The sequence below is a fragment of the Segatella oris genome (genome assembly GCF_900637655.1).
Lineage (GTDB): Bacteria > Bacteroidota > Bacteroidia > Bacteroidales > Bacteroidaceae > Prevotella > Prevotella oris.
The window spans coordinates 1384117-1499459 of sequence record NZ_LR134384.1; the positions used below are offsets into that span (position 1 = coordinate 1384117).

Sequence of the window (115343 nt, forward strand, 5' to 3'; positions counted from 1 at the left end):
TTGGCTTTATGAACAGCATCCTGACCTATTTAAAAAAGCAATGGAATACGAAAAAGATGGTTACACCTGGAATCAAGGTGAGAGTTTGGAAGACTTAATTAAGCCTGAACGTATACGTCAAATTAAGTTAGATGCTATTAAACGACAAGAACAAAGAGCAAAGATGAACAGCAATTCTTTGTTGGTAGATATATTCACGGACGATGATAATGACGTTTTATGTGCAAATTGTTTTATATAGAAAGTATGGATGCGCAGAAAGAAATAAAGAAAGTCGGTTTTACTGTAGATGCTGGACTTATTCAAAGATTGGGATATGAATTGGTCGGTCGTGCAGAAACAGCTGTATCGGAATTGATTAAAAATTCCTATGATGCTGATGCAACGGTAGTTGATGTAGATTTTATTGATTCAAATGAAATTGGCGGAAAACTATTCATCTCAGATAATGGTGCCGGTATGTCAGAGAGTCAGTTGATTAATGGATTTATGAGAATTTCATCGACTGATAAAGTGCATAATCCTACTTCTGCAAGATTGCATAGGACAAAAGCTGGTAAAAAAGGTATTGGTCGATTCGCGGCTCAACGATTGGGAGAAAAATTGGTTATTGTTACACAAACTAAAGAATCTAAAAGTGCTATCCGGATTGAAATTGATTGGAATGAGTATTCGATAGACAGAGATTTAACATCTATCACTTTCCCTATTGAAACTGTTCAAAAAGAAAAATCTGAAGGTACAGTTATTGAGATCCACAGTCTTAGAGAGAGATGGACCGAAGCTGCTATTAAACGCATTTATAGATATGTCTTAGATTTATTTCAACCGGATTATTTGTCTGAACGAAGTAAAATCGACAGTATTGCAGTTCAAAACGAAGAGTCGTTCAAAGTGAATTTCAACTTAGTTTTCAATGATAAAAAGTATCCATTTCTAAACGACCAAATTTCTGTGTTCGATAAATCCTTAGCTGTTTTTGAAGGCTATATTAATAAGGAACATTGTGGGCTGGTAAACGTAAAAAGTGATAGTTTACACATCAATGATATTCTTGAAATTGAACACAAAGAAGATGATAACAAGTTTTCTGCTCTTTCAGATGTTTATTTTAAAATTCATTACTTCATTTACGATAGACCTCAATATTATGGAGATAAGCTTTCTGGTCTTGAATTAAAAAAAATACAAGAATTATCAAAAACAATTGGTGGTGTTAGGTTATATAGAAATGGATTCAGAGTATTACCATACGGAGAACCAAAGGATGATTGGACAAACATTGACAAACGTTGGAGCACGGAGTCTGGAAAAACAAATATCCCTCTAAACAATCAGAATTTGTTTGGCTTTGTGGAAATAATTGACCCAACAGGTGATATATTTGAAGAAACAGCTAGTCGAGAAGGGCTAATAGAAAATGAAGCATTCCACCAGTTGTCTGATTTTATTAACAAATCTCTTATTGCCGTTAGAGGTCGGATTGCAGAGAAAATAAAATGCTTCAAAGGCAGCCAAAACAATGATGATTTTACTCAAAATTCAGAGAAAAAAGAGCAAACAACTCTGGAAATGTTCGAAAAATTAAAGAAGATCCTTGACTATAAATCTGATCAAAATACAGAAAAACAGAATAGCGAACAATTCTCAGAAAATGACAGAGAAGAAGGGTTGGAAATTATAAAAAAACTGGAAAATCTAATTGAAGAAGCAGGAATGCTTCGAGTATTAGCCGGTTTAGGTCTTACGATTGGAGAATTTACACATGAGATGAAGCAATTCCATTCATCTGTTTATGGATATATCAGCAAATTAAATCAGATGCAACTTGCGGTTGAGGTACAGAGCCAATTAGATGGAATAAAAACAGATTTCGATAACCTATTTAGTTATACTGAGTATTTTGGAACAACGATATCTCAAAATATAAATAGAAAGAAATCACCAATAGATTTGTTGGCAACTTTGGATAGATTTTGCAACATAATAAAAAATGACTTGGAAAAAAATCAAATTGAGCTCCAAATTACTGCATTTGACTTTGATGCTATCACAATACCTATGCACAGTTCTGAATGGAATTCAATTTTGTATAATTTATACACAAATTCAAGAAAAGCCATAAAGAGGGCAAAAGTGGCAGGTAAAATTTTGGTCGAAGTTGGCGTTGAAAATGAAGATACGTTTATCAACTTTCACGATAATGGAGACGGTATCCCAAAGGAAAATGAACATAGGATTTTTAATGCATTCTTTTCAACTTCTACACCTGCAAGTTTTGACGCTCCTAACGAAGAACAGTTGATTGGGACAGGTCTTGGACTAAAAATAGTAAAAGACATTGTGGTTTCATACAAAGGGAATGTCTGTGTTGTATCCCCCAATCAAGGATATTCTACGTGCTTAAAAATTACGATTAGTAAAAACAAATAAACATTTTCTATGACAACAAAATTCTATTATATTGACGACGATCCTAATTCTCAAAATAAAGTACAAGGTTTTGAGAATGAAGATTTAGACATTGTTGCAATGCAACATAAAGACTCTTGGGAAGAAGAATTTTCGTTCTTGAACGATGAGAAAGACCAATTTGATGGGATAATTCTTGATTTGAAACTTGATGATTTACCAAATAGTAATGGTAAAAGAGCCGATTTTCGAGGAACTTCTCTTGCACAAGAAATTAGGACGAGACAAAAAGAGGGAAGCATGAATAGTTTCCCGATTATCCTGTTTTCTGCGAATGATAAAACCCAACAAGCATTGGAAAATTCGGGAAAAGATTTGTTTGATATTCTTATCAATAAATCAATGTTGGATGACATTGCATTTTCTCGTTTTACTCCTCAATTAATTGATTTATCTGATGGCTACAAGCGTTTGACGGATTCTTCATTAGCAATAATAAACGAGGTCTTGCAAATTGATGAAATGATTCTTGACAGTAGATTTGTTGGCGAGTATAATAAAAACAAGGAGTGTCCAGTACATATTCAATCAAGATTCTTAATTACAGAATTTTTGACAAAACAGGGATTAGTAATTGATGAAGATGTACTTGCAGCAAGACTTGGTATTGATAAGTCTAATTCTGATGATTGGCCTAATTTGTTGAAAAGATTATCGGAAGCCAAGTATCAAGGTGTGTTTTGCAATGGGTGGCCTCGTTGGTGGATGCAATTGGTGGAACAATGGTGGACTGAAACTATCAAAGCTGAAACTTTTTTGCGTTCGACACCTGCAGCCGAAAGAGTTGAAAAGATAAAAGAAGTTACTGAACTACCAGGATTAGTTGCCGCAAAAAAAATAGACAAGTCAGAAAGTGACGAATTCTGGACTGTTTGCAAAGGTTTTGGTCAGCCATTAGATCCAATAGATGGAATGTTAATCCAAGGCCAAGATAATTTGTATTCTTGGCAAGAACCTGAATATGTTTCAATTGAAGCTGCACTATGGAGAAAAAACATTGATAACTGGGTAAGCGTTGCAGATATTGAAAAAGAAAAATATGAAAATTTGAAAGTATTGTATTCACGCAAAAAGCAATAAGATATGGGAAACTATGCAACGGAAATACAAAATATTGCAACCATTCTCAAGAAGAATAGACTATGTTCTGACACTTCCCCATTAACTAATGGTTACAATAATGGAAAATGCAATGTCGCAAAGCTGAAATTCAATATAAGTAATGTTCCACGGAATACGAAACCCGCAGTAGATTTCTTGGCTGTTATTTTAGATGTTGCTTTCGATGAAAAAACGGGTACAGACATTCCCGTTACTAATTATTTTTTTAAGGTAACAGTTGAAGGACTAGATGGTAGTAATAATGTAAAATCGTCTTGGCATTTGGATTATGATAGCAATAATGGGCAAGATTATGTTCATCCTTATTTCCATTTAACTTGGGGTGGTGATACAATAAAAAAAATGAATTTAGGGAATGTATTGCTTTTGCCAACTCCTCGAATTTCATACCCGCCTATGGATATTATATTGGGGATAGATTTTGTACTTTCTAATTTTGTAAAAGCAGAAATTTACAAGAAAATTCAGAGTGATTCACAATATAAAGCTGCAGTGAAAAAGGCACAAGAAAAACTATGGAAACCTTATATGTTGTCATTAGCTCATCATTGGTGTAAAAATATATGTTCTAATGTTCATTTGAATACTATTACTGCTACGAATTTCCATCCAACATTGATATAGGTTAATTGCAATGCTAAAAGAAGTGATATTTCCAGCACACCGCCATTTTAAATCGCGGACAGAGTGGGAACCTATAGGCTTCTTCTCTGATTGTTTGTGTAATGCCACTAGATTTGATTTAATGTTAGGGTTCTTTTCCTCTTCTGCAATTAATATCTTAGCTGATGGTTTCGCATCGTTTCTATATAATGGTGGACGTATGAATCTAATTGTAAACGACATTCTGACTGAGCAAGATAAAAATGCCATTGCCAGTGGTGAACTTGATTTGTACATACCATTTTTCGATATAACTGACATCGAAAAACTAAAAAATATATTGTCAGAACGAGATACTCATTTCTTCGAATGCCTTGCCTGGCTTATCCGCAACAATCGGCTTGACATTAGAATTATTGCCCCAAAAGATGGCATTGGTATTTCGCACACCAAAACAGGTATTTTTAGTGATGGAGTGAATAAAGTCTGTTTCGATGGCTCTTGCAACTTTTCACGGTCGGCATTGATTGACAATATCGAAAGCCTTACGGCTTTCTGCGATTGGGACGGCAATCCAGCATCCGCTACCATAAATAAAATCAACGGAGAGTTTGAACTTGTGTTTACAGGCAAAGATGAGAATGTTGTTTTTGTTCCAACCGACAGAGTGAAAACCCATATTGCAGAATCGTTCAAAAATAAGGAACTGAAGGATTTACTGGAAGATGAATACAAGTTTATTCAGCAGGATATTGCTGATAAGTTATTGCCAAAATCTGTGACTAAGGCGTTGGAAAAAGCCAAAAACAAAGTTGAGTTCGAGATAGAGAGAATCAAGAAGCAAGGCGAAACTATTGAGTCAATTGATTTTGGTAAGCCTAGTTTCCCATACGAATCTGGTCCACGTGAATATCAGAAACAAGCATTTGAGAATTGGAAGCATAATAAGCAGAAAGGCTTGTTTGTAATGGCGACAGGTACGGGCAAAACTATTACCTCTCTGAATTGTCTTCTTGAGATCTACAACAAGTTAGGCTACTACAAAGCCATTATCCTTGTTCCGACCATTACACTTGTCGAACAATGGGAATCTGAATGTAAAAAGTTCAATTTTAGAACAATCATAAAAGTTTGCTCAAAGTATAACAATTGGAAATCGGCGGTGGCTAATCTTCGCTTGCTCGAAATGACGAACGCCAGCAATGATTTGTCATACATTATCATATCAACTTACGCATCGTTTGTCCGTTCCAATGTTTTTATGGAATTGAACCAATTCCCCAAAAATAAACTTTTATTTATCGCTGACGAGGCTCACAATATGGGTGGCGGATTGATGGCTCAGCGCCTTTCTGATATAAAATATTTGCGTCGCATAGGACTTTCTGCTACACCCGAAAGGCAGTTTGATGATACGAGTAACCGAAAACTGATGGATTTCTTTGGCTGTGCCAACAATTACACCTTTGAATATTCAATGGCTGAAGCCATTCAAAAAGGTGCTTTGTGCCGTTATTATTACTATCCACACATTGTTCGACTGACCGAAAACGAAATGGCTGATTATGTTGAACTTTCAAAAAAGATAGTCAAAATAATGGGCTTTCACGATGAGGAAAGTTTGAAACGATTGAAAATGCTTTTACTAAAACGCAAACGTATCATTCACAAAGCAGCCAACAAGTTGTCCGCTTTCCAACAGATTGTTCAACAGCGTATGGAAGAAAAGAACAGTCTGAAATACACGTTGGTCTATGTTCCAGAAGGCAACAAGCCCGACAATTTCGAGGCAGATATTTTCGATCAATCCGACACCATCGATTCCGACCCTGAAACAGAACATCTGATTGACGTTTTCACTCGCATTGTCCGTGATATGAATTCTCATATCATTGTCCGTCAGTTTACTTCTGAATCAACCGACCGCGATGCCATGCTCAAAGGCTTTACCGATGGCAACATTGATGTGCTTACCTCGATGAAGTGTTTGGATGAAGGTGTTGATGTGCCGCGAAGCGAATTGGCTATATTCTGTGCAAGCACAGGGAACCCACGCCAATTCATTCAACGCCGTGGTCGTGTCCTACGTACACACAAAGACAAACGCTTCGCCATCATTCACGACCTCATCGTAATACCTGACAATGTGTTTGATGAAGAATGCTACGCTTTGGAGAAAAGCCTTGTGCAAAGCGAGTTGAGACGTGTCCGTGATTTTGCATTATTGTCAGAGAATCTGAATGATACCGACAACGAACTGCAAGAAGTATTAAATCATTATAATTTATCCATATTTAATTAGTGAAATATGAGTACATATAAAACAAACGGTGATAAGATTTTACAGGCTGTAATTGCTGATGAACAGCTTCTCAATTTCTATGGCTACAATCCCGATAATTTCAGGTCAATTTCAGAAGCCTTGGATTCTGAAATAGCAGTAATCCAAGCCATAGCACAAATTATCAACCGAAATGAGCAAAAAGCTACCGAAAGGGAAATCTACAATGAAGTCAGTAACTTTTTAAAAGCAAACATATGATTATCAAAGATATAAAAATAAATAACTTCCGTAGTTACTACGGAAGCAATAACCTTTCGTTATCAAAAGGTCTAACTTTGGTTATCGGAGATAATGGTGATGGTAAAACGACCTTATTTGAAGCGTTGGAATGGCTGTTCGACACGACGGGCGAGAACAGAAAAGATTCACACATTTCCGAAAAGCGTAAATCAGAATTAGAAATTGGTGAAAGTGATGAGGTCTCGGTAAGCATAACCTTTGAACATGATGGTGAGAAAGAGATAGAAAAGAGTTTCACTTTTGAGAGAATATCCGGAGACAACATTCGTACAAAGGATTACAAGTTTGTCGGATATTCCATTGTTGGTGCGGAACGTCATTCCATAGCCGGCGACAAGCTGTTGAATGGGTGTTTTGAGCCTGTCTTACGCAAATATTGTTTGTTCAAAGGGGAAAACGAACTCAATGTTTTCGACAATGACACTGCGTTGAAAACGTTGGTTGATACGTTTTCGGGAATCAGGGATTTTGACAAATTGGTTGATTTGACATCAAATTTTGAGCAAAGCTCTGCAAGAGCGGCAAACCGTGAATTGCAAAACGATAAGAAAGTATCGAAGCAAGCGAAAGAATTGAATACACAACTGAATGATGTTACAAACGACATTCAAAGCATCAAGACAGAACTCAATCAAAAGAAAATCTCAATCAATGAATTTTCGTCGAAGTTGGAATTGCTAGAAAAGAACCAAGAAACATCGGAACGCTACCAAGCCATAAAAGAACGTATCAAAGGGTTGAAAGACAAGCAGGCGAAGTTGGTGGCGTGGTCATCGTGCGAGTACAGCACTAACTTGTTGGATGAATATTGGATTTTACGTTCCTTCCCTGCAATCATAAAAGAGTTTTCCGCAAAAGTTTCTGCTTTGAGCAAAGAGAAACGAAGACTTGACAAACAGGAAACAGAACGTCGTGCGAAAGAGGCTGGAGAACGTGAGGCTATTTCAAAAATTCAAAAACTTGCCAATGATGCCGTTCCTTTGCCATGGAATTTGCCCGATGAGGCGACAATGAAAGAAATGATTGATGATGAAATCTGTAAAGTCTGCGGTCGCCCTGCCCCCAAAGATTCGGAGGCTTACGAATTTATGTGTAATAAACTGAATGAATATCTTGCCCATATAGCAGCGGAGGCCAATAAAAATTCAAGTTTAAAAGAGGATGATGATAAGCCGCTGTTTCCAAATTCTTTTATCAATGAATTACATTCTCGCCAAATCAAATTAAGTGGCGACACAGAGCAGGAGATTGCAAAGATTGCAACAACAATTTCAGATCGTTTGGAATTTGTTGCGAAAAGAAAGGCGGAATTGGCAGAGGTAGATAAACAGCTGCAAGAGTTGGAAATAGAACAAAATGATTTGCTGATGCAATCAGGTTTAAGCACAGATTTGCTAGATAAGACTATATCTGATTTAAGAGGTTTCTTTGATGCTAAAAGTCGTGCTGAAAGCCGTGTTTCAGAATTGGAAACCACTCTAAAATACAAGGAGAGTGCAAGAGACGAAATACAAGAAAAACTGTCGCAACTTGAACCGACAAGTTCTATGACACAGGTATATCAGCGTGTGCATATTGCATTTGAGAAGATAACCAAAACATTCGCTAACGCAAGAGAGCAGAATGTTAATAATTTTCTTCAAATTCTTGAGAATGAATCAAATAAATATTTACAGAAGTTGAATAAAAACGACTTCTATGGAATAATTCGCATCAGAAAAACCCTCAACAGTTCTGCACGTATTGAACTCTATAGTGATAACGGAACTCGAATCGAAAATCCAAACGGTGCACTGAAGACAACTATGTATATGTCGGTCCTGTTTGCCATTTCTCAAATCACAACATTGAAACGCGAACAAGACTATCCATTGATCTTTGATGCCCCAACATCCTCATTCGGCGGTTTCAAGGAAGATACTTTCTACAATGTAATAGATACCATTGATAAGCAATGTGTTATCGTTACGAAAGACTTGCTCAATATCGACAAAGTAACAGGAAAAAAGGTGTTGGATTTCGACACAATCAATATACTTTCTTGTTCTGTCTTCCGGATTGAGAAAGTAGAACCATTCAATGACAAGGATTTGTCAACCATTCAAACAATTGTTAAACAGGTAAAATAACAAATTATGGCGACAGAAAAAATATATGATTTGTGGGCAAACCGAAATCCACAATGGGAAAAAAGATACGAAGACAGCATCATCAAAAACTTTTGTGACTATGGCCGTGGTGCAACTTCTTTACGTGAAGACAGAGGAAAAGTCTTTGGTGGTGGTTATGAAATATTCATTGTCGCATTTTTTATGGGACTTTATTTCAACCAAAAGCGACCACTCATAGAGGACACACAAAAACGCAAGACTTTCGGACAGCCCATTCAATATTGGGGCAATTTAGACTCTGTCAAAGGACGAAAAGCCTATCCGAAACTCCGGGAGTATATTTTCACCGCTCTTGTTTCCCGTACCGACATTGATTTCATTGCTTTGGAAAAAGGCGAAATGACATCACGAAAAGCGGTTGACATGCTTATGCAGACAATGGAGGAGTACGCCAATTGGGGGTTTCATTTTATGGAGGATAAACTGACCGATGCCCCTAATTATTTCTTTCGTGAAACTGCATTTTTAGAAGTATTTTTAGCTTTTGATGCCGCAGCTTCTGAAAATATAAATGAAGATGAACCAGAATCATTAGATTAAGCATATTCATATTGATCAAACACAGTAGAAGAGAATGTCTTATTTATTTTATATCTAATTGAATTTATTGTATATCAGATTCTATTACCAATACGGGATTCTGAACTTAGGCTTCACTAATCTCCATTCTTTATTAGATGACATAAACTTGGAGTGGTCTTAATTATTCTAATCTCATTATCAACAAGTGTTAGTATCTCTTTTTTTACACGCTTATAGTTGGCTTCGATGGTCTCGTTGAGAGCGTCGGAGCCATTTTCGTTTGTAAAGTCTGCTATCACAGGTATGGGTTGGTAGGCTTTCATCTCGGCAGATACCTTGACACTGTCCACCACAATCTCTGCATGAAAAATCTTCTGGTTGATGCGTTCATCAAAGTTGTCTGATACTGCCCCCACAAACATTCCTTGCGTAAGGTTACTGATTTTGGATGCAGGGATAAGGCTATCCATCTGAGTGGAAATAGATGTGGATTTGTCATTGCGGTTGATGGTCATAGACTGCCGTTGCTGGAGCACATTACTTGTCAAAGATGAACTTAATGCCTTTTCGCTCGGCATTAACCTGCAACGTGGCATTGAAAGTTTTTCCACTCTTGGCGGTCATGCCCTCCACCTTCACAGCCTTACCTTCCACAAGGTCTTTATACTGTGCATCGGAAAGGGTAATACCCTTGATTTCCTTGGGGATATTCACATGGTCAGCACGCAGGGCTATAATTTCGTTGGTCTGCGGATCGATAGAGACGTAAGCAGAAAAAGGCTCAGCGTTCTTGAGTGTTACTTCGATAGTTTTACCGAGATTGCCCGTAGTGAGAAGTGCCTCCTTTTCTTCGGGAGAGAACTTGTAGCCCATATAGGAAAAGTCAAGCTGTGGTTCTTTTCTCAAAGGATGAATTGCCAAACCGATATTGCCGCTATCGTCTGTGCAGAAAGCAAGGCGAGCTTCGGTGTAGATAGTCGTGTCGCCAATAGGTACGGCAATCGTCAAGAGATTGCTCTTCTGCCAATTGAGCATCTTTTCTAATTCTCCACTCTGCTCCAATCTCTCACGGGAAAGACCGAGATCGTCGAGTTGCTTCCAATCAACCTTCGACTCATCGATGGCAGTAGCATTCTTCTTGGTCTTTGATTTTTTCGTCCATATTACAATGTTTTTAATGACATTAACAGCGGTGCACGGACAAAGGAAAATCAAAGAAATAGTATGTGTTAGCAATTGTAGATAACTGCGTACTTGTAGCGTTGATATGGATGGAAATGGTAAAAAAGAGGTATGGTTCAAATACCATATCTCCATATTTTTCATTGATTAGGTTATTGCATAGACAGCAATTTGCAGTACATTCCGTTTTTTGCTGCAAGTTCTGCATGCGTCCCGTTCTCTACAAGGTGTCCCTTGTCCATCACAATAATTTGATTAGCATTACGGATGGTTTGCAAATGATGGGCAATGACCAAGACTGTGCGATTTCGGATAAGGGCAGACATTGCCTGTTGTATCTTATATTCATTGACAGGGTCAACATTGCTTGTTATCTCGTCCAAAAGAATGATGGGAGCATCTTTGAGGAACGCACGGGCGATTGAAAGCCTTTGTTTCTGACCTCCGGATAATCCCAAACCGTTTTCTCCGATTTTTGTTTCATAACCTTCCGGCAGATTGATGATAAAGTCGTGTATCATCGCCCTACGTGCTGCGTCTTCGATTTCTTCCTGCGTAGCATGTTGATTGCCTACTTTGATATTATTGGCAATGGTATCTGAAAAGAGAATAACATTCTGCATCACCACACTGATTTTACCGAGTAAATAATCATAGTCCATTTCTCGAATGTCTATACCACCGATACGGATACTGCCGATCTGCGGTTCCCAGAAACGGAGTAACAGGTTGGTAATGGTTGTTTTACCTGAACCTGACGAGCCAACAAGTGCCGTTACCGTTCCTTCGGGAACATGGAACGTGAGATTTTTCATCTCAAAACCTTCCTTTTCATAATGGAAATCCACTTTGTCAAAGGAAAGATTGAAATGGGTTGCTGTTTTCGGCTGTTCAGGATTGGTGATAACAGGAGCATTCAATAAATGGGAAATGCGTCCGTAACTATCTTTTACCTTGATATAATTCAACCAATGATTCTCCATATTGACAAAAGGTTTGTAGAATTCTTTTGAGACGATGATAAACATTAAATAAGCGAAAATAGAAAGTTCCCCCTGCTGTGTCCACCAAAGACCGATTGTAGCCATCAGAGCGAAAGCCAATTCTATCAGGAAAGTGTATCTGCCCACACTCACAGCTGCCAAACGAGAAGTATTCTTACTGCTTTCTCCAAATTCACTGACAGAGTGGTAAAGTCTGTCACGGAACATTCCTTTTCCTCCAAACACTTTCAAAACCGGAATGCCCTTGACGTATTCTACAAAGAGGCTGACCATATCAGCCAGATTGTCCTGAGACTCTTCCTGTGCTTTCATTCCCGAGCGAATGCCCCGATACAGAGAAAACAGGGCAATAGGAAGAATGGCTACCATTGTCAATCCCATGCGCCAGTCCACACAGAACAGTCCGATGCCAAGTATCAGAGCTACAATGAAATCAGCAGACATCCGTGTCCATAGATGTCCTACTACCATTTCCATGTTATCCACGTCTTTGTGAATGACTGTACTTATCTCTCCCAGACGCTCATTGGTATAGAAACCGAGTGAGAACATTTTCAGTTTCAATATGATTTTCTCGCGGATACGTTCCACAAGATCAAATCCGGCAAAATGCTTGCTCATATCGGCAATGGCATTGGATAGGGTTTTCAATACCAGCAGACCGCCAAGTAACCATGCTGCCGAAATGAAAGAGATGCTTTCTCCTTGTATATGACGGTCGATAAGGAACAAGACGGTTAGCATGATTGCCGTGCCACAAAGAGCATAAACCACGAAAAACAGTGCAGAGATAATCAGATGCCGCACTCCGCGAGCGGTCAATTCATTCAATATATTGCGTACCATTGTTTATACCTCCTCTTCTTTCAGTTGCCATTTACTTACTTGTTCTTGCGTCTCCGTCATATTGCGGTACAGAGAACAGTCTTTCATCAGTTCTTGGTGTGTTCCTTTTGAGACAACCTGCCCTTTGTCCATCACAACAATACGCTCCATATCCTGAATCGTATTGAGACGGTGAGCAATGGTAATGACGGTCTTGTTGCGCTGCAATTCGTCAAGAGCTTCTTGGATTAGTTTCTCATTCTCTCCGTCCAAAGCAGCGGTGGCTTCATCGAGAATAACTATTGGAGAGTCTTTGAGCAACATTCGAGCAATGGAAATACGCTGTTTTTCTCCGCCAGAGAATTTTATGCCGGCTTCGCCTGCCAGCGTATCATAACCATTCGGCAAGCCCATGATAAAATCATGAATACGAGCACGCTCTGCTGCCGTTTCCACTTCCTTTTGTGTGGCGGTAGGTCTTCCAATACGGATATTATCCCGAATGGTTGTGTTAAAGAGAAAAACCTCCTGCTGTACCATCGAAAAATAATCAGCGATATTACGTTCGGAGAGTTCCGTAATATTCTCTCCTCCCAATCGGATAGTACCTGTTTGGGGGTGCCAGAACCCCATCATCAGACTTGCCAACGTGGTTTTTCCCGACCCTGACTCGCCGACGATAGCAGTATGGCTTCCTCTCGGAAATTGAAGACATACATCTTTCAACGCATTGTCTTTCTTGTTTGGATAGGAGAATGTAACATGCTCGAAACAAACATCCGTCTGTGTCGTATCTGTTTTCTTGTCCGCAGTTTCCTTTGTCTGTACCTCTGTAATGGACTGTACTTTTGCCAACGACTGACCATAGATGATTCGGAAATGTTGGAATGTAGCCAACTTAGCAAAGGAGGACGAGAACAATCCGCCCAATATCAAGGCAAGGATAAAACGAGCTACAGTTAATTCGCCCGAACTCATCATCCATAGTCCAATAAGAGTCATTACCACGATACCACCTTCTAAGAACATCGTTATCAATGTCATGGGAACGGTAACGCTAAACATGCTCCGCTTTACCCAACGGATGTAGTTGCGCATACCACCAAGTACCTGTTCCGTTCTGTTTTCCTCGTTACTGAAGGCTTTGATTACCGATATGGTAGCCACATATTCTAAAAGGTCTTCCGATATTTTTTGCGTACTTTCCATAAAGTGTTGAAAGCTCTTTCCCCAAAGTGTTTTGACAGCCATTTGCAGAAGAAATGCCACAGGCAAAAGAGAAATGAGCGACAGCCCCAAACGCCAATCTAACACCATAATGATTACCCAGAGTAAGGCTGGAAAAAGCGTAGCCGAAAGGATTTCGGGTAATCCATGTGCTAAATAAATTTCAATTTGTTCCACATCGTGGTTAATAATATTAACCAAGTCGCCAACTTTCCGTTCTTGAAAGAAACCGAGCGGCAAGCGTTGCAGATGACTTATGATACGCAACCTCAATCGTGTAAGGGCATTGTAAGCCGACCGGTGTGCGCGCCAAATCGAGGTTCCATAGAATACGCCTCTAAGCATTGCCAACAGTATCATTATTCCTCCAATACCCCAAACTATTATGGGAGAGAGTGTACTATTCATCAACTTGTCAACCGTCCACACTACAAGCAGTATAGGGAGTGTGCCTAAAATAAGGTGCAATATAACCACAGCATTGGAGAGCAGGCTACGACTCTCCCGTTCCTCATCAAGAGGTCTGACTTTTTGTTTATCCATATATGTGTCGTTTTGATTTTTTTCTGCTGCAAAAGTACGGCAACAAACAGGGATAAAATAACCCCGATAAGCATTACACTGCCCCAAAACAACAATTTGCTCGCATATAAACACAACAGGGGTATAAGCGTGTATAATAGGGTTATTTGTTTGCTCGGAAGGTAAGTACCTTTGCACAGAATCTCACAAACAAATATGATATGTCAATCAGCTCAATAGTCCATTTATACAAAAGAATGCTTATTGTCGACTTTCTTTCGTTGTGGTCTTTTCCTATGTTTGCACAACTGCAACCAACAGAAGTAAAAGTTATTGATTCAGAAAATGGGAACAGTATAGAATTTGCCGCCGTACAATGGAAAGCTTTGAATGCTCCAACGTACACGAATGGTACGACTACAAACAGGAAAGGTATTGCAAAACTAAGTGCATCAAGTAATCAAATACTTATGCTTATGGTAAGTTATGTCGGTTATCAGACCATTACCGATACGATTACTGCAAATGGGAAGCGTTATACCATAAGACTACTCCCGGAATCAACAGAGCTAGCAGATGTAGTCGTAGTAGGAAAAACAAGAGCACAAATACTCAGAGAGTCGCCTGAAGCAGTTTCTGTAATAAATGCAAAAGAACTTCAAGGCAGATCTATTTCGTTAGAAACCGTTTTGAATAAAACCATAGGTTTGAAAGTTGGGCAGACTGGCGGTTTGGGAAGCAGTTCGAGAATTATTGTTCATGGATTGGAAGGAAACCGCATTCAAATCTTATGGGACGGAATACCAATGAGTACTTCTGACGGGGCTTTTTCTCTTGATGAAATTCCGATAGACATTATAGAAAGAATAGAAGTCTATAAGAGTATCATACCCGCCCGTTTCGGATGTGATGGATTGGGAGGAGCCGTCAATATCGTTACTAAAGAGTTTAGTACGGATTATTTAGATGCCTCGTATGAATTCGGATCTTACCAAACACACAAAGGAAGTGTCTTCTCTCGCAAGAATTTTCCAAAGAGTGGCATTCTACTCGGTGCGGGAGGTTATTATACATCTGCAAAGAATGACTACTCTTTCAGAGTTCCCGAGAGAGAAAATTTGTTGGTAAGACGTGACCACGACCATTTTCGTTCGTATATGTTGAAGGGAAAAATTGCTTTCACGAAACTTTGGTTCGATGAGATTAGTACCGAGGTCGGGTATTACAATCGTTTCAATGAAATCCAAGGTATCTTAAAAAACATACAACATGCCGAAAACCAATCAGGAATGTTTATGTTGGAAAACAAATTGATAAAAAGCGGAATGCTGAACGACCGCCTTAATTTTGAGTCCCATTTCTCCCTTTCACATACAACAAACAATTTTGTGGATACGGCACGAGTTAATCACGATTTCGAAGGAAACATATATCCGAGTCCGAATGGACAGGGAGAAACAGGGGATGTTCCTCACAACTCGAATGACAAAGGATTGGAAATCAATGAACGTATCAATTTTGATTACAAGTTGTCCGCCAATCACAGTTTGAATCTGAACACACTTATTAACTACGCCAGAAGACAACCGAGCGACAACATTGCAAGTCAGCATGCAGGTTTTGTTATCGGAGGATTTCCCAGTAAAAAGACCAGTTTCATTTCGGGGTTGACTTGGGAGTCAAAACTCTTTGATAAGAAACTGACGAATATGCTCTCCGCAAAGTATTTCCACCTCCATTCCGAGATAGAAGATTTGACTTCATACGAGATGATTGAGGCTCCGAAAAAAAAGAACAATACGACCTCACAAATAGGCTGGATAGAGGCTATAAAATACGAGCCCTTCAGAGGTTTTCACTTGAAAGCATCTTACCAGCGGGCAATACGCCTTCCCAATTCACAAGAACTATTCGGTGATGGTATCATCACCTTTCCTGCAGCCAGATTGAGACCAGAGAAAAGCCACAACTTCAATCTGGGGTTCTTAATAGACAAAAATGATGTCCTCGGATTATCGCGATTGCAGTTTGAAGTGAACAGCTTTTATATGCAGGTAAGCGATATGATAAAACTGATGAAACAACACATGGCAGCCGGATATGTAAACGCAGAAAAGGTACATATTAAAGGTATAGAAACCGAAATAAAATTAGACATATCGCCAACGGTCTATGCTTACGGAAATCTAACATATCAGGATGTGCGTGATGTCTTGAACTATTTACCCGGTACCCAAGCCCCCAATCCGACAAAAGGATTGCGACTACCGAACATTCCCTATTTGTTCGCCAACTTCGGGGCGGAGTATCACAGCAACCGATTATTCAAGAATTGGTATGTCAAGGCTTTCTGGGACGGCAAATTTACTGAGGAGTTCTTCTACTTCTGGGAACTTACCGAATTACAGAAACGACGTATTCCCCGCAGTTTCGTCAATGACATGGGGCTATTGTTGACCTACAAAAGCAAATATTCCGTAGCCTTGGAATGCCATAATATAATGAACAAAGAAGTTTGGGACCAATTCCGCCAACCATTGGCAGGACGGACACTTCACCTCAAATTCAGATATGTCTTCTCAAAAGGAATTTTCTAATTTAACAAATATAAAAAGATGAGTACAACAATTTTCAATCGTATAGCTTTTTCTGCTATGCTGGTCGGCTTCATAGGGCTGACATCTTGTAACAAAAATGATGAACCTACGCCTACTCCTCAAGAGGTTCAGCAACATTTCACCTTTGTGCATTATGTGGACAAAAGTGCTTATGTAGGGACATTCAGTGATTTGACTCCTCAAGCAACCGACAATAAGAAAGCATTTGAATTCGGGTTCGGTTGCTATCTCTTTGCTAAGGGTAATACAGTGCTTGTACCCGAAGGGAAATTCGGGGATAAGATACATAAGTTTACAAGAGGTGCCCATGGAGAACTGATAAAAGCAGGTACTATGACATTTGAACAGATGGCTCAACCCGGAGAAATTAACTTCGTTGATGAACAGCGGGCATACGTTGCTTTGCACGGACGTGGAAAAATTGCGTTAATCAATACTTCAACATTGCAAAAGGAAGATGAAATTGACCTCTCGTCTTATGCGGTTCAAGACAACAATCCTGATCCCGGCTGTAATGTCATCCGTGATGGAAAGATGTATGTTGCCCTCAATCAGCTCAATTCGCCTCATACCTCCGTACCGGGTACTGGAGCAGAGGTTGCTATCATTGACCTCAAGACGAAAAAGACTGAAGTTATCAAAGATAACCGCACAAGTGTTGTAGGATTGTTCCGCCATTCTGACGCATTCATAGACGAGCGGGGTGACATCTACTTTTACAGTGCGGGTAACAACTTCAATGTTGCCAATAAGGAAGGTTTCCTGCGTATCCGCAAAGGAAGCGACAAATGGGATAGCGATTATCTGTTCAACCTATCGAAGACAACCATAAAAGGAATAGGCAAAACAGGGCAGTATATGATTAAGTCTTTCTATGCAGGTAATGGTATTGTGTATAGTTGCGTGAAAGTAACGGATACAGAATTTGGAATACTCAAGAAAGACTTCCAACCTGTGAAAATCGACATTTGGAACAAAACCATCGAAAAACTTGATTTGCCAATGACCGACAGCAATGGCTCTTTTGCTATAACTCGCTACAAGGACTTCATCGTCTTTGGAATGATATGTAACAATGGTACGGGGTATTACACATACAATACCAAGACAGGCGAATGCTCGCAAAAGCCAATTGTTACTGCCATAGGAGTTCCTTCAAGTTTAGTCGCATTTGAGTAAACTCTCATTAAAAACATTTCTCATGGAGCTATTGGTTCTTTTTTGAGAGTAATACGGATAAAAACTTGCAATAATTCAAGTTTTTATCCGTGTTTGTTTGTAACTTTGCAAAAAGACATGATAAAATGACCATAGAATTTTGTGCAATTAATAAGCCTGAAGATTGGATGGAGATGGTTGCCGAACAATTTGGCACATCAGTAATAAACGATGGATTTACCATTCCTTCTTCTATTGGTAGTGGATTCTTCAAACAATATTATCCTCTGCCATGGCTAACATTGACTTATATCAGTTTCGTAGCATACGAGCCGATAACTATGATACGTCGCTCGGTAGAAAACTCGAAATGGATTCCTGTCATGTTCTATATCAATGAGCATAAACACGAGCAGATAATTGGAACAAGTACAAAAACGGTCGGAGTGGACACACTCGATGGCATTTTCATGCCTTCAAGTAGCATCCCGACTGAGTGGAGTTTTCCTCCAAAGAAACGATACGAAAATATTACACTGACTTTCAATAAGGATTGGATTGAAAAGATTGATGCAGCACATGAAACCTATATCGGTCGGCTTCTCCAATCGGACAAGGCTTTTTATTTGTTTGAGACCATTACACCTGCAATGCAACAGGTCTTGGATAACATTAAGTCTATAACTGAAATCGACAATCCTTTTTCAACGCTTCATTTGCATGGAAAAACTATGGAATTACTGACAATGTTCCTTGAAAAGCTCGAAAAACGTTCGGAAGTAAAATCTCTTGCCAACCTAAACTTGAATGATGTTGAATCAATATTCCGTGTTCGTCGCCAGATTCTTCAAAGTCTTAGTAATGTACCGAGTATTCCCAAATTGGCGCATGAAGCCAATATGAGCAGTTCCAAATTACAAAAGTGCTTCAAGCAGGTTATTGGAAAAGCCATCGCAGAATATGCCCTATCCGAAAAGATGGAATGGGCAAAACGACTGCTTTCCACTCGCCTCTACTCGGTGTCAGAAGTAGGCTATAAAGTTGGATATACTAACCTCAGTCATTTCACAGAGGCTTTCTGCAAATATCACAGGATGAAACCTAAGCAATATCTTGATTCATTATAAGTTTTACACAAATATTACTTGCATTTTGAGGGTTATTTTGCCCTAAACAATCTTTCGAACTTAGCCTGCAAAAACATCAGGCAATGAAAATAACGACATTTAAGTTTCATTTTTTTGCCGGAGTAACAATTTTATCATTGTCTTCTGGTATTTCTGTTTATTATTTAGTCGAACTCTTGTATGCTCTCGATACCTGCAATTGTATCAGCAATGGAGAAATTGGTATGGAGGAATTGGCACACACTCTCTGAAATCTTCGGAGTGGAGATAAAGAACTGCTACAACGTATATATGAATATAAAGCATCGCAAAGATGACAGTCGCACTTATTTTTTTGACGAACTCCGTGAAAAAATCAATAAGCGGATGGTGGGGAGCGACCTGAAAGGCGGCAAGTTCAAGAAGTAGTAAATCAAAAGGGAGATATTCCGACTCTGGAATATCTCCCTTCATTCATTCTTTGATAAGCACTTCCAACTTTTTGGCTATATCCTCTGGGGTTGGAAGCACTTGTTTCCGTATTTAATGCATTATGAGAAAATAGGCTATAATATTAATATACTCAATTTTGAACGAAATCGTTGTGAGATTTACAGAGATCATACCTTTGATTCTTATTGGGAATAATCAAATCCATAATTAATGATGTATAGATGAAAGGATTACATTTTGATTAAATGAGCAAGTTTCGGATCATTCTTAATACGCATAATCTCTAAATCAACTAACGAGAGAATTTCTTCCTTGACTTTGCGATAGTTAGCTTCGATGGTCTCTTTGAGATTATCGGAGCCATCTTTATTTGTAAAGTCTACTATCACAGGTATGGGCTGATAGGCTTTCATCTCCGCAGAAACCTTTGCACTATCAACTACTATCTCTGCATGGAAAATCTTTTGGTCGATGCGTTCATCGAAGTTATCGGACACAGCCCCTACAAACATTCCTTGCGTAAGGTTGCTGATTTTCGATGCAGGGATAAGACTGTCCATCTGTGTGGAGATAGACGTAGACTTGTCGTTGCGGTTGATGGTCATAGATTGGCGTTGTTGAAGCACCTTACCAAATCGCTCGGAAAGTGTTTTAGCTGTTTCCCCAACTACCTGCCCGGAAAAGACATTGCCCACAGTGTTCTGTATCACCTTACTCTCTTTGTCGCCATAATCACGGGTAAGTTGTGAGAAGTCCTGAAAGCCCAAACATACGGCCACCTTGTTGCTTCGTGCAGTAGCTATGAGGTTGTCAAGCCCACGAAAGTAGATAGTCGGCAACTCATCGATAATCACTGAGGATTTGAGTTGCTTCTTCTTGTTGATGAGCTTCACGATACGACTGTTATACAGACCAAGTGCTGCAGAATAGATATTCTGACGGTCGGGGTTGTTACCCACAACAAGGACTTTCGGCTCATTGGGATTGTTGATATCGAGTGAGAAATCATCACCCGTCATCACCCAATAAAGGGCAGGGCTTATCATACGGGATAGCGGTATTTTGGCACTGGCTATCTGTCCTTGTAGCTGATCCTGTGCTCCACCTTCCCAAGCATCCATAAAGGGGGAAAGGTAGTTGGCAAGCTCATCGTAGGAAGTGAGTATCGGGAAAATCTGTGCATAGGGACGGTTCAAAAACTCGATGGCGTGAGGGAATGTGCAGTACTTACCATCCTCATAGATTTTCAAAAACCAAATGATGGCCGCAAGCAAGATAATCGGTGACTCCACGAAGAAATCTCCCTGCTTTTGTATCCACGAGCGGTTCAGATTGAGCATGATGGTGTAGGCACTCTCATAGGCGTCCGATATATCCGTCATAAAGACAGGATTGATAGGGTTGCAGCGATGGCTCTTGCGTGGGTCGTCGAAGTTGATTACAAAGAACTGCGGTTTTACCTTATAGGCGTCCAAATGCTGGAGCAGGTGATTATAGGCTATCTCGGAAAGGTCGGGAAACTTGTAGTCATAGATATACATCGCAAAGCCTTTCTCTATCTGCTGCTTGATGTAATTGTTTACGATGGCGTAGGACTTTCCCGACCCCGGTGTTCCAAGTATCATCGAAGCACGGAAGGGGTTGACTACGTTTATCCAGCCATTATTCCACTTCTTCTTATAGTAAAAACGTGTAGGGAGATTGACAGAGTATTCATTCTCCATCAACCTTGTTTCTTGCATAAAACTTTCATTTTCTGTATTGAACACATCGTCCATCAGGTTGTTTTTGAGTAGTCGGCTCATCCATACACCACCCATCAGCAGGCAGATATAGCCAACAGAAAGCGTAAAGATATAGAGTGAAGCTGCACTCACCTTTCCGATAGGCAATGCCAACAGCCACCAGTTGAGAAAGAAAAAGACAAAGCCTGAAAAAAGCACTGTCCAAATCTTTGGCCACGTGATTTTCTCTTCCTTTACTCCCTTTGTGCCAAGACAGGACAGTGCAAGGAATACCACACAAAAGAGTTTCGTCCAAAGTATGGACGAAAATAAGCCCGCCGTGCGTTGGAAATTCATCAAAATCTTGTCCACTACAGCTATTGTAAAGTGCCATGTATGGAAAGCTTCATAGCAGAACCAATAACAGTTAATCAAGAGGAATATCACCGATATGCCCCGCATAAAGTCCATAACTTTTCCCAATGCCCTTAAATCATCTTCTTGTGCCATTACAGTTTTATTTAGAATATCGTTTGAATACTATTTGAAAAGTTTTTGAATATTATTTGAACAGTGTACTTAGCGCTTCCTGCGTTTAAGATTTACCTTATTTTGTCTGCGGAGCTTACGCTGCCACGCCGCCTCCTTCCAATCATCGTTGCCCGTAGATAGGAATGAGCCATCTGCCATACTTTCGATAAGTTCATCGACAAGGTTGTCGCTTTCCTCCGTATTTGGCTGCGAGGGTTGAACGGTTGCCGATTGTTCCAAACGGACAGACGGACTGCCATACAAGGTTTCGTCCAAGAATGGGTTATGGGCAGGATTGGAGAAATAACCATTGAATATATTAGCGGCATATCCCTTGCCCAATCGTGAGCCATTAAGAGCAATGCCCTCCTTGTCGTCAATGAACGTGATGCCATATATTCGCCCGCTTTCGTTCTTTCGGATAAACACACACAAGCCTTGTTCCTCCAGTCTTTGCTGAAGTTCTTCCTCTGTCTTTGGAGAGGTACGCATTGTTTGTAACACCCTGTACCTTATGATTGATATCAATGGCTTGATAGCTTGTTTGGACTTCTGCATCCTGTTCTGCACGGCTGTATAGCCCACACCACGTCCAATGTCCGAGGCGTGGATAGGGCTGCTTACCTTGTCTCCCTTATCATCTGTTGGGACATAGACAAGTCCATCGTATTTCTTTCCCCGAAACTCCGTCTTCACTTCTTCTACAGCAAGGTTATATTTGTTCAGAATGGCATTCAGTTCGCCCAATGAACAGAACTTATAATGCTTAAGCACCATGCGGATAACGCTTGCCACCTGCTCCTTGATGTTTCCTCTATCAATATCCACCTTGGGCGTTTCTGTTTCCACCTTACCGCTAACCTTTGAACTTGGAATGAGATTGTACTTCCTCTCCAAGGTATCAGTAATCTGCTTGCTCCTTCGCTTTTCAAATTTATCGTTGATTTTCTTTCCTTCACTATCCACCCGAAGCGATACGATGTGTATATGCTCACGGGCGATGTCGTTGTGCTTGAACACGATATAAGGCTGTTTGCCATAACCAAGTGCTTCCATATACTCCTTGGTAATCTGCATAAGCGTTTCATCGGATAGTTTTTCGTCCGGGTGCGGATTGAGCGAACAATGGAACACCGTCTTCTTCGTTCGGCATTTTTTAGGTATCAAAGCCTGCATATCGGCCAGTACATCCTCCATCGTGTAATTACCATCGTTGCTTTGATACAGTTCAGCGGCAAGAAGGATGCTCGCTTCTCCTTTCTCCACTTTCTTGAAGTTGTAGTCGAGTGCCCCTCCAAGGTTCTCAGTACTTGAAATCTTCGCTATCATTTCTTACGGTAATCTATGGTAAGACTGTTAGCCTGTTCCTGCAAGACAATGATTTGAGCAGACAATTTCTCCAACTTTTCAAGCAGTATCTGTGCAGTTTTTACGCTGTGATAGCTGTTGATGGCACGCACGGTTTGGTTATATAGTACACCAATCTTATGAATTTGTGCCGTCAGTTCCGAGAGTTTTCGATAATATTCCACGGCAGATTTATCCACCGTAATCACTTTGAAACTCTCTCCAAGAATACGACCACGCACAAAATCCGACTTGGTCTGCGCACCCGAACGCTGAAACAAATCAATTGCCCTTTGCTGGTCTTTCGGGTTGGGAAGACGAGTGTCCCATCTGTCCCATCGTTCAATCCTGTCATTCATTGTCTTTCCTTATTATAAGTACGACTTTGGAGTAATTCATCTCCCCTTTGGGGCAAGGGTCTTTGTCGGCAAAAACGCAGTTTGTCGGACAAAGACACACCTTGCCAATATCAAGAGTTGATACGATTGAAGTATCCACCCTTTTGGGGTGTCTGCTTCGGGATATTACCTCCATGTGTTATTCTCGCCTGCAAAGTTACGGCGAGTTTTCAAATATCTCATTATCAGTGATGTTCACTCTTTTTCCTTGCATTTCCTTGTACTTCTATCGCATAGAAATATCTATCGAAAAAGCTTTTATTTTGCAGATAAAACGAACGTGATATCGTTCGATAGAACTATTTAAATAACGATATGACGAACTCTATTTCAATCGTTCAATATATCGTCAGATAGAACTATCGAGATGTCGATAAATCGACAAATAAAACGATAGAGACTTCGGTATTTCGACAGATAAAAGAATTAATAATTCGCTGTGACGATTATTCTAACGAACTACCATTCAAATTATAGTTTAAACGATTAAAATATCTATAGTATGGAACAGATACAAACATCGCCCATATTCCTGGGCTTTTCCTCTCAAAAGGGAGGTGTTGGCAAAAGCACTTTGGCTGAGATTGTCAGCAGCATTCTTTACTACGAAAGAAATATCCATCTTTTTGTAGTAGACTGTGACTTGTCTCAGGACTCATTCTATAAACTCCGTGAAAGGGAAAAGGCTTGCATTGAAAGTGATCCACAGCTTTCTAAGCAGATGAAGCAACATTTCTACTCTTTGAAGCGTACAGCCTATCGCATCCTCAAGGCAGACCCTAAGGAGGCAATAGAAAAAGCTAACGAGTATATCCGTAAACATCCGTCTGAGCGGTTTGATTTGGTTATCTTCGACTTTCCTGGTCATGCTGGCACAAGTGACCTTTTGCAGCTATCACTGGAGATGGACTATATTCTTTCACCTTTAGAGCCTGACGTTCAGTCAATGGTTGCCTGTCTTACCTATATCAAGGCAGTAAATGACTTGGGTGTATCCATGTCAAGTGTCCGTATCAAGGAGGTCATTCTCCTATGGAACAAGGTTGACCGAAGAGTTAAGAACACGCTCATAGAACACTATAGTAGGTATATCAAGAACGAAGATTACACGCTACTTAATCAGCATGTCTATGCTGCTCACCGCTTCAGCCATGAACTGGAGCAATACGGATTCCGTGGAGTATTCCGTTCCACTTACCTACCTCCCAATAAGGCTTTACGAATTGGGACCGGCATTGAAGAGCTGACAGAGGAATTACTTACCCATATTCAAATTAAATAAGACAGCACTATGGCAAGGATACAGGAACAACGGCAGAGATTGGAAGCCAAGCTTAAAGAAATGGCAGAAGACGGGGTGATGAAGACACCACCCAAGGAAACAGTGGCTTTTGACCCTCCTGATGAGGAAGAGGATATGAAAACCGAGGTCAGTACCAACCAAAAGGAAAACCAACATCTGGTAAAGGAGCTTATGTCTACCTCGGACGATAAGCAGGACAAGACCTTGTGTAAAAGCCACGAGAGAGGAAATGAGAGAAGTGCGGAAACACCTCGGATTTCTTTAGAGGACTACCGGACACGCTATTTATACTCAATCCGCCTTCGGGAGCGAACCAATTTTACTATGAGTGCTGATACACTCCAAGTGCTGAGAAACATTTTACAGGACTTGGGAGAGCGGGTATCGATGGCTTGTTATATTGACAATATTCTCCGTGAACACCTTAAAGAACATAAGGAACTACTCAATAATGCTACAGCAAAGCATCGCCGCAAGGTGGCAATAGACTTTTGAACATAGAATAAATGACAAACAAACATCACCATTATGCAAACAATACTATTCAACATTCTCCTGATTTTGATAATAGTATGGGTGTTCATTGGAATACTCTTCCTTTGGCAGCAGTCCCGTATAGCGTGCCGCAGATTGGAGAAAGCGTGCGAGAATAAAAATGAGCAGAAACAAAAGCAGAATGTTTCTTCTGTTACGCAAGACCAGCTTGAACAGGCACGTCAAGTGCTTGTCGGTAAGAGTAAGTCATATAGGGAAGGCTATGACGAAATCTCAAAAGACATTACGACAAATTCTCAAAAAATCCCTGATGTTCCCGATACTTCATCAAAAGAAAAACCAGCTGATAATCCTAATACCTTTGTAGAGAAAAACTCATCTGTATCCGAAGAAATAAAAGAAGCGGAAGGTACAGAAGAGGACAATGAAATGCAGGTTGACTACACAATGGACGAATCTGACGAAGACACTATTATCCGTGAGGAACTGCAGATTGCAGACAATTCCTTACCTGAAGTTTCACCATCGGCTATTCTTACAAGAGACTTGTCCCGTGTAAACGGCTGGCACAGCAATGACGATGTACTCAATGAGGAAAACGAAACTGACGTTCACGAAACACTGCAAGCAATACGAGGCACACAGCTCATGGACTACATTAAGGAGGCAACGCTTAAGCAGGAGAAAGACCATCAAAAGCTACTTGCTGCCATTCGCAAGGCGGAAGAAGCGGAATTAGAGGAAAGTAATATAAGCTCTTCTCCTGATTCTGAAACAGACTCAAACATAGAGAGCTGCAACAACGATGTTACGGAAGATGACGAACGTCCACTTTCATACTATCTGTAAAACTATTGTTTTTGTTCATATTGTACAGTGTTCGAGGGGTGGCTCAAAAGTAAAACAATCAACCAATATCAGTCATACAATAAAACCGAGTCACCCCTTACCACCTCTATCTAAAAGAAAATAATTCATTTAACAACATAAAATAAAAAGAACAATGAACAACAAAAAGAAAATCACAATGCTGTTCCTGCTGACGGCTACTGCCATAGGAGCATACGCACAAGGCAACGGCATGGCGGGTATCAATGAAGCCACAAAGATGGTAACAAGCTATTTTGATCCCGGAACGAAGCTTATCTATGCCATTGGTGCTGTGGTAGGTCTGATTGGAGGTATTAAAGTCTATAACAAGTTCTCAAGTGGTGACCCCGATACGAGCAAGACCGCAGCCTCTTGGTTCGGTGCGTGTATCTTCCTCATTGTGGCTGCCACTATCCTGAGAAGCTTCTTCCTGTAAGGCGATGGCAGCATTTGAAATCAATAAGGGTGTAGGCCGGACGGTAGAGTTCAAGGGCTTGAAGGCACAGTACCTCTTCCTCTTTACAGGAGGGCTGCTGGCTGTCTTTATTCTTGTAGTCATTCTCTATCTCTGCGGCATCAGTCAGATAGCCTGTCTTGTCATAGGTGTAGTGGGTGCCAGCCTTGTGGTATGGCAAACGTTCACCATGAATAGAAAGTACGGGCAATACGGGCTGATGAAAAAGGGAGCAGTGCGTATGCACCCACGCTACCTTGTGAACCGCCGTACGGTCTGCCACCTTATCCGTAACCTTCAACCAAAGAAAGCAAAGAAATGAGAAACAAAAGCAAGATAACGACCCTTGAATCAAAGTTCCCGCTGCTCTCCATAGAGCAGGGCTGTATGGTGAGCAAGGATGCCGACATTACGGTGGCTTTCCGTGTGGAATTGCCCGAACTCTTTACCGTTACCTCTACAGAATACGAAGCAATGCACTCTGCTTGGCATAAGGCAATCAAGGTGCTACCCAATTACAGCATCGTACACAAGCAGGACTGGTTCATTAAGGAGGACTATCAAGGAAATCTCTCCGATGACGGACTGAGCTTCCTTGCCCGTTCCTCTGAACGGCACTTCAATGAGCGTCCGTATCTCCACCACTCAGTCTATCTCTTCCTTACCAAGACGAACAAGCAGCGTATGGCACAACAGAGCAATTTCTCTTCGCTCTGCCGTGGACACCTGCTGCCCAAGGAAATCACCAACAAAGATGAGGTGATGAAGTTCATGGAAGCCGTCGATCAGTTCGAGCGCATCATCAACGACACCGAGCAGCTAAGGATTGTCCGCATGACAGAGGAAGAGTTGGTTGGCACAAATGAAAAGGGTGGACTCTTGGACCGTTATTTCTCCCTCTCGGAAGAAGGACACGCGTCTTTGGAGGACATCCGTCTGGGCGCAGACCTTGTGCGTGTGGGCGACAATATGCTTTGTCTACACACACTCTCCGACACGGATGACCTGCCGACAACGGTCAGCACGGACAGCCGATATGAACGACTGTCCACCGACAGAAGTGACTGCCGTCTTTCCTTTGCCTCTCCCGTAGGGTTGATGCTACCCTGCAACCATATCTATAACCAGTATCTCTTTATCGAGGACAGCGACGCCAACTTGGAACGCTTCGAGAAGCAGGCAAGGAATATGCACTCGCTGGCACGCTACAGCCGTAGCAACCAAATCAACGAGGAGTGGATACAGGAGTATCTCAATATTGCCCACTCGCAGGGATTGACCTCTATCCGTGCTCATTTCAATGTACTGGCATGGAGCAGCGATAAGGAAGAACTTCGCCAGATTAAGAATGACGTGGGCTCTGCACTTGCTCTTATGGAATGCCATCCTCGCCACAACACCATTGATGCGGCAACGCTCTACTGGGCAGCCATTCCCGGCAATGCGGCAGACTTTCCAGCAGAAGAGTCATTTTATACTTTCATCGAGCCTGCCCTCTGCTTCTTTACGGCAGAGACGAACTATAAGGACTCGCTCTCTCCCTTCGGTATCAAGATGGCAGACCGCCTTTCAGGAAAGCCCGTCCACTTGGATATATCGGATTTGCCGATGAAAAAGGGAGTCATCACCAACCGTAACAAGTTCATCTTGGGACCTTCGGGTAGTGGCAAGTCTTTCTTCACCAACCACATGGTACGCCAGTATTACGAGCAGGGGGCGCACGTCCTCTTGGTTGATACAGGTAACTCATATCAAGGCTTGTGTGAACTTATCCACCGCAAGACCAAGGGTGAGGACGGTGTGTATTTCACCTATACCAATGAAAATCCGATATCCTTCAACCCTTTCTATACGGATGATTATTTCTTCGATGTAGAGAAAAGGGAGAGTATCTGTACGCTACTGCTTACACTTTGGAAGAGTGCAGATGAGCATATCACTAAGACCGAGGCTGGCGAACTTGGTTCTGCTGTAAACTCCTATATTGAGCTGATATGTGCTGACCACAGCGTTACACCCTGTTTTAATACCTTCTATGAGTATCTGCGGGACGTGTACCGAAAGGATATGGAAAAGCGTGACATTAAGGTAACGCTCTCAGACTTCAATATCAATAATCTCCTTACGACACTCAAGCAATACTACAAAGGCGGTCGTTACGACTTCCTTTTGAACTCGGACAAAAACATCGACTTGCTCAGTAAACGCTTTATCGTCTTTGAAATCGACCAAGTGAAGGATAACAAGGACCTCTTTCCTGTGGTAACGATTATCATCATGGAAGCCTTCATCAACAAGATGCGAAGACTCAAAGGTATCAGGAAAATGATACTCATTGAAGAAGCGTGGAAAGCCATTGCTTCGGCTAGCATAGCAGACTATATAAAATATTTGTACAAAACGGTGAGAAAGTATTTCGGGGAAGCCATTGTCGTGACGCAGGAGGTGGACGACATCATCCAATCACCCATTGTCAAGGAGAGCATCATCAACAACTCCGACTGCAAGATACTGCTTGATCAGCGCAAGTACATGACCAAGTTCGACGGCATACAGGCTATGCTCGGCTTGTCCGAAAAGGAAAAGAGCCAGATTCTCTCCATCAACCAGAACAATGACCCGAACCGACTCTACAAGGAAGTGTGGATAGGGCTGGGCGGTATGCAGAGTGCCGTCTATGCCACGGAAGTGAGCATGGAGGAGTACCTCACCTACACCACGGAGGAAACCGAGAAGGTGGAGGTGATGAACAGGGCGGCACAGCTCGGTGGTGATATCGAAACGGCTATTCGTCAGCTTGCACAAGAGAAACAGGCTGCGCGAAACCGTTGACCGGACAAAATTTATAAAGGATGTACTAATTTAACCAAACGTGTCCAAACAATTGGATTAGTTTGTCCAACGAATTGGACAGGCGTGTCCAAAGACTTGGACTAACTTGTCCAACTTATCTATATAACAGCAAGCTGAATAGACATCCCTTAGTGGACATTCAGACAAACATAGTATTCACATCATAAACAAAAAGAACAATGAGAACAAGAATTTTAATGCTGCTGATGGGCACCGTCCTTTTATTCAGCGGAAAGGCCCACGCACAGTGGGTGGTGACTGATCCCGGTAACTTCGCCGGCAACATCGTCAATTCGGTCAAGGAGATAGCCACCGCCTCCAAGACGGTGAAGAACACCTTGGACGGATTCAAGGAGGTGGAAAAACTCTACAACGACACCAAGAAGTATTACGATGCGCTTAAGAAGGTGAACAATCTCATCGGAGATGCCTACAAGGTCAAGGAGTGCATCCTGATGGTGGGCAACATCTCGGAGATTTACGTCACCTCGTATAAGAAAATGCTCTCGGACAAGAACTTCCGCCCTTCAGAACTTGCTGCAATGGCTTCGGGCTATGCCAAGCTTCTGGAGCAGAGCGGTGAGAGTCTCAAGGAACTCAAGTCCATCGTCAAGTCGGGTGTTCTCTCGATGAACGACCACGAGCGTATGCAGGCCATCGACCGTATTTATACCACGCTTAGGGAAAACCGTTCGCTCGTGTCGTATTACACAAGGAAGAACATCTCCGTAAGTTACGTCCGTGCCCGTGAGAAGAACAACCTTGCCTCTGTCAAGGCGCTCTACGGCAATACGGCAAGCAGGTATTGGTAATTAAGTTATTGGTAATTGGTCATTCATACATCTAAACACACTTGCTTATGGATTTTGCCAGTTTACATGAGCTGCTACGCTCAACCTATGACGAGATGATGCCACTCTGTGCCCAGATGACGGGTATTGCCAAAGGCATTGCAGGCTTGGGTGCACTCTTTTATATTGCCCTTCGGGTATGGGCTTCCATTGCCCGTGCCGAGGCGATAGATGTTTTCCCACTTCTCCGACCTTTTGTCTTAGGCTTTTGTATAATGTTCTTTCCGACAGTCGTACTGGGTACGATGAATGCCGTTCTCTCGCCCGTAGTGCAGGGAACGGAGATGATGGTACACCAGCAGGAGGGGAACCTTGCCGAGCTTACTGCCAAGCGTGACAAGTTGCAAGAGGAAGCCTACCTTAGAAATCCTGAGACAGCCTACCTTGTCTCCAACGAGAAATTCGATGAGAAGATAGAGGAGATGGGTATCATTGGGCCTGAAGATGCCGTGACGATAGCGGGTATGTATGCCGAGCGTGCTGCCTATCAGACCAAGCAGTGGATCATGAAGATGGTACACGACCTTTTAGAACTTCTGTTCCATGCTGCAGGGCTTATCATCGACACGCTACGCACCTTCATACTCATCGTCCTTGCCATTCTCGGTCCGATAGTCTTCGGCATTGCCGTATGGGATGGTCTTGCTGGCTCACTTACGGCATGGTTCTCACGCTATATCTCTGTCTACCTGTGGCTGCCTGTCAGTTCTATTCTTACGGCACTGCTTACGAAAATACAGGTGCTGATGATAGAGAAGGATATCGAAGCACTCAGTGACCCTAACTACCTGCCTGATTCGGGAACGTGGTACTACATCGTCTTCTTCCTTATCGGTATTGTAGGCTACTTCTGTGTACCTACTGTGGCAGGCTGGATTATCGAAGCTGGAGGTGGTATCGGCTCATACGGTCGTAATGTCAACCAGACAGCACAGCATGGTGCGCAAGGCGCATATACTGGTGGCAAGGCTGCTATGGCTGGCGCAGGTGCTGCTGTGGGAAATGTCGGTGGACGTATCAAGGGTGCACTGCTCAAAGGAAAATAGAAATGGAGCAACTATACTTAATAAATCAACAGATATAAAAGAAAAAAGAAATGGAATTCAAATCACTTGGTAATATCGAGACTTCATTCAGGCAGATAAGACTCTATGCCTTTGTCTTTGCCATCGTCTGCGTGGCAGTAAGCGGTTATGCCGTCTATGCCTCGTACAGCTTCGCAAAGGAGCAGCGGGAGAAAATCTATGTGCTTGACCAGGGAAAGTCGCTCATGCTGGCTCTCAGTCAGGATGCAAGCCGAAATCGTCCCGTAGAGGCAAGGGAACACGTGCGTCGTTTCCATGAGCTGTTCTTCACCATCGCACCCGACAAGGATGCCATTGAGAAGAACATGGAGCGTGCCTTCGTGCTGTGTGACAAGTCGGCTTTCAACTATTACAAGGACTTGGCAGAGAAGGGCTATTATAACCGCGCCATATCGGGTAATGTCAATCAGCGCATAGAGGTGGACTCTATCCACTGTAACTTTAATACTTACCCTTATGCCGTAACGACCTATGCAAGGGAGTTTATCGTCCGTCAGAGTAACGTTACAGAGCGTAGTCTTGTTACGACCTGCACGTTGCAGAACTCTGTCCGTTCGGACAACAACCCACAAGGCTTCCTGATGGAGAACTTCCTCGTCAAGGAGAACAGGGATATACAGACTTATAAACGATAAGGCTATGGCAAGGAAAAGAAACTTCTTACTCTCACGTCAATATCTGCGCTTTCACCTATGGCTTCGACATCGGTGTGAACGGCTCACGATAAGGCAGAGAAAGGAAATCGTCTATGGGCTGAGTTTCATCTATCTGCTCTGCTCACTCTGGATGATAGCGCAGTTCTTCCTTCCTCCAAAGAAGGAGAAACTACCCATCCCCACGGGAAAGCTGACGGACAGTCCGATACGGACGGACAGCATTTTACAAGAGTTACACGGCAATTTTTACCTACAACATCATCAAACAATCAAAGAAAATGGATAATAAACAGAAAGAACAAATGAAAAAAGGCTTGGTCTTCGGAGGACTGGGACTGCTGTTTGCCCTCTCGATGTGGTTTATCTTCGCCCCTTCGGGCAAGGATAAGACTGCAGCGGAGCAGGGACTCAATGACAGCATCCCGCAGGCAACGACAGAAAAGCTCACCGAAAACAAGCTCAAAGCCTATGAATTAGGCGACAAGGCACACGAGGAGGAACAGACTCGCGAGGAGATGGGCAGACTATCGGACTATTTTGCACAGAACACAGCTCCATCAGAGGAGCAGCGTGCAGAAACAGCTGCTTCTACGGCAAAGATAGAAAACTCCATGCATCGCTATGAGGAGAACAATCGCCTCTTGAACTCCTTTTACGCTCCCGATCCACACGAGCAGGAGCGTGAAGCCTTGCGCTCGGAGATAGATAATCTAAAGAAAGAACTATCTCAAAAGGATACTAAGGAGGACAATGAAGAGAAACGACAGCTTGCACTGATGGAAAAGAGCTATCAGATGGCAGCGAAGTATCTTCCCAAAGCATCAACTCCACCTACCTTCAATAATGGTCTGGCGGCAGGAAATGAAAAAACGGAAGGAGCAGCAGGTGGCTCTGACGCCGCTAAGGGCAAGACCATGCAGAATGAAAAGCCTGCAATGGAAGTTCTGCCGGAGCGTAGACAGATAGTATCTTCACTTAATCAGCCTATGAGCGATGTGTACTTTATGGAGGAATACGGCAAGAAGGCTCGTAATATGGGCTTTCATTCGATTACCAATAGTTCTCCATCTTTGATGCGCAATACACTGAAAGTTGTAGTGGACAGGACTACTATTCTTAAGGAGGGTGACAATGTCGTACTCCGTCTGCTTGAAAGTGCCAAGGTACAGGGCTTGCGCATTCCACGACAGAGCCGACTCATAGCTGTCGCCAAGATTGAGGGTAACCGTATGCACCTGCTTGTCAAAAGCATTGAGGTGGACGGACATATCATAGCCGTCAAGCTCTCGGCATACGACACAGACGGACAGGAGGGTGTGTATATCCCCGGTTCGGAAGATGTAAATGCGCTTAAAGAAGTCGGGGCGAACATTGGCGGTTCAATGGGAACATCTTTTACCTTTGCTTCCTCTGCCAAGGACCAGATTATCTCCGAGGCTGCCCGTGGGGTGATGCAGGGTGCAAGTCAGCTGCTTCAGAAGAAACTGCGCACTATCAAGGTAACGCTTAAGGGTGGCTACCGCCTTTTCTTGGTTCAGTCCAAATAAAACAATCGAAAATGATAAGTAAAAAATAACATCAAATCAAAAGGAACAATGAAGAAAATTATTTTATCAATGGCTATGCTTACCTTGGTGGGAGCAACAGCCACAGCACAGGAAAACAATGATGGTCTGACACCAAGCCGTCCGCTTACTTCGGGTGAGCTTTTTCAAGGTATGAGCCGTTCCATTCCTAACGGGCGTGTCGTCCTGCCGTATGGTCTGGACGTTACCTTTGACAAGACCGTGCATCTTATCTTCCCTTCTACTATCCGCTATGTAGACTTAGGTTCACAGAACATCATCGCAGGGAAAGCGGAGGATGCTGAGAACGTACTGCGTGTAAAGGCTTCGGTGAAGGACTTTGAGACGGAAACCAATATGAGTGTCATCTGTGAGGACGGCTCTTTCTATGCTTTCAACGTAAAATATGCCGATGAGCCAGAGAAGTTAAGCATTGAGATGAAAGACTTCTTGTCACCAACGGACGGACGCCTGCCAAGCAATCGCTCTGACATTTACTTCAAGGAACTCGGCAACGAGTCGCCCGTATTAGTAAAACTGATGATGCAGACTATCTATCAGAATGACAGACGCTGCATTAAGCACATCGGTGCACAGCAGTTCGGTATGAAGTTTCTACTTCGTGGTTTGTATGCCCATAACGGCTTGCTGTATTTCCACATTCGTATGGAAAACGGCACGAATATGCCATACTCGGTGGACTTCATCACGTTCAAGGTGGTGGATAAGAAGATGGCAAAGCGCACGGCCATACAAGAGCAGGTGTTACAGCCACTTCGCGCCTATAACCAGGTGATGCAGGTGCGTGGCATGGGTAGTGAACGCGCTGTGTTTGCGCTCGAGCAGTTTTCTCTTGCAGAAGACAAGCAGCTTGAAGTGACGCTCTATGAGAGAAATGGCGGTCGTACGCTGACCTTCTATGTAACGGCAGAAGACCTGCAGCTGGCAAAGAAGATTGATAACCTCAAACTGAAATGGTAGACATTATGAAGAAGAAAATCATTTTATCGGTTTGTGCAGCGGTAGCAATGGCTTTTAGCTTGCCATCGCAGGCACAGCGGCTTATCCCCAAACAGCGTGGGATTGAAGTCTTAGGGAGTGTTCCGCTTATCAAGGGTGAAAAGTTCCTTGCAGCTGGCAATTTCGGCATGGGAGCATCACTCACCCGATATCTGGGGCGTGAGAACTATACCTTTGTTATGGCAGAGTATGAACAGCAGAATATGCCGTACAGAAGTTATAACGTAAAACTCAAGGATGCACTCTTGCAGGTGGGCTATATGTACCCTGTTCTTTCCGATAGAGGTAAGAATGTGTTTCTCTATGGTGGCATATCCGCCTTGGGTGGTTATGAACAGCTGAACGAGGACAAAAAGCTGCTGCCCGATGGGGCGACGCTGCTCGACCGCTCCCGCTTTGTCTATGGCGGTGCCGTGCATGGTTCGGTGGAAGTGTTCCTAACAGACAGGGTTCTCTTTCTTGTAAAGGCGCAGGGCCATTTCCTCTTTGGCTCGGACGTGCATCGTTTCCGTCCGGCTGTTTCAGCAGGACTAAGGTTTAACTTTTAAGTAGAAGAAAAGATGAAGAAGATATTGAATACGATTTGGGTAATGGGTGTGCTGACCCTTGCCGTGTTTTGCCTATCTGCTTGTGATAGGGATTTGGATGTTCAGCAGTCTTATCCGTTTACGGTGGAAACAATGCCAGTTCAGAAGGACATTATAAGGGGGCAGACGGCTGAGATACGCTGCACGCTGAAGCGAGGCGGTGAGTTTGCCGACACTCGCTATACGATACGTTATTTCCAGTCTGATGGCAAAGGTTTGCTAAGAAATGATAACGGTATGGTGTTCAAGCCTAACGACCGCTATCCGCTGACGAAGGATGTGTTCCGCTTGTACTACACTTCGTTGTCATCTGACCGTCAGACGATTGATGTATATGTGGAGGATAATTTCGGCAGGGTTCAGCAGCTGACCTTTAGTTTTAACAACGAGCGGGAAGAGGGCAAGGATAAGCCTGCATCTTCTCGCCACTAAGACCATAATTGATGCGAACGATAAATGCTTTCATTTTACTTTGTGTATTCTGCCTGTTCTGTCAGCCGACCCTTGCTCAGCGCAGGGTGCGGCTGGCAGACTTGCCACCTTTTGAGCGTGCAGTTGTCGTAGTGAAATACTTTGAGGGTATGCACGGCTGGAAGAATTATCCGTATGTTGGATATGGGCATCAGCTGCAACCAGGAGAGCGTTTCACAGCGGATATGACGGAACGGCAGGCAGACTCCCTGCTCCGTGCCGACCTTTGGAAATGCTTTGAACACTTCAAAGGGTATGGTAAGGATGCCCTGCTGCTGACCTTGCTTGCCTACAATGTGGGTGTAGGGCGATTGCTTGGATATGGTAAGCACCCAAAGAGTAAGCTACTGCGAAAGATAGAGGCTGGAGATAGAAACTTCTATTGGGAGTATGTTTCGTTTTGCCGATATAAGGGTAAAGTTTTGAATGGGTTAGTCAAACGCCGAAAGGTTGAGTTTGCGTTGTTCTTTATCATCTGACTATATTAAACCAAGAATTATTCCTATGATGTTGTTTCTATTTTGCTGAAAAATTGTAACTTTGTATTACGATTAAATAGGATAAGCAATGAATAAAGAAACAAAAAAGGTACTTTTCGTCTTATTGAATGAGTACACAGATTGGGAAGGTGCTTTTCTCTCTACAGCCCTTCATGTTGGCGTAATACCAGGTAGTGAAATCAAGTACAGAGTGCATACAGTTGCTCCGACATTAGATGCAGTCTGTTCCATTGGTGGATTCAAAACGTTACCTGATTATTCTTTTGAGAATATGCCCAAAGACTATGCAGCCTTAGTCCTTATCGGTGGCAATCGATGGGATTCACCTGAAGCAGAACTTGTTGCGCCATTGGTACAAGAAGCATTGGATAAGGGTAAAATAGTAGGAGCGATATGCAACGGAGCATCGTTTCTGTGTGCTCATGGCTTCTTGAACAACGTAAAACATACGGGTAATGGTCTCGACCAACTTAAACAATGGGGTGGTGAAAGATACACGAACGAAACAGGATATGTGAACGCACAGGCTGTAAGTGATAAAAACATCGTTACAGCAAATATTACTGGTCACTTGGAGTTCACTCGTGAAATGCTCTTACTTCTGAAAGCCAATACCTCGGAAAAGATTGCAGCTTGGTATGACTTTTATAAGAATGGATTTGTAAAATAGTAGTCATACTACTAAATAAAATTGATGCGTGGAGTACATCGTCTCCACGCATCAATTTTATAGTTAGCAATCACACATACATCTTATTTTATGGATGCGGTTCTGGCTGAGGTCCTGGATTGGGATGTTCCTCACCAGACTTCTTGTCAGGTGCTGAAACACGTTCGTAGCTCACGCCAGTAAGTGTAAAATACTTCTTTGAAGGGGTGAGATGTACCACAGGTTTCGTAATATGAACCTTTGGGTTGAACTCCGTTTTTCCCTTCTCAACCAATTTACTCTGGAAAGAAGGTGTAAGTGTCCCGATGTCTCCGAAGTCTACAATGTCTCCGTTCTCAACGTGCTTCTTTGCTATCTCAGCTGCAAGTCTGAGAACAGCCTCGACTTCTGCACCTGTGAACGTTGTAGCGTGTGCCACTTCATCACAGAAACTACGATGATCAACTCTCTTTCGTCCTGTAGGATGAGCCTGCACAACGATTTTCCCTTTCAAATTTCCAACTGTTCCTTTACGCTCCTTTAGCGTATAAGCAATGGGTCTGTTCGCCATAGTCATTAGTGTTGCCCCCGATTGTTAAGCCTTTGGAGGCTGGGGCTTTATCCTCCTCAACTTGTTAATAGATTTATATCAAAAAGGTAAGAAATTTCTTGATTATCTCCAAGAAAAGCACATATTTCTTTTGACACTTATCAACCCTTTTTCGCAAAGGGGTTCACCTAAATGAGTAAAACTATCTACCTATTATCAGAAAAGGGTCTACCTTTTTCGTCAAAAGGGTCTACCTTTTCAATTAAAAAGGTCTACCTTTTTTGCCGAAAAGGTAGACCCTTTTTGAAGAAACTGACAAACCTCTTCTGTAGATTTGGATATGGTTAATTAATAACCCTAATGAGAATATGCAGTATTTGGCTTTCACCTTGTCCGCCAATTTTCAATTCATCCGCATAGTTGTAGATGATGTCCTCAATCTCTGTCTTCATATCTCTGATAATTTAATGGTTCATACTTTATGCTGTTGCTTTCATTCTTCGGCTTATAAGACCTCGATTGGCATTGACAAGGTTTACAATTTGCTCGTGATATTCCGTATTCTTGTTGCATACCCCACGACTTTGCACCACTTCCAAAGTTCGTAATGATACTTCAATGGTTTCTATTCGCTTGCCTTCAATGGTAGCCGAAAGGATAAGGGAGTCTTCCTTAAGGTAGTATGCATTAGAAAATACGCAATGGTGCATTGATACACCTTCTTCCAAATGTTCCTGCACGCTCTCCAACACGTGGACTTGGATTATGCCGTCCGTAAAACAGATACCGAAAAACTTGGATTTGAGTTCCTTGAAGCGTTTCTCATCTTCGATTGCCTTCTGCTGCTTCTGTTCTATCTCCTCCCTTTCACGCAGTTTGAGAAGTTCCTCGTGCCTGCGGTCGTGTTCGCCTTTAAGGTCTGTGGGGCATAAATACTTTGGATTATGAATATCCTTTCCTAATCTTCTAAGTGTATCTACATAATCACTCCAAAGAGAAATGTCTGCTATCTCATAGCCGTTACGAACTGCAATTTTGTAGGACTGCCATAGTTCCTCAAAAGTCCTCCTGTTGCCAAGAAAGTAACGTAAATGGTCTGTGCTACCTGCCTTTAGTAATGTTTCCACACGGCTGTCTGTAAGCAATGCAGGAATAAGTTGGGTAGGCACGATACCATAGAAATTATCCTTAAAACCATTTCTACGAAGTATGTCTGTAACCTTGAACTTCGGATATATCGGTGAGTAGGCAATATGCTGATAGGCTTCATTATCGTTACGGATTGCCATAGGACTATAATAGGAAAAGGTATCAACATAGTGTCCCAATACCCTCTGTATGGCAACCACGGCTTTTCGTCCCTGCATATTCCACCAACATTGCCCAATCTCAATTATAGAAGTCTGTGCTTTGTAACCTTTCTCCATACCCACAATAAGTAGGAACATACGCAATACTTGAAACTCTCCACAAGTGGTAAGTATGGTGAAATATTGCTTCTGCTGCAACTTGCGCTCATAGGTTTCTTTGACCTGCAACTTTGCCCTACAATGAGGGCAAGTGCAAGTTTCTCTATGTTTGTTCATTACCCAACTATGCCCACAATCCATACAAGTGGTACGATCTTTTGGCAAGCGGTAGGAGAAGTGGTCTATGCACTCACGGAATGCCCACTTGCTTTGTTGCTTGGTTATCGGGCGAAGATGCTTGCTTTGTTCCAAAACCGCCTTTTCAAATTTGTTTCTTGGTTTCATAGGCTTAAAAATCAAATAAGGATGGTTGTACTTGGGTTACTACACTCTCAGTCTTCTTCACTCGTGCGTTACGGCTCTGTATCTTTGCAAGTTCCTCACGCTGATATTGCTTAATGGCTTCCTGCCTTGCTTCGGCTTTTTCTTCCTCTGTGAGTTCCACAATGTGATTGACGGTAACTTGGCAAGAAACAGCCTTACCCACCTCTATATCGTCCTCATCGTAGTAGTGAACAGCCATAGAGAAGATTTCATCATCATCAAAGCCGTTACAACCGCTTTTCTGCACTTCATTAAGAATGTAGGTGATGCACTCCTCGATATTCTTGTTCGGCTTCATCAAGTTAGGGGCAAACAAGGGGTCTGCCATAGCACGCTGATTGAGATACTCGGCTATTGTCCGTGTGAAATGTTCTGTTCCTTTCATTGTCGTATATGTTTTGATGTTGTTAATACTTGGGAATTTCTACTATTTGATTGATGCGCCCATATAGGTAGGCTCTTAGGCTTGTTCTGTCGGGTGCGTAATACTCTGTCCATTGTCCGTACTGATTGACAAGGTATTTCTTCAGTACATCAAAGAAGTCAAAGCGATAGCCTTGCAGGGGAACGGCTGTACGGAAATAGGTGTTTGAGTTCACAGCTTCACAAAGCCAATTCTTTTCTTCACGGCTCATACGCTCGCCACGATTGAGTTTCACACGCAGGAGATATACTTTGCTGTTACAAAGGCTCTCCAAAGGGGGAACGTCCCATTGTACAAACTTAATTGCCAACACTTGCTCACTCTTTTCAGCCGTAGGGTTAATGCGGTAATGAGAGGAGGAGCTATATCCTTTTCTGTTCATCGAAGATGTTGTATTTACTTTTTGCTTATCCATAGCGACATTTTTTTTATGCGTCCAAAGATCGGAGTATGCTGATTCCTTTTTGTAGCAAAATAGAGGTAGCGGGGCAGGCTTACACAAGGTTTTGGCGGAAAATACAACCCGTAGGTGTGGAGATTTTCCAGACAAACCAGGCGGCGCAGACCTTTTGAAAGCCACAAGCCCCGTACTACCTTTGCGGATAAAAAGGGAACAGCATCCGTCTCCTTGACTTCGCATCATGTGGAGCATTGGAAAAGAAGCAAAAGTGCAACGCTCGTAGTGGAAAATAGAAAAGGTGGCTATCTCAATATGCGAGATAACCACCTGATGAAATAACATGAAAGGTTTTACAGAACTATGCTTCTCAAAGCACGCATAGCAGGATGGCACAGAGAATTGCCAACCAGAAGAGAATGCTCAGCAGCGTAATTGTCACTTTTAGAATTACCCTGACTATAAAGCGCAGTATCAGAAAACCTGCAATGACAGAGACGGCAGTTACGACTTGCGGCGTTACAATCTTCGAGATAAGCCAAATGACACCGATAACGACGGAAAGCAGGATAGTGAGTTCGATGAAGCGTGTCCAACCGAAGCGGCGGACTTGCTTGGGAGAAGTCGGTTGCTGCTTGATATTATCGGTTTTGTTCGATGCGTCTGCCTTGATGAAGGCAGGTGTGTGAACGTCTTGATTCATGATGATTGTATTCATATCGGAGCTTTTAATAGTTCAAGAGCAATAACAAGATATTCTGCCTCACACGAGTTGTTGAGAGCTATGCTCGAAAAAAGCCAAGTGTTTGCCCAAACTCTTGGTGTGTGGGGAAGAATAGTTATCTTGGCTCTTGACACTACAAAAGCTCCGTGTGGTGTTGCATCAAGTCATGTTCTCACCGCCTATCGTTGGCAGACCATTGACCTCAATGATCAGAACGATTGTCCCTGTCAGTTCAGTGTAGAGTTTCTCATACTCTGGAGTTGCGCCAAAGTCGTCTGTCAGTTCGTACTTATTGAAAACGCTTTGCACAGCCTTATTCTTCAGAAGCATTGGTGTTAATCTTTCTGGAAGAGGAGAAGGGAGTTCTTTCTCGAACTCATTCTCTAAGACAGACACAAGCGTGTCATACTTGGAAAAATGCAAATTTTGGTATAATACTTCGCTTGCCATTGTTTCTGCCTCTGGGTGAGAAAAACCTTGTGCTATAGCATCGCAGTAAGTTGTCAATGCTTCGTCTGCGCGAGCAGTTATAAACGTATTTTCATTCACTCTCTCTGGAAAATGCTCTCCGAGATACGCTTCCAACTTCAAACGGAAGTAAGAAAGCTCTTTCTTTGTTGTTGTCATAATCTTCTTAGTTTAGGGTTGTACATTATTTTGAGTTGATGCCCATAGCAACATTGAACTTGTCTAACTTGCCAGCCAACTGTTCCATATCGTGTTCTATCTTCTTATTGGTTATACGGGCATAAATTTGTGTCGTTTTAATGTTGGTGTGTCCCAGCATCTTCGACACACTTTCCATAGGAACGCCCTTGCTGAGCGACATGGTCGCAAATGTATGCCGGGCAAGATGGAAGGTCAGATTCTTCTTGACACCGCAAAGGTCGGCAATTTCTTTTAAATATGCGTTGGTTTTCTGATTCGTTAGGATGGGAAATAGTTTGCCGTCCCGATAGGTCTTATGACTGTACTTGGCAATGATACTCTTGGGAATGTCAAGCAATAAAACATTTGTCTCCACATTTGTTTTCTGCCTCTTGGTCATAATCCACTGCTTATCAGCAAGTGTTACGATATTGTCTGGTGTGAGATTGGAAACATCAATATATGCCAGACCTGTGAAACATGAAAAGATGAAAACGTCCCTTACTAGTTCTAAGCGGTGGATATACAGTTCTTTGTTGGCAATCTTCATGATTTCCTCGTCCGTAAGGAAGCCACGGTTTACCGGCTCCAAGTGGAAACGATGATTGAGGAATGGGTCGTGAAGAAGATAGCCACGCTTTTGCGCATAGATGGTCACGGTTTTCAGTGCCTTCAATTTCTTGACTGATGTGTTATAGGCACACCCAGCCGCCGTACTCAGATATAACTCAAAATCCTGTACTACGGATGGCGTGAACTCTGCCAGTCCAATATCTTTCTTCCCATACTTATAGATAAGGAATTCTGCGAAATGCCTTCTTAAAACGCTGTATTTCTGCAGGCTGTCCTTGCTGATGGTATGTCCGACACGCTGTCTTACATCTTCGTTGAACTTGTCGAATATAGGGAGAAAGGTCGTGTACTCCCTGTCTTTCCCGACAAAGAATGAGCGGATTTTATCCAATGACAAGGATTCATCATCCTCGAATTTGTGGTAAATGTTATTCAGCATTGTGGAAATGGAGTCCAATGCGGCATTAGCGGATAAGGCTTCTGCCGTCCGACCTTTGAGCCTGCTGGTAGTGTTATTCCACAGCGACTTGTCCACGAATATTTTCGTAGATCCGAAATTAGCCATCTCTCCGTTAAGGAATACACGGAGCATTACAGGCGACTTTCCTTCTTTGTTCTCATAGTTTGAACGTAGGTAGAAGGACACCTTGAAATTTGTTCTCATAATGCATCATTCTTTTGTGTAGCACTCGGCTGCAAAGTTAATACTTAATACATTGAAAAAGAAAGAGTTGATGCCGTCAATATGGTATTCAAAATCCCGTCACTGCTACATTTTTTGCTACTGCAATTTTTGTGTAGCAGTAAGTGTAGCAGAAATTGACCGAAAGATGACTGTCAAAATATAGGGTTATGCCGTCAGGCAATGGAGGTATATACAAAGAAAAATCGTTGTAAAACCTTGATTTTACAACGATTAGCTAATTTTGAAGGCTAAATTGACAACCCTTGTGAAGTCCTTTTGAAGCCTATTAGCGGAGAGAGAGGGATTCGAACCCCCGGTGCCTCTCAGCACGACGGTTTTCAAGACCGTTGTAATCGACCACTCTACCATCTCTCCAATGGTTAGTAACCAAATGCTTTGTTAAAAGAGCAGTGCAAAGGTAGGAACTATTTTTGAAATAACCAAATGTTTTGCAAACTTTTTTGCAGTTTCAATAGTTTCTTTCGGCAGACAGATGGTGTTATATTTTATGTCATCATTTATGAATGTTGCTGTGACATATTTATAATCTGTCTAATTCCTCAATGTTTTTCTCCACCTTATTGAACTTCTGTTTACCAAAGCTATAGCTGAAGCGCAGGATGACTTTACGGCTTTCTCCATATCCCCACGACGAGAGGTTCAGGGCATCTTTTACTCCATAACTATCCCAACGTTCTGTATGTAAAATGTCGGTCATCAGTAATGAAAGTCGAATGCGATTCTCAAGCCAACTCTTATTGAAGCCCAAATCAATGCTTCCTGTAGGTTTGCTAATCTCATAACTTCCTCCTTGGCGTTTTGAGTAATATCGTCCGGAGAGTTCAAAGTTTATGCCCCAAGGCAGAAGAATGTTATTGCTTGCCGAGAGGGAACAGGATGGACGCTTGTATTCTTGTTTGTATCTTTCGTAATCCAACTTATTCACAAAGTAGTAAAGTCCTACGTTTGTACTGAAATCCCACCATGAAGTAAGGCGTTTAGAGAAAATCGCTTCCAATCCAACTTGCTGTTGTGTTCCGATGTTTTTCGTTGTCATTATCGTCTTGTTGTTCTCAAAAACATCTGTGAGGGAAGTGAAATAGTCATCAAGTTTGTTGTAATATAAGTTCAAAGACAAACTCTTCCGTGTATAGTTCAATGTTATTTTATTGCTAATCTGAGGTTTAAGGAAGGGATTTCCTTTCCAATAGGAGAGTTCATCAAGCAGATATTCAAAGGGATTAAGATCTTCATATCGCGGTTTATCTTGCCGTCTGCTGTATAACAGGGCCAATTTATTCTTCTCATTGAACGTATATGATACAGACATATTGGGGAATAAACGCAATTTTTTCCTATTGTTTTCTTCTGTTTTGTGATTGGTATAAGCGTTTAACTTGTTGTGGGTGTACATATATTCCATACGTAGGCCTGCACTTAACTCCAATTTATTCCAAGTGTGCGTATATTGTGTGTAGCCTTCAATATTATGTTCATTGTAATCAAATTTGTTTGAGCGTTGCAGGTCAATAGTCCCATTTCTCTTGAAGAGGAAGGTGTTGTTGCTTTTAATAAGCGAAGTCTTGATACCTGCAAGCCACTCGTTCTGCGCATTAGGATTATACTTATAGTCTGCTAACAAGGCATAAATGTCAATGTCTTTATCGGGCTGGGAATAAAACAAATCAGAACGAACAAGCTTGTTTGTCGGTGAAAAATAATCATTAGGTTGCTCGCATCGGGCTTTACCATCAAAGTGGGTCCAGTCTGCCGAGAGCGACAGCTGCTGTTTTTCGGAGGGTTGGTACAGGTAGTTCATGCTGTTACTGTATCGAACTGTTTTCTGCTTCAGGTAATTGTTGCGTGCTTTCAAAATGCCATCTAATGTGGAAGTCCCTTTATACACTCTTGTCGTTGTCTCTGTCAAGCCAGGCCCAACAAGCAAGTTCACCGTGCTGTTCAAGAACAATTTGCTCTTCTGATTGGGCTGCCAGGAAAAGTCAATGCCTGCCGAATGCGTGTTTCGTTTATCTGTATCTATGGTTTCAGATAAACTTTTATCTCCGTTCTGAATTTTCTCATAGCCATAATCCATGGCATGATGTCCTATACTGTGGTTGTAATTCAATCCCAATTGCCATTTATTCGTGTTATAGGATAATGCGATGTCAGAGTTCTGTCTCACGTTTTCCCAATAGGCAACACTGTGTGAAGTGGTCAGAAAAAAGCCTGATTTCTCCGTGGTTTTCAAGATGATATTGATAATTCCTCCGGCTCCGTCGGCCCCAAAACTCGCATTAGGATTGGGCGAAGTTTCTATCTTGGAGATTTTCGATGAAGGCAGAGAGCGCAGATAAGCCGACAGCTCTTCACCTTGCAACATCAGTTTCTTTCCATTGACATATAAGGCAGTTCCTCCGAGTGATGCCAAGGAAATGTCGCCTTTGCTGTTTACAGAAATACCGGGAGAATGCTTCAAAACATCCAGTGCGTCTCCGATGTCCGTAAGATAAGATTGCGCCACGTTAATCTGTATTTTCCCGTTAGACGAACTTGTCATCGGCCGAGATTTCCGCGCTGTTATGACTACGTTTTTCAATACGATTTCATCCGGTTCTAATTGCATGTCGGGTATTTTCGTGTCTTCACGGATTGTGATTTCCCTTTTAATCTCTCTGTAGCCCAACATTCTTACGCATAAAATGAATTTTCCTTTCCGCAATGGGAACGAGAACATTCCGTTGCCGTCGGTGAGTGTTGTCTCTGCAAGAATGCTGTCAGGTTGGGTAAACAGCATGACGATTGCAGCATCGGCACCCTGGTGGTGCTCGTCTAAAACTCTTCCATTTACAGTGTTTTGTGCACTTACAGACAGCGCATAGCCCATCATAATGCAAGACAGGATAATTTTTCTGAGCCAGATTTTCATATAAGTCGGTTTCTGATAATACTATATTTAAGGTGTCGTTTGATGATATAGACTTATTTCTTAAAGAGAAAGCCTTGTGTCCTCTTGAAAGAAATAAACTTCTGTTTTCCGCAACAAAGATACGTCTTAAAATATGAAAAGCCAAGGGAAAAGGTTGTCATTTCGTATAATTTCATGTTAAAAGATAATAAATCATTCTTCTCTGTGCTGTCTTTTATGGCTTTACTGCATGTTAAGCATATTATGGAAAAATTCAAAAGATTTCATGGCTTGAATGATGTTTGGAGTCAGGGGGTAGGAGAGGGCTTTGTAATTTGCGTCACTTTATGCTGCGAAATGACTTGAGTTGCCTTGTGATTAGCGTCACTTTATGGTGTGAAATGACTTGAGTTGCAATGTGATTTGCGTCACTTTGCACGGTGAAATGATGCATGTCAGAATGCAATATATCATAGGTTGATTTGCCTTTTATGTTAATGTCTGCAGGTTATATATCCTTGGGAAGAATGAAAGAAAGCTATATGCTTGTCCGGTAAACAGTTGTTTGGGTGGCAGAATGACAAGAACGGAGTGGGAGAGTCGTGGAAGTGTGCCAGCCTGTCAGTTGGCATGGAGTTTGCATAAAAGGGTGTTGGAAAATTAAAATATCAGATAATATGCAAAAAGGAAACATCGGGGTTACAACAGAGAACATCTTCCCTGTCATCAAAAAGTTTCTCTATTCAGACCATGAAATCTTCTTGCGCGAGATGGTCAGTAATGCCGTTGACGCCACTCAGAAGCTGAAAACGCTGGCCGAGAAAGGCGATTTCAAAGGCGAATTGGGTGAGCTGAAGGTCAGCATCAAGCTTGATGAGGCTGCCAAGACCATTACAATCAGCGATAATGGTATCGGTATGACCGAAGAAGAGATTGATAAATATATCAATCAGATTGCTTTTTCGGGCGTCAGTGACTTCTTAGATAAATATAAAGATAATGCAAATGCCATTATCGGTCACTTCGGATTGGGTTTCTATTCAAGTTTCATGGTGAGCGATCGTGTCGACATTATCACGCGTTCTTATAAGGAAGGAAGCAAGGCCGTGAAGTGGACTTGTGACGGAACTCCTGCTTTCGAAATCAGCGAGGCAGAGAAAGAAGGGCGCGGAAGTGACGTGGTTCTCCACATCAGTGATGACTGCAAGGAATTCCTCAATAAGCAGAAGATTGAAGAGTTGCTTAATAAATACTGCAAGTTTATGGTCGTTCCAGTCATCTTCGGCAAGAAACAGGAGTGGAAAGACGGCAAGATGGTTGATACCGATAAAGACAATGTCATCAATCATATCGAGCCATTGTGGACCAAGGCTCCGTCAACACTGAAGGACGAAGATTATAAGAAGTTCTATCAAGAGCTTTATCCCATGCAGGATGAACCGCTCTTCTGGATACATCTGAATGTGGACTATCCGTTCAATCTCACGGGTGTTCTCTATTTCCCACGCATCAAGAACAACATTGATTTGCAGCGCAACAAGATACAGCTCTATTGCAATCAGGTCTTCGTTACCGACCAGGTAGAAGGCATCGTGCCCGAATTCCTGACGCTGCTGCATGGTGTCATCGACTCTCCTGATATTCCTTTGAACGTGAGCCGCAGCTATTTGCAGAGCGATGCCAACGTGAAGAAGATTTCCACTTACATCACGAAGAAGGTGGCAGACCGCCTGCAAAGCATCTTCAAAGAAGACCGCAAGGCATACGAGGAGAAATGGGACAACTTGAAACTCTTCATCAACTATGGTATGCTTTCGCATGAAGACTTCTACAACCGGGCAAAGGATTTTGCCTTGTTCAAGGATGTTGACGGGAAGTATTTCACCTTTGAGGAGTATAAAACGCTTATCCAAGGCGAACAGACCGATAAGGACGGCATGTTGGTTTACCTTTATGCCAACAATGTGGAAGAACAGTACACCTACATTGAAGCTGCAAAGAACAAGGGCTACAATGTGCTGTTGCTCGACGGAGACTTGGATACGCCAATTGTAAGCATGCTCGAACAGAAGTTTGAGAAGTCGCGTTTCACCCGCGTTGACGCTGATATTGTGGATCGACTCATCGTGAAAGATGATCAGAAGAAGAGTGAACTTGCGGCTGAAGACACTGAAAACTTGAGTCAGGTGTTCCGTTCACAGATGCCGAAACTTGATAAAGCAGAGTTCAATGTGGAGGTTCAGGCATTGGGTGAGAACGGTCAACCCGTGGTTATCACACAGAATGAATACATGCGTCGTATGAAGCAAATGAGTCAGTTCCAGCCTGGAATGAGCTTCTATCAGCAAATGCCCGACAGCTATACGCTCGTGCTCAACAGTGATCATGCACTTGTGAAACAGGTGCTTGCCGACTGTAACAGCAACACCGCAGAAGCCTTGAAGCCTATCTTGAGCGAACTGAAAGGACAGCAGGCACGCCTTGATGCACTGCATCAGAGCCAGGATAAGAAGAAACCTGAAGAGCTGACACAGGAGGAGAAAGACGATTTGCAGAACACTGAAAAGGCTGTCAATGAGCAGAAGAACAAAAAGACTGAAGTGCTTGACAACTATGCCAAAGGCAACAATGTCATTCATCAGCTCATCGACCTTGCCCTTCTTCAGAACGGCATGCTAAAGGGAAAAGCGCTCGATGAGTTCTTAAAGCGCTCGGTAGAGATGATAAAATAAGTTGTAAGATTAGACCTACGGACTCTTTGTCCCATGGAAATGAATAAGTGAAAAGCCTGTTGGGTTTCTCTTTAATGGAGGAAGTGCAGCAGGCTTTTGTTGTGCGCAATTCTTTTCATCTGTTGTTTGCATATTTCAAAGAAAACGCTTAATATTGCAGATGAAATCCGATAAAGGAAGACAGAAACGGTTAAAGTAATGTGATGAAAAAGAGATTATGCTGCTTATGTTCCATGTTGATAGGTGTTGCTATAGCCTGTCATGCCCAACGGACAGAAACATCACGACAGACCATAAAGGGAGATTTTGACAACGACAGACGTGGAGACAGGCTCTCTATGGTCTGTAAAACACACTATGAAAAAGGTGAGGAAGACTCGGAAACATGGTATTTCTCGAGAATAACTGTCGATGGCAAGATTGTTCTTGGAAACGAAAGAACATTGCATTTTACGGACACTGAACCTTTAGATGCCGTTATGGGTGGAACATTGAACTATTTTTCTCCTCGTTCAGGAGTTTTACTCAGAGTCTTGCGTGTGTCACGTGGCAGTACGGTTGTCTTAACCTACGACTATTATCTCTATGATGTAGCGCTGCAAGATTGGTATAGATATAAAACGGCAACGTATGACCAAGCTACTTGGAAAGAAGTTTCTGTGGGTTTTGAATATTATGATAAAGCCCGGAAACCATTGGTAGGAACGGAGCTACAGTCACTTCCCGTATCTCATAAAGACCCGATGTTGCCTAAAAATCCATTGAAATATCTTATTCGAGAGACAGAAAAGAAGCATTATCCAAAATCTTATTATGATTTCGTTTCGTGTATTGAAGTTCTTAATCATATAGATAAGAGGCGGTATCGGAAGGAAATAAAGAACTTCGCGAAACGTCTGAAGTCACATGATGCAAGATGGGGTAATTATATCGTTTCCACTTATTTAAAATAGATGTAGCTGGATTTCAGCGTGTTGGAGATTTGCTCCTGTGTCATCCTTAAACTTATTGTAGCGGAAATAATGCTTAATAAAAGTTAACTAAAGAAATAATTACAGCTTGCTTTTCGGCTTTTCCAATAAAAAGCATTACCTTTGCAAACGCAATTAAGGAAATGGCTTCGTAGCTCAACTGAATAGAGCATCTGACTACGGATCAGAAGGTTCCGGGTTTGAATCCCAGCGAAGTCACTTTTTATTGCAAGCCTTTATGGATGGCTTCGTAGCTCAACTGAATAGAGCATCTGACTACGGATCAGAAGGTTCCGGGTTTGAATCCCAGCGAAGTCACAGCAAAAGAGAAGTTCATTTTGTAACTTCTCTTTTTTGTTTTTTATGCTTCTCGTCTATCTGTTTGCTATGTTTTGTGAATGAGATGATAACAAATCATCCTCCTATTTGTATGAATGATGAGGTGAGAATTTACGACAAACATTTCAAACTTTTGAAGGTTTTTGGGATGCAAGATGACATGAACAACGTGCTCGCTATCACTTGTGACCATCAAGGGCAAGTGTGGTTGACCACCTGTGATGCACTTTTCAATGTACGAGTAGACAGAAATAGAAACAAGGACTATCGCTTTCATTTTCGAAAATTCATTGATGCTGACGGCTTAGCGCATATCACCTTTTGTAAAAAAGCCATTTACTGTACGGATAAAGGGGATATTCTTGCAGGCGGATGTGGAAAATATCTTCGTCTGACTCCTGCTGCTTTGGAAGATAGGATGACGAGCCGGAAGTTGTATTTCACCGAATTGCGAGTGAATGGTAAGACGGTTCCTTTCGATGGGTATAGGCTAACGACATTGAACTTTGAGCATAATGATGATATAGAATTGTTTGTTTCCACTTTAGATTATGTTCATGCCGCTCCACTTAAGTTTGCATATAAGCTTGAAGATAAATGGATTACGGGCAACGACAATGGCATAAACTTAGGACAATTGCCCTTTGGTCATTATACCTTGCAAGTGAAGGTGCTTGACGGAAACGAAGACATCGTGACCACTTTGCAGCTTGATGTCAAATCTCCTCTTTGGCTATCGTGGTGGGCAATCTGTTTATATGTTTTCCTTTGTGGCCTTGTGGGGTGGTTGATGTCGAAGCTTTTTATGTCCTATCAAAAACAACTTGCAAAGCCTTCTGTACCGGATACTTCTGCTGTTACTACCCGTTTGATGCCGGATGAAATGCCACTACTGCCTGAAGACGACAATCGTTTGATAGCCCAGGCTACAGAGACTGTCGAGGCACATTTGGCTGATGCAGAGTTCAGTGTGGAGCGTTTCAGTGAGGAGATGAACCTCAGTCGTAGTGCACTTTATAAGAAACTCATGAATGAAACGGGGCAGTCTCCGCTTGAATTCATGCGAGCCATTCGATTGCGGCATGGACTTCAGTTGCTCCGCCAAGGGAATATGTCGGTCGCAGAGATTGCCTATAAGACGGGATTATCGCCAAAGCAGTTTTTGAAATTCTTCAAAGAGCAATATGGTTGCTTGCCATCGCAGTATAAAAAGAATCGTACTTAGGCGTATGTTTGCGTGTCTTTTTCTATCAGGTGCTGTCGTGTTGCAATATGTTTGGTTGTTGGTAGAGAAATGACTGATAATGAGTTGATTATGCAAAAGGAAAGTCTTGGTTTCTCATCTCATTTCACATGGTAAAGTAAAGTGACGCATTTCATCTCGTGAAGTGCGTCATTTTATCTTGTGAAGTGCGTCATTTTATCGCCTCATTTGACTTGTTTCATCGCGTGATTACATTCATTTCACAAACCGATGAGTGGGGAATGAGGTCATCAGATAATGCAAAACATACTGAAAAATAACGTATTTTCTTTGTTATTCTCACTTTTTAGACTATATTTGCATCTGTAAAATTGCAGAATTAGAGATTAAAGAAAAGAATGAAGAATGTAAAAAGTTTGATGCTGATATTGGCCACTTCGTTGCTGATAGCAGCATGCGGAACGACACAGACTGTGCCTGTGACAGGTCGCAAGCATTCGCTGTTGGTCAGTGATGCACAGGTGTTGAGCCTCAGTAAGGAAGAATATAGCAAATATATGAAAAGTGCAAAGCTGTCTGCAAACGCTGCTAACACTGCCATGGTACAGCGGGTGGGCAGGCGTTTGGCTTCTGCTGTTGAGGCATATCTGCGTAATAACGGTGCTGCAGATGAGATTAAGAATTTCTCTTGGGAGTTCAATCTTGTTGCTGACAAGAATGTCAATGCCTTCTGTATGCCGGGAGGAAAGATTGTTGTCTATGAGGGCTTGTTGCCTGTGACACAGGATGAAGCTTCTTTGGCAATAGTCCTTGGGCACGAGATTGCACATGCTGTTGCCAAGCATAGTGCTGAACAGATGTCGAAGAAAATACGCCAGAGCTATGGCACTCAGATAGGAAGTCAGATCCTTGGAGCTATTGCAGGTCAGTCGGTTGGTGATTTGGCAGGTGCTGTTGCACAGCAAGGTTTCAGCTTTGCCAACCTCCGTTACAGTCGTGACAATGAGACAGAAGCCGACCATATCGGTCTGATTTTCGCTGCTATGGCTGGTTATAATCCGCAGGTGGCAGTGCCTTTCTGGAAGCGAATGGCAGCTTTGAGTGGAAATAGTAATCAGAGTGACATGTTCAGTGATCACCCCAGTGATGCCAAACGCATTGCAGCTATCCAGCAGTGGATGCCTACAGCCATGAAATATTACGAGGCTTCGGGCTATGCTTCAAAGTCTGTACCGTCCGTAAAGCTTAATCCAGCAAAGAAGAAAGCTTCTCATCGAAGACGATAAAAGCAGTGTTTGCCGTCCTTACCCACTTCAGAAGAAAGGGGTAGGGGCGTAGCCTGTTCCTGATAGGAACGGCTTTTTTGACAGAAGATATTATTTTGTTTCATCTTTAAATGATCATGACCATGATAGATTACATTGTAGGAAACTTATGGATAATGTGGGCAGTCATCATGTTGGGTTGCCTTATTCTCGAACTGAGTTCGGGCGATTTCTTTATCACCTGCCTTGCTATCGGTGCCTTGGTAGCTACAGGTGCCTCATTCGTTTTTCCTTTCTGGGCACAGATATTGATATGGGCAGTCTGCTCGATACTGAGTATTTGGCTCATTCGTCCTAAGCTGCTCCGTCGCTTGCATGCTGCCGGTGAAGAGCGTCTCAGTAATGCTGATGCCTTGATAGGACGTATTGGGATCGTGATCGAACCTATTCTTGCTGACGGAAGTGGTTATGTGAAAGTGGATGGCGATGAGTGGAAGGCAGTCAGCAATGTTCCTGAAACAATAGAAAAAGGTAGTAAGGTGGAAATCATTGCCCGGGATTCAATCATTGTAACAGTAAAGTTGATATAATGAATAACTGATAACATAAATAAATTAGCGTATGGGAATCTATTATGCAGTGGCGGCCTTCGTTGTTCTGGCCATCATTTTCATTAAGATGACTGTGGTGATTATTCCACAGAGTGAAACGAGAATTGTAGAACGTTTGGGTAAGTATTATGCGACACTCAAGCCGGGTATCAATCTGATTATTCCTTTTGTAGACCGTACAAAGACGATAGTTGCGATGCATAACGGTCGCTATGTCTACACCAATACGATTGATCTGCGTGAGCAAGTGTATGATTTTGCACGCCAGAATGTAATCACAAAAGATAACATTCAGATGCAGATTAATGCTTTACTCTATTTCCAAATCGTTGATCCGTTTAAGGCTGTCTATGAGATTAATAATCTGCCGAATGCCATAGAGAAGCTGACACAGACCACTTTACGTAATATCATCGGTGAAATGGAACTTGATCAAACCCTCACCAGCCGCGACATCATTAATACAAAGTTACGCGGTGTGCTTGATGATGCCACCAACAAGTGGGGAATTAAGGTCAACCGTGTGGAGCTTCAGGATATCACACCTCCTCAAAGTGTGCTTCAAGCCATGGAGAAACAGATGCAGGCAGAGCGTAACAAGCGTGCAACAATCTTGACAAGTGAGGGAGAAAAGCAGGCACAAATTCTACAGAGTGAGGGTGACAAGGCTGCCATTATCAATAAAGCTGAGGCTGCCAAGCAACAGGCTATCCTCAATGCAGAGGGTGAGGCGACTGCACGCATACGCAAAGCAGAAGCCGAGGCAATCGCTATAGGCAAGATTACTGAAGCCGTTGGCAAGAGTACGAACCCTGCCAACTATCTTCTTGCACAGAAATATATTCAGATGATGCAGGAATTGGCACATGGAGACAAGAACAAGACCGTGTTCCTGCCTTACGAAGCTACCAATATGTTGGGAAGCATTGGTGGTATCAAGGAACTTTTCAAGGCTGAATAAAAAAAATAACACAGCATTTGTTTTATGGTCTCATAATATTTTCATACTTTTGTGATAAAATGTCAGGCGTATGAATATTGCAATCGTTTGTGGGGCACGTCCTAATTTTATAAAGGTGGCTCCGATTATCCGAACCATTAGAAACAATAAGAGTTATAGTGCTGTAAACTATCAGCTTATCTATACCGGAACCGCGGACGACCCTTCACTTGAGGCTTCACTCTTCACTGATCTTGAGATTGGTCGTCCCGATGTGTTCTTGGATGTTGACTGTGAGAACCTCAACGAACTTACCGGTCAGGTGATGTCAAAGTTCGAACAATATCTGCAACAGCATCCGACTGATGTCGTCATCGTTGTTGACGACCTTGCAAGTACAATGGCAACGGCTATCGTTACCAAGAAACAGGGCATCAAATTAGCACATATTGCAGCTGGAACACGCAGCTTTGATATCAATATGCCGAAAGAAATCAATCGTCTTGTCATTGATGGTTTGAGCGATGTTCTCTTCACGGCAGGTATCAGTAACAACAACATTGCCAACAAAGAGGGTGCAGAGTTGAGTAAGGTCTACATGGTTGGCAACATTCTTATTGATAATCTTCGCTATAATCACGGTCGCTTGAAGCGTCCTGCCGTACTTGATAAACTTAGACTTGAGGAAGGCAAGTATATTGTATTCACGCTCAACCGTAAAGCCCTTATTGACAACAAAGCACATCTTGCCCAGCTCGTCAAGGCTGTTATCAGTGGCATGAACGATGCAACACTGCCTATTATTGCTCCTCTTCGTGGTTGTGCAGCTGGTGTTGTCAAGGAAATCTTGGTTGAGACCAGTTACCCTTCTGCTATCACGTTGATAGAGCCCCAAAGCTATCTTGACTTTGAATATATTACGGCTCATGCCTGTGGTATCATCACTGATAGCGGTAATGTGGCCGAAGAAGCAACATTTAATCAAATCCCTTGCATTACACTCAATAGCTATACGGAGCATATCGAAACCGTGAAAGTGGGTACGAATGTCCTTGTTGGTGAGGATCCAAAACTTCTTTCAGCTTCGGTTTCCAATATGATTTCGGGGCAGTGGAAAGCATCTGGTATTCCCGAACGTTGGGATGGACGGAGTGCTGAACGTATTTTGCAGATACTCTGTTAGTTACTTCGTTTAACGGATACATGTTTATTAGAGTTGTTAAGTATAAACTTGTGTCCGTCAACAATGTTAAATAATGTATTAATCCTTGCTTTTCTTTTTTCCTTTCTCTATTTTTGTAGCGAAAGGAAAGGATTTCCATTAATTCCAGAATATATTGAATTAGATGACATTGAAGTATTAAAGTAAGAAGCAAAACATCTCTATTTAGCGTAATAATTAATTTTCGCATTAACAAGCTTCAATTTAGATTCGATAGGTTATAGTTGTAAAGGAGATTTATTCAGGAGATGTTTTATCAGAAGCCGTCGGGCTTCAAATCCCATAGGCGCTGTGTGCTTAGGTAGCATGCAGCGTTTGATACGTTTGGGCTTTCAGCTATTTTTCCCTATAGTATATGGGATAATTGAAGGCATTGAATATGAATTCAGGTTGCTATATCTGTTATCTCATGGGCGAATGATTTGTTTTTTCAGGAAATTCAACCTGTTGTTTCTTTATTATTACTATTTTTTTTATCTTTGCAATGTATCTGCTGATTTAATGCTTTCGTTAGATCAAATGTGTGGTGCCAAGCTTGCTTGCCCATTTCCATAGTGTGGAAACGCTCTTTTGGAAAGCAGAAAAAGAACTTTGATAGTTTTAATTAATAATCATATGAAACGAAAAATGATAATCCTGTTGGCTGCATTATGTTTTGCATTAACAGGAAATGCGCAGAAAAAGACCATTGAACACAACTTCTATCTGGGAGTTGGAGTTGCGAATATGATGGAGGGTGGCGTCTATTATGCTTCGTGTGTGGGCTATGGACTGAACTGCTATCTGTCACCCCATTGGTCAGTCATGCCTGGTGTAGGCTATCGTGGCCGATTTGGGAATCCATTTGAAAGTGCTATGATAGGTAAAGAATACTATGATTGCTCTTTCTTAGATGTGCCCGTTTTGGTGCAGTATCATCAGCATGCATCTGAAGAAAACGGGTGGGTTGCAGAACTCGGTCCGGTATTTTCAATCCTTACATCGAATGATTATCATTATGTTGATGCCGACCCTACTGACGAATTAAATGGAAAGAAAGTGTACCGAAACTTTGATTTCGGCATCCAGCCCGGCATTTATTATCAAGTGGGAAAGCATTGGCGCTTTGGTGTTTAAGCCCATGTAGGTTTTCTAAATATAGTGAAGAAGTATCCGAATATGAGCGAAACCCTGTATACACATGATGTTATGGCCACCGTAAACTTCCACCTCTGATGAAATTGGAAAAGTGAAAGGCTGAAAATTGTAGAAGTACAGATGAAGAACAAGCAGGTGAAAGGGTAGGCAAGTTGCTTTTTTACCTGTTTGTTTTTAATCTTTTCTTTTTTACATTTTCACCTTTTTAGCTTATCAATACTCCCTTGTTCCCCATTTTTCGGCTATTTCTTTCATGATAGCAGGCTTGCATATTCCATAGAAATTATGGGCACGTGCAGTTTCATAAATGTTTTTGCAGTCTTTCATCAGCACGGCTGTCCATGCAGTTTGGTCCCATGTAGCATCAGGATCATCAGGCATCATATATTCTTCAAACCTTTTGCGCATCTTGTATTCTGAACTGGCAAAATAGCAGAATATGTGCGCTTTCTGCTCAATATTGAAATGATTGACATTCATGTTGTTCTCATCTTGCAGTAATTGCGAGACATAAAGTGCAAAATGCTGGTCATAATAATCATGGTCATTGCCAGTTGTATTCCTTTCAATGGTTTCGATTAAAGGCGTGTTCACGATGAGTTTATCATTTCCCGATTTCGTGAATATGTTCTGGAAAAAGGTTGTTGGTGACTCTTCATTGCTGGTGAAAGTCCATTGATTGAGTAGCTGGTTGCCATAATATTTGTAGGTGTAGAATAGTTCGTGTAGAATATCTTCACCCCCATATATATCGCCAATACCACCATAGCCTTCTTCAAATTCCTTATTGGTTGTCATGGTTTTCAGTATCTTGAAAGCAGTCGCATCATCATAAATCACAAAATTGTTGAGGGCCATAATCTGCTTGAAAAAACACGAACTCAGCACAATTTTGTCGCCTTGAATTGATATCAAATCATTGAGTAGCCAATTGAATGTTACGATTCCTTTCTCACACAATGCATAATATGTGCTGGCAAAGTCGTAGCTTCCATCACTCGATAGTGACTGATAAGGCTTGGCATTATTCGTATCTATCTGTTTACCGAAGACTGCTTTTATCCGCTTTTGGAATAAGTCAGCTGACGGCTTTTTATATCCATGTGTCTGCAGATAGTATTCCACAAAGGGGAGAGTCAGCATAAAATCTTCCTTTGTTGGCTCATATCTGGGTTGGGATTGGTCATCACGGAAGTCACCACCACACCATGCCAACTCCTGCAATTTCAGGTGTTTTTTCAAGTTGTTCCAGTCAATGCCCATTGCTTTCAGCTGTTCTTTTGTGAGAATGCTGTCATATTTTGTAGGAAATGTCGTTGGTTGTTGGCTTGCTGTTACGGCCTTTTCTTTGGTTTTTGTGCTGCACTGGATAGGCATGACGGCCACTGCAAACAGCAATATTAAGGGCAGTGTTTTTTTCATATTGTTCTTTTATTGCGCTCAGTAGAATTTTCTTTATTTTGTTGATACACTCTGTTTATGCTATTGTTGTCGTAGCAAGCACTGCTGAGTAGCGGATTGTTGCTGACCAACGAGAGTGTTCAACCTTCGCAAAGGTATATTATTCTGCATTAATTTCCAAATTTTTGAAGCGCAGTTTTGTTGAGTTTATTCTTGTTTTAGGGTTAAGCAGAAACAATCAAAAGCCCTGATGAGCGTCCATTAGAATGCTTGCTAAATCCACTGTCGCTTCCATTTTGCTCCTTTTGCGCTTGTCTTTTGGCCCATTCGATGCTGTAAAGTTTGTTCTGATAGGCCATGAATTGGGCACGCGTTTTGCTCCCAGGGCGCATCAGATTGGCTAAATAGTCCTTGGCATCAGCATTGTCTTTGATTCGTTTGGCATGCGATTGGCAGTAGAGTTGAAACCAGAAAAGCAGATTACGGCGCACAACAAAGTTTGTTCGCACGGCAAGATTAGCGATGCGTTCGAGGCTTGTCATGTAGTCGTTGTCTTGATAAAGCTGGCTTAACAGGTTGCGTGTCACGCCCATTTCTACTCTTGAGAATTGGGTTTCTGATGCATGTTCGGGCTGATGTTGCATTTCTGTTTGCTGTCTCTCCCATTGTTTTGTGACACAAGATGTAGCTGCATGTATAGCTGTTATATTTTCATTTCTCCTCAAAATCCTCCCGTCGGCGTCGAACTCCCCTCCTTGGGAGGGGTTGGGGGAGGTTCCCCTTGGTTTAATGGAGGCTCCCTTTCTCTTTTTCTCTTTCGTCGTTATTTGTTCTTGTTCTAGTTCTTTGTTCTTAGAAAAGCTAACTTCTTGATTATCAAGAGGTTCATTTGTTAATTTATCTAAACTTCTGTTTGACTTTTCATTATTTGCAGAATAATTGCCGAAAAACTACTGCAAATATGGACTGAAAAGTATTTTATTGTTGCTGTTGATTTGGAACAGCGAAGGAAAGTCATTGATGATTTGCAGAATAGTCTTTTGACTCTTATGGCAGGCATGGGCAATTTCAGATATAACATAGAGTGGGGCGCGGCAGTCGGTGCGACGCTCTATGAGGTATTTCATCATGAATACAGCAATTCCCCAGCCTGCAATGCCATATTTTTCTCTCAGCATAGTCATGTCATAGGAGTTGAGAAACGAGATTTCAAAACGCATATGAAGTGTAGATTTGTTCATGGCACGGTGGTTACGGGCTGCCATGTTGCCCCTTTGCATATGATTATTTTCCATGAAATAGATTATTGTTTGTTATCCTTTTGCAAAGATACAAAATTACGACCCCCATTTGCAAATTTTTAAAGGAAAAAATAATAAAAAAATGAAGTGGAGGTCCTGAATTTCTAATCTCAGGCATGTTGTCGTGTAATCTGTGTTGAATTGCATTGCAATCTACGTTAAAACATGGTGTAATCTGTATCAAAATACGATATGAAATGAGCTGTAGCAAAGGTATGGAGATGCAGTTCTGATATCAGGGGCTATTAAATATATGTAATATAGAGAAAGGAATGCAGTTCTTTCATTCCTTTATTTTTTCTGAAAAAAATCTATCATTTAGGTCTAAGTAATTGGCTATCAACAGCCTTGTGAGTTATGAAATGCAGTAGGTAATGATTTAGCGACCTATCTTCTACAATGATATACAACGCTTTGCATAACTCGGATAACCTATTGCAAAGGTAATACTATCTACGGAGAAAGATGAAACTTTCTCCGTTTTTCTTTTCTAATAGTTGTCTGTTCAGACAATAGTTTTCATTCTTTTCGTCTTATTCCTCACGATTATGGCAGCCTTTCTTGTGAAGGCTGCCTTTCATTTTTTCGCTCTGTCCTCTCAGGTGTTCCACTCCACATTCTACTCCATGTATTCGCATCGGGATCGGTTGTTCGTTGTCAGCGGCAAAGGTAGTTCCGGGCTTCCACGGACAAAAAAGGTCGGGGCGGCAAGCCGTTTAGACGACAATCTCCACACTTCCATTTCATTGCAGGTAGTATTCTCGCCGTAAAACCTTGTTCGTCCTAAGCCCTACCTTTTTACGCCCCTGAAACGAAAACGACTGACCCGACGGAAAGACGCATAAAAAAAATGTCGGAAACGAGAGGACAGAGAAAAAGAAAAACGGAAACTCAACTCCCTCACCTCAAGAATCCGCATAAAATCAAAAAATCAGACAAGATGAAACTGAGATACAAAATATCAATTTGGGTGGCACTTGCACTCGCAGGCTCTCTCCTTTGGGGCGGAAGCGTCTGGCTTTGGCTGGTAGGGATATGTGCAGGGAAATTCCTCATTCGGCTACTCCTTACCATCACTTTGGCAATCGCAGTGTACATCTTGGCTTATGCCCTCATCATTGGGGCAATACTTTGGTTACTCATTTCTTAAACAGACAGATATATGAAAAGAAGAAGCAAGACAATCGCACAACAATGCAGATACTACGAAGTGGACAACATCTTCGAGTATATGGTATCGGTTTACCTCAACGGAAACATATCCGCCTTTGGGGAACTATACAAGGAACTCAATCGGAAAGACAGAAAGGAGTTTATCACCTATCTCTTTTCAGAGGTTGCCCCTACCCATATCCAAGAAATCATTTTAGCAACAATCTAAATATAGGAACAATGGAAGCATTCAGATTTTACCAAGACAGAAAGGTTACTTGTTGGGAACGCACCCGATTTGAAGTAACAGGCGAGAATTACGAGGAAGCCGTTGCCCTTGTCAAGTCGTGGCAAGGTGAGGACGTACTCTGTTTTGAGGACAACGAGAAAGTCATCATTACGGACGGAGAAACATTATATGACACCTCCGAAAGCCTATCCGTAGAGGAAAACGGAGGAAAACCAACTATCGAGGTCTTTGCGGACAATGGAGAAGACATCATCAATAATGCAACCCGATAACACCAAATGAATATGAGAACAGAAACAAGAACATACGAGGTATATAACCTTCACGAACTGACAAGAGAGGCACAAGCAAAGGCACACAGCCATTGGGCAGAACATTTCAACTATGGTTGGGACGAAGAAAACCGAAAGACATTGCAAGCCTTTGAACAGATATTCAATATCAAGGTGGACAGATGGTCATACGATGATTATTCCTATTGGTATCGTTTCACTTCTCCTTACAGTGAGGAAGAAGATAATTTGAAAGGGGTTAGACTTCTGAAATACCTTGTCAATAACTATTGGAACGACTTGTATATACCCAAAACCATTTGGGGACACAATTACAAGACAAAGCGCAAGAGCCGTGTATTCGTCACCAATGATTGTGTTTTGACGGGCTATTATATGGACTATGAGATATTACAGCCTATATACGACTTTCTGAAAGCCCCCGACAACACCACCCTTTACGAACTTATGAACAAGTGCTTAAACGGCTTTTTCAAGGCTTGCAGGGACGATATGAAATACCAACTCAGTGAGGAAGCCTTTGCCGAGAGTTGCGAAGCCAACAACTACGAATTCCTATCCAACGGAACATTATTCAACTGATTAAAATATCAAAGACAATGAAAGGTACAGAACATTTCAAGGACGTTATCCAAAACTATTTGGAAACGAGAGCATCATACGATGAACTCTTTGCGGAGAGTTTCCACAAAGAGAACAAGAGCATAGACGAGTGTATTACCTACATCTTGACGGAAGTCCAAAGAATGGGGTGTGCAGGTCTGTCCGATGAGGAGGTATATTCCCTTGCCGTGCATTATTACGACGAGGATAACATCGAGGTGGGCAAGTACATCAACTGCCAAGTCGTGGTAAACCATACTATCGAACTCACGGAGGAGGAAAAAGCGGAAGCAAGAAAAAAGGCTATCGAGCGATACCAAGCAGAAGAATACCGCAAACTTACCACCAAGAAACCCAAAGTGGAGAAGCAGGTGGAACAGCAGATAGCACAACCCTCACTATTCGAGTTTTAACCCTCTAAACAACAAAAGAAAATGGAAGCAACGGATTTGAACGAAGCACGCATCTATGTAGGCACTTATGCCAAGTACAACAACGGCTCATTGCAGGGCGAATGGGTGGAACTTTCGGACTTCTACGACTTGGACGGCTTTATGAAGCGTTGTGCCGAGATACACGAGGACGAGGAAGAACCCGAATATATGTTCCAAGCGTGGGAAGAAATCCCCGATAGTCTGATAGACGAGAGCCATTTGGAGGAAACCTTCTTTGAACTTCGGGACGAATTGGACAGACTGAACGACAAGGAGAAAGAAGCCTTTTGGATATGGGCAGATGGCAACAACATCCAACTCACCCAAGACGCATACAGCCTTGTAAAATCTTTCCAATCCGACTACATAGGAAATTATGCAAGCAAGGAAGATTTTGCGGAGGAACTTGCGAAAATGGAGAATGAATTATCCGATTTTGCACTGAATTACTTCGACTTCTCCAAATATGCCGATGACCTTTTTTGTACGGACTTTTGGTATAAGGATGGCTATGTATTTCGGAACAACTAATTGAGGAGGACAGATTATGAAACCGAGAAACAAGTTTGAAAAGGCAGTACTTGCCGAGAGCAAACACCTTCGCCCGATAACCAAGACGCAGAGCAAATGGGCATTCCGTGCGTGCATAGACCATTTCGCCTACCGACTGCCCAAAGGTCGCACAACGTGTATGGATTGTGGACATAGTTGGACAATGGTAAAATCAATGGACACTTGCACCTGCCCCCATTGTAAGGCAAGGTTGCAGGTCAAGGAAACCTTTGAACGCAAGATAAGACAGAGGCAATACTTTACGATACTTACCACTTGTGGAGAGTACCAAGTATTAAGAATGTTTCTTCTTTCTGTGGAAATGGAGAAAGGTTGCAAGGCATCATCATACACTATTGAAATCGGTCAGTATTGGTGGAACGCACAAGGACGAAAGAAGATTGTTGCCGTTCAGAGAGTATTGGGCAGATACATTGATACCTTTTCCTATTGCTCGCCTATGGCAGTGAGAAACGACAACGAAGCCTACCGCCATATATCGTACTCTCCGATATATCCTAAGTTCAAGGCTACGGAAGCACTCCGCAGGAATGGATTTAAGAATGATTTTCACGACATCGCACCAACTGTTCTCATTCCAGCCCTATTGTCCGACAGCCGTGCGGAAACATTGATTAAAGCAGGCAAAACCGAACACCTGAAATACTTTCTTGACAATTCGAGGGCATTTGACGCTTGTTGGCAATCCTATAAAGTCGCCACTCGCAACGGCTATGACATAGAGGACATTTCGATATGGTGCGACTATGTGGATATGCTCCGCAGATTGGGCAAGGACATACACAACCCAAAGTATGTTTGCCCCACCGACCTGCATAGGGAACACGACCTAAGACAACACGAACTCCGCAGACAAAGGGAAAAAGAAGAGAAGGCGAAGAAACGCAAAAAGGCAATGGAGGACGAGAGACGTTTCCACGAACTCAAATCCAAGTTCTTCGGTATCTCATTCACGGACGGCACAATCCAAGTCCACGTCTTGGAGAGCGTGCGGGAACATTTGGAAGAGGGTGTGGCAATGCATCATTGCGTATTCGACAATGCCTACTATCTCAAAGAGAACTCACTTATCCTTTCGGCTACCATTGAGGGCAAACGGATAGAAACGATTGAGGTCAATCTGGACACGCTCAAAGTGGTGCAAAGTCGTGGCGTATGCAATCAAAACACAGAATACCACGACCAAATCGTGAGCCTTGTCAATGCCAATCGCAAATTGATAAGGCAGAGAATGAAAGCGACAGCATAAGAAACAACTACCAAAACATCACAGAATATGAAAGCAGAAATAGAAAGCATCGTATGCAACTGGGCGGACGAGATACCCCATATCCTTATAAGGATAATCAATGCCATTACCCTATCCACCAACGAGAAGGAATTGAGGGCAGCCGTCAATCGGATAGCCGAAGAAACGGAACTTGACAAGTTCTTTGCATACGGCTATGGCGCACACCATTTTTGGCTTACCCACCGCAGGTTATTCAATGGAGAGCCAAAGGAACACAGATTATTAAAGGTTGAATTTTGAGAATATGAAGAAGAAAGTTTACAGAGTACGGACGCAGTACATTTTCAAGGGAGTTTTTGAGGTAGTTGCCGAGAGCAGAGAAGAAGCACGACAAAAGGTCATTCAGGATTGCGGAATGGTGATGGGTGGAAACATTCACAGCACCCTGCCCGATGAGGAAATCAATTGGGCTTTCTCCACGCACCCCGAAGTAAGGACGGGACGGATAACCATTCAAGAAAAACAGACAGAGTAAAGCGGTCGGCAAATCTGCCGACCGCTACTTTCTTTCGTGAGCTTCGAGCGGACAAAGAAAGTAGCAAAGAAACCCGAAGAAAAGTACCTCGTTACTTTTGACAGTGAGTTGAGACGGCTCAAAAGTAACAAAAAGCCATTAGCCCAAAAATCTTTTATAGCGATTATATAAATCTATTTATCACTGCTCTATCTTCTTCTGGGACATTATTTATAGAGGGTTTGAAGGTAATCTGCGTTTCATCTATGTCCTCAATATGTTCACCTAAGACTTCAATATCCTCATAACTCATTCCATAACGTAACATCCAAATATATCGTTCATTATCTGTTCCATATTTAATATACTTTGCTAATTTAAGAGCTCTTTCATCGCGATTTGATAAATAATATTTTTTCAGGGCTGCATAATATATATCACTCAGTTTAAACCCAATCAATTTATCCAAATAATCATATGTATCATAGACGATAGTATCGTAATCAACATCTCGTGCAAGAGTATTTGGTTTAAACAAAGAATAACGTTTGAGCATTTTATTAGGAATATCGTTGTAAGAAACAAAATAACTAGCGAAGATATTATTTGTATTCTTTCCTTGTCGCTCTCTTAGTTCTCTCTCTTGTGTTTTGCTTGCATAAGAATACCTATACCAGCAGATATTCTTAAATGTTTTCCCATAAACACGCCATAACATTATTTTGATAGCTGTCGATAATACATCCCTCTCTGCATCTACCAAACTTCTGCCAAGATACATTTCATACAATGTTATGAAATATCCATACAAATCAAGTTTGCATTTCAAATCATTGCTGATTTCATTTATATTAATAAGAGTATCATCAGGAAACACGAAATCTAAGAGCTTCTTTACTACATCATGCACTTCATTACTTTCCAATTTCTGTAGTTCACTATTTGTTAGGTTATAGTCGTCAGAAAATGTGCCGTTTAATATGGCATCCTTAAAAGTATTATAATCATCATCGTGTATGGTTTCTGTTTCGAGTGCAGAGACATCATCAAGGGTTTCATTCTGAAGCATTATACTTCTAAATTTTGACATCTTATTAGATGAATTGATAATAACATACCCGAAATCAAAATCCAAATCTGTTGTAGAACGACCTGCTCTTCCTATAAGATTCTTAACCGACAATGGCTTACTTCCTTCAAGTCTATCCAAAAACACAATATCAAAAGGCATATTGATGCCTTGTTCCAATGTTGATGTAGCAAAGCACAAACGGCAAAAACCAGACTTTGTGAATTTCTCTATTATAATTCTTGTTTGTAAAGGAAGAGAACCATGGTGAATAACAATACCTCTTCTTAGCAAAGATAACATTTGCGAAAAATAATTTTTATTAGCAATAGTATCTCCTCCAGTATATCTTTTCAGATTATCAAGGTAAATATCAACATCTTCTGTATTCAAATCTGCGCAAAGATTAATGTATTTCTCAAACTTATTGAGAAATGATTTGTTGAGAATGGAAGATTTTGACACATAAAACAAAATGGATTTACCATTACGGATGGCTGCCTCTATAGGATCATCTTCACATAAAACTTTTGTTTTTCCCATTAAATCTTTTTCCACTCCGAAATGATAGAATCTCTCCTCATCCATACACATGAATAGCTGTCCAACATTTTTCTGTTCATACCGAAATGCTTTAGATGTTTCTTCATCAAAATGATTTTTCTTTATCTGGGAGTCTGGATTCGCTACAAATGGATGGGCAAAAACAAATTTTGCCTCTGGAAAAGATTTTTGGCATCGTCTTACTATACTATCAAAATACAATCCTCGCTTACTTTCCTCATCACTTAATTGTGCCTCATCAAATAAGAAAAGTTCTACATTAAAGTCTTCGTATTTGAATAGTTCTCGGCACCTTTCTGGAGTTACAATAAAGATACTGCGATTTGCTTTTCTTGTATTTATCTTATCAATGAATGTAAGGATATTTACACTCTTGTCAGTAATAGATCTGTTAAGTTTAATATAAAACTCATTTATCAACGCCCTCGACGGAACAATAATCACAACATCGTGTTGAGATTCTTTTATTAGATTAAAAAAAACATACGATTTACCAGTACTTGTTGGCGCAGAGAAACTAAAACACTTATTATTCGATATATTATGTACTATATTTGCTTGAACAGGTGTGTACAAATGGGCAAATTCTTCCCAGATACAATCACGGTATAAAGAAAAGACCTTGGATTTAAGAGTATTAGATTCTACCCCTTTGTAGAAAGCTCCTATATAGTTGAGTATTGATTTCTTGTATTTCTCAAAAACGTCTTTCTGGTAAAGGGATAGATATGAAAGGATCTCCATATCAGATATATTTGTTGGTCCGTTAGTATATATCCGATTTAGTACGAACGAGACTATCTCTTCAATGTTCTCTCCGTTTTTTATTTTATATATTAAGTTTTCCATATCATTCTATTGACAAATATCTACAGCGACTAAAATGAGTTCTTTATGAGAGGAAAGATTTTGGTAATTATTGTTGTTTTTGATATTACCGATAAGTCTTTCTGTAGGAGTACTCTTACTTGAAAATGCAGCAATAAATCCTTTGTTTCCATTACATACTTCATCACATGAAGTTTTTGGACATAGGTTTTGTATATCGAGTAAATCTGCGACATCTCTTTGCTCTGTGTGAAATCTATATATTTGCTCCAACGCTCTGCCATAAGCATTCTGCTTTGCAACATACTTAGCTTCTCCGAATAAAATTATATCAGACTTATTCATTGAATAGAAATCAAAACCGGGATTCCCTGATTTTTGCTCCTTAATAAGCTCTCCTAAGGGAATGTCTAAGTAATCTAATTGCTCTACTATTGTGCTTCGAGCAATTTCAGAAATGACATATTCTGCAGAATCTGATGTTAGGGAATCATCTCCTTCATGAATAATATTAGACGAAATATAATCTATTGTGCTTTGGAATCGGACAGAAAACGTTTGCTTCAAAAAACTGTTGTCAAATTTCATAATCCAACTATTATTTGACAATGATTCAAAAACTGACCTCAATGTCAGTTTTATATTCGTTGGTTGTATTCTAAAGAATCTGATATGAGGTTCAACTTCAAGAGACTCTATGATTTCATAACCGCGTTCAACTTCATCCATTTTACAAATTATTTTTCGCAAAGGTACTCATTCATAACGAGAAAGGCGAAGGAAATGGTAGGGAAACGCCCCTTGCGGAGCATAAAAAATGTCGCAAGAGGCGTTTTTGATAATTAGGGTACATAAAACAGGGTAAATTCCACCTTTCGCCGTTTGATAAGACCTCTGAGGACTTTACCCTTGTATCGGCAGAACGAGACATATTCACGGTAAATATCCCTATCTCCCAACTCCAATTTTCGGACAAGGATACTCTTCGGTCGCTTGCCATTTCCCAAGAGGCGATACTCGCCTACATTGTAGGATAGAACGGTGAGCAGGAGCGCATCTTTACCAAACCTTTGGAACGAAGCAAAACGCTTCATCAGGTCTGCTCGAAGCAGGGAATCCGCCTGCCGTTCCGTCATCGCCGCCGTGAACCGCTCTCCGGGCAGAAGCCGATGTCCGTAACCCACATAAGGATAGTCCTTCCAAGTATGTAAGCCCTCGAAGTGCTTAATGCAGACCACGGCACGCTCGAAAGGGGGTAAAGAGAGAAGTGTATTCCTTCCGTCTTGAGCAGAAAGCTGCAAGCAGGACAAGCAAACAAGGCAAAACAATAAGGAGAGAAGTTTACTTCCTATCCTCATCCTTCTTCTCCTTTTCCTCATCCTTCTGACTGTTGAACTCAAACGAGAGTTTCACAGTCTGTCCGAAATTATCCTCCACATACACGTCTATTGTCTGCTGGTCGGTGGAAGCGGAGGTGTAGTATAACCTGAACTCTTCCTTGTTGAGCGGATAGCGGTCATTGGGCTTGAAGACCGTACCGTTATCCATCTTCAATCTCCCCCTGCCATCGGGTTGGAAATAACGGATGGTGTAGCGTGCCTCTTCAAACCGTCCCTGCCGTTTGAGCGTGCAGCGTATCTCTGCCGTCTGCCCTTTTGTGATGTGCTTCTGCACCGGCATCGTCTCTACCGTGAACGGGTATGCCTGCTGAATATCCAACTCGTGATCACAAGCAGATAGACAAAACACGGCAATGGAGAGTACCCCCATTACCCAAATCGTATTCAATATATTCTTCTTCATTGTTCGTTACATTTTAATATTATACACTCACACCTGCCTTTGAGACAGCAGATAGTCATTCAAATCCTTATGGTCTGCATACAGCGAGGAACGGTCAATGACTTTCTCCCCGAAGCGGGCGTGCAATCTCTGAAAAGTCCTTCGTCCTGCATCGTCATTGTCGAGGAAGCATTCTATCCTTTCATATCCCTGCAAGGCTTTCACCGCTTTCTCCACATTGGATACGGAATTAAGCACAAGCCAATCCGAATCGATGATACCTAACTGCATAGCGGAGAGATAATCCATAAAACCTTCAAAGACGGAACATACGTCCGAGCTGTTACACTTTAAGGAAATGTCCTTTGGCGGTATGCTGCCCTTGAAAAAGCGGTTGCGCAATTCCAATCCTCCGGCATCGTTGCGAAAGCCGATGGCATAGTACCGTTTGCCATGCACCCGGTATCGAACCTCCTCGCAGTTTGGGATGGCAACGTGGGCATTGATGCCTCTTTCTTTCAAGTAGCCCAGCAGTCTGGCATCTTGCAACGGGCGTACCCATATATCCTCGAAGATGGGTTCTTTCTCTTCATTCCTTTGTGGACGTTCTATTATGGAAAGCGGACACGTTCCGCTCTTTGCGATGAATGCCGCCCGCAGGAGAAAATCCTCGCTTCCGATGAACGCTCCTGCCAAGTCGAAGATGTCGCCACCTTTGCCCGTCCCGAAATCGAACCAAACATTCTTGGCGATATCAACCTTGAAAGAGGGTGTCCGCTCCGTGCGGTACGGAGCGGAATACCACAAGGCATTTCCTTTCTGTTTAGTCGGATGAATCCCCATTGCGCTGAGGAAGTCCGCAATGGGAATCTCTCTCATCTGTCGTGCATCCATCAGTCCAGCATGATTTTCATTCCGACACCGTACTGGGCATGGAAACGCTCCGTAGAGCCTCCCCACAGGCAACGTTCCCTGCCATAGAGCAGCAGTACAAGGTGGTCACTCAGATAGGTCTCCGCCTGTAGGGTGATTGCCCCACCGTAGATAAAACCGTCTTTATTGCGTAGTGTCGAGCCGTCAAAGAGCCGTTTCTCTCCGCCATTGACCGTCTCATAGCCCGCCAAGGCGGAAATACCTGCTGACAGGAAAAAGGTCTTGCTTCCGTCCGAAAGCACCCCAAAGAAGAAACCTCCCTCGCCCGTGAACTGCTCCACAGGTATACGCCTTTCTCGATAGGGGTGGTATCTTCGGAGATACTCCGCCCCAAGCACCCATTGATGCCCGCCTTTGGTGTAGGTGGCAAGCGAAGCCCCGAACGTATAGCCCGTCTCATTCTTGGAAGAGGAAGAATAACAACCATCCGCCATGCCTGCGGTCAGGCGTATACCTTCCATCTTGGGCAGACAACGCTGGGCGTGCGCCTGCCCTGCAAAGAGGGCAAGTGACACGATAAACAGAAAAAATGCGAGTTTTCTCATATCACTTCACTTTGAGTTCATTGATTTCCCTCGCACGCACAAGGTCTTCGTTCTCCACGACAAAGGATTGGTGTCTTCCGCCGTTCTTCTCGTGCATCTCCACAATGAGCTGCTTGTCATCGGGGATGGTGAACTTTTGCAGGGTGAATACCGTGCGTTCGCTCTTCTGCCCCGCCACGCAGGTGATGTAGTTGTAGGCACGCAGCGGAAGCAGCACCTGCTCCTGCATGGCAGTCTGCTTGGCGACCTTCTTGTCCACGATTTTGAACGTGATGAAGTCGATGTCGAACGGCACGTTGGACTTGTTGCGCAGTTCCGTATGGAAGTACAGCAGTCCGTTGTGCGAATACAACCCTTTGAGCAGGTACTGAATACCGAAGGACTTGCTGCCGATGTGCTTCACCGCCCGCCTGTCCTCCTTGTGAATGGATTTCATGATGAGCCTTACCAGCATCGGGCTTTCGCTTCCGAGTTCCTTGAGATAGACCTCCATGGCGTTGTTCGGACGGTTTACGCTCTCCCCATCGTGGATGAAGTCTGCCATTTCCACATTGAGTAACAGCGGCTCGTTGGCATACTTGACATTAAAGGTGTAAAATGCCCCGTCTTCGGTGATGACGCTCATGTTCGTCTCTTCGTGGAAGTCCTTGACCGTCGCCTTCACACGGATGACGTTTTCCGCCCCGTCCGCCTTCCCCGCAATGAGGTTGGGCGAACCCAGATCCACATAGCGCACGGCAGAGGGGAAGATGATGTGCACCGTCTTATCGTAGGTAATTTCCAAACCGTGGGGTGGTATCATCCGCTCAAAGCCAATTTTGCGGGTCAGCCCCTCATAGAGGTCTCCCGTTGAGGTTGTTTCCTGTGCGTTCGCACAGACTGCGCCCAGCATCAGGGCGATGGCTAAAACTGTTCTTTTCATTTTTACTTTGGATTAAAGTGGTGAATAATAACTGTGAATTACTTGTTGTCCGATTGGTAGAGCAATACCTTGTAACCAGCCTTCAGATGCACCTTGACGGTACGCATTTTCTTAGAGAAATACTGCGAGGTGCCTTGTATCAGTCCCTTCCCCAAATCAGCGGCAAGCTGTGCGCCCGCATCAGTGGAGAAGTTCATACTGCTGCCTGCGGAAGTACCCATTCCTGCGACAATCTCCTTCGCGGCACTGCGCTCCATCGAGCCGGGGATGAATATCCCAGCTTGTCCGTCCGTATCGTACACCGCCAACTCCACGGGGATGATGTTCCCGTGATATTCCAGCGAAGAGATGAGTACGTTCAGGCGTTCACCCTGTATCTTCGCCACGCCGGCCACCGAGGTGTTCCGAGGGATTTCCCTACCGGATACCAGCATCGGCTCCAAGAGACGGAAACGTACCGTTTGCCCGTCCGTAACCGTCTGCCGGGTATGCACACAGGCGGAGATGGTATTCTTCTCCGTCAGCGGGGCTGTTCCGATGGCGGTATGGAATATGTAGTTCCTCTCCTTGACATATTCGGAGCGGAAAGTCGAGTCGCTCATCGGCTGTGCCAGAGCCGACACCACTTGTTCGCTCACGGGGGAAACGGGAAAGGCTACCGCCTTCCCGTTTCGGGTAGTTACGACCGCTTTCCCTTCGGAAGCCGTCTCCCCGTCCGATGCCAATGCCATATTGGAAGAGGACTGTCCACCGCCCGACGGCATATATTTTGCCGCCAACTGATAGGACTTTTCAAGTAGTGCCATCTGGTCGTTCACGGTTATGGCGGGCGACTGCTGTTCGCTGCTCATACGGTTTTCCAACTCTGCCAATCGGGCACGCAGTTCTTCCTTTTCAGGGTCTTCCCTCGGTGCTTCATAGAAACTGCCGAGCGTGCGGTTGATGTCTTGGTAGGCTGATGCAGAGGCGTGAAAGCCGTCTTGCGGAGCAGCAGTGCGAGAGCCAAAGCCGTTATCTCTTTCCGACAAATCCGTCTTTAATGCCAACTCTTCGGAACTCTGCTCCGGTTGTCCTCCTGTCATCTCCCCGAACATGGAACTCAGACTCTGCATCGCGCGGCTGCGCTCCTGCTCTTTCTCCTCCATCATCTCTTTCTCGTAGGCTTTCTTCTTATCACCGATCAGTTCGGCTGCTGTCGGGTCGGGTACTTCCGTGTTGAATCCCTTCGCCTGTTTCTCCTCTTCTTTCTCCGATGGAGCGAAGATGAGCCACATAGAGCCTGCAAAAAGCAGGAACATCAGGGGATAGATGACAAACTTCTTTCGCCTTTGTCTCTCTTCCTCCGTCAGCTCAGGCGAGGTGCTCGTATCGGAGGCTGTCTTTCTTTTGAATGGGAACATAATCGTAATACTTTAATAGGTTGATACTGTCTTTGGGATAGAGCCGCCTTACGTCAGGAGCTTCTATATGCTCGATTTCTGGTAACGCTTCCTCCTCGGAGTCTCCGTCGGAGAAGAGGCGGAACAAACCGCTGAAGAAAACATAATTGGCAAGGAAAGCGAAGAAAAGAAGCATCGTCAGGACGACATACAGCCTCAGATGAGCGGGGATGCGTCCGCACAGGCGGCGGAGTCTTGCCTCCGCTCCCTCCTGCATCATTCGGAACAGACTTTTCTTTTTCATCGCTTACGGGTACTGATGTCCTTGTTCTCCACAATCTCGAATCCTTCGATATTGAAGCCATTCGGATTGTCATCGCTGCGGCTCGTATTGAGCAGGCGGCATACGGTCACGAGACTGCGCTCGGTCACGTTGGTCGCACGGATAATCATCTGCCGGGCATACGTCCGTACCGCATAGGGATAGCTGTCGAAGTCACAGAGAACGCTGTCCACCTGCACGACCTGATTGATATTTCCTGCCACGATACGGTTGTAGTATCCTTTCTCGGAGAAATCCCGATAGTAATTGTAGGCACTCTTGTCCGCCAAGAGCAGCGCACGGGAGATATTCCCCTCGATGGCACTCTTATCGGGCGAAAGAGTGAAAAACAACTCGTGGAAGCGGCGCACGTGCTCCTTGGCTTCTGCGGGTCTGTTCTGCGACAGATCCTGCGACAAGGCGAGCATCAGCGACTTACCGCCATCCAACACATAGATTTTCTGCCGTTGGGCTTCGGCAAAGGAGTAGGCACTCCATACCGAATAGCCCGCAAGGGCAGCACACAGGCAGATGACGACCAAGGTAAAGAGGCGTATCTGCCTGAAACTCGTTTCGATATTCTTTAATGACTTAAATTCCATAGCTTTTTAATTTTGTTCCGATGGTTCGGATGATTGGTTTCCTCCCCGATGAAATAATTTCCCGGCTATCTCTCTTCCCTTGCTCCCTGCATAGTTCATCGCATTTCGTGCGTGTCCTCCGGCAAATCCACCCACGGCTCCACCCACGGCACCTGCGATACCGGCTCCCTTTCCTGCTGCGTAGTTCACGTTCTTGCCGAAGTTACCTGCTCCACCTGCCTGTATCACCCAACCCGCAACGGTCGGAATGGTGAAGTAGCCGATGATGCCGATCATCATGAAGACAAGGTACACGCCGTTCGAGGCGTCTATCGTGTAGGTAGGGTCGTTCTGCAACTGCGTGATGTCGTGCTTGAGCATCAGTTCCTGAATCTTTGCCAGCATTGAACTGAACAAGTCCGCCACGGGCAGCCACAGATAGATGGAGATATACCTCGTGAACCATTGCGTGAGGGTACTTTGGAAACCGTCCCACACGGAGATGGCAAAGGCTATCGGTCCCAAGATGGAAAGGACAATCAGGAAGAATGTCCGAAGCGTGTCGATGAGCAGGGCGGCTGCGGCGAAAAGCAGTTCCAAGAGCTCCCGCACCATATTGCGGAACCATTTCTTGAGGTTGTACATACTGCGTTCCACGTACATTCCCGCCATTGTCGCCATATCCGAGGGAGAGATACCGAGTTCATCCAGTTTCTTGTCGAACTCCTCGTTACTCACCAGATAGGCTGTTTCGGGATTCTTCACCATCGCCTCGTACTCCAGCTTGTCCCGCAACTTGCGGTATTCGTCCATGCTGAAAGTCTGCTTTTCGAGCATCTTGTGTGTCCCCTGCACGACGGGACTGAGCACCCCGTTGATAGTCTCCAAGACCATCGGAAAGAAGAGGATACAGAGACCGAGCGCAAAGGGACGGAGCAACGGATAGACGTCGATGGGTTCGGCACGGGCAAGCGTCTGCCACACCCGAAGTGCCACATAGAAGAGCGCGCCCAAGCCCGCAATGCCTTTGGCGACACCTATCATGTCACCACACATAGGCATCATCTCCGTGTAAAGCGAACGGAGGACTTGGTGCAGGTTGTCAAATTCCGCTCCCATGATTACCAATACCTTTCGTTGTCCGTTCCATAGAGCGAGAGCACCCGGTCGGTGTCCTGCTGCTTCTTGGCTCTGAGATAGCTCACGGAGATGTTCTTGTTCGTGTAGTAACGCACAAGGTTGCGGTAATCCCTGATTTCCTTGTAGCAGCGATCCACCACGTCCATACGCTCCTTATCGGTCATCTTCAGCGTGGTGATGTTCACTACCTGCTTGAGTTCCTTGAGCAGGTTGTTGCTCTCCCCGAGCAGTTTGGTATAGCCGTTGGCAATGGCGACCAGCTCTTCCGGACGGAAGTTCGGGTCAGAGAGCATCTTCTTGTAGTTCTTCACATAGATATCGGAGATTTCTCCGACCATCAAAATCGTCTCCTTTACCCGTTGGGCGTCCCGCACGAGGTTGTTCACCTTTTTCAGGGCATCGTAGTATTTCTTGCTCTCATTGTAGAGCTTCTCGACCTCCTTGAAGTTGTCGAGCGTGTTCTTGACCGTCTTGGAGGTCTGCACGATTTCCTTGGTCGTGTTGATGATACTCTGTGCAAGATTGGTGGGGTCTGTGACCACCCACTGGGCGTGTGCGCTGCCTGCCAAGAGGCAACCGCACGCCATAAGCATTAAAATTTTCTTTCTCATTTTTCAAATTGATTTTAGCGTAGATACAATGTCGTTCGAGCCACTCGGAAAAATCAGTCGAGTAAATCTGAAAATCAGTCGACTGTTTTCTTGAAATATGACGTCATATTTTTCGAACTTGTTGTATTACGCGGTTAAACTTTCATTGATTACTCTTCTTCGGCGAGCTGCCTGACGGCAAGCTCCATATTCCCGCCGAGTTGCTCGGCACGGGCAAGTACGCGCATCTTCTCGGTCTCCTCCGTCGTGTAGGTGAGGTATTCGGCTTTCGACACTTCGGTGGCATAGACAGCAGACTGCACACCTCCCAGTCCGATCCACACCTCCTTGTACGACCGTGTGGCATCGTTGCTCTGGTTGATGGAGAGTATCTGCCCCCGCTCCTTGTCCGTCAGTCCCAAGAGTGCCTGAATCTGGTCGAACTTGTTCATGTACTTGCGCTGGTCAAGCAGTATCTTGCAGTCGGAGTTGTTGATGATGGACTCCTTGACAATGTCTGAGGAGATGATGTCATCCACTTCCTGCGTCACCACGACCGCCTCTCCGAAGAATTTTCGTACCGTCTTGTAGAGGTATTTTATATATCCCGCCATGTTTGCGGACGCAATCGCCTTCCAAGCCTCCTCGATAAGGATGATCTTCCGTATTCCTTTCAACCGTCGCATCTTATTAATGAAGAGTTCCATAATGATGATGGTGGTAATGGGGAAAAGGATGGGATGATCCTTTATCGCATCGATTTCGAAGACGATGAAGCGTGCGTTCAGCAGGTCGATCTGCTTGTCCGAGTTCAGCAGGTAGTCGTATTCCCCTCCCTTGTAGTACGGCTCCAGCACGTTGAGAAAATTGGCCAAGTCAAAATCCTTTTCCCTGACCTTTTTCTCACGGAGCAATGCCGAGTAGTCGGTGGTGAGATACTCGTAAAAGCTGTTGAACGAGGGAACGATAGCGTCGTCCGCCTTGATGCGCTCGATAAAGAGCGACACGGCATTGGAGAGGGCAACCTCTTCTGAGCGTGTGGCAGGCTCGTTGTCCTTCTTCCATAGTGTCAGCAGCAGGGTCTTGATGCTCTCCCGCTTCTCCACATCGAACACCTTGTCCGTCGTGTAGAAGGGATTGAAGCTGATGGGACTCTCGTCCGAGTAGGTGAAATAGACCCCGTCCTCGCCCTGCGTCTTGTGGCGTATCATCTCGCACAAGCCCTGATAGCTGTTTCCCGTGTCCACCAATACGATATGGGTGTTCTGTTCCCAGTACTGCCTCAAGAGGTGGTTGGTGAAGAATGACTTGCCCGAACCCGAAGGTCCCAAGATGAACTTGTTGCGGTTCGTGGTGATGCCTTGCTTCATCGGCAGGTCGGAGATATCGAGATGAATCGGCTTGCCGCTGCGGTCAGCCATCTTGATGCCGAATGGAGACAACGAATCACGGTAGTTGGTTTCCTCATTGAAGAAGCAGACCGCCTGCTCGATGAAGGTGTAAAAACTCTCTTCTGCGGGAAAGTCGGCTTCATTGCCGGGAATGCCCGCCCAGAACAGCGTCGGCACATCCACCGTGTTGTGCCTTGGCTTGCACTCCATCAGTGCGAGCTGGCTACCCACGTCGTTACGGATACGGCGGAGTTCCTCCTCATCCTCGCTCCACGCCAAGACGTTGCAATGACAGCGGACTGAGGTAAGCCCGAAACTATGCGCCTCGTTCAGGTACTCGTCAATCCATTGCTTGTTGATTTGGTTGCTCCGGCTGTAACGGGAGAGCGAGTGCATGTTCCTTGCATTCTTCTCAAAGCGTTGCAGGTTCTCGGCACTGTCATCAATCAGCACATACTGGTTGTAGATATGGCTGCACGAGAGCAACAGCCCCACGGGAGCGGCAAACGAGAGGCGACAGTCGCTGCGGTCGGTGGACAGGCGTTCATAACGCATATCCGTGCCAACCAGTCCGGGCAGGTCTTCCGTATCGGAGAGCGTATGCAGGCAGAGCCGCTTGTTGCCGATACGCATACGGTCGGCTCTCAGGTCGATGTCCTCCAATACCGTCGTGTCGGAAAGGGAGAGTGAGAAATACTTCTCTATCAGTCCCGGTTTTTCCTCCGTGCCGACAATCTCTTCGTCGTTCAGTCGGGTAAGACGAACAAAACCGCACTCGTTCATAATCCGCTCAAACTGCTCGGTGGCTTCGAGGAACTTGCGGGCGGTATCCTTGTCCCGTACCTCCTTGGGGATGATATGCCCACGGCAGAGGGTAGAGAAGTTGCTCTGTTGCCGGCTGCGGTTCTTGGTTGTCTTGGTCAGGAACAGGTAGCAGGCGTGATTCAAGAACGGTCGCTCGTTGAAGTGTCGCTCGAAACTGCGGGAGAGGAAACTCATATCCTCCTTTTGCAAGTCCGGATGGTAACCCTCCTTGACAAACCAGTCCTGCTTGTGCACGACACTGTAGGTCGGCAATACCTTGATCGCCTTTACCCAAGCCGAATGGATGGCAGCATACTCCGCACTTGTCACCGTATAGAGTTCGGGCAAGTCCACCCGAAAGGCGACCGTGATGTCGGCGTCCTTCGAGAGGATGCACCCCTCTTCGACGGCAAGCAACGGGAAGCGGTTTTCCAGCGTGGTGGCTTTCAGTACGTTTCTCATTGTCTTTCCTCCTTTCCTTTGTTCGTTCTTTTATTCTCTCTTCTCTTTCGTTTTGGCAGCTCCTTGTGCCGCAACAGACGGGGAATGCGTCGTCGGTTGATGAGGTATCGAGGGTGGCTGTGCAAAGCGGAACGCTTCATCAGCCCGTGTTCCCCATACTTCTTGTTCAGGGAGAAAGTCTGCCACACCAGAATGGATGCGGAAGTCCCTCCGAAGCCGATACAGATCCATTGATTGACACCCGCCATATAGAGGATGACAAACAGCACGAAAAGGGCAAGTAACCCTCCGGCGAAAATGAACAGATACTGGCTTTTGAGTCCCTGAAACTCCACCGAGCGACCGATCCCCTTGTTGATGGGATAGGTCTCCATAGGCTTAGAGGAAGAAACTTCTTAAAATGGTGGCTGCCACGATAAGGAAAATACAGGCTCCGAACCAGCTCGCGGCGGTCTTCGAGGTGTCCGGATCTCCGGACGAGAACTTTGAATAGACCTTTACCCCTCCGATAAGTCCCACGACCGCACCGATGGCGTAGATGAGTTTCGTGGCAGGGTCGAAATAACTCGTCACCATGCTCGTGGCTTGGTTGATACCCGACAAACCGTTGCCTTGGGCAAAGGCAGAGGAAATGGAAAGCAGCAGAATGGCTGCGATAAGAAAATGTCTTTTGGTCATAAATCTTTGTTTTGTGCCGAGAGGATTGGATAGACTTCTCCCGACGGGTGAATACTGTTGTTACTTTCGGATTTTAGTGGTGGCTCTCTTGGGATCAGCCGTACTCTTTTTCTTTCATTGCTTGTTGCATTAAAGGGTTCATACTATTGGGACAAAACCATTCGGAAGGGGCGTTACGCCTTTTCGCCGCTGTAAAGCTCCTCGAAACGGGCACGGACGATTTCATCGATCGTGGCTGAGCGTTTCGCATCGCTTCGGAGCGTTTCCATCAGGCGGGTTCCTTCCAACGCTCTCAGCGTATCGCCGGTACTCTGTCGCTCTGCTTCGGTGTGGGCGTGGCGGTGAATGACCGACAAGGCTTCCAGCACCCGTTCAAAATCAATTCCCGTGGCATATTCGCTTTCTCCCGAAACGGGAAGTTCTTCATCTTCCTCTTCTTCAAAGGATGGAGCATCTGAGAACTCATACGTTAAAGGAATCTCATCTATGTCGGGTAGATCATCCGGCTCTTCCGATGGCTCTTGTCCGTTTTCGACAGCAAATGTAGAAGCCTTTTTTGCTTCCGCCTCGCCTTTTGGATAACTGCGTACTTGTGGCACCGAGTGGCTGAGCTTGAAGCGACTTTTACCGATGATTTCCACTTCACTGACCGTTTGACAAGGCTTTTTCTCAATTGCCCTGTTCTTCCTTTTTCTTCGTTCATACAAGAAAAAAAGAAGCAGCCACAAAAGGTAGAGCAAGAGAAGGACAAGGACTATTCGGTACATAGGCGTTGCAGGATTTCGTGAAGCTCATCGCCTAATTCGATACAGAGCCTGCTCAACTTCCCTCCGTGGGGTGGGAAGAGGGTGGATACCCCTCTTCTGCGTTCGGAAAGCAGCGGACGATACAAACGGGAATGGCTCAATGAGGTCTGCATCAAGAGGACTCCCGTTTCATCGGAAAGGGTGCGACAGCGTTCGTCGGCATCCTCACATTCCCAAGCCTCTATCATATTGCGAAGCAGGTAAACCTCCCTGATATTGCCCTTACCCATCGTAAGTATCTGCTCTCCCAAGATGTCTATGAAATGGCGGACGGCTTCCATATCCATCGGACTGCCCGTAACGGGAAAGACGGCGGCATCCATTGCTGAAAGCAACTCCACCGTCCCTTCGGTACGCATCAATGGGGGAAGGTCGAAAAGAATGCATCGAGGATGGCTGTCCACACAGTGTTGCTCCACTCGCCTCAGGGCTTCCCGCACCGGAGTGCAGATAATCGGATAAGGGGCATAGGCTGTCCGATGTTTCAGGCGCATCAGCCTTTGATGATTCAGGTCTTCCGACTCTTGCTGTCGCAGACGAGCGATGGTATAGACGGGATGGTTGCAATCCACGACAGCGACATTGCATCCTCTGTGGTAATGCAGAATGCTTGCGGAAAGTACCGTAAGCGAGGTTTTGCCGACACCTCCCTTGGGGGAAGCGATGGCAAGATAAATGGGTTTACTCATATTTTCTCTTTTCTTTGAGTGGGTGAATACTATGTCTTGATAAATCGTTTGTAATCGAAGTTGCCTGAGTGAACCTCTTTCGGAGCTTCTTCGGCAACGCGCTCCAGCAGCTCGCGGACACGTTCCCCGGCTGCTTTCTTAATCGCTTGGAACATCGGGGAGTCGTGTATCTTATAGATGGTTTCGGCAGCTTTTGCAGCTTCCTCTATCGGGGCATTCTTGCAGGAGAGGACATTGCCCATTTGTTGTAGTTCTTCCACGGTGATACTTTCCGAAAGGGAGTGGCTTTCACCTTGGACTTCCACCAATACATAATCCTCTTCTTCGGGGATGAAAGGAGAGGTTTCTTCCGACATTCCCGTTTCAGGCGTCTGTTCCTGTTGCTCTTCTTCGATGGGCAACTCGGCTAAAAGGATATTCTCCTCTTGGGAGGATCCCTTTTTGGGGATGCGGATGGTAACGACGAATTTCCCCTTGCCCCGTTCCCGGAAAAAGAGCCGCAAGTCACGATAGAGTCTCACGGCACTCCGATAGCGTCCGTACAGGAAGCGGGTGACCTGCACGCTGCCGAGATAGGCTAAGCCGACCGACAGCAGAATGACAATCACCTGCTTCATCGCTCGAAACGTTTACGGAACTGTTGCTCAAACAAGGCGTCTATCTCATCACGGTGACTCTCTAAGTGATGCCGGAGAATATGTTCTACGAATGCCCCAATCGTCAGTTTGCCTGCGGCTGCCACATAGACGATTTCGGAAATCTCTTCCTGTGTCTTTTTGGAAATGAACACGCCCTTTCGGTCTCCGATGTTCAGGGGTTGCAGAAAGGTGGTTTCGTAATCGCTTCTCTCTTCCTGAAGGAGACCTGTAGGGTGTCCCTCGGAATGCTCGATGAGCGTGGTGGAGTTACGGATGGTTACTTTTGAAGAGACGCTTTTTCGTTCTCTGCAGGACTTATGACCTGCCATTTGTTGATCTTTTTTCTGTTTCATATCACAATAATTTCTTGAAGTTCTTTTCACTTAATCGGTTGATTTCTTCCTTGTAGTCCTCTAAATGTTTAAGAAGGATGTTTTCCACGTACATACCCAATGTCATCTCTCTCTTTCGGATGAAGAGGACGATTTCCGACAGTTTGTCCTGCAACTCTCTGGAGATGTAGATTGCCTTGCGGTCATACAGATCATTGCGGTGCATGAAGAGTGAGATGTAATCTCCTTTGGCGGTATGCTTGCGACGTGTTCGGATGGGTAGTTGCGATTCTTCCGAAACCTCTTTCCGTGTTTCCGATACAGACACATCCACCTCTTCGACGGAGGCAGGCGGTATCATCTCGCTCTCTTTCTTTTTCATCGGGATACCCTGTGAAATCAGTTCCCGGATAGCGACGGGATCTATCGCCCCTTTATTCTTCTCTGCCATATGCTTCAGGTTTTACGATGGACAAGATTTCCTCCACAAGCTCTTTCAGACGACTGCCTCTAAGCAGCGTGCGAGAGGCGGGAAAGATAGTCGAACGGAAGAGGGTCGTACCCTCATCCATCACTTCCTTTTTGTAGCGGGTCGTATTGGGGACTGCCGTCTTCAAGACCGGAAGTCCCAACTCGGCAATGACCTTTTCATACATCGCATAGAGGGGTGTCTTCTCTCTGCCGTCCACCATGTTCCAAAAGAGGTAGATCCCTTTGTTGGCAGTGTCTGTATTGTCGGTTATCGCCTCCTTGATGATGGCTGAAAAGCTCAGCGTGCTTTCCAAGGATATACGGTCGGCGGAGATGGGTGTGAAAATGTAATCCATACCGGAGAGAGTGGTCAGCACACCGTCATTGTTGATGGTTCCGGGCAGGTCAAAAAAGACGAAATCCGTATCCGATTCGTGCGTTTCCAGATATTCCCTGACCGTATCCACGGCTGCCTCTGCCGTGGCACAAAGGATGGCGTACGTGGGCTTTTGCAACTCGGAGAATTGGGTGGCTGCCAATTCTTGCAGCGCGAGGTTGCGATCCACGCCCTGTGCGTCACGCTGACGCATGGCATTGATACTGAATTGCGGATAGTCGCAATCCACCACAATAAGGTTATACCCGCAGGCATAGTGCAGGTAACTTGCCGTCAAGACCGTAAAGGTCGTTTTGCCGACACCGCCCTTCTGGGTGGAGAAGGCAATGAAAACAGGTTTCTTTTTCATTTCATTTTCTGTTTAATGGTTCTACATATATGTGTGGAAAGGCGCATGCACGCCTTGGCTTGTTTCCTTGAAAAGGCAGATATGGAAATGAGTCCGTGAGGGAATAAATCCCCGGACAGGCATACGGCGAGGTATTCCGATAAGGGAACATAGACCTGCCTTTTGGGATATGTCCCTCCTTGCATAGGAGTGGAGCTATATGACGGGAGTCATACCTGCACACGTCCACCCATCCATACGTCCGCACTTGTACCCTTGTGCAAGGGTGTAAGGGGCGACGGGTGCAATAACTTGTACATATTCTCATTTCTATTTCCATTTCCGTAATTGTCTGTTCAAATGGCTGCGGACAGGTTTTCAGACTTGGGCAGGCAGGTATGTCCACCGACCTGCAAACACCTGTTCGACGGGGCAAATATAGAAGCCTTTACCCCCTTGTTTCTGCCCTTTTTGCTAACTGCGTACTTGTGGCTTCGATTTGCGTATTTGTGGCTTCGTGAGAGGTAAGTGCTTTAGGCACAACGCTTAGTAACTTTGCACCCAAGCGGTAAGCCGAAGCCTTCGAGGCATAAAGCGTTCTTTTTTGAGGGACTCGACTTCCGTCCTTCGCGGACGGATTTATTTGCGCCGGAGCAAATAGCAAGATATGTCCTGCGTTACTCGAAATAAATTCGGTAACTCAGAACTCTTGCTCTTGCAGAGGGCTGGAAAAACTCCGAAGTCGTTTTTTCTTGGAAGAGAGAATGCCTTGTCTTGAATGCCGGTGATGCCGTGAAACACTAAAATCCAAAGTAAAATGACAAAGAGACATGTGGGGAGACCCCTGAAAAAAGAGAAAGCCAGCCATTGTTGCATGGTTCGGTTTACGGACACGGAGTTTGCGCGTTTCCTGACGCTTTATGAACAGTCAGGTGTCCCGAACAGGGCTGTTTTCATCAAGGCAAGGGTCTTTGATGAGACTTTCCGAGTGATAAAAGTAGATCGTTCATTGCTTGATTACTATCAAAAACTGACGACTTTGTACGGACAATTTCGCAGTGTCGGGGTGAATTATAACCAAGCTGTGGTCGCCTTAAAGAGCAATTTCACCGAGAAAAAAGCCTTTGCGATGCTTGCCCAACTGGAGAAACTGACACTAGAATTGGCGGCTGTCGGAGGCGAAATCGTACATCTAACCCGTGAATTTCAAGAGAAATGGTCGCAAAGATAAACTATGGCAGTTCCCTTTACGGCGCGTTGGCGTACAATGGAGAGAAGGTAAATGAGGGCGTTGCCAAGATTCTGGAGACCAACAAAGTGTTCTCTCCGGCTGATGGGACACACGATATATCCGCCTGTATGCAGGACTTTATGGCATATATGCCGAGTCATGTCCTCACTAAGAAACCGGTTATACATATCTCCTTGAATCCGCATCCCGATGACAGACTTACCGATGAGCAGTTCTCAGCCATCGCACGGGAGTATATCGAAAAGATGGGCTACGCTAATCAACCCTTTATCGTTTATAAGCATGAAGACATAGACAGGCATCACCTGCATATTGTCACCTTAGCCGTCGATGAGCGGGGAAAGAAGATTAACGATGGCAATAATTTCTATACCAGCACCCGTATTCTCAAAGAACTGGAACAGAAGTACGGTTTGATCCCTGCGCAAATGCGGAAGGAAAAAGAAGTGTTTCGCCTGCAAAAAGTCTGCTACGGCGACGGAGAGAATCTTAAAAAGCAACTGGTTTCGGTCATCAGACCGGCAGCGAAATTCTACCATTGTCCGAGTTTTAAGGAATACCGTGCTTTGCTCTCCACCTACAATATATGTGTGGAGGAGGTTAAGGGAGAGATACGCGGAAAAACCTATATGGGACTTCTCTACTTTGCCACGGATGACAAGGGGAATAAAGTCGGAAAAGTATTTAAATCCTCTCTCTTTGGGAAGTCTGTCGGATATGAAGCTCTGCAAAATAGATTCAAGGCGTCAAAGGAGAAACTGAAGGAAAAGCATCTTGCTCCTAAGACCAAAGCAATCGTAGCCGGAGCATTGAGGCGTTCTGCCACAAGAGAGGATTTCAGGGGGAACCTGCATCACAGGGGTATTGATGTCCTCTTTCGTGAGAACGACGAAGGGCGGCTCTATGGCATCACCTTCATAGACCACAATAACGGCTGTGTAGCCAATGGCTCGCGATTGGGAAAGGAACTTTCGGCAAATGCCATTGCCGAATGGTTCGACCGCCCGCATCCCGAACTGTCTGCTCCTATACAGCAGAGTGAGAAAGGCAGTATTCCCCAAATTCTGACTTCGGACGAAGATTCCGTCTTGGGCGGTCTCCTCGATTTGCCTTTGGAAGCCCACGGAATGGATTGGGAGGAAGAGCAGTTTCGCAGACGAATGCAGCGCAAGAAAAGAAAACAACGTAAACTCTAAAAACAGAAAGATTATGTCACAACAAGAAGACGATTTGAGAGCACTGGCGAAAATCATGGATTTTCTGCGTGCCGTAAGTATCATACTGGTGGTTGTCCATCTCTATTGGTATTGCTATGAAGCGATACGGCTATGGGGCGTGAATATCGGAGTGGTAGATAGGATACTGATGAATTTCCATCGCACGGCGGGACTATTTGGAAATATGCTTTACACCAAGCTCTTTGCGCTGGTACTGATGGGGCTTTCCTGTTTGGGTACAAAGGGCGTGAAAGAGGAGCATATCACTTGGTCGAAGATAGGGGCATTCATGGGTGCCGGCTTTGTCTTTTTCTTCCTCAATTGGTGGATACTTGCCTTGCCACTGCCCATAGAGGCGAATACGGCTCTCTATACTTTTACGATAACCGTAGGCTATGTTTGTCTGCTGATGGCGGGACTCTATATGAGCCGACTCTTGAAGAACAACCTGATGGAGGATGTCTTCAATCAGGAGAATGAATCCTTTATGCAGGAGACAAGACTTTTGGAAAACGAGTACTCGGTCAATCTGCCGACCCGATTCTATTACCACAAGAAATGGAACAGGGGCTGGATAAACGTGGTGAATCCTTTTCGTGCGGTCTCCGTCTTGGGAACGCCGGGCAGCGGTAAGTCCTATGCTATCATCAACAATTTCATCAAGCAGCAAGTCGAGAAAGGTTTTGCCATCTACTGCTACGACTTCAAGTATCCCGACCTCTCCACGATTGTTTACAACCATCTGCTGCATCACTCGGAGGGTTATAAGGTCAAACCGAAGTTTTACGTGATCAACTTCGACGACCCTCGTCGGTCGCACCGCTGCAATCCGATACACCCCGATTTCATGAGCGACATTTCGGATGCTTACGAATCGGCTTATACGATTATGCTCAACCTCAATAAGACGTGGGTGCAGAAGCAAGGGGATTTCTTCGTGGAGTCGCCCATCGTACTCTTCGCCGCCATCATTTGGTATCTCCGTATTTTCGAGGGAGGGAAATACTGCACCTTTCCGCATGCCATAGAGTTTCTCTGCCGCAAGTACGAGGATATTTTTCCGATACTCACCTCATATCCCGAATTGGAGAATTACCTTTCTCCTTTTATGGACGCTTGGCTCGGAGGGGCGGCTGACCAGTTGCAAGGGCAGATAGCCTCCGCCAAGATACCCTTGTCAAGGATGATAAGTCCGCAGCTCTATTGGATTATGACAGGAGATGATTTCACACTCGACATCAATAATCCCAAGGAGCCTAAAATCCTATGCGTAGGAAACAATCCTGACAGACAGAATATCTACGGAGCGGCATTGGGATTGTATAATTCGCGTATCGTCAAGCTCATCAATAAGAAAGGGATGCTGAAAAGTTCCGTGCTCATCGACGAGCTACCCACCATCTATTTCAAGGGGTTGGACAACTTGATTGCCACCGCACGAAGCAACAAGGTGGCGGTATGCTTGGGCTTTCAGGACTTTTCGCAACTGAAGCGCGATTATGGAGACAAGGAAGCTGCTGTAGTGATGAATACTGTCGGAAACATTTTCTCCGGACAGGTGGTCGGCGAAACGGCAAAGACTTTATCGGAAAGGTTTGGCAAGGTGCTTCAAAAACGGCAGAGCATGAGCATCACCCGTAGCGACAAGACCACCTCCATATCCACGCAGATGGACAGCCTTATTCCGCAGAGCAAGATTTCCACGCTCACGCAGGGTATGTTCGTGGGAGCAGTCGCCGACAACTTCTCCGAACGTATCGAGCAGAAGATATTCCACTGTGAGATTGTGGTGGACAATGTAAAGGTGGCAAAGGAAACAGCCGCTTACCGACCGATACCCATTCTGACGGACTTCACGGATGAAAACGGAGAGGATATGATGGAACAGGAAATCAAGGCGAATTATGAACGAGTAAAGACGGAGGTGCGGGAAATCGTGGAACGGGAGTTGCAGCGAATCTCCGACGATCCGGAACTCTCCAAACTACTCAATACCAAGAAATAACGGTTGTTTTTCTTGGCTCTAAGGCAGAATTTTTGTATTTTTGAAAACGCTAAATGATTACACTATGAACTGTTTTAATCATACCCAAGAACCGGCGGTAGCCCAATGTTCCGATTGTGGAAAAGGGCTGTGTCCCGAATGTGCGGAAAGGTATCAGCCGATACTCTGTACACCTTGTTTTCAGAAGAGAAAACGTAGTGAGATTTGGCGTAGCATCTTCAGCCTGTTGTTTCTCATCGCCTTGTTTGTCATGGGGTTCAGGTGGAACTTTTTGGCAACCAAAGGTTTTGAAGATATGAGAGGTATGTCCGGATATGTGCTGATGGCGATATGGTCAGGCTATCTCTTCGCTGAGAAGTTCATTCCCTATAAAATGATTGCAGGAACAAACTGGCAGTGGGTATTTTACTATATCTTCAAACTCCTCCTCTTTGTCATCATAGGAGTCTTCACCGCTCCTTTCACCTGCCTGTGGGCTGTCTATAGAGTTATCAGGGCTTTTCGATAGAACTTGTGGAAACCTTATAAGAAAAGAATATGAGTATGCATAATATATCGCTCACTTCGACAGAATACCAAAGTTTCAGAGACGAGATAACCAAGCGCATTCGCTCCGCACAATACGAGGCGTTGAAAGCCGTCAATAAGGAGATGATAGCCCTTTACTGGGAAATTGGCATGCGTATTACAGTACAGCAGACAGCACTCGGCTGGGGAAAATCTGTTGTGGAAAACCTTTCCCAAGATATTCAAAAGGAGTTTCCGGGCATACAAGGATTCAGTGCGAGAAATATGTGGGATATGGCACGATTCTACTCTGAATATCAATCAAATGAAATTCTGCAACCATTGGTCGCAGAAATCAGTTGGACAAAACATATCGTCATTCTGACCAAGTGTAAGGAGACACAACAGAGACAGTTCTACATCTTGGCAACCAAGAAATACGGATGGACGAAAGACGTGCTGATACACAAAATAGAATTGAAGACGTATGAGAACTTCCTGCTCGGACAAAGCAATTTTGATACCACGCTACCCGAAAACATTCGTAATCAAGCCGCCCTTGCCGTAAAAGACGAGTACACTTTGGATTTTATCGGATTGGGCGAGGGGCATTCTGAATATGAGCTGGAACAGGCTATCATCAAGAATATCCGCTCTTTTCTGATGGAGTTCGGAACGGACTTTTCGTTCATGGGAAATCAGTACCGACTGGAAGTGGATGGCAGGGAGTATTTTATTGACCTGTTGCTATATAACCGTCGCTTGCAGGCAATGATAGCCGTGGAGCTGAAAATCGGTGAGTTTAAGCCTGAGTACAAAGGGAAGATGGAGTTTTATCTCAATGTCCTGAATGAGACGGTTAAGTTGCCGCATGAAAACCCTGCCATCGGCATCATCATTTGCAAATCCAAAAGCAGGACGATTGTGGAATATGCCCTCAAGACTTCGGCAATGCCCATCGGTGTGGCGACATACAGCCTTTCACCCGAACTGCCCGAAGCCTATAAGGAACTGCTTCCGGCATCCGAGGATATAGCCAAGAAATTGGAACTGCTTATCAAAGAATAAGACAGAAGGAGATACTCCGAATCAGAGTATCTCCCTTTTGATTTACCGCTTCTTGAACTTTCCGCCTTTCAGGTCGCTCTCCACCATACGCTTGTTCAGCTCCTCTCGGAGTTCATCAAGAAAATAGGTGCGGCTGTCATCCTTGCGGCGTTTCATGTTCATATAGACGTTGTAGCAGTTCTTGATTTCTATACCAAAGATTTCGGAAAAGGCATCTGCCAATTCTTCTATACCGATTTCACCATCGTTGATACAGGCACAGGTATCGAGTGCGTAGAGTAGTTCCACCAAGTCGGTTGCTTTACCTGTCCAACGGAATTTCTTAGCAGATTTGATAGGCAAAGAAGGAAGAAGCCCCTGCATCCTCATCTTCAGCAATTCCAGCTCCGTATCAATAACAAAGAGCAACTCTGCCACATTTTTCCCCCAGATTGTCTTGATATGGGGATTTCATCTGTATTTGGTTTAACTGAAACCTTGTATATTGTAACGTCCTAAACAAATCCATCGAATCTGTTGCTGTCTTACAAAGTCTTACAATATCTTCGATACAATTATCAAGAATATTCCTAAGACTCGCATTTATAATATCTCTTGAAAAGAGAGCTTTGAAAGAACGTAATTTTATAAGTCTTTGCATATTAAATAAGTTACTTTGTAGATGTAATACATCAGGCATACACTCTTTCCATTTGTATATGCCTAATATTTCTGATAAAATCAATCAAGACTAATGATCTTATATGGTCCAGCAGGAGTTTCTATTGATGGCACTTCATGTCCTCTTCCTGTCATTGTATCATACTTATAAAATCCAATTCCATTCTTTGTATGCTCTCCAAAATAGATGTTTTTCCCTACTTTGATGATTGCATTAGCAGCCCAACTCGAAGATGCTGGCATAGGCAAAATTTTTCCTGTTTTATTCTTTATGTCAATCTCGTAAGGAACAAAACATTTATTTTCAACACTTGCCGGATTTTGAGGGTCAGAAACTAGACTTGGTTTATGAAGGAAAAGGTATATCTTATCATTGCCACCGTAAATCATATACATACCATAGGAACCGACTTCAGCCCCATCGGTTTTTTGAAGGCTCATATAAAAATCTTTATCAAAGTCAGTTTCTCCTTTCTTTATGCGTAATAAGCCATCATTATATCCCATATTGGGCATCATAAGACACATTATTGCAGCAGCAGGACCGGTATAAAAATATAGATTACCATTGTTGTCTAAAATAGGACAAGTATGTCCAATCATACCTAAACCAGTTGCTCTTTTATCTTTTATCACTTTCTCGACTTTGTCAGAAGCAATATCTATAACAGCTATCTGTGCCGATGTTCGTACCAACTCTTTCATTGCCTTAGTCTGATTTAGAGGCAAGAATAATTTTCCATCTCGCACAATTCCGTTTCCTGCATCAGGATCGTTATCCTCCTCAGCATACGGCGAAAGATCTATTTCTCTTATTATTTTCATTGTTGATGGATTTATAACGATAAGTTGCCCTCGGCTCGCACAAGTAACGGCATATGCTTTCGTCTCACTTGCAAAAATAAGCTCTACTACGTTAGGTGATCCTGGGAAAGAGAGACTAGCCACAGGGACAGAAGAGATTCTTCCTTTGTCATCTATGGAATACTTGTACAAGGTTTGTTCTCCTCCTTGTCCGAAAAGAGAACCAGATTGAATGTACACATGTTTTCCATACTTCTCCATAAAAAGATGACCAGATGGTACAGTAATAGATTCACTGAATGAAGTCTTTGTTCCTTTTTCAAATCCTTCAAACGTAGTGATAAAGAATCCATTATCTACATGAGAGGCATAAGCAAAATGATGAATATTCTCCTTGCCTTTAGGAATATCATCCTCCTTATTGCAGGATATTACAGACAATGTCAACGCTAATGCGGGCAAAACCCATAGAAATTTTTTAATCATATTGTTATAATTTTAATTGGTGAATAATATTTCTTAGATTGTATATCTCAATTTTAGATGGAACGTTCTTCCTGGTAGTGGATAACGAAATTCTGCCCAAGCACGCTTGTTAAATAAATTATGTATCTCAAAGTTCATATGAAACCTGTTATAAAAAGAGCATTTTGTTCCAATATAGAATATCCATTTGCGAGGAACTATCATCGTGTTTTGAACGCTTGCCTCCCAATTATAGCTGAACCTTTCTGTAAATTCGAAGCCCGTAAATAATGAAAGATGGGAATTTTTCAGTATCACATTATGTTTATGGATATTGAATTCACTGTTAGCATAAAAATATGGTAGATTTGGAATCCGATAATTATAATGGAAGTTCTTTCCTCCCCCGATAGCAGTTCTCTCTATGTCTCTAGCATCCAAATAGGTAACATTTCCTTTAAAGGATAGCCAAGAAGTAAGTTCTGATGTAAGTTCTCCTTCAACTCCGATATTTCGTATCTTCCCGATATTCGCATGAACCATATTCATGTTACTATACATCAACTTTATCATATCTCTGACATTCATATAGAAAGCATTCAAATCAACACGAAAAGTAGGATAACTTGTCCCCAATAGACAACTAACTCCTATATTTACATTTAGACTTTTTTCTGATTTGAGCTTGGAAGAAGGATATATCAACATCCCATCTCCAAATAACTCCTTTACAGTTGGCATCCGGAAATTAGAGGCAATAGATGCTTTCAATGTAAAAAAAGGATTGAGATGCCAAGCTAAGGCTTCGTTCCAACCTATTGAATGGGCACTGGTCCTAACAATTTCAGGTTTCTTTTGGACGGAATTTATTTCATTAGATGGCATAACTTCTGATACATAATAGAAAAATTTTCCACCAAGTTCATTCGTCATTTTATTGTCAAATAAACTTGATTCATAGCTAATTCCAGAAGTGATAGAATACACCTTATTGGGATAACCACTTGTTGGATAATGAGCATATTTATCAGCTAATTTATCTTCGGGTATTTTATTGTTATATTTATACGTAGTATTCCAATTTATCGAATGATAATTATTTATTCTATAGTTTATATTCAGCATTTCTTGTAGTGAAAAAAGTTTATCGTGTGAATCGTTAGGTAAAGCTCCTATTTCCCCCTGCACAGATCCACTTTTGAATTTATTTCCAATAAAATCGTAACAGTAGTGAGACGTATCCACTTGATTTACGAGCGAGAAGTGGACATTTGAGCTTAAACTGACAGAAAGGTGATTTTCAAGAAGAGATTTTGACAAATACTGCCTGATCTGAATTGTTTTGCTTTTAATATGGGCATGTTGAATGTTGTTTTGTACATTCATCAATCCGCCTTGTATTTCATCATAAACATTATCTACACCTATATCCACCAAAGAATTATTAAACCAAGATTTGAGAAAAGAGATACTTCCATGTAGTTGCCAATATCTATATCTATCATGATCCCGATGAATTGTTCTTCCTTGTTCAAAAGGAGACACGAAGTCATAATTATTCAAAGAAGAATTAAATGTCCCTCCTATCTCAAAATGAAACCTGTTGTTACTTAAGTTTTTATGAAGAATAAAGTTTGCAAGATGGGTATTATATGAAGAGATTTCATACATAGCTTCAAAATAGTCTCTCAGAGAAGATTTAAGTATGATATTTATAGCACCACCCAGCCCTTCTCCTCCTAATTTTGCAGGAACATTTCCTTTGTAAATCTCTACAAACTGAATGGCGTCAATAGGAATGGAAGCAAAGGAAAATTCTTCTGAACTGCCCATTGATATACCATTGATAAAAACACCAATGCGTTTACCATCAAGACCTTGAATAATAATTCGAGATATACTTCCAAGACCTCCTTGTTGTGCAACTTTTACTCCAGACGCTCTATTCAGGATTTCATTGAGTGTTGCAACTTGCCCTTGTAACATTTTAGAATCCAGTATTGTAACAGAAGATGGGACTTCTCTCATTTTTTGAGTTTTGCTTTTTGCTATCACCCTTACTTCTGATAGTTCTTTATTCACTGGAAACAAGGACACGTTGATTTCAGTAGAAGTCTTTTGAGGTACTTCCACGTTGCGTTTTTCTGTTTGATATCCGATGCAAGAAAAAATAATAACATATTCCCCTTTGGGTAGTTGTAATTGGTATTTTCCTTGATTATCCGTAACGCATCCTAAAGTATTTGATACATAGACAGAAACCTCTGATAATCCTTGCCCTGTTTCTGCATCCTTAACAACTCCATAATATGTCGTAATATGCGAACTTTCTTGTGCAAAAATAGAGCAAGGTTGTATGAGAGGTAAAGTAACAATGCCAATGCTCCATCTTATTATGTTATTGTAAGGAATCAGAAACAGAACGTTCAATCTGACATTTCGTTTCATTAAGAGAAATACCTCTACAATAACTTTGTAGAATAGATATATAGACATGGCCATTTTTTAATTACTTAAAAGCTATACTTCATCTTCATCCATATTTCGGAGTTCTTTTTATACATATCAAACATTCCTCCATCCGCATGGAAATAATCGAATCCTCCTGTTATGCTTATTTGATCATTAATCGAGTATTGAGCAGCAAATCTATTGAATATCCCCCCGTGAGTAACATTTATATAGGCAAAAGAAGATAGAGAGAGAGTATTGCGGAATAATTCCTTGGAAATCCGAGCTGTTGCCAAACCTGTATTTTTTAGAACAGCGAGTCCTGATAGATTCCCGGATATGTATTTATGTGCATATTGGATGCTTAAATTCCAATCATTTCCTAGGAACCAATCTACCCCTACAAGTCCATTAAGACTATTGCGTTCCTTTACTTTTTGTCCGAATTGGGCATTTTGTGCCTCATTCAAGAATGTTGCAGCTTCACCTCTTAAAACAAAATTCCCTACTGGTATAGAAAGATCGCCTCCAAGCATTGTCATTCTTCGATAATTTCCAACAACAGAAAGTGTGTATTTTTCAGAGAGCGAATAACTTAATGCTGGTGTTTTATTCCAAGTGTGCAACGCACAAAAGGCAAAATCCACCCCTGATAAATTAAAAGATACACGTCCTCCAAATTCCATATTCCCTATTCTCTTACTCGGTTTCTGACTTTCAAGGTCTATAGAGTAAGGTGATTTCGATGAAAGTTGTATTGCCCAAGGGTTATGTTTATCTGTAGAAAGCAGGAAAAATTCGGAAACAGGAACACAAATAGCTTCTATGCTAAAAATAGAATGTATATACTTCACTCGGAAAGCATTTACAGGAGTACGAATGTCATCATAATCTTGTGCCAAAAACTCAGTATAGTCCATAGGCGAAATCTGGTCTGTAACACGTAAAGCATCTGCATTTCCCCAAATAATGATTTGCCTACCTGCTCGTAAATTAAAATCGCCAGCGTTATAAGTCAAATATGCTTCTCTTAGATTAAGACCTGTACGGTCTTTTAAGATTCCATTATAGATAGCATTCATGGATAAAAATAACCCTACATTTTCTTTTTCAAGGGAAACTTCTCCACGCAATCTCGTTCTAGAAGACATCCAATCACCTTTTCCACTCGCACGAACAGCATGATAGGTGTCAAGAAAGCCTTTTACCTGAATATTAAGATTGTTTTCTGACATATCAGAGAAATCTGTGTAAAGGCTATCGTTTTTCGTTATTTCTTCTTGAGATAATGCTCGGATCGGAAATACCGAAGTGAGCATTATTAGCAGCAATATATTTCGACACATAGTTATATCCCCTTTTCTAGTTTTGATACTGTGAATAAGTTGGGTTCAATTTTTACATTAAAACGAGGATCGCTTATGGATAAAAGCGTTCGATGCCCTGTTTGGATATTCTTCATCTCCATATGCAAGACACACCAAAATCCTTGTATTTCCGATATTTGAGACGCATAGAAACTACGATGCAGTTTATTTAATTTATCGTAATAATCGACTTTAACGGCAATACAGCAGTCCTGTCGAATCCATGATATTTTTTTTGAGTATATCTCTTGCTTTCCTACAGGAATAGATTCTACTACCCAACATTTATGACCTTCAAAAGTTTCCTCTCTGAGAAAAGTATGCTTATCCTCATCTACATTACGTGAGCCCATATCATCATAGGTAAAATCACTTCCCATGAAATAGTCCGTTTTAGAAGATTTTCCACTAATCCTTCTCGTTTTTTTCATTGCAGGTAGATAAAGCCATTTGTCATCTTCTTTATTTGGATTATCATAATCCCATGTAAGAAAGCCAGTCCCTTTTACATCGCCAGGATAAGTAAAAAACATGATTTTTTTCGTGTCTTTACCGACATCCATAGCCCATGAAGAGAGTTTACGTTCTCGCTTACTGCCATTTTTCTGAACAAGAGTCATACTCAACGTGGCATAACGAGTATCACCATCGGGACGATTTTTTACTTTAAGCATAATTTCTCTTCCGGAAGGGGTACTTGCATTTGCAACACAAAAGCACATCACAGAGAGTGCTATGATTATTAAACTTTTCGTTCTCATTGTTTATTGATTTTTAATGTTGTATTGAGTGGGTCTTTTTTTTCTACGCCGAAAAGATGTAGATATTTGAATAACACAGGTGTCAGGAATAAATCTGCGAGAAGAGCTGACACCATACCGAGGATTGCCAATAATCCCCAATTTTTCATTTGAATTGCATCAGAGGAAATAAATCCTGCAAATGTTGCAGATATGACTACTGTGGACATTACTATTGCAATACCCTCGATTCTGAAAGTCTTATTTATGGATACATCGTAATTTCCAGTTAGACTATATTCAAGATGCCCATGATTGATAAAATGGATAGTATCATCAACGGCTATACCTAAAATCATCGGAATGATGGAAGCTGTCATCATATCAAGAGGATAGTCTAGCCACCCCATGATTCCCCCGACAATAATAGCAGGTGCTAAGTTCGGAATCATTCCAACAAGCCCTACTTTCCAACTCTTGAAGACAATCAGTAAGATAATGCCAATGATTAAGATGGATAAAAGCATAGACCACATTTGGCCTCTTTCCACATATTGTTGCATTACGGTGAATTGCGGAAGGTTGCCAACGGTAGACACATGGGCGTTTGGATACATTTTTTTTGCCTCAATCTGAATATTTTTCATTTCTTTTTCAGCCTCATTGGAATTATATGATTTTATTTCTATTTGAAGTCTTAGTCTTCTATAAGCATAATCCATCCAATATTCAGATTCTGTTCCACCCGCATTTTCATATAGCAGCAACAATTGAGCTATCATATCTGGGTTATCAGGGATTTTATAGAAATCAGTATTGTTCCCATTCAATGTATAATTCATATCCTTTATGATGTCCAAGATAGAATTATGGCGTTTTGTCAAAGTATAGCTATTTGCAATTTGACTCAATCGTTCCAACTTTTCTAAATTTTCGGGCTTTTTAGCATCTCCTTCATTGGGGAGTACAATCATCAAATCGTAAGAATACATGCTGCCAAGTTCCGTATTACACAATTCCAAAAATCTATTCGCATAAGGAACTTTTTTCCCGACAGTTTTTTCCAAGTCAAAAGCTGGCTCAATAAAGCACATGCCAATCCCACAAAAGATTGTGATAATCACCGATATAATAACAATAGAGCGATGGTTTCGACAGATAAAGCCCCCCATTTTCTCAAATCTGTCTCCCAAAAAAACTTCAATACTCTTTGAAATATTGACATGGGGAGGCTTATTTTTTCCAAATGACAAGATGATAGGGGTGATAAATAGGCAAGTTAATAACACTGAGAGCAGACACAGTGTTGTATTTATACCGATGGCTTTCATAGGTACAATTTTCATGGCGAGAAAGGACATCATTGCAGCCACAGTTGTTACACAAGCAAGTGTAACTCCCCAGCCTGTTCCCTCTAAGGATGCAATAATTGATTCCCTACGCTTTCCTGTCTGAAGAAAATGTGTCTTAAATAGACTATATAAATGAATGTTGTAGGCGACGGAACATGCAAATGTAAGAATGACGGCAATCATAGATGTTGACATGTCTATATATAGTCCACTCCATCCGATAATTCCAAAACCAAGAATAATTCCTGAAATAGTTGTTAGTATTGGAGATATTACACCACGAATCGAACGTGTTACAAAGAACATAACAATTATAGCAGCAATAACTGCAAACAGCATAAGACGTCCCATCTCTCCTTTCAGAAAAACGAATTTCTCATAGTTTAGATAAGGCATTCCAGCCGCGTTGGGGGACAAAGATTTGTATTTATCTTTGTTGATAATGTGTTCCGTTTCTTTCCCAGTTAACATGTCAGGAGCCAAATCACTCGATTTCTTCCATTCTTGTTCTTCAGGAAAAGGCCTAAGTTTTACTAATATCCAAGTCATTTTTCCATCTTTGGACACAAGTTTACTAGCTATGTGAGGTTTGGAATATGCTTTCTCTTTTATCGCCTGCAATCCTTGTTTGTCAATAGGGATATCTTCTGGAACGATTTGCTCAATCTGCATTCCATCATCATTACCTACCATAAATTCCAAGTCTGTTAATGACGTAACTTTTTCTGCATATGAAAGGCTATCGACCAATTCATTACTTAATTCTCGAATCAGTTTCAGACTTTCATGAGAAAAAATGTTGTCATTATTGACCAATACGGCAACATAATAGTCATTTCCAAAAATAGATTTGAACTCATTTGTTTTAATTAGCATAGGATCATCCTTGATGAAATAATCATCAAAAGAAGTCTTCATCATAATTCTTTTCATCCCTACAAAAGAAAAAGCAAGAATTCCAATGAAAGAAATAACTACGAGTAGACGATGCTTTAATATCCACATCGTCATCTTTCCAAAGATTTTATTGATACTATTAATCCTCATATGCTTATTTTTTAATTAGTTGCAGGTATAATCCGTGATGTTATTTCACACACATAATATTCAATGAACAACCATTTATTGAGAGTGATATTATTCCTCTGAAACTCTTCATTTGAGAGAGAATTCATCATATTACTCTTGTATGTAATTATGAATTACTGTTCTTTTGATGCAAAGGTATATCTATGTAAACAAGAGGTTTATACGAGAAAGGAAGTTTTATCAACGAATTTGGTCGACTTCTATATTTTTAGAGGAAGCCAGTAGATAAAAATCCCCACAAATGGGTATTGCTGAAAAAGCCTAAAAGGATTATCTTTGTAAACTAATTCACGTCATATATAGGATATGGAAGTATTTCAGCTACATATAGATAAGCGTTTTCCTGCATCAAATATTCGACTTTTAGAGGCGGAGGGGATGAGTATTGTATGGGGAACATTTCAATTGAATGAAGAATTAGATATACAGAAATACTCTTCAGATACGAATAAATCTAGAAATAACTACTTCTTATCACATTTCTGTATTTCAGGGAATACAAAATCAACAGCAACCGAGCGTCAATTTCAGATTTGCGATGAACAGCACAGTATTTTCTCTCTTAAGGAACGATCTGCTGTCAATCTACATATTGCTCCTTCTCGAAAAGGATACAACTCTTTCTTTGAGTATTCCCTGTCACAAAAATATTTCAAAGAACATTTCATACAAGAAAGTCGTATCTTGAATGATATGGAGGAGCGAACAGAAATGGAATCTATTTGCTGGGCAGGCAGAAATCTATGTATAACTCCCTCAATGATGTTCCTCATTTCTGAAATTACCAGACAGCCATATTCGGGAGCAATGATGAGTTTGTTTTTGGAAAGCAAAATCATGGAACTGTATCTTGCTCAGATTCATTCTTTTGATTCTTATGATTATCACATCTTAAAACTATCAAGAAACGATATAGACAGACTCTATGATGCACGGGATTACATTTCCGAGAATTTGAACAAAAGAATATCTATTTTAGCTCTTGCACGTGAAATAGGTATAAACCAAACCAAATTGAAGACCGGGTTCAAACAGTTATTTGGAACTACGATTTTTGATTATGCCATTGATCAAAAGATGAAACTTGCTATAGCGTTGTTAGAAGAGAATCGCTTATCATTGACGGAAATCTCCTATAAAATAGGTTATAGCCATCCCAATCATTTCTCTTTGGCATTTAAAAGAAGATTTGGTGTGTCGCCAAGCATGTTTACATAAGGCAAGTCTTGTGTAACACGGAGAAAATACAATTCATTAGAGATATACTTTTTAGTGTATCTCTTTTTCTTGCCACTTCCATCCATATCAACGCCACAAGTACGCAGTTATCTCAAACCCCTAACATACACTGTTTCTTTGGCTTACTTTTGTCCATGCACCGCTGTTGGTGCCATTAAATACATTGTAATATGGACGAAAAAATCAAAGACCAAGAAGTCCTTTTGGTCAAGGATCAGAAGGACGAGGATCTCAAAGCCGTCACAGGTACGGACGAGAAAGGCGGACTGAAAACCGTTCCGCCTACCGCCGAGCATGAACAGAGCTTCCTGAAGTTCGACAAGCACAGCAATGCGCTGGAAAACTTCCTCTCCAACTTCATGCGGCAGTTCAAGAACCCTACGCCGCTGAATTTCTTCAAAGTTCCCTTCGAGAGTGCCGTTGCCAGCGCACGGGTTCTCTCCGAGATGCTCCAAGCTCCGGATGTTCCCTCCAATAAGGAGATGCTGGATTCCGCCCGTGTCAATCCTTCCGACTATGCGGTAGAGCAGAAACAGTCCTTCCAAGGCATTGACCCCGACAAGGTGAAGTGGGAACAGTTCGAGCAGATGGGCGTAAGCCGTGAGAGTCTCGAAAAGGGCAAGCATCTTGATGACCTGCTTCAATACAGAAAGACTCCACTTGTTCCCATCAGCATCAAAATCGGGGAAGTCTCCCTGCATACCGATGCCCGTCTTTCCCTGAAAGCCTCCGGAGACGGAACATTCATTCCCGTTGTCCATGCCATCCGCAAGGAACCTCAATTGGAGCGCGAGTTCTTCGGGCATACCTTCACCGATGAGGACAAGAAAGCCCTCAGAGAAACGGGCAACCTCGGTCGCACCGTGGAACTGACCTTCCCCGGCAAAGATGAGCCGACCCGCAGTTTCGTAAGCATCGACCGCCTGACCAACGACATCATCGCCCTGAGTGCCGACCGGGTACGCATCCCCGATGAAATCAAGGGCGTGAAGCTGAGCGATGAGCAGAAAAAGGAGTTGTCGGAAGGCAAGAGTATCTACGTGGAGGGAATGACATCCAAAACGGGAAAGCACTTCAATGCCAACCTTCAATTCAATGCCGACAAGCGGTCTATTGAATTTCGTTTCGGCTCTCCCAAACAGGAACAACGCCAAAGACAAGCCCCCGAAGGACAGGAACAGGCGGAGCAGAAAGAATTGCGTGTCCCCAAGAAGATGCTGGGACGCGACATCTCTCCCGAAGAGCAGGCAAAGCTCAAAGCAGGTCAGACGGTCTATATGACCGGGCTTATCGACAAGAAGGGAGAGCCTTTCAATGCCTATGTACGCCCGAACTTCGAGAAGAACAAGTTCGACTTCCTCAAATGGAATCCCGACAAGTCCCAAGCCAAAGAGGTTATTCCCGACAATGCTTCCCGCACGCAAGTCGCCGTCAATTCCGAAGGCAAGACCAACGAAGCTACCAAGCATGTGAAGGAGCCACTCAAGCAGGGACAGACAGAGCCTACCACGGGGCAGGAACAAAAGCAAGAAGAGAAAAAGCGTTCCAAGGGAATGAAAATGTAATCCGCCACCACTAATATCCAAAAAGTAAGAACAAATGAAAGTCATCATAGCAGAAAAGCCGAGCGTAGCTCGTGAAATCGCCCGTGTCGTTCGGGCAACCAACAAGAAGAATGATTATATCGAAGGAGGCGGCTATGCCGTCACGTGGGCATTGGGGCACCTGATAACGGCAGCCATGCCCGAAGTTTACGGCATCAAAGGTTTCCATAAAGAGAACCTGCCGATTCTTCCTCCCGTCTTTACCCTTATTCCCCGCCAAGTCAGGAGCGGTAAAGGCTACAAGGCAGACCCGAGTGCCGTTGCCCAGCTCAAAGTCATTGAAAAACTCTTCAAAGCGGCAGAGGGCATCATCGTAGCCACCGATGCCGGAAGGGAGGGTGAGTTGATCTTCAGGTTCATCTATGAGTATCTCGGCATCGCCAAACCATTCGACCGTTTGTGGATCAGTTCGCTTACGGACAAAGCCATCAAAGAGGGGCTTGCCCATCTGCAAAGCGGTGCGGCGTATGACAATCTCTATTATGCCGCCCGGGCACGCAGCGAAGCCGACTGGCTGGTGGGTATCAATGCCACCCAAGCCATATCCATAGCGGCAGGACGAGGTACTTACTCCTTGGGTAGGGTACAGACCCCGACTCTCTGTATGGTCTGCTCCCGTTTCTTGGAACATAAGAAGTTCGAGCCACAGCCATTCTGGCAACTCAGTCTTGCTGTAAAGGAGGGTGATGAGAGCTTCCGTTTTTCTTCTGCCGACCGCTGGTTTGATAAGACGGAAGCCACCGCCCTGTATGATAAACTCAAACAGGCTCCTTATGCCACCGTGGAAACGATTGTGCGCAAGGAGACCAGACAGGAGCCACCGCTTCTGTACGACTTGACCACCCTACAGAAAGAAGCGAACAGTAGATTCGGCTATTCGGCGGAACAGACCCTTTCCTTGGCGCAGAAACTCTACGAGAAGGCGTACATCACCTATCCACGCACGGGCAGCCGTCATATCCCTGAAGATGTGTTTGCCGAAATACCTGCCTTGATAGCCTTTTTGCACGACCATTCCGTTTGGGGTGTCCATGCCCACCGACTGACCGAACTCAATGCGCACTCTGTGGATGGGACGAAAGTGACCGACCACCACGCCCTGCTCATCACGGGCAAGAAACCGATAGACATGTTCGGAGAGGAAGTAGTCATCTACGATATGATAGCCGGACGTATGCTCGAAGCTTTCTCCGCCCGTTGCGTGAAGGATGTCAGTACGGTTACTGCCATTTGTGAAGGCGTGAAGTTCATCCTCAAAGGTGAAATCATCAAGGAAGAGGGTTGGCGTGCCGTCCTCAAAAACAGCAGGAAGAAAGACAAGGAGCAGCAGGAAGCCGAAGAACGGGAAAGCAGGGAAAACGGAGAAGGCATCATCATTCCTCAATGGGAGGAAGGTAAGCAACTTCCGCTCTGCGCCTGTTCGTTGGCACAGGGAACGACCAAGCCCAAGCCTCTGCACACGGAAAGCTCGTTGTTGGCGGCTATGGAGACGGCAGGCAAGGAACTGGAGGATGAGGAACTGCGTACGCAGCTCAAGGATTGCGGTATCGGCACGCCTGCTACCCGTGCCGCCATCATCGAAACCCTCTTTGCCCGTGAATACATGGTGCGCCAAAAGAAGTCGCTCGTCCCCACGGAGAAAGGACTTGCCGTCTATTCCATCGTCAAGGGGATGAAAATCGGCAATGCTGAGATGACCGGACAATGGGAAGCAGACTTGGCGAAAATCGAACGAGGAGAGTTGAAAGAGCAAGAGTTTCGCAAGGGCATCGAAAACTACGCCACACAGATTACCGACGAACTGCTTTCCTCCAAAATTCTCTTTCCCAAGAAACAGAGCGACATCCATTGTCCCAAATGCGGCAAAGGCTCACTGGTCTTCTATCCTCGATGTGCCAAATGCTCTGATGCCGATTGTGGGCTGACGCTTTTCCGCAGCGTGGCAGGCAAGAGCCTCACAGACGAACAACTGACGCAGTTGGCGGTAAACGGAGAGACTGGCATCATCAAGGGCTTTACCTCCAAAACGGGCAAGAGCTTCGAGGCTTCTCTCTCCTTGGACGGAGAGTTCAAGACGGTCTTCATCTTCCCCGAGCGTAAAAAACCGGGCAAATCCCGAAGGTAAATCCCCGTAATTTGCTAATTTTGCCACTGAATGATGCGGTCATAAACAATCCTGTTGTTTTTACTGCGGATTTTAGTGGTGGCACTCGGCGGGGACGTCGAGTGCCTTTGCATTATATACCCATTAAAATCACAGATATGACAGCCATTCGATTTTCCTATTACGAGCTATCCCTGCTCTCTTTTCTTCGGGAAAGCCATCCCGAAAAAGCCGATGATATTTCTTTTATCAAAGAGCGTGCGGCATCTGCTTCTGAAGCCTATGCCGAAGCCTTCGATGCCGGTCTTCCCATAGCCGAATGTATCGGCATTGCCAATAAGACGCTCTATGCGGGTCTGCACTTTTCCCGCCACGATACCATCTCTTCCGTTCTTTGGAATGAGTTCTCTGCCGAAGTGCCGCTTGAAGCGGTCAGGGAGACCGCCATCCGTCTGCGCCCACTCTTAGAAAGCATCTTCGCCAAGTATCCGATTTCGGACGAGTTCGCTTATATGCCCGAATACAACTCCCTCTATACGGAGATTACGGGTTTTGTTCAACTAAAACTCGAAGAAGATGGCAAGTTATAACAAGAAGGAGCATCTAAGGGCGAACATAGAAGCCATCAAGACGGTCTTTGCCCTGCATCGGGAACAACGCACGGCAACGGAGGAGGAAATGGAGGTGTTGCGGGCTTATACGGGCTTCGGGGCTTTGAAGTGTATCCTCTCTCCCGTCAACACGATGGAGGACATCGCCCGATGGAACAAGTCGGAGCTGGAGCTATTCCCCTTGGTGATGGAGCTGCATCGCATCATTCGGGACAACACCGCTTCCGAGTCGCAGTACAAGAGTTATATGCAGAGCCTGAAAAATTCCGTGATGACCGCTTTCTATACTCCTGCGCCCGTAGTGCGGGAGATTGCCGCTTCCTTACGGGAGGCAGGCATCGTCCCCAAGCGTATCCTCGACCCCTCGGCGGGACTGGGCGAGTTCATCCGCTCTTTTGACGGCATTGCAGCCGAAGGGCATACGACTTTCGGTTTCGAGAAAGACATCCTTACGGGACAGATGCTCTCCGCCCTGCATCCCGAAGACAAGATACGCATCCGAGGCTTCGAGGAAATCGAATCCAAGCTCGGAGGTTATTTCGATGTGGTCAGCAGCAACATTCCTTTCGGAGATGTGGCCGTCTTCGACCCTGTTTTCAGCAAGACAGACGAACCTGCCCGAAAGATCGCCCGCATGTCCCTGCACAATTACTTTTTCGTCAAGGGGGTGGATATGCTCCGCGAAGGCGGTGTGTTGGCATTCATTACCTCGCAAGGAGTCATGAATGCCCCGACAAACGAGCCGGTACGGGAGTGGCTGATGAGCCATACCCGCCTTATTTCGGCAGTCCGCCTGCCGAACAATCTCTTTACAGAAAATGCGGGAACAGAAGTGGGCAGTGACCTTATCGTCCTGCAAAAGCAGAGTGGGAAAAAGGAACTGACCGAAGAAGAACAGCGTTTCATCAAGAGTGAGAAACGCCCCAGTGGAGTGCTGTTCAATACCTATCTGCGAAGCATGTCGCAAATCGTGCATACCGAATGGAAGCAGGATACCGATCCTTACGGCAAGCCCGCCATCCTGTTCCATCACGAGGGCGGAGCGGAAGGCATCGCCACCGATATGGGCAAAATCCTGCGAGCTGATTTAGTCAAACGCTTGGACGTGGCGTTGTACCAGAAACACATCTTCATTCAGGAGCAACCCCAAGTTGCCGTTTCCGTTCCTCCCGAAGTCAAGCAGCAAGAAGCAACGCTTACGCCTGTCGCTTCGACAGAGGAGCAACCACACCAAGAGGTGGGGCAACCGAGAGAGGAACAGCCGACGGAGCAATCCCGAAGCAGTGTCGCTCCGCAGGTACAACTGCTCGACCTTTTCGGCAATGTTATCCCGGAGGAAAAGCCCAAACGTAAAGCTGCCGCAAAACTGAAATCTGTCGTATCACCCTCCATCTTTTCCGAGACTTCACAAAGCAATGATACGGCACTGGGGCTGAAAGACACGGGAGAGCTGTGGTGGCAGCAGGACAAGGAGAAAGGGATGCAGCAGCGCCTCTATGAGGGGGAATGGCACGAACACCTCAGAGAGGGGTCTTTGCTGGCTTCGGACTTTCAAGTCGGAATGCTTGTCCGTGATATGGAGGACAGCCGAATGTTCCAGCCCATAGACCTCCCGTCCCAAGAACGACAGAAAATGCTGCTCTACATAGACCTGCGTGACGCCTACCACGCACTCTATGACTATGAAGCGGAACGCAAGGTGGCGAATGAATCCTTGCGAGAGAACCTCAATGAACTGTACGACCGTTTCGTGCGACTGTACGGGCATCTGAACGACCGCAAGAACCACGAGCAGATCCTGATGGATGCCGGTGGTAGGGAGATCCTTTTCTTGGAACGGAAGGTGGATAAAGAAACGCTCAAAGCCGATATTTTCCGTCAGCCCGTTTCTTTCAGCCTGCACGAAGTGACAGAGGTGGGCAATGCCCAAGAGGCGCTCTCGGCTTCACTCAATAAATTCGGAGCGGTGGACACCGAGTATATGCTGTCATTGCTTCCCGAAAGTTCCGAAGAGGAAATGCTCTCCGAGCTGTACGGCAGGATTTACTACAATCCCTTGGAGGGAGGGTATGAAATTGCCGAAAAGTTCATATCGGGCAATGTGGTTGCTGCATCGGAGCGTATCGGACAATATCTATTGGAGCATCCGGAGGACACAAGGGCGCAAGCCTCCTTGCAGGCACTGAAAGATGCCATCCCCGAACCAATTCCCTTCGTGGACTTGGATTTCAACTTCGGGGAGCGATGGATTCCCGTAAATCTCTACTCCGATTATGCCTCGCACCTTTTCGACACGGAGGTGATGATACGCTACAATTCAAGTGCGGACGAATACTCCGTGGAGGCACGGATGCACAATGCCAATATCTGGGACAGGTTCTGTGTGCGGGGACAGCATCGTCGATACGATGGCATTGCCCTGATGAAACACGCCCTGCTGAATACGACGCCCGACATCACCAAGAAAATCATGGTCGGCGACAAGGAGGTCAAGGTACGGGACACGGAAGCCATACAGATGGCAAACGCTAAAATCGATGAGATACGAAACGGCTTCACCGATTGGCTGAACGAGCAGAGCGATGAGTTCAAGCAGCGGTTGGAGAAACTCTACAATGACACTTTCAATTGTTTTGTGCGTCCCCAGTATGATGGTTCCCATCAGACATTCCCCGACCTTAATCTGAAAGGCTTGGGTATCGAAAGCCTGTACGATAGTCAGAAGGATGCCGTGTGGATGTTGAAGCTTAACGGAGGAGGTATCTGTGACCATCAAGTAGGGGCAGGGAAAACGCTCATCATGTGTACCGCTGCTTATGAGATGAAACGGCTCGGCTTGGCAAACAAGCCGATGATACTCGCTCTCAAAGCCAACGTGCAGGAGATAGCACAGACTTTCCAAACGGCTTACCCGAATGCCAAGCTGCTCTATCCGGGAAAGAACGATTTCACGCCCGATAAGCGGCAGCGGATTTTCCACGACATCAAGAACAACAACTGGGACTGCATTGTCCTCACGCACGACCAGTTCGGCATGATACCGCAGTCGGACGAGATACAGCAGAAAATCCTTCAGGATGAGTTGGACAGTGTAGAGGAAAACTTGGATGTCCTGCGTCAGCAGGGACGCAGCATCTCCCGTGCAATGGAGAAAGGGCTTGTCAAGCGGCAGATGAACTTGCAGGCGAAGCTGGATGAAATCAAGTTCAAGATAGAGAACCGAAAGGACGACGTGGTAGATTTCAAGACCATGGGTATAGACCATCTGTTCGTGGACGAGTCGCATACGTTCAAGAATCTGATGTTCAACACCCGCCACGACCGTGTGGCAGGGCTTGGCAACAGTGAGGGGAGCCAAAGAGCCTTGAATATGCTCTTTGCCATCCGCACAATACAGGAGCGGACGGGAAAAGACTTGGGAGCCACTTTCCTTTCGGGAACAACCATCAGTAACTCACTCACGGAGTTGTACCTGCTGTTCAAGTACCTGCGTCCCCAAGCCCTTGAAGCACAGAACATCAAGACCTTTGACGCGTGGGCAGCCATTTTTGCCAAGAAGTCGGTGGACTATGAGTTCTCCGTCACCAATGAAATCGTGCAGAAGGAGCGTTTCCGCTATTTCATCAAAGTGCCGGAGTTAGCGGCGTTCTACGCTCAAATCACCGATTATCGGACGGCAAAGGACATCGGCATAGACCGCCCCGAAAAGAATGAGATTATGCACAACATACCGCCCACTCCCGAACAGGAGGAGTTCATCGCCAAACTGGTGGAATTTGCCAAGACGGGCAACGCGGAACTGCTGGGACGTCCCAAACTCTCCGAACGGGAGGAAAAAGCCAAGATGCTCATTGCCACAGATATGGCGAGGAAGATGAGCTTGGACCTGAGGCTCATTGACCCGAACAAGTACGGAGATCATGTGGACAACAAAGCCTCCCACTGTGCCGCCAAGATTGCGGAATACTATCACAAGTTTGAGGAGCAGAAAGGAACGCAATTTGTATTCAGTGATCTCGGTACGTATAAGCCAGGCGAATGGAATCCCTATTCCGAAATCAAGCGCAAGTTGGTGGAAGACCACGGCATACCCGCTCAGGAGATACGCTTCATTCAGGAAGCCAAGACCGACAAGGCACGAAAGACGCTCATTGCAGGCATGAACGAGGGAACAATACGCGTGTTGTTCGGTTCCACCTCCATGCTCGGCACAGGTGTGAACGCCCAGAAACGTGCCGTAGCCATTCATCATCTTGACTGTCCCTGGCGTCCTTCCGACTTGGAACAGAGGGATGGCAGAGCCGTGCGTAAAGGAAACGAAGTCGCCAAGTTTCATGCGGACAACAATGTGGATGTCATCATTTATGCGGTGGAAAAATCGCTTGACAGCTACAAGTTCAACCTGTTATATAACAAGCAACTCTTCATCGAACAGCTTAAAAACAACCGTATGGGCAGCCGTACCATCGACGAGGGAAGTATGGACGAGAAATCGGGAATGAATTTTTCCGAGTATGTCGCCATCCTCTCCGGGAATACCGACCTGCTGGAAAAGGCAAAGTTGGAAAAGAAGATTGCCGGTTTGGACAGCGAACGGCAGGCGTTCATTCGCAGTAAGTCATCCTCCCGAGGCCGATTGGACGAAGTTATGAGAACGGTGGACGGAAACAAGGAATTGATTGCCCGTTTCCAAAGTGACTGGGACTTGTACCAAAGCCGTGTGCAGAAGGATAAGGATGGCAATATTCTCAATCCGATAACGCTCAAAGGGGTGGAAGGAAGCGACCCGAAACGCATTGCCGCCAAGCTCGCGGAAATCAACGAGAAAGCCTGCACACGGGGAGAGTATTTCAATATCGGAACACTCTACGGATTTAATCTCGTGGTCAAGACGGAGTCCTCCTCCAAAGACCTTTTCGACCTTTCACAGAACAAGTTCTTCGTGATGGGAGAAAGTGGGATGAAGTACAGCTACAACAACGGCAGGATTGCGGCAGACCCGCAACTCGCCAGTATGAACTTCCTGAACGCCTTGGAAAAGATACCCGGCTTGATTGAGAAGTTTAAGGCTGACACGGAAAAGATAGCCAAGGATATTCCTGTTTTGCAGGAGGTCGTGAACGGCTCTTGGAAGAAGGAAGAGCAGCTCAAAGACCTCAAAACGGAACTCGCTGCCCTTGACCGCAAGATACAGCTCTCTCTAAAACCCATCGAGCAGGGAGAGAGTGAGCAAGAAGGAACGGAGGTGATGCAGGACGGCGAAGGAAAGACGGAAGAGATGGAACGGTCACATCCGATTGAGCCGACTGTCACCGCCTCCTCCGTAGGCACCTCTGCGGTTCAAACCGACAGACCGTTGGAAAGCAACGGGCAGAGTATCTCCGCTACACAGCCCGCAATGGACGGACTACCGCCGTCTCTGGCGGAAAAGGTGTTTATCGTCAGACCGAAAATATAATCTGCAATGTCATCATCACATTCAACCGGCAGCCCCCGACTTGTCATTACGACAAAACGGGGGCTTTGCTGTTGCGTACAATCCGAAATTACGTGCCTTTGGGAGGTCTCTTCCTCTTGCGTTTGAGGTTCTCTGTAAAGTGGGTTTGCATAAAGGCAAGGATTTCCGATTCCAGATACCACGTCTTGTGGTAAACGATGTGGTAAGGAAGTGTCCCCGATGCCCGATAACGTTGCAGGGTACGTTTGCTCACTTGAAGCATCATGCACACCTCTTGATTATCCAGCAGAGGTTCTCCGTCTATCATCGGACGCTGGGGGATGTCGGGAGCTGTCTGTTTTAGGTCATCGAAACGCTTCATGATGCGTTCCATCCATTCAAGGAAGGTCGCTCTATCCAATAGTTCCATCCTTTATCCTCCTGCTTTTAAGTTCGAAGTTATGCCGTAGTTCTTTCAGGTTCTGAGGATTGCAGTACAGGCTCTTGTTTCGTATCGCCTCCTCGATGTCGTGCAGGTCATAGTAGCAACGTCCGTAGATCATCTTGTAACTGATTCTGTCCGTACTGCGCATACGCTGGAGAGTACGCTTACTGATGCCGAGTATCTCGGCTAACTCATCATTGGTGACAAGGCGGTTCTCATACTCTATCTTTGCCTTTTCTTCCCTTTCCACATACCGGAGAATCTTCTCTATCTTGCCCATCAGTTCGTGGTAGGCTTTGCTTTCGATTGTTATGACATCCATGACGCTTTGAATTTGATTATGCTGCAAAGTTCGGGAGTTAAAACCGTCCGGATTGTATGCTAAATATGTACTGAATAGAGATTTTTCTGTCTGATTCCAAAAGCCATACGACAAAAGCATCCATATCGAAGCCACAAGTACGCAATAAAGGAAATGCTGGTCTTGAATACTTACGCCATAAGTACATTTGCACAAAGTGTAATCTTAAAACGAACAGAAATATGGAAGTAATAACAATCGAGAAGAAAACGTATGAAGCCATGATGGAGTGTTTCCGCATTTTGACCGCCAAAGTCGATGCCCTGTGTCGGGAATGTGACGAGAAGCGTATGGGCAGATGGCTGGACAATCAGGATGTCTGTCAAATCCTGAACATCAGTTTGCGTACCTTGCAGACCTACCGTAGCAACCGAATGTTGCCCTATACACAAATAGGGTATAAGATGTTCTACAAGCCGGAGGATGTCGGGAAACTGCTCGAACAATCCTCCGCTTTATGACCAATGAATAATATCACCACTAAATCCGATGTAAAATATGGACAACGACGTAAAGACCAAGAACAATGAAGAGATTGCGCACTTTCTCAACGCGAGCGACCGCATGATAAAGGGAATTGATGCCTTGCGTAAAAAGAACAGACCTCTGCTTAACGGGCATCGCTATCTGACGGATGATGAGTTATCCCGCCTGTTACATATCAACCGACGCACGTTGCAGGATTATCGCAACATGGGAAGAATCTCCTTTGTTAAGTTAGGCGGAAAGGTACTCTACCGGGAAGAAGATGTAGAAAAACTGTTGCAGGAGAATTATCGCCCTCGGTTTGAGAAGCCTTGACAGAGCAACAGGCAGTAAGAAACTCTTCTCTTACTGCCTGTTCTCATATTCAGTTGTACCATCCGCCTTTGCCATAACACACAAGTAATGGAGGACTTGTTCTCTTCTTTTCGGTCAGTCTTCCGATTATCCATTGACGGAAACTCTTTGCCTGTGGAGAAGCAAAGCGAAATGACAGCATCGTAATCATTTCAAGGTTGTATAAATCCACCGCACGATCCCTAAACAATAGCGTTTGCATTACCTCATCTTCCCTGAGCAAGCCATCTTTGAAGATAGACTTGATGTGGCTGTTTACCTTGCCGGAGAATACGCCGAACAAATCGGCTATTTCACAAGCCGACATCCAAACGGGAGTTGTCGGGATATGTACTTTTCCATTCTCTCCAATGGTTATGATTTCTCTTTTCATCGTTCGTCCTTCTTTTATATAGTGATCCCATTGAACTGCTCTATCTTACTCAGTTTATCGGAAAGTGCCGCCATATCTCGACTTTCCTTTTCGTGGGTGATTTTGGCATAAATCTGCGTGGTGCGGATGTTCGTATGTCCGAGCATCTTGGAAAGGGTTTCGATGGGAACGCCGTTGGTCAGACAGATTTCCGTTGCCATGGTATGGCGGCTGGTGTGCCACGTAATCTCTTTTTCGATACCGCAGAGTCCGATGATTTTCTTGATGTTCTTGCAGGCGGTAATATACTGCGGAACGGGCAGGAGGTAATCCTCCTTCGCCATGCCATCGTACTTCTCGATAATCTGCTTCGGAATATCCAAAAGCATGATATTGGACTCCACACCTGTCTTTTGTCGCTTGGTCATAATCCAGAGTTTACCGTCAAAAGAAGTCTGAAGGTTATCTTTGGTCAGGTTCTTCATATCGGTAAAGGACAAGCCTGTAAAGCAACAGAAAACATACAAATCCCGAGCAAGTTCCATTGATTTACGCCTGAATTTCAAATCCAACAGCCTGCGGATTTCATCCTTGGTCAGATAGTCCCTGTCGGTACTCTCGGCGGATATGCTGTAATCCACGAACGGGTCACGAACTATCCATCCGTGATTCTGGGCAATGGTAATCATACGGCGCAGGGGCATCATGTAAATCCATACCGTGTTGTTACAGCATTGCTTTTCGGTGCGCAGGAAGATGTCAAAGTCGGTAATGAAAGCCGGAGTGAGTTCTTTCAAAGCAATGTCGCTGACACGGTAGCGGTTCTTGATGAACTCCTCCAAATGCTTATAGACCGTGCAATACTTGTGGTAGGTGGATGGGCATCGCAAGCCTGCATCGACCTGTTTGAAAAAGTCCTCATTGTGCTGGGCAAAGACTTTCAGCAAGGTTTCATGCCGCATTTCCAAGCCCAAGAAAGCGTTCTTCACTTTCTCGGCAGTGACATAGTTATCCCGCTCGGCTATCTCCTTGTATTTGGCATTGATACCGACACGTATCTTGTCTAAGAAACGATTGGTTTCCAACGCCACGGTACTTTTGCCCGAAGCACGGTTGCTCTTGATGTCCCACAAGTCGGGATGGATGTCGCATTTGCAACTGAACTGGGCTATCGTACCGTCAATGGTGATACGGCACATCACGGGAACGGAACCGTTCTTCTTGGGGGTGTTCTTTTTGAGGTAGAACAGAACCTTAAACGTACTACGCATAACTCTGACTTTTTACGGTTTACAAAACTATTCATTGTCAGGTTATTTGTTGCTATGCAAAACATTGTCGTTCAATGGTAAAGAAACAATCCGCAATTTATTTGCCTGTTTCTTTTCATCGAAGTACCTTTGCAGGAGGTAATCCCCGAAATTCAGGTCGGATATTGCGCTGTTCGTTACCGCTTTTCCCAACCCTCACTTGCAAAGGAGGCGGTAATGTTTTGGTAACGCTGCTCTGTCCGAAGTAGGCATAAGCCTGTCTTTTCGAGGTTTTGCGCCGAAAGGCTTAAAAATCAGAACCGACTGACTCACAAATCATTCACGCTATTTCGCCTTTTCTTGAACCTTGGGGATAGATTTTCAGAAAGAAAAGTGACATATTGTTTGGCGGAATAAAATAAAAATTCTACTTTTGCAAAAGGAACAGTTGCATTATGCGACTGCATCGTCTAAAAAACAAGATATGAAGTCATACGCATCTTTTTATTACTTTTATTTTTACTTTGCAAGGAATTGTAAAGCGGGAAGTTGCGTGTGAATTTCAACTTAAGGTTAGAATGAATTAAAAAACAAAATACGAAACGGTCCCGCTTGTAAGAGCGAGGACCGTTTTTCATTTGTCAACGTATGAAGAAAATAGCAATACAGGGTGAACGTGGTTCCTTCCATGACATCGCAGCACATCAATATTTTGATGGCGAAGCGTTTGAATTGCTTTGCTGTAAGACGTTCGAACAAGTGTTTGAACATATTCAGCATGACTCATCTGTGATTGGACTCGTAGCCATTGAGAATACGATTGCCGGTTCATTGCTCCATAATTATGAACTGTTGCGTTCGAGTGGGGCTGTTGTGATAGGCGAACAGAAACTTCATATCAAACATGCGCTATGTTGTCTTGCCAGTGAGGACTGGAGTGATATCCATGAAGTGCATTCCCACCCCGTGGCTTTGGCGCAGTGTCGTAACTTCCTTGCCATGCATTCTGAACTAAAAGCTGTGGTCGCAGAAGACACAGCCGGCAGTGCAGCATACATTGCTCATCATGCAAAGTACGGTTGGGCTGCTATATGTTCGAGTTATGCTGCCGAGCTGTATGGCATGAAAGTGTTGCAGGAAGACATTCATGACAACAAGCATAACTTTACGCGTTTCCTCGTGTTGAGCAATGCTTCGCAGGCCTCTTTGCTCCGTTCGGAAGAAAAGATTAACAAGGCGAGCTTGGTGTTCAGCCTGCCCGATGAAGAGGGAAGCCTGAGTAAAATCCTCACTATTCTCAGTTTCTATGGTATCAACTTGACGAAAATCCAGTCGCTTCCCATTATCGGTCGCGAGTGGGAGTATATGTTCTATGTTGACATTGTTTTCTCAAATCCCATGCGTTATCGTCAGAGTATAGATGCCATCACACCGCTTGTAAAGAACATAAAAATACTTGGAGAATATGAAAGCAGCAAATAGAGTCAATGAAATTCAGGAATATTATTTCAGCAGAAAACTGAAAGAAGTTGCCCAACTCAATGCCGCTGGTGAGAATATCATCAGTTTAGCCATTGGAAGTCCCGACCTTCCACCGTCTAAACAAACCATAGATAAGCTTTGTGAGGTGGCGCGTAGGCCTGATGCTCATGGCTATCAGCCAACTGTTGGGACGCCTGAACTGCGCGAGGCTATGGCTACTTTCTATCAGCGTTGGTATGGTGTGACGTTGGATCCGAAGACTGAAATCCAACCTTTGATAGGAAGTAAGGAGGGTATTCTGCATACAACGCTGGCCTTTGTGAACCCTGGTGATAAGGTGTTGGTGCCCAATCCGGGGTATCCTACCTATACCAGTTTGAGCAAGATTCTCGGTGCAGAGATTGTGAACTATAATCTGCAGGAGGACAATGGCTGGCAGCCCGACTTTGAAGCTTTGGAACAAATGAACCTCACGGGAGTGAAATTGATGTGGGTGAACTATCCCAATATGCCCACAGGAGGCAATGCACGCCGTGAAACTTTTGAGCGATTGGTGGCTTTTGCCAAGGTTCACGACCTCGTCATCGTCAATGATAATCCTTATTCTTTCATTCTCAACGAGGGCGAGAAGCTTTCAATCATGCAGGTGGAAGGTGCACGCGACTGCTCAATTGAGTTCAATTCGATGAGCAAAGCCTATAACATGCCGGGCTGGCGTGTTGGCATGTGTGTTTCGAACCCTACGTTTATCAGTTGGATATTGAAGATAAAGAGTAATATCGACAGTGGCACATTTCGCGGTTTGCAGTTGGCTGCTGCCGAGGCATTCAACACAAATGATGAAGCTTGGCACCGCGAGTATAATGTAGATGTGTACAAGCGCAGGCGCAGGATTGCCGAGAAAATTATGACTGCATTGGGCTGTTCGTTTGATGCGCAGCAGGTGGGAATGTTCCTTTGGGGACGCATTTCCGACCATTACGCCGATGTGGAAGAACTTACAGAACGTGTGCTTCATGAGGCGAAAGTATTCATTACGCCTGGTTTTATCTTTGGTGAGAATGGTAAACGCTATGTGCGTTTGAGTCTTTGTGCCAAGGAAAAGCAGTTGGAGGAGGCGCTGAAACGGATATTGAAGCTACAACTTTGAACATTGAATTTTACCATTAGATAGGAAAAAATGGTTCATAAAGCTTATTGGAAAAGAATAATGTTATAGGAACTAAATATAAAACGTCAAATATTAAAGTAGAGAATATATGGAACTTGAATTGAAACCTCTGAATTTACCCAGCGACAAGGAACGCCCTTCCTGTGTGATAGCTGGCCCATGTTCTGCCGAAACAGAAGAGCAAGTATTGACAACAGCACGCCAATTAGCTGCCAAAGGTTGTCATATCTTCCGTGCAGGAGTTTGGAAACCACGTACCAAACCAGGCGGTTTTGAAGGTAATGGTGAGAAGGCTCTGCCGTGGTTGAAAGAAGTGAAAGCGCAGACGGGAATGCTGACTGCCACAGAAGTGGCAACGCCCGAACATGTAGAGCTGGCCTTGAAATATGGCATTGATGTGCTTTGGATTGGTGCCCGCACGAGTGCTAATCCCTTTGCAATGCAGGCTTTGGCTGATTGTCTGCAAGGTGTTGACATTCCTGTGCTGGTGAAAAACCCTGTAAATCCGGATATAGAGTTGTGGATTGGAGCCTTGCAGCGTCTCAATCAGGCTGGCATTAAGCGTCTGGGAGCCATTCATCGGGGTTTCTCAAGCTTTGATAAGAAGATTTATCGCAACTTACCAATGTGGCAGATACCTATAGAATTGCGGCGTCGCATACCTGAACTGCCAATGATTTGTGATCCCAGTCATATCGGTGGACGGCGTGATTTGATAGCACCTCTGTGTCAGCAGGCTATGGATTTGGGTTTCGATGGGCTGATTGTTGAAAGCCATTGCTCACCCGATGAGGCATGGAGTGATGCCAAACAGCAGGTGGCTCCTGATATTTTGGATTATATTTTGAGCCTTCTTGTGGTGCGTGATGAGCATACAACGACCGAGGGATTGCGTCCCTTGCGTGCGCAGATAGATGAACTCGACAATCAATTAATGGAACTTCTGGCCAGACGTATGCGTATCTGCCGTGAGATAGGAACTTATAAGAAAGAACATAATATGACCGTGTTGCAGACCAATCGCTATAATGAAATCCTGTCAAAGCGTGGTGCTCAGGCCAGTCTTTGTGGCATGAGTCCCGAGTTTGCAGCGCAAGTGTTTGAGCATATTCATGAAGAGAGCGTGCGTCAGCAGTTGGAAATCGTAAATCAGTAAGCATGAAAATATTGATTATGGGAGCAGGAAAGATGGGGAGTTTCTTCATCGATCTGCTTAGTTTTGAGCATGAGGTGGCGGTTTATGAAAAGGATGCAATGCGTATGCGTTTCACCTATAACTGCCAGCGTTTCACACAGTTGGATGAGATTAAGGCCTTTGCACCCGAGTTGGTAATCAATGCTGTGACCGTGAAATACACGCTCGCAGCTTTCAAAGAAGTGTTGCCTTGTTTGCCGGCAGAGTGTATTATCAGCGATATTGCCAGTGTGAAGACGGGCTTGAAAGCGTTCTATGAAGAGAGTGGACACCCTTATGTAAGCACTCATCCTATGTTTGGCCCAACCTTTGCCAACCTTAATCAGTTGAGCGAAGAGAACGCAATTATCATCAGCGAAGGTGACTATATGGGGCGTATCTTCTTCAAAGACCTCTATCAACGACTTGGACTCAATATCTATGAATATTCTTTTCAGGAACATGATGAGACCGTTGCTTACTCTTTGAGTATTCCGTTTGTCTCTACTTTCGTGTTCGCTGCTGTGATGAAGCATCAGGATGCACCGGGAACAACCTTCAAACGCCACATGCAAATCGCTAAAGGTGTGTTGAATGAAGACGATTACCTGTTGCAGGAAATCCTCTTTAACCCTTATACGGGCGGTCAGGTTGTGCAGATTAGGCAGGCTTTGAAAGAACTCATTGACATCATCGACCGAAAGGATGCAACAGCGATGAAAGATTTTTTGATGCGTATTCGTAACCATGTAAAAGACGATATTGTCTGAAAAAAATGTGCCTATGAAACTGTTTTATCTTCTGCTTGGCATCTTTACTTTCGTGGAATTGAACTGCGAGAA

General features: G+C 43.8%; 109 protein-coding genes, 3 tRNA genes and 3 pseudogenes (2 of these 115 only partly in view). 65 read left to right on the forward strand and 50 right to left on the reverse strand.

Translation table 11 applies throughout. The annotated features are described in order from the left end of the window. The 8 genes in view from EL210_RS05610 to EL210_RS05645 are tightly spaced (at most 10 nt apart) and all read left to right on the forward strand, a layout consistent with a single transcriptional unit that may run on beyond the window. Window positions 1-241: the end of an adenine nucleotide alpha hydrolase family protein gene (locus EL210_RS05610; RefSeq protein WP_018919963.1), read on the forward strand. Its footprint begins 869 nt before the window's first position; the window shows 241 of its 1110 coding nt (coding positions 870-1110); its start codon lies beyond the left edge, outside the window; it ends in the stop codon at window positions 239-241. A 5-nt stretch (window positions 242-246) separates the two neighbouring features. Further along, window positions 247-2433 (forward strand): sensor histidine kinase, encoded by a 2187-nt coding sequence (locus EL210_RS05615; RefSeq protein WP_232000443.1) that lies wholly within the window; start codon window positions 247-249, stop codon window positions 2431-2433. Window positions 2434-2442: 9 nt separating this feature from the next. Beyond that, window positions 2443-3552 carry a hypothetical protein gene (locus EL210_RS05620; RefSeq protein ID WP_018919965.1) on the forward strand — a complete coding sequence of 370 codons (1110 nt, stop codon included), beginning with the start codon at window positions 2443-2445 and terminating at the stop codon, window positions 3550-3552. Window positions 3553-3555: 3 nt separating this feature from the next. Next, on the forward strand, window positions 3556-4218 hold the full coding sequence (locus EL210_RS05625; protein WP_018919966.1) for a hypothetical protein: 663 nt from the start codon (window positions 3556-3558) through the stop codon (window positions 4216-4218). Between the two features lie 10 nt (window positions 4219-4228). After that, a complete protein-coding gene (locus EL210_RS05630) occupies window positions 4229-6499 on the forward strand; it encodes a DEAD/DEAH box helicase family protein (RefSeq protein WP_018968356.1) in 2271 nt (756 codons plus the stop codon). A gap of 6 nt (window positions 6500-6505) precedes the next feature. After that, a complete protein-coding gene (locus EL210_RS05635; protein WP_018919968.1) occupies window positions 6506-6739 on the forward strand; it encodes a hypothetical protein in 234 nt (77 codons plus the stop codon). Then, a complete protein-coding gene (locus EL210_RS05640; protein ID WP_018919969.1) occupies window positions 6736-8910 on the forward strand; it encodes an AAA family ATPase in 2175 nt (724 codons plus the stop codon). Before EL210_RS05635 ends, EL210_RS05640 begins: the two co-directional genes overlap by 4 nt. A gap of 6 nt (window positions 8911-8916) precedes the next feature. After that, window positions 8917-9492, forward strand: a complete 576-nt coding sequence (locus tag EL210_RS05645; protein WP_018919970.1) for a hypothetical protein — start codon at window positions 8917-8919, stop codon at window positions 9490-9492. A 116-nt stretch (window positions 9493-9608) separates the two neighbouring features. On the opposite strand, the pseudogene EL210_RS05650 reads toward EL210_RS05645, so the two are convergent. The 4 genes and pseudogenes from EL210_RS05650 to EL210_RS05665 all read right to left on the reverse strand — a co-directional run. Continuing rightward, a pseudogene (locus EL210_RS05650) lies at window positions 9609-10010 on the reverse strand (conjugal transfer protein TraG); the annotation flags it as partial. 7 nt (window positions 10011-10017) lie between these two features. Further along, window positions 10018-10614: pseudogene (locus EL210_RS05655) on the reverse strand (DUF3945 domain-containing protein); the annotation flags it as partial. Window positions 10615-10808: 194 nt separating this feature from the next. Continuing rightward, window positions 10809-12506 (reverse strand): ABC transporter ATP-binding protein, encoded by a 1698-nt coding sequence (locus tag EL210_RS05660; protein ID WP_018919973.1) that lies wholly within the window; start codon window positions 12504-12506, stop codon window positions 10809-10811. Window positions 12507-12509: 3 nt separating this feature from the next. Then, a complete protein-coding gene (locus EL210_RS05665; protein WP_018919974.1) occupies window positions 12510-14255 on the reverse strand; it encodes an ABC transporter ATP-binding protein in 1746 nt (581 codons plus the stop codon). A gap of 200 nt (window positions 14256-14455) precedes the next feature. On the opposite strand from EL210_RS05665, the gene EL210_RS05670 reads away from it, so the two are divergent. From EL210_RS05670 to EL210_RS05685, 4 genes and pseudogenes are all read left to right on the forward strand, one after another. After that, a complete protein-coding gene (locus EL210_RS05670) occupies window positions 14456-16831 on the forward strand; it encodes a TonB-dependent receptor (RefSeq protein ID WP_025879506.1) in 2376 nt (791 codons plus the stop codon). 18 nt (window positions 16832-16849) lie between these two features. Next, entirely contained in the window at window positions 16850-18031 is a 1182-nt protein-coding gene (locus tag EL210_RS05675; protein ID WP_018919976.1) for a hypothetical protein, read from the forward strand. 125 nt (window positions 18032-18156) lie between these two features. Beyond that, window positions 18157-19137, forward strand: coding sequence for a helix-turn-helix domain-containing protein (locus EL210_RS05680; RefSeq protein WP_018919977.1), 981 nt, complete (start codon window positions 18157-18159; stop codon window positions 19135-19137). A 164-nt stretch (window positions 19138-19301) separates the two neighbouring features. Further along, a pseudogene (locus EL210_RS05685) lies at window positions 19302-19545 on the forward strand (RteC domain-containing protein); the annotation flags it as partial. A gap of 254 nt (window positions 19546-19799) precedes the next feature. Here the strand turns inward: EL210_RS05685 and mobC (EL210_RS05690) are convergent. The 3 genes from mobC (EL210_RS05690) to EL210_RS05700 all read right to left on the reverse strand — a co-directional run bounded on the left by mobC (EL210_RS05690) (window position 19800) and on the right by EL210_RS05700 (window position 23530). Further along, window positions 19800-21803 carry a conjugal transfer protein MobC gene (gene mobC / locus EL210_RS05690; protein WP_018919978.1) on the reverse strand — a complete coding sequence of 668 codons (2004 nt, stop codon included), beginning with the start codon at window positions 21801-21803 and terminating at the stop codon, window positions 19800-19802. Window positions 21804-21872: 69 nt separating this feature from the next. Next, the gene (gene mobB / locus EL210_RS05695; protein ID WP_018919979.1) at window positions 21873-23153 is read right to left on the reverse strand and encodes a conjugal transfer protein MobB; all 1281 of its coding nucleotides are present in this window, start codon (window positions 23151-23153) and stop codon (window positions 21873-21875) included. Further along, a complete protein-coding gene (locus EL210_RS05700; RefSeq protein ID WP_018919980.1) occupies window positions 23150-23530 on the reverse strand; it encodes a plasmid mobilization protein in 381 nt (126 codons plus the stop codon). The genes mobB (EL210_RS05695) and EL210_RS05700 overlap by 4 nt, the downstream gene beginning before the upstream one ends. Before the next feature lie 541 nt (window positions 23531-24071). Here EL210_RS05700 and EL210_RS05710 point away from each other — a divergent pair. The 16 genes from EL210_RS05710 to EL210_RS05785 all read left to right on the forward strand — a co-directional run bounded on the left by EL210_RS05710 (window position 24072) and on the right by EL210_RS05785 (window position 36949). Then, complete coding sequence (locus EL210_RS05710; RefSeq protein WP_018919982.1) at window positions 24072-24851, forward strand: ParA family protein; 780 nt, start codon at window positions 24072-24074, stop codon at window positions 24849-24851. Between the two features lie 9 nt (window positions 24852-24860). Further along, a complete protein-coding gene (locus EL210_RS05715) occupies window positions 24861-25367 on the forward strand; it encodes a DUF3408 domain-containing protein (RefSeq protein WP_018919983.1) in 507 nt (168 codons plus the stop codon). A gap of 33 nt (window positions 25368-25400) precedes the next feature. Further along, entirely contained in the window at window positions 25401-26216 is an 816-nt protein-coding gene (locus EL210_RS05720; protein ID WP_018919984.1) for a hypothetical protein, read from the forward strand. Between the two features lie 154 nt (window positions 26217-26370). Then, the gene (locus EL210_RS05725; protein WP_004365152.1) at window positions 26371-26673 is read left to right on the forward strand and encodes a DUF4134 domain-containing protein; all 303 of its coding nucleotides are present in this window, start codon (window positions 26371-26373) and stop codon (window positions 26671-26673) included. A gap of 4 nt (window positions 26674-26677) precedes the next feature. Continuing rightward, entirely contained in the window at window positions 26678-27013 is a 336-nt protein-coding gene (locus tag EL210_RS05730) for a DUF4133 domain-containing protein (protein ID WP_018919985.1), read from the forward strand. Further along, a complete protein-coding gene (locus tag EL210_RS05735) occupies window positions 27010-29523 on the forward strand; it encodes a TraG family conjugative transposon ATPase (protein ID WP_018919986.1) in 2514 nt (837 codons plus the stop codon). Before EL210_RS05730 ends, EL210_RS05735 begins: the two co-directional genes overlap by 4 nt. A gap of 200 nt (window positions 29524-29723) precedes the next feature. Beyond that, entirely contained in the window at window positions 29724-30356 is a 633-nt protein-coding gene (locus EL210_RS05740) for a DUF4141 domain-containing protein (RefSeq protein ID WP_025879505.1), read from the forward strand. A gap of 47 nt (window positions 30357-30403) precedes the next feature. Continuing rightward, entirely contained in the window at window positions 30404-31441 is a 1038-nt protein-coding gene (gene traJ, locus EL210_RS05745; RefSeq protein ID WP_004372732.1) for a conjugative transposon protein TraJ, read from the forward strand. 50 nt (window positions 31442-31491) lie between these two features. After that, window positions 31492-32115, forward strand: a complete 624-nt coding sequence (gene traK / locus EL210_RS05750) for a conjugative transposon protein TraK (protein WP_004353758.1) — start codon at window positions 31492-31494, stop codon at window positions 32113-32115. A 4-nt stretch (window positions 32116-32119) separates the two neighbouring features. Next, window positions 32120-32422, forward strand: a complete 303-nt coding sequence (locus tag EL210_RS05755; protein ID WP_025879504.1) for a hypothetical protein — start codon at window positions 32120-32122, stop codon at window positions 32420-32422. Next, entirely contained in the window at window positions 32415-33683 is a 1269-nt protein-coding gene (gene traM, locus EL210_RS05760) for a conjugative transposon protein TraM (RefSeq protein WP_018919989.1), read from the forward strand. The genes EL210_RS05755 and traM (EL210_RS05760) overlap by 8 nt, the downstream gene beginning before the upstream one ends. A gap of 48 nt (window positions 33684-33731) precedes the next feature. Then, window positions 33732-34682 (forward strand): conjugative transposon protein TraN, encoded by a 951-nt coding sequence (traN, locus tag EL210_RS05765; protein WP_025879503.1) that lies wholly within the window; start codon window positions 33732-33734, stop codon window positions 34680-34682. Continuing rightward, window positions 34676-35269 carry a conjugal transfer protein TraO gene (locus EL210_RS05770; protein WP_018919991.1) on the forward strand — a complete coding sequence of 198 codons (594 nt, stop codon included), beginning with the start codon at window positions 34676-34678 and terminating at the stop codon, window positions 35267-35269. The genes traN (EL210_RS05765) and EL210_RS05770 overlap by 7 nt, the downstream gene beginning before the upstream one ends. A 12-nt stretch (window positions 35270-35281) precedes the next feature. Beyond that, window positions 35282-35740: a DUF3872 domain-containing protein gene (locus EL210_RS05775; RefSeq protein ID WP_008566135.1), complete on the forward strand. Its 459-nt coding sequence runs from the start codon at window positions 35282-35284 to the stop codon at window positions 35738-35740. Between the two features lie 11 nt (window positions 35741-35751). Next, window positions 35752-36258, forward strand: a complete 507-nt coding sequence (locus tag EL210_RS05780; protein WP_008566134.1) for a glycoside hydrolase family protein — start codon at window positions 35752-35754, stop codon at window positions 36256-36258. An 88-nt stretch (window positions 36259-36346) separates the two neighbouring features. Beyond that, window positions 36347-36949, forward strand: a complete 603-nt coding sequence (locus EL210_RS05785) for a type 1 glutamine amidotransferase family protein (protein ID WP_006045095.1) — start codon at window positions 36347-36349, stop codon at window positions 36947-36949. A gap of 88 nt (window positions 36950-37037) precedes the next feature. Here EL210_RS05785 and EL210_RS05790 read toward each other — a convergent pair whose 3' ends face one another. From EL210_RS05790 to EL210_RS05835, 9 genes are all read right to left on the reverse strand, one after another. After that, on the reverse strand, window positions 37038-37499 hold the full coding sequence (locus EL210_RS05790) for an HU family DNA-binding protein (protein WP_004384181.1): 462 nt from the start codon (window positions 37497-37499) through the stop codon (window positions 37038-37040). Between the two features lie 458 nt (window positions 37500-37957). Beyond that, window positions 37958-39232 (reverse strand): PcfJ domain-containing protein, encoded by a 1275-nt coding sequence (locus EL210_RS05795; RefSeq protein ID WP_018919993.1) that lies wholly within the window; start codon window positions 39230-39232, stop codon window positions 37958-37960. Between the two features lie 4 nt (window positions 39233-39236). Beyond that, on the reverse strand, window positions 39237-39656 hold the full coding sequence (locus EL210_RS05800; RefSeq protein WP_018919994.1) for a PcfK-like family protein: 420 nt from the start codon (window positions 39654-39656) through the stop codon (window positions 39237-39239). A gap of 22 nt (window positions 39657-39678) precedes the next feature. Continuing rightward, on the reverse strand, window positions 39679-40110 hold the full coding sequence (locus EL210_RS05805) for a hypothetical protein (protein ID WP_018919995.1): 432 nt from the start codon (window positions 40108-40110) through the stop codon (window positions 39679-39681). Window positions 40111-40462: 352 nt separating this feature from the next. Then, window positions 40463-40810: a hypothetical protein gene (locus tag EL210_RS05815; RefSeq protein ID WP_018919997.1), complete on the reverse strand. Its 348-nt coding sequence runs from the start codon at window positions 40808-40810 to the stop codon at window positions 40463-40465. 165 nt (window positions 40811-40975) lie between these two features. Beyond that, a complete protein-coding gene (locus tag EL210_RS05820; RefSeq protein ID WP_018919998.1) occupies window positions 40976-41443 on the reverse strand; it encodes a DUF1896 domain-containing protein in 468 nt (155 codons plus the stop codon). A 25-nt stretch (window positions 41444-41468) separates the two neighbouring features. Continuing rightward, window positions 41469-42701, reverse strand: coding sequence for a site-specific integrase (locus EL210_RS05825; RefSeq protein ID WP_018919999.1), 1233 nt, complete (start codon window positions 42699-42701; stop codon window positions 41469-41471). Window positions 42702-43012: 311 nt separating this feature from the next. Continuing rightward, window positions 43013-43097: transfer RNA gene (locus EL210_RS05830), tRNA-Ser, on the reverse strand. 166 nt (window positions 43098-43263) lie between these two features. Further along, window positions 43264-45651, reverse strand: a complete 2388-nt coding sequence (locus EL210_RS05835; RefSeq protein WP_025879502.1) for a TonB-dependent receptor domain-containing protein — start codon at window positions 45649-45651, stop codon at window positions 43264-43266. Between the two features lie 656 nt (window positions 45652-46307). Between EL210_RS05835 and htpG the strand changes: the two genes are divergently transcribed. The 10 genes from htpG to EL210_RS05885 all read left to right on the forward strand — a co-directional run bounded on the left by htpG (window position 46308) and on the right by EL210_RS05885 (window position 56030). Beyond that, entirely contained in the window at window positions 46308-48362 is a 2055-nt protein-coding gene (gene htpG / locus EL210_RS05840; protein WP_018920001.1) for a molecular chaperone HtpG, read from the forward strand. A gap of 203 nt (window positions 48363-48565) precedes the next feature. Beyond that, complete coding sequence (locus EL210_RS05845; RefSeq protein ID WP_232000445.1) at window positions 48566-49315, forward strand: class I SAM-dependent methyltransferase; 750 nt, start codon at window positions 48566-48568, stop codon at window positions 49313-49315. A 163-nt stretch (window positions 49316-49478) separates the two neighbouring features. Continuing rightward, window positions 49479-49552: transfer RNA gene (locus EL210_RS05850), tRNA-Arg, on the forward strand. 25 nt (window positions 49553-49577) lie between these two features. After that, window positions 49578-49651 (forward strand) — tRNA-Arg (locus tag EL210_RS05855). A gap of 85 nt (window positions 49652-49736) precedes the next feature. After that, window positions 49737-50897 carry a helix-turn-helix domain-containing protein gene (locus EL210_RS05860; protein WP_025879500.1) on the forward strand — a complete coding sequence of 387 codons (1161 nt, stop codon included), beginning with the start codon at window positions 49737-49739 and terminating at the stop codon, window positions 50895-50897. Between the two features lie 377 nt (window positions 50898-51274). Beyond that, window positions 51275-52162: a M48 family metallopeptidase gene (locus tag EL210_RS05865; protein ID WP_018920005.1), complete on the forward strand. Its 888-nt coding sequence runs from the start codon at window positions 51275-51277 to the stop codon at window positions 52160-52162. Window positions 52163-52284: 122 nt separating this feature from the next. After that, a complete protein-coding gene (locus tag EL210_RS05870; RefSeq protein ID WP_025879499.1) occupies window positions 52285-52731 on the forward strand; it encodes an NfeD family protein in 447 nt (148 codons plus the stop codon). Between the two features lie 31 nt (window positions 52732-52762). Continuing rightward, entirely contained in the window at window positions 52763-53713 is a 951-nt protein-coding gene (locus EL210_RS05875) for an SPFH domain-containing protein (RefSeq protein ID WP_004372175.1), read from the forward strand. Between the two features lie 70 nt (window positions 53714-53783). Further along, entirely contained in the window at window positions 53784-54875 is a 1092-nt protein-coding gene (locus EL210_RS05880; RefSeq protein WP_018920007.1) for a UDP-N-acetyl glucosamine 2-epimerase, read from the forward strand. A gap of 654 nt (window positions 54876-55529) precedes the next feature. Beyond that, complete coding sequence (locus tag EL210_RS05885) at window positions 55530-56030, forward strand: porin family protein (protein ID WP_232000447.1); 501 nt, start codon at window positions 55530-55532, stop codon at window positions 56028-56030. Between the two features lie 234 nt (window positions 56031-56264). On the opposite strand, the gene EL210_RS05890 is transcribed toward EL210_RS05885, so the two are convergent. The 3 genes from EL210_RS05890 to EL210_RS14030 form a co-directional block, all read right to left on the reverse strand. Continuing rightward, window positions 56265-57473: a hypothetical protein gene (locus EL210_RS05890; RefSeq protein ID WP_018920010.1), complete on the reverse strand. Its 1209-nt coding sequence runs from the start codon at window positions 57471-57473 to the stop codon at window positions 56265-56267. A gap of 203 nt (window positions 57474-57676) precedes the next feature. Next, window positions 57677-58096 (reverse strand): DUF7833 domain-containing protein, encoded by a 420-nt coding sequence (locus EL210_RS14025; protein ID WP_018920011.1) that lies wholly within the window; start codon window positions 58094-58096, stop codon window positions 57677-57679. Window positions 58097-58402: 306 nt separating this feature from the next. Then, a complete protein-coding gene (locus tag EL210_RS14030; RefSeq protein ID WP_018920012.1) occupies window positions 58403-58747 on the reverse strand; it encodes a Lin1244/Lin1753 domain-containing protein in 345 nt (114 codons plus the stop codon). Window positions 58748-59301: 554 nt separating this feature from the next. Between EL210_RS14030 and EL210_RS13775 the strand changes: the two genes are divergently transcribed. The 10 genes from EL210_RS13775 (at window position 59302) to EL210_RS05950 (ending at window position 63824) form a co-directional block, all read left to right on the forward strand. Beyond that, complete coding sequence (locus EL210_RS13775; RefSeq protein ID WP_232000453.1) at window positions 59302-59523, forward strand: hypothetical protein; 222 nt, start codon at window positions 59302-59304, stop codon at window positions 59521-59523. 170 nt (window positions 59524-59693) lie between these two features. Further along, window positions 59694-59903 (forward strand): hypothetical protein, encoded by a 210-nt coding sequence (locus EL210_RS05910; protein WP_025879496.1) that lies wholly within the window; start codon window positions 59694-59696, stop codon window positions 59901-59903. 12 nt (window positions 59904-59915) lie between these two features. After that, on the forward strand, window positions 59916-60134 hold the full coding sequence (locus EL210_RS05915) for a hypothetical protein (RefSeq protein WP_004365312.1): 219 nt from the start codon (window positions 59916-59918) through the stop codon (window positions 60132-60134). 11 nt (window positions 60135-60145) lie between these two features. Beyond that, entirely contained in the window at window positions 60146-60427 is a 282-nt protein-coding gene (locus tag EL210_RS05920; protein ID WP_018920015.1) for a hypothetical protein, read from the forward strand. A 12-nt stretch (window positions 60428-60439) separates the two neighbouring features. Continuing rightward, window positions 60440-61030: a hypothetical protein gene (locus EL210_RS05925; RefSeq protein WP_025879495.1), complete on the forward strand. Its 591-nt coding sequence runs from the start codon at window positions 60440-60442 to the stop codon at window positions 61028-61030. A gap of 17 nt (window positions 61031-61047) precedes the next feature. Further along, window positions 61048-61464: a PcfK-like family protein gene (locus EL210_RS05930; RefSeq protein WP_018920017.1), complete on the forward strand. Its 417-nt coding sequence runs from the start codon at window positions 61048-61050 to the stop codon at window positions 61462-61464. A gap of 21 nt (window positions 61465-61485) precedes the next feature. Then, window positions 61486-62016: an antirestriction protein ArdA gene (locus tag EL210_RS05935; RefSeq protein WP_018920018.1), complete on the forward strand. Its 531-nt coding sequence runs from the start codon at window positions 61486-61488 to the stop codon at window positions 62014-62016. A 16-nt stretch (window positions 62017-62032) separates the two neighbouring features. Further along, the gene (locus EL210_RS05940; protein WP_018920019.1) at window positions 62033-63307 is read left to right on the forward strand and encodes a PcfJ domain-containing protein; all 1275 of its coding nucleotides are present in this window, start codon (window positions 62033-62035) and stop codon (window positions 63305-63307) included. A gap of 27 nt (window positions 63308-63334) precedes the next feature. Beyond that, window positions 63335-63589: a hypothetical protein gene (locus tag EL210_RS05945; RefSeq protein ID WP_004585657.1), complete on the forward strand. Its 255-nt coding sequence runs from the start codon at window positions 63335-63337 to the stop codon at window positions 63587-63589. A gap of 4 nt (window positions 63590-63593) precedes the next feature. Beyond that, window positions 63594-63824 (forward strand): hypothetical protein, encoded by a 231-nt coding sequence (locus tag EL210_RS05950; protein ID WP_005847779.1) that lies wholly within the window; start codon window positions 63594-63596, stop codon window positions 63822-63824. A 163-nt stretch (window positions 63825-63987) separates the two neighbouring features. On the opposite strand, the gene EL210_RS05955 is transcribed toward EL210_RS05950, so the two are convergent. From EL210_RS05955 to EL210_RS06055, 21 genes are all read right to left on the reverse strand, one after another. Next, entirely contained in the window at window positions 63988-66285 is a 2298-nt protein-coding gene (locus EL210_RS05955; RefSeq protein WP_004585662.1) for a DEAD/DEAH box helicase, read from the reverse strand. A 6-nt stretch (window positions 66286-66291) separates the two neighbouring features. Then, complete coding sequence (locus tag EL210_RS05960) at window positions 66292-66993, reverse strand: hypothetical protein (protein WP_018920020.1); 702 nt, start codon at window positions 66991-66993, stop codon at window positions 66292-66294. A 113-nt stretch (window positions 66994-67106) separates the two neighbouring features. After that, window positions 67107-67622, reverse strand: a complete 516-nt coding sequence (locus EL210_RS05965; protein WP_004585664.1) for a glycoside hydrolase family protein — start codon at window positions 67620-67622, stop codon at window positions 67107-67109. Beyond that, window positions 67606-68067 carry a DUF3872 domain-containing protein gene (locus EL210_RS05970; protein ID WP_025879494.1) on the reverse strand — a complete coding sequence of 154 codons (462 nt, stop codon included), beginning with the start codon at window positions 68065-68067 and terminating at the stop codon, window positions 67606-67608. The genes EL210_RS05965 and EL210_RS05970 overlap by 17 nt, the downstream gene beginning before the upstream one ends. 27 nt (window positions 68068-68094) lie before the next feature. Further along, a complete protein-coding gene (locus tag EL210_RS05975) occupies window positions 68095-68940 on the reverse strand; it encodes a toprim domain-containing protein (RefSeq protein WP_018920023.1) in 846 nt (281 codons plus the stop codon). Next, window positions 68940-69524, reverse strand: a complete 585-nt coding sequence (locus EL210_RS05980) for a conjugal transfer protein TraO (RefSeq protein WP_025879493.1) — start codon at window positions 69522-69524, stop codon at window positions 68940-68942. The genes EL210_RS05975 and EL210_RS05980 overlap by 1 nt, the downstream gene beginning before the upstream one ends. Before the next feature lies 1 nt (window position 69525). Beyond that, a complete protein-coding gene (traN, locus tag EL210_RS05985) occupies window positions 69526-70446 on the reverse strand; it encodes a conjugative transposon protein TraN (RefSeq protein ID WP_018920025.1) in 921 nt (306 codons plus the stop codon). Window positions 70447-70484: 38 nt separating this feature from the next. Next, a complete protein-coding gene (traM, locus tag EL210_RS05990) occupies window positions 70485-71846 on the reverse strand; it encodes a conjugative transposon protein TraM (protein ID WP_026285919.1) in 1362 nt (453 codons plus the stop codon). Beyond that, window positions 71797-72129 carry a TraL conjugative transposon family protein gene (locus EL210_RS05995; protein WP_018920027.1) on the reverse strand — a complete coding sequence of 111 codons (333 nt, stop codon included), beginning with the start codon at window positions 72127-72129 and terminating at the stop codon, window positions 71797-71799. The genes traM (EL210_RS05990) and EL210_RS05995 overlap by 50 nt, the downstream gene beginning before the upstream one ends. Further along, the gene (gene traK / locus EL210_RS06000) at window positions 72126-72749 is read right to left on the reverse strand and encodes a conjugative transposon protein TraK (protein ID WP_008564069.1); all 624 of its coding nucleotides are present in this window, start codon (window positions 72747-72749) and stop codon (window positions 72126-72128) included. The genes EL210_RS05995 and traK (EL210_RS06000) overlap by 4 nt, the downstream gene beginning before the upstream one ends. A gap of 6 nt (window positions 72750-72755) precedes the next feature. Beyond that, window positions 72756-73847: a conjugative transposon protein TraJ gene (gene traJ, locus EL210_RS06005; RefSeq protein ID WP_025879491.1), complete on the reverse strand. Its 1092-nt coding sequence runs from the start codon at window positions 73845-73847 to the stop codon at window positions 72756-72758. 2 nt (window positions 73848-73849) lie between these two features. Next, window positions 73850-74479 carry a DUF4141 domain-containing protein gene (locus EL210_RS06010; protein WP_004341668.1) on the reverse strand — a complete coding sequence of 210 codons (630 nt, stop codon included), beginning with the start codon at window positions 74477-74479 and terminating at the stop codon, window positions 73850-73852. 149 nt (window positions 74480-74628) lie between these two features. Continuing rightward, the gene (locus tag EL210_RS06015; protein WP_018920030.1) at window positions 74629-77115 is read right to left on the reverse strand and encodes a TraG family conjugative transposon ATPase; all 2487 of its coding nucleotides are present in this window, start codon (window positions 77113-77115) and stop codon (window positions 74629-74631) included. Continuing rightward, window positions 77112-77489, reverse strand: a complete 378-nt coding sequence (locus tag EL210_RS06020; RefSeq protein ID WP_004362402.1) for a DUF4133 domain-containing protein — start codon at window positions 77487-77489, stop codon at window positions 77112-77114. Before EL210_RS06020 ends, EL210_RS06015 begins: the two co-directional genes overlap by 4 nt. A gap of 4 nt (window positions 77490-77493) precedes the next feature. Then, window positions 77494-77793: a DUF4134 domain-containing protein gene (locus tag EL210_RS06025; protein WP_004341665.1), complete on the reverse strand. Its 300-nt coding sequence runs from the start codon at window positions 77791-77793 to the stop codon at window positions 77494-77496. Between the two features lie 173 nt (window positions 77794-77966). After that, window positions 77967-78560 carry a hypothetical protein gene (locus EL210_RS06030; RefSeq protein ID WP_026285920.1) on the reverse strand — a complete coding sequence of 198 codons (594 nt, stop codon included), beginning with the start codon at window positions 78558-78560 and terminating at the stop codon, window positions 77967-77969. After that, a complete protein-coding gene (locus tag EL210_RS06035; protein WP_025879490.1) occupies window positions 78548-79288 on the reverse strand; it encodes a ParA family protein in 741 nt (246 codons plus the stop codon). The genes EL210_RS06030 and EL210_RS06035 overlap by 13 nt, the downstream gene beginning before the upstream one ends. A gap of 29 nt (window positions 79289-79317) precedes the next feature. After that, window positions 79318-79905, reverse strand: a complete 588-nt coding sequence (locus EL210_RS06040; protein ID WP_018920034.1) for a hypothetical protein — start codon at window positions 79903-79905, stop codon at window positions 79318-79320. Continuing rightward, on the reverse strand, window positions 79902-80255 hold the full coding sequence (locus EL210_RS06045; protein ID WP_025879489.1) for a DUF3408 domain-containing protein: 354 nt from the start codon (window positions 80253-80255) through the stop codon (window positions 79902-79904). The genes EL210_RS06040 and EL210_RS06045 overlap by 4 nt, the downstream gene beginning before the upstream one ends. Window positions 80256-80280: 25 nt before the next feature. Beyond that, window positions 80281-80709, reverse strand: coding sequence for a DUF3408 domain-containing protein (locus tag EL210_RS06050; protein WP_018920036.1), 429 nt, complete (start codon window positions 80707-80709; stop codon window positions 80281-80283). After that, window positions 80693-81475: a ParA family protein gene (locus tag EL210_RS06055; protein ID WP_018920037.1), complete on the reverse strand. Its 783-nt coding sequence runs from the start codon at window positions 81473-81475 to the stop codon at window positions 80693-80695. The genes EL210_RS06050 and EL210_RS06055 overlap by 17 nt, the downstream gene beginning before the upstream one ends. A 796-nt stretch (window positions 81476-82271) precedes the next feature. Between EL210_RS06055 and mobA the strand changes: the two genes are divergently transcribed. From mobA to EL210_RS06085, 5 genes are all read left to right on the forward strand, one after another. Then, window positions 82272-82685: a conjugal transfer protein MobA gene (gene mobA / locus EL210_RS06065; protein WP_004341650.1), complete on the forward strand. Its 414-nt coding sequence runs from the start codon at window positions 82272-82274 to the stop codon at window positions 82683-82685. Then, complete coding sequence (gene mobB, locus EL210_RS06070) at window positions 82670-83902, forward strand: conjugal transfer protein MobB (RefSeq protein WP_018920039.1); 1233 nt, start codon at window positions 82670-82672, stop codon at window positions 83900-83902. The genes mobA and mobB (EL210_RS06070) overlap by 16 nt, the downstream gene beginning before the upstream one ends. Before the next feature lie 13 nt (window positions 83903-83915). After that, window positions 83916-85928, forward strand: a complete 2013-nt coding sequence (mobC, locus tag EL210_RS06075) for a conjugal transfer protein MobC (protein WP_025879488.1) — start codon at window positions 83916-83918, stop codon at window positions 85926-85928. Between the two features lie 304 nt (window positions 85929-86232). Further along, complete coding sequence (locus tag EL210_RS14035; protein WP_004584101.1) at window positions 86233-86436, forward strand: hypothetical protein; 204 nt, start codon at window positions 86233-86235, stop codon at window positions 86434-86436. Between the two features lie 29 nt (window positions 86437-86465). Then, entirely contained in the window at window positions 86466-87503 is a 1038-nt protein-coding gene (locus EL210_RS06085; protein ID WP_018920042.1) for a PDDEXK nuclease domain-containing protein, read from the forward strand. Window positions 87504-87545: 42 nt separating this feature from the next. Here the strand turns inward: EL210_RS06085 and EL210_RS06090 are convergent, their stop codons facing one another. From EL210_RS06090 to EL210_RS06115, 6 genes are all read right to left on the reverse strand, one after another. Next, window positions 87546-87872, reverse strand: a complete 327-nt coding sequence (locus EL210_RS06090) for an RteC domain-containing protein (RefSeq protein ID WP_026285922.1) — start codon at window positions 87870-87872, stop codon at window positions 87546-87548. A gap of 351 nt (window positions 87873-88223) precedes the next feature. Then, complete coding sequence (locus EL210_RS06095) at window positions 88224-89453, reverse strand: hypothetical protein (protein WP_018920044.1); 1230 nt, start codon at window positions 89451-89453, stop codon at window positions 88224-88226. Between the two features lie 33 nt (window positions 89454-89486). Further along, window positions 89487-91934: a TonB-dependent receptor gene (locus tag EL210_RS06100; protein WP_018920045.1), complete on the reverse strand. Its 2448-nt coding sequence runs from the start codon at window positions 91932-91934 to the stop codon at window positions 89487-89489. Window positions 91935-91945: 11 nt separating this feature from the next. Beyond that, window positions 91946-93229, reverse strand: a complete 1284-nt coding sequence (locus EL210_RS06105; RefSeq protein ID WP_025879486.1) for a DUF1302 family protein — start codon at window positions 93227-93229, stop codon at window positions 91946-91948. Between the two features lie 2 nt (window positions 93230-93231). Continuing rightward, window positions 93232-94011, reverse strand: coding sequence for an outer membrane lipoprotein-sorting protein (locus EL210_RS06110; protein ID WP_004584107.1), 780 nt, complete (start codon window positions 94009-94011; stop codon window positions 93232-93234). Continuing rightward, a complete protein-coding gene (locus EL210_RS06115; RefSeq protein WP_018920048.1) occupies window positions 94008-96389 on the reverse strand; it encodes an efflux RND transporter permease subunit in 2382 nt (793 codons plus the stop codon). The genes EL210_RS06110 and EL210_RS06115 overlap by 4 nt, the downstream gene beginning before the upstream one ends. Before the next feature lie 348 nt (window positions 96390-96737). Here EL210_RS06115 and EL210_RS06120 point away from each other — a divergent pair, with 348 nt between their 5' ends. The 5 genes from EL210_RS06120 (at window position 96738) to EL210_RS06140 (ending at window position 107447) form a co-directional block, all read left to right on the forward strand. After that, entirely contained in the window at window positions 96738-97649 is a 912-nt protein-coding gene (locus EL210_RS06120; protein WP_004584109.1) for a helix-turn-helix transcriptional regulator, read from the forward strand. Window positions 97650-97840: 191 nt separating this feature from the next. Further along, the gene (locus tag EL210_RS06125; RefSeq protein ID WP_018920049.1) at window positions 97841-99235 is read left to right on the forward strand and encodes a DUF3945 domain-containing protein; all 1395 of its coding nucleotides are present in this window, start codon (window positions 97841-97843) and stop codon (window positions 99233-99235) included. A 34-nt stretch (window positions 99236-99269) separates the two neighbouring features. Beyond that, the gene (locus EL210_RS06130) at window positions 99270-101399 is read left to right on the forward strand and encodes a type IA DNA topoisomerase (protein WP_018920050.1); all 2130 of its coding nucleotides are present in this window, start codon (window positions 99270-99272) and stop codon (window positions 101397-101399) included. Between the two features lie 137 nt (window positions 101400-101536). Continuing rightward, window positions 101537-101968, forward strand: coding sequence for a DUF1896 family protein (locus EL210_RS06135; RefSeq protein WP_004584310.1), 432 nt, complete (start codon window positions 101537-101539; stop codon window positions 101966-101968). Further along, window positions 101955-107447 (forward strand): helicase-related protein, encoded by a 5493-nt coding sequence (locus tag EL210_RS06140; RefSeq protein ID WP_018920051.1) that lies wholly within the window; start codon window positions 101955-101957, stop codon window positions 107445-107447. Before EL210_RS06135 ends, EL210_RS06140 begins: the two co-directional genes overlap by 14 nt. A gap of 88 nt (window positions 107448-107535) precedes the next feature. On the opposite strand, the gene EL210_RS06145 is transcribed toward EL210_RS06140, so the two are convergent. Continuing rightward, on the reverse strand, window positions 107536-107856 hold the full coding sequence (locus EL210_RS06145) for a helix-turn-helix domain-containing protein (RefSeq protein ID WP_018920052.1): 321 nt from the start codon (window positions 107854-107856) through the stop codon (window positions 107536-107538). After that, window positions 107840-108193 carry a helix-turn-helix domain-containing protein gene (locus tag EL210_RS06150; RefSeq protein ID WP_004585709.1) on the reverse strand — a complete coding sequence of 118 codons (354 nt, stop codon included), beginning with the start codon at window positions 108191-108193 and terminating at the stop codon, window positions 107840-107842. The genes EL210_RS06145 and EL210_RS06150 overlap by 17 nt, the downstream gene beginning before the upstream one ends. Window positions 108194-108414: 221 nt before the next feature. Here EL210_RS06150 and EL210_RS06155 point away from each other — a divergent pair, with 221 nt between their 5' ends. Together EL210_RS06155 and EL210_RS06160 are read left to right on the forward strand one after the other, a co-directional pair. Continuing rightward, window positions 108415-108693 (forward strand): helix-turn-helix domain-containing protein, encoded by a 279-nt coding sequence (locus tag EL210_RS06155; RefSeq protein WP_004585710.1) that lies wholly within the window; start codon window positions 108415-108417, stop codon window positions 108691-108693. A gap of 37 nt (window positions 108694-108730) precedes the next feature. Next, the gene (locus EL210_RS06160; protein ID WP_004585711.1) at window positions 108731-109033 is read left to right on the forward strand and encodes a helix-turn-helix domain-containing protein; all 303 of its coding nucleotides are present in this window, start codon (window positions 108731-108733) and stop codon (window positions 109031-109033) included. A gap of 49 nt (window positions 109034-109082) precedes the next feature. Here EL210_RS06160 and EL210_RS06165 read toward each other — a convergent pair whose 3' ends face one another. Both EL210_RS06165 and EL210_RS06170 read right to left on the reverse strand, forming a co-directional pair. Next, window positions 109083-109445, reverse strand: a complete 363-nt coding sequence (locus EL210_RS06165) for a hypothetical protein (protein WP_004585712.1) — start codon at window positions 109443-109445, stop codon at window positions 109083-109085. Window positions 109446-109459: 14 nt separating this feature from the next. Further along, entirely contained in the window at window positions 109460-110695 is a 1236-nt protein-coding gene (locus EL210_RS06170) for a site-specific integrase (protein WP_018920053.1), read from the reverse strand. Window positions 110696-111322: 627 nt separating this feature from the next. Between EL210_RS06170 and EL210_RS06175 the strand changes: the two genes are divergently transcribed. The 5 genes from EL210_RS06175 to EL210_RS06195 form a co-directional block, all read left to right on the forward strand. After that, window positions 111323-112156 carry a prephenate dehydratase gene (locus tag EL210_RS06175; protein ID WP_018920054.1) on the forward strand — a complete coding sequence of 278 codons (834 nt, stop codon included), beginning with the start codon at window positions 111323-111325 and terminating at the stop codon, window positions 112154-112156. Next, window positions 112140-113306: a pyridoxal phosphate-dependent aminotransferase gene (locus EL210_RS06180; RefSeq protein ID WP_018920055.1), complete on the forward strand. Its 1167-nt coding sequence runs from the start codon at window positions 112140-112142 to the stop codon at window positions 113304-113306. Before EL210_RS06175 ends, EL210_RS06180 begins: the two co-directional genes overlap by 17 nt. 109 nt (window positions 113307-113415) lie before the next feature. Further along, on the forward strand, window positions 113416-114483 hold the full coding sequence (locus EL210_RS06185; protein ID WP_018920056.1) for a bifunctional 3-deoxy-7-phosphoheptulonate synthase/chorismate mutase type II: 1068 nt from the start codon (window positions 113416-113418) through the stop codon (window positions 114481-114483). A gap of 2 nt (window positions 114484-114485) precedes the next feature. Next, window positions 114486-115271 (forward strand): prephenate dehydrogenase/arogenate dehydrogenase family protein, encoded by a 786-nt coding sequence (locus EL210_RS06190; protein ID WP_025879485.1) that lies wholly within the window; start codon window positions 114486-114488, stop codon window positions 115269-115271. A 13-nt stretch (window positions 115272-115284) separates the two neighbouring features. Beyond that, window positions 115285-115343: the 5' end (the start) of an endonuclease/exonuclease/phosphatase family protein gene (locus EL210_RS06195; RefSeq protein ID WP_025879484.1), read on the forward strand. 883 nt of this gene lie beyond the right edge of the window; the window shows 59 of its 942 coding nt (coding positions 1-59); it begins with the start codon at window positions 115285-115287; its stop codon lies off the right edge, out of view.

Bases quoted from the DNA above. Each gene is read 5' to 3' on its own strand.
- EL210_RS05615 (WP_232000443.1), top strand. From the start codon at position 247: ATGGATGCGCAGAAAGAAATAAAGAAAGTCGGTTTTACTGTAGATGCT.
- EL210_RS05620 (WP_018919965.1), top strand. From the start codon at position 2,443: ATGACAACAAAATTCTATTATATTGACGACGATCCTAATTCTCAAAAT.
- EL210_RS05625 (WP_018919966.1), top strand. From the start codon at position 3,556: ATGGGAAACTATGCAACGGAAATACAAAATATTGCAACCATTCTCAAG.
- EL210_RS05630 (WP_018968356.1), top strand. From the start codon at position 4,229: ATGCTAAAAGAAGTGATATTTCCAGCACACCGCCATTTTAAATCGCGG.
- EL210_RS05635 (WP_018919968.1), top strand. From the start codon at position 6,506: ATGAGTACATATAAAACAAACGGTGATAAGATTTTACAGGCTGTAATT.
- EL210_RS05640 (WP_018919969.1), top strand. From the start codon at position 6,736: ATGATTATCAAAGATATAAAAATAAATAACTTCCGTAGTTACTACGGA.
- EL210_RS05645 (WP_018919970.1), top strand. From the start codon at position 8,917: ATGGCGACAGAAAAAATATATGATTTGTGGGCAAACCGAAATCCACAA.
- EL210_RS05660 (WP_018919973.1), bottom strand. From the start codon at position 12,506: ATGGTACGCAATATATTGAATGAATTGACCGCTCGCGGAGTGCGGCAT.
- EL210_RS05665 (WP_018919974.1), bottom strand. From the start codon at position 14,255: ATGGATAAACAAAAAGTCAGACCTCTTGATGAGGAACGGGAGAGTCGT.
- EL210_RS05670 (WP_025879506.1), top strand. From the start codon at position 14,456: ATGTCAATCAGCTCAATAGTCCATTTATACAAAAGAATGCTTATTGTC.
- EL210_RS05675 (WP_018919976.1), top strand. From the start codon at position 16,850: ATGAGTACAACAATTTTCAATCGTATAGCTTTTTCTGCTATGCTGGTC.
- EL210_RS05680 (WP_018919977.1), top strand. From the start codon at position 18,157: ATGACCATAGAATTTTGTGCAATTAATAAGCCTGAAGATTGGATGGAG.
- mobC (WP_018919978.1), bottom strand. From the start codon at position 21,803: ATGGCACAAGAAGATGATTTAAGGGCATTGGGAAAAGTTATGGACTTT.
- mobB (WP_018919979.1), bottom strand. From the start codon at position 23,153: ATGATAGCGAAGATTTCAAGTACTGAGAACCTTGGAGGGGCACTCGAC.
- EL210_RS05700 (WP_018919980.1), bottom strand. From the start codon at position 23,530: ATGAATGACAGGATTGAACGATGGGACAGATGGGACACTCGTCTTCCC.
- EL210_RS05710 (WP_018919982.1), top strand. From the start codon at position 24,072: ATGGAACAGATACAAACATCGCCCATATTCCTGGGCTTTTCCTCTCAA.
- EL210_RS05715 (WP_018919983.1), top strand. From the start codon at position 24,861: ATGGCAAGGATACAGGAACAACGGCAGAGATTGGAAGCCAAGCTTAAA.
- EL210_RS05720 (WP_018919984.1), top strand. From the start codon at position 25,401: ATGCAAACAATACTATTCAACATTCTCCTGATTTTGATAATAGTATGG.
- EL210_RS05725 (WP_004365152.1), top strand. From the start codon at position 26,371: ATGAACAACAAAAAGAAAATCACAATGCTGTTCCTGCTGACGGCTACT.
- EL210_RS05730 (WP_018919985.1), top strand. From the start codon at position 26,678: ATGGCAGCATTTGAAATCAATAAGGGTGTAGGCCGGACGGTAGAGTTC.
- EL210_RS05735 (WP_018919986.1), top strand. From the start codon at position 27,010: ATGAGAAACAAAAGCAAGATAACGACCCTTGAATCAAAGTTCCCGCTG.
- EL210_RS05740 (WP_025879505.1), top strand. From the start codon at position 29,724: ATGAGAACAAGAATTTTAATGCTGCTGATGGGCACCGTCCTTTTATTC.
- traJ (WP_004372732.1), top strand. From the start codon at position 30,404: ATGGATTTTGCCAGTTTACATGAGCTGCTACGCTCAACCTATGACGAG.
- traK (WP_004353758.1), top strand. From the start codon at position 31,492: ATGGAATTCAAATCACTTGGTAATATCGAGACTTCATTCAGGCAGATA.
- EL210_RS05755 (WP_025879504.1), top strand. From the start codon at position 32,120: ATGGCAAGGAAAAGAAACTTCTTACTCTCACGTCAATATCTGCGCTTT.
- traM (WP_018919989.1), top strand. From the start codon at position 32,415: ATGGATAATAAACAGAAAGAACAAATGAAAAAAGGCTTGGTCTTCGGA.
- traN (WP_025879503.1), top strand. From the start codon at position 33,732: ATGAAGAAAATTATTTTATCAATGGCTATGCTTACCTTGGTGGGAGCA.
- EL210_RS05770 (WP_018919991.1), top strand. From the start codon at position 34,676: ATGGTAGACATTATGAAGAAGAAAATCATTTTATCGGTTTGTGCAGCG.
- EL210_RS05775 (WP_008566135.1), top strand. From the start codon at position 35,282: ATGAAGAAGATATTGAATACGATTTGGGTAATGGGTGTGCTGACCCTT.
- EL210_RS05780 (WP_008566134.1), top strand. From the start codon at position 35,752: ATGCGAACGATAAATGCTTTCATTTTACTTTGTGTATTCTGCCTGTTC.
- EL210_RS05785 (WP_006045095.1), top strand. From the start codon at position 36,347: ATGAATAAAGAAACAAAAAAGGTACTTTTCGTCTTATTGAATGAGTAC.
- EL210_RS05790 (WP_004384181.1), bottom strand. From the start codon at position 37,499: ATGGCGAACAGACCCATTGCTTATACGCTAAAGGAGCGTAAAGGAACA.
- EL210_RS05795 (WP_018919993.1), bottom strand. From the start codon at position 39,232: ATGAAACCAAGAAACAAATTTGAAAAGGCGGTTTTGGAACAAAGCAAG.
- EL210_RS05800 (WP_018919994.1), bottom strand. From the start codon at position 39,656: ATGAAAGGAACAGAACATTTCACACGGACAATAGCCGAGTATCTCAAT.
- EL210_RS05805 (WP_018919995.1), bottom strand. From the start codon at position 40,110: ATGGATAAGCAAAAAGTAAATACAACATCTTCGATGAACAGAAAAGGA.
- EL210_RS05815 (WP_018919997.1), bottom strand. From the start codon at position 40,810: ATGAATACAATCATCATGAATCAAGACGTTCACACACCTGCCTTCATC.
- EL210_RS05820 (WP_018919998.1), bottom strand. From the start codon at position 41,443: ATGACAACAACAAAGAAAGAGCTTTCTTACTTCCGTTTGAAGTTGGAA.
- EL210_RS05825 (WP_018919999.1), bottom strand. From the start codon at position 42,701: ATGAGAACAAATTTCAAGGTGTCCTTCTACCTACGTTCAAACTATGAG.
- EL210_RS05835 (WP_025879502.1), bottom strand. From the start codon at position 45,651: ATGAAAATCTGGCTCAGAAAAATTATCCTGTCTTGCATTATGATGGGC.
- htpG (WP_018920001.1), top strand. From the start codon at position 46,308: ATGCAAAAAGGAAACATCGGGGTTACAACAGAGAACATCTTCCCTGTC.
- EL210_RS05845 (WP_232000445.1), top strand. From the start codon at position 48,566: ATGAAAAAGAGATTATGCTGCTTATGTTCCATGTTGATAGGTGTTGCT.
- EL210_RS05860 (WP_025879500.1), top strand. From the start codon at position 49,737: ATGATAACAAATCATCCTCCTATTTGTATGAATGATGAGGTGAGAATT.
- EL210_RS05865 (WP_018920005.1), top strand. From the start codon at position 51,275: ATGAAGAATGTAAAAAGTTTGATGCTGATATTGGCCACTTCGTTGCTG.
- EL210_RS05870 (WP_025879499.1), top strand. From the start codon at position 52,285: ATGATAGATTACATTGTAGGAAACTTATGGATAATGTGGGCAGTCATC.
- EL210_RS05875 (WP_004372175.1), top strand. From the start codon at position 52,763: ATGGGAATCTATTATGCAGTGGCGGCCTTCGTTGTTCTGGCCATCATT.
- EL210_RS05880 (WP_018920007.1), top strand. From the start codon at position 53,784: ATGAATATTGCAATCGTTTGTGGGGCACGTCCTAATTTTATAAAGGTG.
- EL210_RS05885 (WP_232000447.1), top strand. From the start codon at position 55,530: ATGAAACGAAAAATGATAATCCTGTTGGCTGCATTATGTTTTGCATTA.
- EL210_RS05890 (WP_018920010.1), bottom strand. From the start codon at position 57,473: ATGAAAAAAACACTGCCCTTAATATTGCTGTTTGCAGTGGCCGTCATG.
- EL210_RS14025 (WP_018920011.1), bottom strand. From the start codon at position 58,096: ATGCAACATCAGCCCGAACATGCATCAGAAACCCAATTCTCAAGAGTA.
- EL210_RS14030 (WP_018920012.1), bottom strand. From the start codon at position 58,747: ATGGAAAATAATCATATGCAAAGGGGCAACATGGCAGCCCGTAACCAC.
- EL210_RS13775 (WP_232000453.1), top strand. From the start codon at position 59,302: ATGGCAGCCTTTCTTGTGAAGGCTGCCTTTCATTTTTTCGCTCTGTCC.
- EL210_RS05910 (WP_025879496.1), top strand. From the start codon at position 59,694: ATGAAACTGAGATACAAAATATCAATTTGGGTGGCACTTGCACTCGCA.
- EL210_RS05915 (WP_004365312.1), top strand. From the start codon at position 59,916: ATGAAAAGAAGAAGCAAGACAATCGCACAACAATGCAGATACTACGAA.
- EL210_RS05920 (WP_018920015.1), top strand. From the start codon at position 60,146: ATGGAAGCATTCAGATTTTACCAAGACAGAAAGGTTACTTGTTGGGAA.
- EL210_RS05925 (WP_025879495.1), top strand. From the start codon at position 60,440: ATGAGAACAGAAACAAGAACATACGAGGTATATAACCTTCACGAACTG.
- EL210_RS05930 (WP_018920017.1), top strand. From the start codon at position 61,048: ATGAAAGGTACAGAACATTTCAAGGACGTTATCCAAAACTATTTGGAA.
- EL210_RS05935 (WP_018920018.1), top strand. From the start codon at position 61,486: ATGGAAGCAACGGATTTGAACGAAGCACGCATCTATGTAGGCACTTAT.
- EL210_RS05940 (WP_018920019.1), top strand. From the start codon at position 62,033: ATGAAACCGAGAAACAAGTTTGAAAAGGCAGTACTTGCCGAGAGCAAA.
- EL210_RS05945 (WP_004585657.1), top strand. From the start codon at position 63,335: ATGAAAGCAGAAATAGAAAGCATCGTATGCAACTGGGCGGACGAGATA.
- EL210_RS05950 (WP_005847779.1), top strand. From the start codon at position 63,594: ATGAAGAAGAAAGTTTACAGAGTACGGACGCAGTACATTTTCAAGGGA.
- EL210_RS05955 (WP_004585662.1), bottom strand. From the start codon at position 66,285: ATGGAAAACTTAATATATAAAATAAAAAACGGAGAGAACATTGAAGAG.
- EL210_RS05960 (WP_018920020.1), bottom strand. From the start codon at position 66,993: ATGGATGAAGTTGAACGCGGTTATGAAATCATAGAGTCTCTTGAAGTT.
- EL210_RS05965 (WP_004585664.1), bottom strand. From the start codon at position 67,622: ATGAGGATAGGAAGTAAACTTCTCTCCTTATTGTTTTGCCTTGTTTGC.
- EL210_RS05970 (WP_025879494.1), bottom strand. From the start codon at position 68,067: ATGAAGAAGAATATATTGAATACGATTTGGGTAATGGGGGTACTCTCC.
- EL210_RS05975 (WP_018920023.1), bottom strand. From the start codon at position 68,940: ATGGATGCACGACAGATGAGAGAGATTCCCATTGCGGACTTCCTCAGC.
- EL210_RS05980 (WP_025879493.1), bottom strand. From the start codon at position 69,524: ATGAGAAAACTCGCATTTTTTCTGTTTATCGTGTCACTTGCCCTCTTT.
- traN (WP_018920025.1), bottom strand. From the start codon at position 70,446: ATGAAAAGAACAGTTTTAGCCATCGCCCTGATGCTGGGCGCAGTCTGT.
- traM (WP_026285919.1), bottom strand. From the start codon at position 71,846: ATGTTCCCATTCAAAAGAAAGACAGCCTCCGATACGAGCACCTCGCCT.
- EL210_RS05995 (WP_018920027.1), bottom strand. From the start codon at position 72,129: ATGAAAAAGAAAAGTCTGTTCCGAATGATGCAGGAGGGAGCGGAGGCA.
- traK (WP_008564069.1), bottom strand. From the start codon at position 72,749: ATGGAATTTAAGTCATTAAAGAATATCGAAACGAGTTTCAGGCAGATA.
- traJ (WP_025879491.1), bottom strand. From the start codon at position 73,847: ATGGGAGCGGAATTTGACAACCTGCACCAAGTCCTCCGTTCGCTTTAC.
- EL210_RS06010 (WP_004341668.1), bottom strand. From the start codon at position 74,479: ATGAGAAAGAAAATTTTAATGCTTATGGCGTGCGGTTGCCTCTTGGCA.
- EL210_RS06015 (WP_018920030.1), bottom strand. From the start codon at position 77,115: ATGAGAAACGTACTGAAAGCCACCACGCTGGAAAACCGCTTCCCGTTG.
- EL210_RS06020 (WP_004362402.1), bottom strand. From the start codon at position 77,489: ATGGAGACCTATCCCATCAACAAGGGGATCGGTCGCTCGGTGGAGTTT.
- EL210_RS06025 (WP_004341665.1), bottom strand. From the start codon at position 77,793: ATGACCAAAAGACATTTTCTTATCGCAGCCATTCTGCTGCTTTCCATT.
- EL210_RS06030 (WP_026285920.1), bottom strand. From the start codon at position 78,560: ATGTACCGAATAGTCCTTGTCCTTCTCTTGCTCTACCTTTTGTGGCTG.
- EL210_RS06035 (WP_025879490.1), bottom strand. From the start codon at position 79,288: ATGAGTAAACCCATTTATCTTGCCATCGCTTCCCCCAAGGGAGGTGTC.
- EL210_RS06040 (WP_018920034.1), bottom strand. From the start codon at position 79,905: ATGAAGCAGGTGATTGTCATTCTGCTGTCGGTCGGCTTAGCCTATCTC.
- EL210_RS06045 (WP_025879489.1), bottom strand. From the start codon at position 80,255: ATGGCAGGTCATAAGTCCTGCAGAGAACGAAAAAGCGTCTCTTCAAAA.
- EL210_RS06050 (WP_018920036.1), bottom strand. From the start codon at position 80,709: ATGGCAGAGAAGAATAAAGGGGCGATAGATCCCGTCGCTATCCGGGAA.
- EL210_RS06055 (WP_018920037.1), bottom strand. From the start codon at position 81,475: ATGAAAAAGAAACCTGTTTTCATTGCCTTCTCCACCCAGAAGGGCGGT.
- mobA (WP_004341650.1), top strand. From the start codon at position 82,272: ATGACAAAGAGACATGTGGGGAGACCCCTGAAAAAAGAGAAAGCCAGC.
- mobB (WP_018920039.1), top strand. From the start codon at position 82,670: ATGGTCGCAAAGATAAACTATGGCAGTTCCCTTTACGGCGCGTTGGCG.
- mobC (WP_025879488.1), top strand. From the start codon at position 83,916: ATGTCACAACAAGAAGACGATTTGAGAGCACTGGCGAAAATCATGGAT.
- EL210_RS14035 (WP_004584101.1), top strand. From the start codon at position 86,233: ATGTCCGGATATGTGCTGATGGCGATATGGTCAGGCTATCTCTTCGCT.
- EL210_RS06085 (WP_018920042.1), top strand. From the start codon at position 86,466: ATGAGTATGCATAATATATCGCTCACTTCGACAGAATACCAAAGTTTC.
- EL210_RS06090 (WP_026285922.1), bottom strand. From the start codon at position 87,872: ATGAGGATGCAGGGGCTTCTTCCTTCTTTGCCTATCAAATCTGCTAAG.
- EL210_RS06095 (WP_018920044.1), bottom strand. From the start codon at position 89,453: ATGATTAAAAAATTTCTATGGGTTTTGCCCGCATTAGCGTTGACATTG.
- EL210_RS06100 (WP_018920045.1), bottom strand. From the start codon at position 91,934: ATGGCCATGTCTATATATCTATTCTACAAAGTTATTGTAGAGGTATTT.
- EL210_RS06105 (WP_025879486.1), bottom strand. From the start codon at position 93,229: ATGTGTCGAAATATATTGCTGCTAATAATGCTCACTTCGGTATTTCCG.
- EL210_RS06110 (WP_004584107.1), bottom strand. From the start codon at position 94,011: ATGAGAACGAAAAGTTTAATAATCATAGCACTCTCTGTGATGTGCTTT.
- EL210_RS06115 (WP_018920048.1), bottom strand. From the start codon at position 96,389: ATGAGGATTAATAGTATCAATAAAATCTTTGGAAAGATGACGATGTGG.
- EL210_RS06120 (WP_004584109.1), top strand. From the start codon at position 96,738: ATGGAAGTATTTCAGCTACATATAGATAAGCGTTTTCCTGCATCAAAT.
- EL210_RS06125 (WP_018920049.1), top strand. From the start codon at position 97,841: ATGGACGAAAAAATCAAAGACCAAGAAGTCCTTTTGGTCAAGGATCAG.
- EL210_RS06130 (WP_018920050.1), top strand. From the start codon at position 99,270: ATGAAAGTCATCATAGCAGAAAAGCCGAGCGTAGCTCGTGAAATCGCC.
- EL210_RS06135 (WP_004584310.1), top strand. From the start codon at position 101,537: ATGACAGCCATTCGATTTTCCTATTACGAGCTATCCCTGCTCTCTTTT.
- EL210_RS06140 (WP_018920051.1), top strand. From the start codon at position 101,955: ATGGCAAGTTATAACAAGAAGGAGCATCTAAGGGCGAACATAGAAGCC.
- EL210_RS06145 (WP_018920052.1), bottom strand. From the start codon at position 107,856: ATGGAACTATTGGATAGAGCGACCTTCCTTGAATGGATGGAACGCATC.
- EL210_RS06150 (WP_004585709.1), bottom strand. From the start codon at position 108,193: ATGGATGTCATAACAATCGAAAGCAAAGCCTACCACGAACTGATGGGC.
- EL210_RS06155 (WP_004585710.1), top strand. From the start codon at position 108,415: ATGGAAGTAATAACAATCGAGAAGAAAACGTATGAAGCCATGATGGAG.
- EL210_RS06160 (WP_004585711.1), top strand. From the start codon at position 108,731: ATGGACAACGACGTAAAGACCAAGAACAATGAAGAGATTGCGCACTTT.
- EL210_RS06165 (WP_004585712.1), bottom strand. From the start codon at position 109,445: ATGAAAAGAGAAATCATAACCATTGGAGAGAATGGAAAAGTACATATC.
- EL210_RS06170 (WP_018920053.1), bottom strand. From the start codon at position 110,695: ATGCGTAGTACGTTTAAGGTTCTGTTCTACCTCAAAAAGAACACCCCC.
- EL210_RS06175 (WP_018920054.1), top strand. From the start codon at position 111,323: ATGAAGAAAATAGCAATACAGGGTGAACGTGGTTCCTTCCATGACATC.
- EL210_RS06180 (WP_018920055.1), top strand. From the start codon at position 112,140: ATGAAAGCAGCAAATAGAGTCAATGAAATTCAGGAATATTATTTCAGC.
- EL210_RS06185 (WP_018920056.1), top strand. From the start codon at position 113,416: ATGGAACTTGAATTGAAACCTCTGAATTTACCCAGCGACAAGGAACGC.
- EL210_RS06190 (WP_025879485.1), top strand. From the start codon at position 114,486: ATGAAAATATTGATTATGGGAGCAGGAAAGATGGGGAGTTTCTTCATC.